This is a genomic window from Trichococcus sp. ES5, from assembly GCF_900067165.1.
Lineage (GTDB): Bacteria > Bacillota > Bacilli > Lactobacillales > Aerococcaceae > Trichococcus > Trichococcus flocculiformis.
The window spans coordinates 1-115,343 of the sequence record NZ_FJND01000004.1 but is presented as its reverse complement, the minus strand read 5'-3'; the positions used below and the strand labels follow the sequence as shown (position 1 = coordinate 115,343).

The 115,343-nt window shown below is 45.4% G+C and carries 108 protein-coding genes and 1 riboswitch (1 of these 109 running past the window's edge); of the genes, 11 read left to right on the top strand and 97 right to left on the bottom strand.

All coding sequences use genetic code 11. The annotated features are described in order from the left end of the window. Positions 1 to 926, top strand: partial view of a PBP1A family penicillin-binding protein gene (locus TES5_RS05280; protein WP_068560659.1) — the final stretch only. It extends 1,651 nt beyond the left edge of the window; the window shows 926 of its 2,577 coding nt (coding positions 1,652-2,577); its start codon lies off the left edge, out of view; its stop codon occupies positions 924 to 926. 293 nt (positions 927 to 1,219) lie between these two features. Here TES5_RS05280 and nth read toward each other — a convergent pair whose 3' ends face one another. From nth to TES5_RS05190, 18 genes are all read right to left on the bottom strand, one after another. Further along, positions 1,220 to 1,867: an endonuclease III gene (gene nth / locus TES5_RS05275; RefSeq protein WP_068560656.1), complete on the bottom strand. Its 648-nt coding sequence runs from the start codon at positions 1,865 to 1,867 to the stop codon at positions 1,220 to 1,222. Positions 1,868 to 1,879: 12 nt separating this feature from the next. Beyond that, positions 1,880 to 2,587, bottom strand: a complete 708-nt coding sequence (locus TES5_RS05270; protein WP_068560654.1) for a DnaD domain protein — start codon at positions 2,585 to 2,587, stop codon at positions 1,880 to 1,882. Between the two features lie 107 nt (positions 2,588 to 2,694). Then, complete coding sequence (gene asnS, locus TES5_RS05265; RefSeq protein ID WP_068560846.1) at positions 2,695 to 3,978, bottom strand: asparagine--tRNA ligase; 1,284 nt, start codon at positions 3,976 to 3,978, stop codon at positions 2,695 to 2,697. A 43-nt stretch (positions 3,979 to 4,021) separates the two neighbouring features. Beyond that, on the bottom strand, positions 4,022 to 5,212 hold the full coding sequence (locus tag TES5_RS05260; RefSeq protein ID WP_068560652.1) for a pyridoxal phosphate-dependent aminotransferase: 1,191 nt from the start codon (positions 5,210 to 5,212) through the stop codon (positions 4,022 to 4,024). 15 nt (positions 5,213 to 5,227) lie between these two features. Then, on the bottom strand, positions 5,228 to 5,704 hold the full coding sequence (locus TES5_RS05255) for a cell wall elongation regulator TseB-like domain-containing protein (RefSeq protein WP_068560650.1): 477 nt from the start codon (positions 5,702 to 5,704) through the stop codon (positions 5,228 to 5,230). Between the two features lie 97 nt (positions 5,705 to 5,801). Continuing rightward, positions 5,802 to 8,549 (bottom strand): helicase C-terminal domain-containing protein, encoded by a 2,748-nt coding sequence (locus tag TES5_RS05250; protein WP_068560649.1) that lies wholly within the window; start codon positions 8,547 to 8,549, stop codon positions 5,802 to 5,804. 275 nt (positions 8,550 to 8,824) lie between these two features. Beyond that, on the bottom strand, positions 8,825 to 9,301 hold the full coding sequence (locus tag TES5_RS05245) for a hypothetical protein (RefSeq protein WP_068560647.1): 477 nt from the start codon (positions 9,299 to 9,301) through the stop codon (positions 8,825 to 8,827). A 111-nt stretch (positions 9,302 to 9,412) separates the two neighbouring features. Further along, positions 9,413 to 10,978 (bottom strand): CCA tRNA nucleotidyltransferase, encoded by a 1,566-nt coding sequence (locus tag TES5_RS05240; protein WP_068560645.1) that lies wholly within the window; start codon positions 10,976 to 10,978, stop codon positions 9,413 to 9,415. Next, positions 10,975 to 11,763, bottom strand: a complete 789-nt coding sequence (dapB, locus tag TES5_RS05235) for a 4-hydroxy-tetrahydrodipicolinate reductase (RefSeq protein WP_068560643.1) — start codon at positions 11,761 to 11,763, stop codon at positions 10,975 to 10,977. Before dapB ends, TES5_RS05240 begins: the two co-directional genes overlap by 4 nt. A gap of 63 nt (positions 11,764 to 11,826) precedes the next feature. Further along, positions 11,827 to 12,378, bottom strand: a complete 552-nt coding sequence (locus tag TES5_RS05230) for a YpiB family protein (RefSeq protein WP_143148192.1) — start codon at positions 12,376 to 12,378, stop codon at positions 11,827 to 11,829. A gap of 31 nt (positions 12,379 to 12,409) precedes the next feature. Further along, positions 12,410 to 13,693, bottom strand: a complete 1,284-nt coding sequence (locus TES5_RS05225; protein ID WP_068560642.1) for a tetratricopeptide repeat protein — start codon at positions 13,691 to 13,693, stop codon at positions 12,410 to 12,412. A gap of 202 nt (positions 13,694 to 13,895) precedes the next feature. Then, positions 13,896 to 14,171: an HU family DNA-binding protein gene (locus TES5_RS05220; RefSeq protein WP_068560639.1), complete on the bottom strand. Its 276-nt coding sequence runs from the start codon at positions 14,169 to 14,171 to the stop codon at positions 13,896 to 13,898. A 203-nt stretch (positions 14,172 to 14,374) separates the two neighbouring features. Beyond that, positions 14,375 to 15,688, bottom strand: a complete 1,314-nt coding sequence (gene der / locus TES5_RS05215; protein WP_068560637.1) for a ribosome biogenesis GTPase Der — start codon at positions 15,686 to 15,688, stop codon at positions 14,375 to 14,377. Positions 15,689 to 15,865: 177 nt separating this feature from the next. Further along, positions 15,866 to 17,128, bottom strand: a complete 1,263-nt coding sequence (gene rpsA, locus TES5_RS05210) for a 30S ribosomal protein S1 (protein WP_068560634.1) — start codon at positions 17,126 to 17,128, stop codon at positions 15,866 to 15,868. 157 nt (positions 17,129 to 17,285) lie between these two features. Beyond that, positions 17,286 to 17,969, bottom strand: coding sequence for a (d)CMP kinase (gene cmk, locus TES5_RS05205; protein WP_068560842.1), 684 nt, complete (start codon positions 17,967 to 17,969; stop codon positions 17,286 to 17,288). Positions 17,970 to 18,042: 73 nt separating this feature from the next. Further along, positions 18,043 to 18,633: a LysM peptidoglycan-binding domain-containing protein gene (locus TES5_RS15770; protein ID WP_068560632.1), complete on the bottom strand. Its 591-nt coding sequence runs from the start codon at positions 18,631 to 18,633 to the stop codon at positions 18,043 to 18,045. A gap of 65 nt (positions 18,634 to 18,698) precedes the next feature. Continuing rightward, positions 18,699 to 20,138 carry a RecQ family ATP-dependent DNA helicase gene (locus TES5_RS05195; RefSeq protein WP_068560631.1) on the bottom strand — a complete coding sequence of 480 codons (1,440 nt, stop codon included), beginning with the start codon at positions 20,136 to 20,138 and terminating at the stop codon, positions 18,699 to 18,701. Continuing rightward, on the bottom strand, positions 20,131 to 21,201 hold the full coding sequence (locus TES5_RS05190) for a YpbB family protein (RefSeq protein ID WP_068560629.1): 1,071 nt from the start codon (positions 21,199 to 21,201) through the stop codon (positions 20,131 to 20,133). Before TES5_RS05190 ends, TES5_RS05195 begins: the two co-directional genes overlap by 8 nt. A 37-nt stretch (positions 21,202 to 21,238) precedes the next feature. On the opposite strand from TES5_RS05190, the gene TES5_RS05185 reads away from it, so the two are divergent. After that, on the top strand, positions 21,239 to 21,475 hold the full coding sequence (locus TES5_RS05185; RefSeq protein ID WP_068560627.1) for a ferredoxin: 237 nt from the start codon (positions 21,239 to 21,241) through the stop codon (positions 21,473 to 21,475). Between the two features lie 113 nt (positions 21,476 to 21,588). On the opposite strand, the gene TES5_RS05180 is transcribed toward TES5_RS05185, so the two are convergent. The 15 genes from TES5_RS05180 to dnaE all read right to left on the bottom strand — a co-directional run bounded on the left by TES5_RS05180 (position 21,589) and on the right by dnaE (position 38,591). Further along, positions 21,589 to 22,161: an ECF transporter S component gene (locus TES5_RS05180; RefSeq protein ID WP_068560625.1), complete on the bottom strand. Its 573-nt coding sequence runs from the start codon at positions 22,159 to 22,161 to the stop codon at positions 21,589 to 21,591. Between the two features lie 123 nt (positions 22,162 to 22,284). Further along, a riboswitch (FMN riboswitch) is annotated at positions 22,285 to 22,412 on the bottom strand. A gap of 108 nt (positions 22,413 to 22,520) precedes the next feature. After that, the gene (locus TES5_RS05175; RefSeq protein ID WP_068560623.1) at positions 22,521 to 24,281 is read right to left on the bottom strand and encodes a sensor histidine kinase; all 1,761 of its coding nucleotides are present in this window, start codon (positions 24,279 to 24,281) and stop codon (positions 22,521 to 22,523) included. A gap of 35 nt (positions 24,282 to 24,316) precedes the next feature. Continuing rightward, a complete protein-coding gene (locus TES5_RS05170; protein WP_068560621.1) occupies positions 24,317 to 25,039 on the bottom strand; it encodes a response regulator transcription factor in 723 nt (240 codons plus the stop codon). Between the two features lie 31 nt (positions 25,040 to 25,070). Continuing rightward, the gene (locus tag TES5_RS05165; RefSeq protein WP_068560620.1) at positions 25,071 to 25,808 is read right to left on the bottom strand and encodes a pseudouridine synthase; all 738 of its coding nucleotides are present in this window, start codon (positions 25,806 to 25,808) and stop codon (positions 25,071 to 25,073) included. A 34-nt stretch (positions 25,809 to 25,842) separates the two neighbouring features. Beyond that, positions 25,843 to 26,463: an SMC-Scp complex subunit ScpB gene (gene scpB, locus TES5_RS05160; protein ID WP_068560618.1), complete on the bottom strand. Its 621-nt coding sequence runs from the start codon at positions 26,461 to 26,463 to the stop codon at positions 25,843 to 25,845. Beyond that, on the bottom strand, positions 26,456 to 27,229 hold the full coding sequence (locus TES5_RS05155; protein WP_068560615.1) for a segregation/condensation protein A: 774 nt from the start codon (positions 27,227 to 27,229) through the stop codon (positions 26,456 to 26,458). The genes scpB and TES5_RS05155 overlap by 8 nt, the downstream gene beginning before the upstream one ends. Further along, positions 27,226 to 27,618, bottom strand: a complete 393-nt coding sequence (locus tag TES5_RS05150) for a GNAT family N-acetyltransferase (RefSeq protein ID WP_083546405.1) — start codon at positions 27,616 to 27,618, stop codon at positions 27,226 to 27,228. The genes TES5_RS05155 and TES5_RS05150 overlap by 4 nt, the downstream gene beginning before the upstream one ends. A gap of 35 nt (positions 27,619 to 27,653) precedes the next feature. Then, complete coding sequence (locus tag TES5_RS05145) at positions 27,654 to 28,472, bottom strand: purine-nucleoside phosphorylase (RefSeq protein WP_068560613.1); 819 nt, start codon at positions 28,470 to 28,472, stop codon at positions 27,654 to 27,656. A gap of 14 nt (positions 28,473 to 28,486) precedes the next feature. Next, positions 28,487 to 29,656: a phosphopentomutase gene (gene deoB / locus TES5_RS05140; protein ID WP_068560611.1), complete on the bottom strand. Its 1,170-nt coding sequence runs from the start codon at positions 29,654 to 29,656 to the stop codon at positions 28,487 to 28,489. Between the two features lie 45 nt (positions 29,657 to 29,701). After that, the gene (xerD, locus tag TES5_RS05135) at positions 29,702 to 30,592 is read right to left on the bottom strand and encodes a site-specific tyrosine recombinase XerD (protein ID WP_068560609.1); all 891 of its coding nucleotides are present in this window, start codon (positions 30,590 to 30,592) and stop codon (positions 29,702 to 29,704) included. Between the two features lie 29 nt (positions 30,593 to 30,621). Next, positions 30,622 to 31,077, bottom strand: a complete 456-nt coding sequence (locus TES5_RS05130) for a ferric iron uptake transcriptional regulator (protein ID WP_068560606.1) — start codon at positions 31,075 to 31,077, stop codon at positions 30,622 to 30,624. A 33-nt stretch (positions 31,078 to 31,110) separates the two neighbouring features. Then, complete coding sequence (locus TES5_RS05125) at positions 31,111 to 31,977, bottom strand: CvfB family protein (RefSeq protein ID WP_068560604.1); 867 nt, start codon at positions 31,975 to 31,977, stop codon at positions 31,111 to 31,113. A 182-nt stretch (positions 31,978 to 32,159) separates the two neighbouring features. Then, positions 32,160 to 33,917, bottom strand: a complete 1,758-nt coding sequence (pyk, locus tag TES5_RS05120; RefSeq protein WP_068560603.1) for a pyruvate kinase — start codon at positions 33,915 to 33,917, stop codon at positions 32,160 to 32,162. A 51-nt stretch (positions 33,918 to 33,968) separates the two neighbouring features. Next, positions 33,969 to 34,931 carry a 6-phosphofructokinase gene (gene pfkA / locus TES5_RS05115; protein WP_068560600.1) on the bottom strand — a complete coding sequence of 321 codons (963 nt, stop codon included), beginning with the start codon at positions 34,929 to 34,931 and terminating at the stop codon, positions 33,969 to 33,971. A 321-nt stretch (positions 34,932 to 35,252) separates the two neighbouring features. Beyond that, the gene (gene dnaE / locus TES5_RS05110) at positions 35,253 to 38,591 is read right to left on the bottom strand and encodes a DNA polymerase III subunit alpha (RefSeq protein WP_068560598.1); all 3,339 of its coding nucleotides are present in this window, start codon (positions 38,589 to 38,591) and stop codon (positions 35,253 to 35,255) included. Between the two features lie 143 nt (positions 38,592 to 38,734). Between dnaE and TES5_RS05105 the strand changes: the two genes are divergently transcribed. Continuing rightward, on the top strand, positions 38,735 to 38,914 hold the full coding sequence (locus tag TES5_RS05105; protein ID WP_068560596.1) for a YjzD family protein: 180 nt from the start codon (positions 38,735 to 38,737) through the stop codon (positions 38,912 to 38,914). 219 nt (positions 38,915 to 39,133) lie between these two features. Here TES5_RS05105 and queA read toward each other — a convergent pair whose 3' ends face one another. The 23 genes from queA to TES5_RS04990 form a co-directional block, all read right to left on the bottom strand. Next, entirely contained in the window at positions 39,134 to 40,162 is a 1,029-nt protein-coding gene (gene queA, locus TES5_RS05100; RefSeq protein ID WP_068560594.1) for a tRNA preQ1(34) S-adenosylmethionine ribosyltransferase-isomerase QueA, read from the bottom strand. Positions 40,163 to 40,178: 16 nt separating this feature from the next. Then, positions 40,179 to 41,192, bottom strand: a complete 1,014-nt coding sequence (ruvB, locus tag TES5_RS05095; protein WP_068560592.1) for a Holliday junction branch migration DNA helicase RuvB — start codon at positions 41,190 to 41,192, stop codon at positions 40,179 to 40,181. Between the two features lie 5 nt (positions 41,193 to 41,197). Beyond that, the gene (ruvA, locus tag TES5_RS05090; protein WP_068560590.1) at positions 41,198 to 41,809 is read right to left on the bottom strand and encodes a Holliday junction branch migration protein RuvA; all 612 of its coding nucleotides are present in this window, start codon (positions 41,807 to 41,809) and stop codon (positions 41,198 to 41,200) included. A gap of 166 nt (positions 41,810 to 41,975) precedes the next feature. Further along, positions 41,976 to 42,401, bottom strand: a complete 426-nt coding sequence (gene msrB, locus TES5_RS05085; RefSeq protein ID WP_068560588.1) for a peptide-methionine (R)-S-oxide reductase MsrB — start codon at positions 42,399 to 42,401, stop codon at positions 41,976 to 41,978. Positions 42,402 to 42,508: 107 nt separating this feature from the next. Continuing rightward, positions 42,509 to 43,114 carry a DUF937 domain-containing protein gene (locus tag TES5_RS05080; RefSeq protein WP_068560586.1) on the bottom strand — a complete coding sequence of 202 codons (606 nt, stop codon included), beginning with the start codon at positions 43,112 to 43,114 and terminating at the stop codon, positions 42,509 to 42,511. Positions 43,115 to 43,188: 74 nt separating this feature from the next. After that, the gene (gene mutL / locus TES5_RS05075; RefSeq protein WP_068560584.1) at positions 43,189 to 45,219 is read right to left on the bottom strand and encodes a DNA mismatch repair endonuclease MutL; all 2,031 of its coding nucleotides are present in this window, start codon (positions 45,217 to 45,219) and stop codon (positions 43,189 to 43,191) included. Positions 45,220 to 45,224: 5 nt separating this feature from the next. Then, complete coding sequence (gene mutS / locus TES5_RS05070) at positions 45,225 to 47,819, bottom strand: DNA mismatch repair protein MutS (protein WP_068560582.1); 2,595 nt, start codon at positions 47,817 to 47,819, stop codon at positions 45,225 to 45,227. A 33-nt stretch (positions 47,820 to 47,852) separates the two neighbouring features. Further along, on the bottom strand, positions 47,853 to 48,227 hold the full coding sequence (locus TES5_RS05065) for a YlbF family regulator (RefSeq protein WP_178137780.1): 375 nt from the start codon (positions 48,225 to 48,227) through the stop codon (positions 47,853 to 47,855). Continuing rightward, complete coding sequence (locus TES5_RS05060; protein WP_068560580.1) at positions 48,224 to 49,030, bottom strand: TIGR00282 family metallophosphoesterase; 807 nt, start codon at positions 49,028 to 49,030, stop codon at positions 48,224 to 48,226. The genes TES5_RS05065 and TES5_RS05060 overlap by 4 nt, the downstream gene beginning before the upstream one ends. Positions 49,031 to 49,172: 142 nt before the next feature. Next, positions 49,173 to 50,732 (bottom strand): ribonuclease Y, encoded by a 1,560-nt coding sequence (gene rny / locus TES5_RS05055; protein ID WP_068560578.1) that lies wholly within the window; start codon positions 50,730 to 50,732, stop codon positions 49,173 to 49,175. A gap of 236 nt (positions 50,733 to 50,968) precedes the next feature. After that, a complete protein-coding gene (recA, locus tag TES5_RS05050; RefSeq protein WP_068560577.1) occupies positions 50,969 to 52,039 on the bottom strand; it encodes a recombinase RecA in 1,071 nt (356 codons plus the stop codon). A 105-nt stretch (positions 52,040 to 52,144) separates the two neighbouring features. Continuing rightward, positions 52,145 to 53,401, bottom strand: a complete 1,257-nt coding sequence (locus tag TES5_RS05045; RefSeq protein WP_068560575.1) for a competence/damage-inducible protein A — start codon at positions 53,399 to 53,401, stop codon at positions 52,145 to 52,147. A gap of 154 nt (positions 53,402 to 53,555) precedes the next feature. Next, a complete protein-coding gene (gene pgsA / locus TES5_RS05040; protein ID WP_068560573.1) occupies positions 53,556 to 54,134 on the bottom strand; it encodes a CDP-diacylglycerol--glycerol-3-phosphate 3-phosphatidyltransferase in 579 nt (192 codons plus the stop codon). A 29-nt stretch (positions 54,135 to 54,163) separates the two neighbouring features. Continuing rightward, a complete protein-coding gene (locus TES5_RS05035) occupies positions 54,164 to 54,967 on the bottom strand; it encodes a helix-turn-helix domain-containing protein (RefSeq protein WP_232309293.1) in 804 nt (267 codons plus the stop codon). A 158-nt stretch (positions 54,968 to 55,125) separates the two neighbouring features. Beyond that, positions 55,126 to 55,851 carry an elongation factor P 5-aminopentanone reductase gene (ymfI, locus tag TES5_RS05030; RefSeq protein ID WP_068560568.1) on the bottom strand — a complete coding sequence of 242 codons (726 nt, stop codon included), beginning with the start codon at positions 55,849 to 55,851 and terminating at the stop codon, positions 55,126 to 55,128. After that, the gene (gene yfmH / locus TES5_RS05025; RefSeq protein ID WP_068560566.1) at positions 55,848 to 57,149 is read right to left on the bottom strand and encodes an EF-P 5-aminopentanol modification-associated protein YfmH; all 1,302 of its coding nucleotides are present in this window, start codon (positions 57,147 to 57,149) and stop codon (positions 55,848 to 55,850) included. The genes ymfI and yfmH overlap by 4 nt, the downstream gene beginning before the upstream one ends. Then, the gene (gene yfmF, locus TES5_RS05020) at positions 57,142 to 58,410 is read right to left on the bottom strand and encodes an EF-P 5-aminopentanol modification-associated protein YfmF (protein ID WP_068560564.1); all 1,269 of its coding nucleotides are present in this window, start codon (positions 58,408 to 58,410) and stop codon (positions 57,142 to 57,144) included. The genes yfmH and yfmF overlap by 8 nt, the downstream gene beginning before the upstream one ends. Positions 58,411 to 58,565: 155 nt before the next feature. Beyond that, positions 58,566 to 59,525, bottom strand: coding sequence for an ABC transporter permease (locus TES5_RS05015; protein WP_068560562.1), 960 nt, complete (start codon positions 59,523 to 59,525; stop codon positions 58,566 to 58,568). 1 nt (position 59,526) lies between these two features. Further along, on the bottom strand, positions 59,527 to 60,600 hold the full coding sequence (locus TES5_RS05010; RefSeq protein WP_068560560.1) for an ABC transporter permease: 1,074 nt from the start codon (positions 60,598 to 60,600) through the stop codon (positions 59,527 to 59,529). Next, positions 60,593 to 62,167, bottom strand: a complete 1,575-nt coding sequence (locus TES5_RS05005; RefSeq protein ID WP_068560558.1) for an ABC transporter ATP-binding protein — start codon at positions 62,165 to 62,167, stop codon at positions 60,593 to 60,595. Before TES5_RS05005 ends, TES5_RS05010 begins: the two co-directional genes overlap by 8 nt. Before the next feature lie 267 nt (positions 62,168 to 62,434). Continuing rightward, positions 62,435 to 63,523: a BMP family lipoprotein gene (locus TES5_RS05000; protein ID WP_068560835.1), complete on the bottom strand. Its 1,089-nt coding sequence runs from the start codon at positions 63,521 to 63,523 to the stop codon at positions 62,435 to 62,437. A 157-nt stretch (positions 63,524 to 63,680) separates the two neighbouring features. Then, the gene (locus TES5_RS04995) at positions 63,681 to 66,131 is read right to left on the bottom strand and encodes an FtsK/SpoIIIE family DNA translocase (RefSeq protein ID WP_068560556.1); all 2,451 of its coding nucleotides are present in this window, start codon (positions 66,129 to 66,131) and stop codon (positions 63,681 to 63,683) included. Positions 66,132 to 66,340: 209 nt separating this feature from the next. Beyond that, a complete protein-coding gene (locus TES5_RS04990; protein ID WP_068560554.1) occupies positions 66,341 to 66,637 on the bottom strand; it encodes a DUF1033 family protein in 297 nt (98 codons plus the stop codon). Positions 66,638 to 66,786: 149 nt separating this feature from the next. Here TES5_RS04990 and TES5_RS04985 point away from each other — a divergent pair, with 149 nt between their 5' ends. Both TES5_RS04985 and yidC read left to right on the top strand, forming a co-directional pair. Beyond that, positions 66,787 to 67,062 (top strand): acylphosphatase, encoded by a 276-nt coding sequence (locus TES5_RS04985; protein WP_068560552.1) that lies wholly within the window; start codon positions 66,787 to 66,789, stop codon positions 67,060 to 67,062. A 62-nt stretch (positions 67,063 to 67,124) separates the two neighbouring features. Then, a complete protein-coding gene (yidC, locus tag TES5_RS04980; RefSeq protein WP_083546408.1) occupies positions 67,125 to 68,057 on the top strand; it encodes a membrane protein insertase YidC in 933 nt (310 codons plus the stop codon). Between the two features lie 109 nt (positions 68,058 to 68,166). Here the strand turns inward: yidC and TES5_RS04975 are convergent, their stop codons facing one another. The 3 genes from TES5_RS04975 to gndA form a co-directional block, all read right to left on the bottom strand. Continuing rightward, a complete protein-coding gene (locus TES5_RS04975; RefSeq protein ID WP_178137781.1) occupies positions 68,167 to 69,648 on the bottom strand; it encodes a HAMP domain-containing sensor histidine kinase in 1,482 nt (493 codons plus the stop codon). Positions 69,649 to 69,670: 22 nt separating this feature from the next. Then, positions 69,671 to 70,372: a response regulator transcription factor gene (locus tag TES5_RS04970; protein ID WP_068560548.1), complete on the bottom strand. Its 702-nt coding sequence runs from the start codon at positions 70,370 to 70,372 to the stop codon at positions 69,671 to 69,673. Positions 70,373 to 70,544: 172 nt separating this feature from the next. Continuing rightward, positions 70,545 to 71,981, bottom strand: coding sequence for an NADP-dependent phosphogluconate dehydrogenase (gndA, locus tag TES5_RS04965; protein ID WP_068560544.1), 1,437 nt, complete (start codon positions 71,979 to 71,981; stop codon positions 70,545 to 70,547). A gap of 183 nt (positions 71,982 to 72,164) precedes the next feature. Between gndA and TES5_RS14910 the strand changes: the two genes are divergently transcribed. Beyond that, positions 72,165 to 72,299, top strand: a complete 135-nt coding sequence (locus tag TES5_RS14910) for a DUF4044 domain-containing protein (RefSeq protein WP_143071432.1) — start codon at positions 72,165 to 72,167, stop codon at positions 72,297 to 72,299. A gap of 64 nt (positions 72,300 to 72,363) precedes the next feature. Here the strand turns inward: TES5_RS14910 and TES5_RS04960 are convergent, their stop codons facing one another. The 6 genes from TES5_RS04960 to rpmG all read right to left on the bottom strand — a co-directional run bounded on the left by TES5_RS04960 (position 72,364) and on the right by rpmG (position 76,535). Next, positions 72,364 to 72,765 carry a rhodanese-like domain-containing protein gene (locus tag TES5_RS04960; RefSeq protein ID WP_083546410.1) on the bottom strand — a complete coding sequence of 134 codons (402 nt, stop codon included), beginning with the start codon at positions 72,763 to 72,765 and terminating at the stop codon, positions 72,364 to 72,366. Positions 72,766 to 72,848: 83 nt separating this feature from the next. Next, on the bottom strand, positions 72,849 to 73,937 hold the full coding sequence (locus TES5_RS04955) for a YqgU-like beta propeller domain-containing protein (protein WP_157080386.1): 1,089 nt from the start codon (positions 73,935 to 73,937) through the stop codon (positions 72,849 to 72,851). Positions 73,938 to 74,003: 66 nt separating this feature from the next. Continuing rightward, the gene (locus TES5_RS04950; RefSeq protein WP_068560539.1) at positions 74,004 to 74,972 is read right to left on the bottom strand and encodes an ROK family glucokinase; all 969 of its coding nucleotides are present in this window, start codon (positions 74,970 to 74,972) and stop codon (positions 74,004 to 74,006) included. A gap of 29 nt (positions 74,973 to 75,001) precedes the next feature. Continuing rightward, positions 75,002 to 75,700, bottom strand: coding sequence for a rhomboid family intramembrane serine protease (locus tag TES5_RS04945; RefSeq protein ID WP_068560831.1), 699 nt, complete (start codon positions 75,698 to 75,700; stop codon positions 75,002 to 75,004). Positions 75,701 to 75,735: 35 nt separating this feature from the next. Continuing rightward, the gene (locus TES5_RS04940; RefSeq protein WP_068560537.1) at positions 75,736 to 76,281 is read right to left on the bottom strand and encodes a 5-formyltetrahydrofolate cyclo-ligase; all 546 of its coding nucleotides are present in this window, start codon (positions 76,279 to 76,281) and stop codon (positions 75,736 to 75,738) included. A gap of 104 nt (positions 76,282 to 76,385) precedes the next feature. After that, entirely contained in the window at positions 76,386 to 76,535 is a 150-nt protein-coding gene (gene rpmG / locus TES5_RS04935; RefSeq protein ID WP_068560829.1) for a 50S ribosomal protein L33, read from the bottom strand. A gap of 228 nt (positions 76,536 to 76,763) precedes the next feature. On the opposite strand from rpmG, the gene TES5_RS04930 reads away from it, so the two are divergent. Together TES5_RS04930 and TES5_RS04925 are read left to right on the top strand one after the other, a co-directional pair. Continuing rightward, positions 76,764 to 77,129: a DUF6115 domain-containing protein gene (locus TES5_RS04930; protein ID WP_068560535.1), complete on the top strand. Its 366-nt coding sequence runs from the start codon at positions 76,764 to 76,766 to the stop codon at positions 77,127 to 77,129. A 13-nt stretch (positions 77,130 to 77,142) separates the two neighbouring features. After that, complete coding sequence (locus TES5_RS04925) at positions 77,143 to 77,649, top strand: hypothetical protein (RefSeq protein WP_068560533.1); 507 nt, start codon at positions 77,143 to 77,145, stop codon at positions 77,647 to 77,649. A gap of 97 nt (positions 77,650 to 77,746) precedes the next feature. Here the strand turns inward: TES5_RS04925 and TES5_RS04920 are convergent, their stop codons facing one another. Beyond that, complete coding sequence (locus tag TES5_RS04920; protein ID WP_068560531.1) at positions 77,747 to 79,795, bottom strand: peptidoglycan D,D-transpeptidase FtsI family protein; 2,049 nt, start codon at positions 79,793 to 79,795, stop codon at positions 77,747 to 77,749. A 261-nt stretch (positions 79,796 to 80,056) separates the two neighbouring features. On the opposite strand from TES5_RS04920, the gene TES5_RS04915 reads away from it, so the two are divergent. Continuing rightward, a complete protein-coding gene (locus TES5_RS04915; protein WP_068560530.1) occupies positions 80,057 to 82,711 on the top strand; it encodes a YfhO family protein in 2,655 nt (884 codons plus the stop codon). A gap of 350 nt (positions 82,712 to 83,061) precedes the next feature. Here TES5_RS04915 and TES5_RS04910 read toward each other — a convergent pair whose 3' ends face one another. The 6 genes from TES5_RS04910 to TES5_RS04885 all read right to left on the bottom strand — a co-directional run bounded on the left by TES5_RS04910 (position 83,062) and on the right by TES5_RS04885 (position 88,462). Further along, entirely contained in the window at positions 83,062 to 84,855 is a 1,794-nt protein-coding gene (locus tag TES5_RS04910; protein WP_068560528.1) for a DAK2 domain-containing protein, read from the bottom strand. A 39-nt stretch (positions 84,856 to 84,894) separates the two neighbouring features. Next, positions 84,895 to 85,293 (bottom strand): DUF2177 family protein, encoded by a 399-nt coding sequence (locus TES5_RS04905; protein ID WP_068560526.1) that lies wholly within the window; start codon positions 85,291 to 85,293, stop codon positions 84,895 to 84,897. Between the two features lie 27 nt (positions 85,294 to 85,320). Continuing rightward, positions 85,321 to 85,998 (bottom strand): ABC transporter ATP-binding protein, encoded by a 678-nt coding sequence (locus TES5_RS04900; protein ID WP_068560523.1) that lies wholly within the window; start codon positions 85,996 to 85,998, stop codon positions 85,321 to 85,323. Between the two features lie 12 nt (positions 85,999 to 86,010). Continuing rightward, positions 86,011 to 87,102: an ABC transporter permease gene (locus TES5_RS04895; RefSeq protein WP_068560521.1), complete on the bottom strand. Its 1,092-nt coding sequence runs from the start codon at positions 87,100 to 87,102 to the stop codon at positions 86,011 to 86,013. A gap of 84 nt (positions 87,103 to 87,186) precedes the next feature. Further along, the gene (locus TES5_RS04890) at positions 87,187 to 87,642 is read right to left on the bottom strand and encodes a MarR family winged helix-turn-helix transcriptional regulator (protein WP_068560518.1); all 456 of its coding nucleotides are present in this window, start codon (positions 87,640 to 87,642) and stop codon (positions 87,187 to 87,189) included. Positions 87,643 to 87,853: 211 nt separating this feature from the next. Beyond that, the gene (locus TES5_RS04885) at positions 87,854 to 88,462 is read right to left on the bottom strand and encodes a superoxide dismutase (RefSeq protein ID WP_068560515.1); all 609 of its coding nucleotides are present in this window, start codon (positions 88,460 to 88,462) and stop codon (positions 87,854 to 87,856) included. A gap of 141 nt (positions 88,463 to 88,603) precedes the next feature. On the opposite strand from TES5_RS04885, the gene TES5_RS04880 reads away from it, so the two are divergent. After that, on the top strand, positions 88,604 to 89,392 hold the full coding sequence (locus TES5_RS04880) for a DUF1189 family protein (RefSeq protein ID WP_068560512.1): 789 nt from the start codon (positions 88,604 to 88,606) through the stop codon (positions 89,390 to 89,392). 372 nt (positions 89,393 to 89,764) lie between these two features. On the opposite strand, the gene TES5_RS04875 is transcribed toward TES5_RS04880, so the two are convergent. Next, positions 89,765 to 91,081 (bottom strand): DEAD/DEAH box helicase, encoded by a 1,317-nt coding sequence (locus TES5_RS04875; RefSeq protein WP_068560509.1) that lies wholly within the window; start codon positions 91,079 to 91,081, stop codon positions 89,765 to 89,767. A 266-nt stretch (positions 91,082 to 91,347) separates the two neighbouring features. Between TES5_RS04875 and zwf the strand changes: the two genes are divergently transcribed. Continuing rightward, entirely contained in the window at positions 91,348 to 92,868 is a 1,521-nt protein-coding gene (zwf, locus tag TES5_RS04870; protein ID WP_068560505.1) for a glucose-6-phosphate dehydrogenase, read from the top strand. A gap of 66 nt (positions 92,869 to 92,934) precedes the next feature. Here the strand turns inward: zwf and TES5_RS04865 are convergent, their stop codons facing one another. From TES5_RS04865 to TES5_RS15735, 24 genes are all read right to left on the bottom strand, one after another. Beyond that, positions 92,935 to 93,897, bottom strand: a complete 963-nt coding sequence (locus TES5_RS04865; RefSeq protein WP_068560502.1) for a DHH family phosphoesterase — start codon at positions 93,895 to 93,897, stop codon at positions 92,935 to 92,937. 11 nt (positions 93,898 to 93,908) lie between these two features. Then, a complete protein-coding gene (locus tag TES5_RS04860; RefSeq protein ID WP_068560499.1) occupies positions 93,909 to 95,231 on the bottom strand; it encodes a DRTGG domain-containing protein in 1,323 nt (440 codons plus the stop codon). 356 nt (positions 95,232 to 95,587) lie between these two features. Beyond that, positions 95,588 to 96,409, bottom strand: a complete 822-nt coding sequence (locus tag TES5_RS04855) for a ZIP family metal transporter (RefSeq protein WP_068560495.1) — start codon at positions 96,407 to 96,409, stop codon at positions 95,588 to 95,590. A gap of 43 nt (positions 96,410 to 96,452) precedes the next feature. After that, the gene (gene dinB, locus TES5_RS04850; RefSeq protein ID WP_068560492.1) at positions 96,453 to 97,583 is read right to left on the bottom strand and encodes a DNA polymerase IV; all 1,131 of its coding nucleotides are present in this window, start codon (positions 97,581 to 97,583) and stop codon (positions 96,453 to 96,455) included. Between the two features lie 25 nt (positions 97,584 to 97,608). After that, complete coding sequence (locus TES5_RS04845; protein ID WP_068560489.1) at positions 97,609 to 98,253, bottom strand: metal-dependent transcriptional regulator; 645 nt, start codon at positions 98,251 to 98,253, stop codon at positions 97,609 to 97,611. Positions 98,254 to 98,472: 219 nt separating this feature from the next. After that, positions 98,473 to 101,076: a bifunctional acetaldehyde-CoA/alcohol dehydrogenase gene (gene adhE, locus TES5_RS04840; protein WP_068560486.1), complete on the bottom strand. Its 2,604-nt coding sequence runs from the start codon at positions 101,074 to 101,076 to the stop codon at positions 98,473 to 98,475. A gap of 622 nt (positions 101,077 to 101,698) precedes the next feature. Then, positions 101,699 to 101,980, bottom strand: coding sequence for a post-transcriptional regulator (locus TES5_RS04835; RefSeq protein WP_068560483.1), 282 nt, complete (start codon positions 101,978 to 101,980; stop codon positions 101,699 to 101,701). Positions 101,981 to 102,014: 34 nt separating this feature from the next. Beyond that, positions 102,015 to 102,362 carry a preprotein translocase subunit YajC gene (gene yajC / locus TES5_RS04830; RefSeq protein ID WP_068560480.1) on the bottom strand — a complete coding sequence of 116 codons (348 nt, stop codon included), beginning with the start codon at positions 102,360 to 102,362 and terminating at the stop codon, positions 102,015 to 102,017. Positions 102,363 to 102,439: 77 nt separating this feature from the next. Then, complete coding sequence (tgt, locus tag TES5_RS04825; protein ID WP_068560477.1) at positions 102,440 to 103,585, bottom strand: tRNA guanosine(34) transglycosylase Tgt; 1,146 nt, start codon at positions 103,583 to 103,585, stop codon at positions 102,440 to 102,442. A gap of 185 nt (positions 103,586 to 103,770) precedes the next feature. Beyond that, on the bottom strand, positions 103,771 to 104,526 hold the full coding sequence (locus TES5_RS04820) for a sugar phosphate isomerase/epimerase family protein (RefSeq protein WP_068560475.1): 756 nt from the start codon (positions 104,524 to 104,526) through the stop codon (positions 103,771 to 103,773). 24 nt (positions 104,527 to 104,550) lie between these two features. Beyond that, positions 104,551 to 105,201 (bottom strand): hypothetical protein, encoded by a 651-nt coding sequence (locus tag TES5_RS04815; RefSeq protein WP_068560473.1) that lies wholly within the window; start codon positions 105,199 to 105,201, stop codon positions 104,551 to 104,553. Beyond that, entirely contained in the window at positions 105,198 to 106,184 is a 987-nt protein-coding gene (floA, locus tag TES5_RS04810; RefSeq protein WP_068560471.1) for a flotillin-like protein FloA, read from the bottom strand. Before floA ends, TES5_RS04815 begins: the two co-directional genes overlap by 4 nt. Beyond that, complete coding sequence (locus TES5_RS04805; RefSeq protein ID WP_068560468.1) at positions 106,181 to 106,783, bottom strand: NfeD family protein; 603 nt, start codon at positions 106,781 to 106,783, stop codon at positions 106,181 to 106,183. The genes floA and TES5_RS04805 overlap by 4 nt, the downstream gene beginning before the upstream one ends. A 153-nt stretch (positions 106,784 to 106,936) precedes the next feature. Continuing rightward, on the bottom strand, positions 106,937 to 109,558 hold the full coding sequence (gene clpB / locus TES5_RS04800) for an ATP-dependent chaperone ClpB (protein WP_068560464.1): 2,622 nt from the start codon (positions 109,556 to 109,558) through the stop codon (positions 106,937 to 106,939). Between the two features lie 129 nt (positions 109,559 to 109,687). Continuing rightward, positions 109,688 to 110,032: a metal-sulfur cluster assembly factor gene (locus tag TES5_RS04795; RefSeq protein WP_068560461.1), complete on the bottom strand. Its 345-nt coding sequence runs from the start codon at positions 110,030 to 110,032 to the stop codon at positions 109,688 to 109,690. Between the two features lie 58 nt (positions 110,033 to 110,090). Further along, positions 110,091 to 110,855 (bottom strand): prolyl oligopeptidase family serine peptidase, encoded by a 765-nt coding sequence (locus TES5_RS04790; protein ID WP_068560458.1) that lies wholly within the window; start codon positions 110,853 to 110,855, stop codon positions 110,091 to 110,093. 32 nt (positions 110,856 to 110,887) lie between these two features. Then, complete coding sequence (locus TES5_RS04785) at positions 110,888 to 111,697, bottom strand: Cof-type HAD-IIB family hydrolase (protein WP_068560455.1); 810 nt, start codon at positions 111,695 to 111,697, stop codon at positions 110,888 to 110,890. 40 nt (positions 111,698 to 111,737) lie between these two features. Beyond that, complete coding sequence (locus TES5_RS04780) at positions 111,738 to 112,172, bottom strand: hypothetical protein (protein WP_232309292.1); 435 nt, start codon at positions 112,170 to 112,172, stop codon at positions 111,738 to 111,740. Between the two features lie 126 nt (positions 112,173 to 112,298). After that, positions 112,299 to 112,652 (bottom strand): 50S ribosomal protein L19, encoded by a 354-nt coding sequence (gene rplS, locus TES5_RS04775; protein WP_068560452.1) that lies wholly within the window; start codon positions 112,650 to 112,652, stop codon positions 112,299 to 112,301. Between the two features lie 166 nt (positions 112,653 to 112,818). Then, a complete protein-coding gene (gene trmD, locus TES5_RS04770; protein ID WP_068560449.1) occupies positions 112,819 to 113,565 on the bottom strand; it encodes a tRNA (guanosine(37)-N1)-methyltransferase TrmD in 747 nt (248 codons plus the stop codon). Then, positions 113,565 to 114,080, bottom strand: coding sequence for a ribosome maturation factor RimM (rimM, locus tag TES5_RS04765; RefSeq protein ID WP_068560446.1), 516 nt, complete (start codon positions 114,078 to 114,080; stop codon positions 113,565 to 113,567). The genes trmD and rimM overlap by 1 nt, the downstream gene beginning before the upstream one ends. A gap of 159 nt (positions 114,081 to 114,239) precedes the next feature. Next, positions 114,240 to 114,485 (bottom strand): KH domain-containing protein, encoded by a 246-nt coding sequence (locus tag TES5_RS04760; protein WP_068560443.1) that lies wholly within the window; start codon positions 114,483 to 114,485, stop codon positions 114,240 to 114,242. Between the two features lie 13 nt (positions 114,486 to 114,498). Next, positions 114,499 to 114,771 carry a 30S ribosomal protein S16 gene (gene rpsP / locus TES5_RS04755; RefSeq protein WP_068560440.1) on the bottom strand — a complete coding sequence of 91 codons (273 nt, stop codon included), beginning with the start codon at positions 114,769 to 114,771 and terminating at the stop codon, positions 114,499 to 114,501. A gap of 353 nt (positions 114,772 to 115,124) precedes the next feature. Then, on the bottom strand, positions 115,125 to 115,343 hold a 219-nt coding region (locus TES5_RS15735), incomplete at its 5' end, for a transposase (RefSeq protein ID WP_369813484.1).

Sequence of the window (115,343 nt, the reverse complement as noted above, 5' to 3'; positions counted from 1 at the left end):
TGAAAGAATCCACAGCCTACATGATCACCGATATGCTGAAGGATGTCATCACTGAAGGGACAGCAAAGAACGCTCAGATATCCGGTTTGCCTCAGGCCGGCAAAACCGGGACAACCAACTACACAGATGAGGAATTGGCTACAGTCGGCGGGACAAACGTGCCTTATGCCGCTCCTGATGCTTGGTTTGCCGGCTATTCTAAAAGCTACTCCATTTCGGTTTGGGTCGGTTATGACAATTCCAAGGAATACGGAAACTTTTTGGATTACGAGACACAAAGTCTGACGCGTGATATTTATCGTGAGTTGATGTCCTATGTATCCGAGGATACCGATTATGCCGATTGGACGCTGCCCGCATCAGTCAGTCAAGTCTCAATCGAAAAATACACGGATCCGCTCATGAAGCCCGGTCCAAATACGCCGAGCAACCTGATTGCCACAGAGCTTTTCGTCAAAGGAACAGAACCTACTTCCATTTCCAAGAAATATGGCGTGACATTGTTGGCACCTTCCGGCTTGAAAGCCAGCTACAATGCAGATAAAGACGAACTGACTATAGAATGGGATAAATATTCAGCCAGCGGCATCGATTCCAATGCACAAGCACAATATACAGTGACGGCAGGCGGTGCTTCCGAAGCGACAACAGATACCAAAGTCGTCATTGCTAATCCTGATAAAGGCACAATTGCGATTTCCCTGATTGTTAAAGTCGGCTCAAGCACCTCACCGGCTTCTTCCATCCAGTTGACCATCGCCGATCCGGCGCAAGAATCATCCGAAGAGGATGACGAAGATAAAGACAAGGCATCAAGCGATTCCTCATCATCTTCATCTTCATCTTCATCATCCAGCTCTTCAGCGGAAAACGATCAAGCATCCTCCGATGCACAAGATGACGAAGAAACAAACCAGAATCCATAAGAAAAGCTGAACGGGTTCGTTCAGCCCTGAAAGAAATTTAGGAAATCTGTCCGACTGAGCATCGAAGAGCGCAATAGGACAGATTTATCTAATTTCCGAAGGGCTAACCCGTGAAGCTGGACATTATTTTAGATTCATGAAACATTTTGCAAACTTGTGAAACACCTACGGTGATGCACTTTTCACTCTGGAATTTTTTATTAATTCCTATTTATTTAAAAAAAATAGCCAACTCCCGATTTAAAGGAGCTGGCTTTTTTTGTTCCGGATGCCGCAAACTGCACTTTTACGCTTCATTTCATACCCAAACGCTTCTGCCCTTCTTTGCACATAGAAAGCAATGGGCAAACTTCACACTTAGGATTTCGGGCTGTGCAATGGTACCTGCCGAAGAAAATCATCTGGTGATGTGCATCAGACCAGCGCTCCTTCGGAATTTTTTTCATCAGCAATTCTTCCACTTCCAGAACCGATGCTTTCTGGGGAGCGATGCGCAGACGTTTCGATATCCGCTCCACGTGCGTATCCACTGCAATTGCCGGGATATGGAAACCGACACTCATGACCACGTTTGCCGTTTTGCGCCCTACTCCGGGCAACTTGGTCAGTTCTTCAAGTGTTTGGGGCACCTCGCCGCCGAAGTCCTCCAGCAGCATCTTGCAGCATTTTTGGATATTGGCGCCTTTGGTCCGGTATAAGCCGATAGTCTTGATCTCTTGCATGATCGAATCGAGCGGGGCCGCAACGAAAGCCTCGGGCGTGGGGAAGCGGTCAAACAGGCTTGGCGTAACTTTGTTGACGGAAACATCTGTTGCCTGGGCGCTGAGGAGTGTCGCAATCAAGAGCTGAAACACGTTCCGGTGCAGCAATTCACATTGCGCATTCGGGAACAGCGCCGCCATTTCATCCAGCGCTTCTACCGTCTTTCTTTTTGATAACATATTTCACCCCATCTATGCGTCCGCGTCATTTTCCAGCCAATTGTACAACGGCACTTCCATAGGCGCATCCGTTCTTGCTTTTTCATCAAACTTATCCTGATTGCTTTGGGGGCGCGTCGATTGCTGTTGGACCAAATCTTTTACGCTTTTGATGTTTTTCTTCTCCCAAGCCAATAGAATGCGGTCGATGTATTTCAGGCTGTAAACGCGATTCAATACCGCTTCTTTTAGAGCTGATTCGATCAATTCGAGCGGATAGTGGTCCATATCGATCCAGGTCGCAATGGTCTGCATCTCGATGGGCGATAAGTTCCGCCCGAATTCCTGCTCGAACATGGTCATAATATTCTTCTCCTGCTGCTGAATAGGCTGTTTTTTCTCGGAACGTTCCATCAATTGAAATAGCCGTTGATAGATCGGATCCAAGGAATAGGAGTCCTCCACTTTGCCGGAGAGGTCATTTTTCGTCTCCATCAAAATCATTTGCTTCTGCATCAGATTATGCAGCAAGGAAAAGACCTCCTTTTCAGCAATACCCATATTTTCAGCAATCAGCGCCAGATTCGGAAACGGGATATTCTTATCGATGTAAGCTTTCAGCTGGAGCACAAAAATGAATTCCGTATCTGTAAGCCCGATCCTTTTGTAATTCTGCAGCAAAAAATTTGGAATCAGCGTGTGGCCAGATTCGATCCATTTGGTTAATTCGTTGTATGACATTATTTTGATTAACTCCTTCAGAGTAAAAGGAAGCGGAACAAATAGCTGCTATTTGCCCCACTCCCATTCTGTTTTGATTACATTCAGACTCGCGAAATCCCCTGTTATTATGGGTAGATTCTGTTCAGTAGACGAGGGAACGGAATCGACTCACGGATATGTTCGGTTCCGGAAATCCAGGTAACCATTCTCTCGAGTCCCAATCCGAATCCGGAATGCGGCACTGAACCGTATTTGCGCAGATCCAAATACCATGAATAGTCTTCCTTGCTCAGGCCGAACTTTTCGATCTGTTCGCTTAAGCGCTGATAGTCCACTTCACGTTCGCTGCCGCCGATTATTTCACCATATCCTTCCGGAGCGATCATATCCGCGCACAGAACGACTTCCGGACGATCCGGATGTTCTTTCATGTAAAAAGGCTTGATCGCTTTCGGGTAATTAAGGATGAATACCGGTCTTTCCGATTGGTTCGCGATAAAGGTTTCATGAGGCGAACCAAAATCATCACCCCAGACGATATCATCGAATCCATTTGCGTTCAATAAGGCCACGGCATCATCATAGCTGATGCGCTCGTACGGCAATTGCGTGTATTTTTTCAGCAATTCCTTGTCGCGCTCCAGCGTATCCAAGTAGATATCACAATTATCCAGCACCGATTGGACAAGATAAGCGACATACTTTTCTTGGACTTCCAGACTTTGGTCCTGATGCATGAAGGCCATTTCCGGCTCCATCATCCAGAATTCGATCAGATGGCGACGTGTCTTCGATTTCTCGGCCCGGAAAGTGGGCCCAAATGAAAATACTTTTCCGAAGGCCATCGCGGCTGCTTCCATATACAACTGCCCGCTCTGGGACAAGTAAGCTTCTTCATCAAAATACTTGGTGTGGAACAGCTCGGTCGTCCCTTCCGGCGCACTGCCGGTCAGAATCGGCGGATCCACCTTGATGAATCCTTCCTGATTAAAGAATTCATACGTTGCGCGGATGATTTCATTCCGGATTTTCATGATGGCGTGCTGTCTGGATGAACGCAGCCATAGATGACGATGGTCCATCAGGAAATCCGTTCCGTGCTCTTTGGGTGTGATCGGATAATCTTGGCTTTCTCCCAGCACTTCGATGCCAGTGACGAGCAATTCGTAGCCAAGCTTCGAACGGGTATCCTCCTGGATGATCCCTTTGACGATCAAAGAGGTTTCTTGCGTCAGCGATTTTGCGACTTCGAACAATTCTTCCCCGACATCGTTTTTCAAAACGATGCCTTGGAAATAATGGGTGCCGTCACGCAATTGCAGGAAAGCGATTTTCCCGCTGCTTCTTTTGTTGGTTACCCAAGCACCGATGGAAATCTCTTGCCCTACATATGCTTTCGCTTGGTCCATTGTGATAAGTGTCAATATGGTCTACTCCTTTTCCCAATAAAGGTTACTTTTTATGGGTTTCGATAAATTTTTTGATGCGATCTACTGCTTCTGCAAGTAGTTCTTCCCTGACAGTATAACTTATTCTGGCGTAATCAGGGTATCCAAAACCATCACCTGAAACCAACGCGACATTTGCTTCCTCGATCAGAGCCAATGTAAAGTCTTTGACTTCTTTAAACCCACACATTTCGGCGGCTTCCTTCACGTTCGGGAACAGGTAAAAAGCTCCTTGAGGTTTGGTTACCTTAAAACCAGGGATACTCGCTACGAGCGGATAGAAGAAGTTCAGGCGTGCTTCGAACGCTGCGCGCATTTCCTCTACAAAGTCTTGCGGTCCGGTTAATGCAGCCAATGCGCCATACTGGCTAGGTCCGGCAGGATTGCTTGTCGAATGACTGGATAGCTCAATCATTTTACTGATGATTTCCGTATTGCCGATTGCATATCCGATTCTCCAGCCCGTCATGGCGTAGGTTTTGGATACACCGTTGATGATGATGGTCTGGTTCTTGATTTCTTCTGAAAGTGAAGCGATTGAGATGGCTTCATTTCCGTTATAGGTCAGTCGGTAGTAAATTTCATCGGCGATGATCAAGACGTCGTGTTCAACCGCCCACTCGCCGATCGCCTTCAATTCTTCAGGCGTATAGATCATACCGGTCGGATTCGACGGTGAATTCAAAAGCAAAGCAACCGTTTTTTCGGTGCGATGTTTTTCCAGATCCCCCACAGTCAGTTTAAAGCTTTTTTCAGGTGCTGTTTCGACAAGAACGTTGACGCCGCCAGCCAGTTTGATCTGTTCAGTGTAACTCACCCAGTATGGCGCAGGAACGATGACTTCATCTCCGGGATTAAGAATGACTTGGAATAAAGCAAACAAAGCATTTTTGGCCCCTTCAGTCACGATGACCTGATTGACGGCGTAAGTGACTCCGTCATATTTCTGATGATAATCCACAATCGCTTGACGCAATGGCAGGATACCGGCAGTCGGGGTGTAGTGGTTTGCTTTGTTTGATTGGATTGCTTCTACTGCGGCGTTCAGAATGGAAGCGTGCGTATCGAAGTCCGGTTCTCCTACGGTCAAGTTAAGGATATCCTTTCCTTGCGCTTTCATGACGTTGACTTTAGCTGATGTCGCCAATGTAGGGGATTCGCTTATTTTTTTCATTCTTTCAGAAATTTTTACCATCTCAATCACTCCAATTTATATGTTTTCTATATCTTTGAGCCATTTACCAGAAATAGCGGATATCAGATAGTACCCAATCGTATCATTTGCATTTTTGTAGGTGACTTCCCAAACCGGTTCCTCGTTCTCTATCCCCAGTCTTGCCTCCAGAATCCGTTCAGGCTTCTTATCCGCCTGAGTGATTGATTTAGCTTCACTTTCGGTGACGACTTCCGCAGTGTTCAGGACAGTAGTTTCACCGCCGTCTTTCTTAATGATGACATATAATTCTTCATTGTTGCCATCGATACCAACCAGTGTAAAATACGTCTCTGATCCATTGTACCAATAAAAATCTTGGACTTTTTGGATGTTGGCGTTCTCCTCGGCAATGGCGGTTGCTTCTTTCTGCGCCTGCAGCATCGGTTGCTGGCTTCGGTAAAATATCGTGTAGGAACTGACGATCATCAGGAAAAGAATCACAATCGCCCCAACAATGATATTCTTCTTCACATCTTCCACTTCCTTATCTTTGTTTGAAACCTTATTGCAATCTCACCTAATTATTAATGATACCTTAAACTGCAAGCTGAGGGAATATCCCACCGCATTATTTTTTCAGAAATTCCTGAATTTCCGTCTTAATTTCATCATGATCGGCTACTTTGATCCCTACGCCCTCCGGTAGCATTAGTTGCATACGTTTGGAATAATTACTTTTGATCAACCTGTCGTCCAGGCAAATGACGACACCTCTGGCATTCCTGGAGCGCACGAGTCTGCCGATGCCCTGTTTCAGACGGATCATCGCCCGCGGCAGAAATTCTTCATAGAATGCCTTCTTTCCTTGATCCTGATGGTAGGCTTGAAACGCAACATTTTCAGGGCGATGCGGGGGATCGAACGGTAGTCTGGTGATCACCAGAATTTCGACTGCCTGATCTGAAAAATCTATGCCTTCCCAGTACGAAGCCGAGCCCAGCAAAATTGCCGCATCGGCTGACATGAATCGATTGTGCATCCTTCTTCGGCTACCGGAAAATCCTTGAGCCAGTATTTCCGTCCCCGGAAATTCAGCAGATACAACATTTTTTAGTTGGTTATGGACCTCCTCGAGCAAGCGGTTGGATGTAAACAGAACTAAAGCTTTACGCTGTTGCGGGAGTACGATTTCCTGCAACGTTAAAACAATCTGGCTGGCTGCTCGTTTATCATCCAAGCACGTAATGGCTGTAATGTCATCCGGAAGGAAAATCCGCAACCGCTCACTTAAGTTATAGGGTGAATCAAAATGCCCTTCCTGCAATTCAGCTTCACCGATTTTGTTCTTGAAATAATCAAGCGATTTATCCACTTTGAGTGTCGAACTTAAATATACCGTCCTTTTGAATCGGTCCTTGATTTTAGAATGGATTTCTCCGGAATAATCAATCTGGTTTGTTTCGATTTCCAGTGAAAGTAGATCCTTATCCCAAGCAAAGTGCAGCACATGATACGTACCTGCGCGCTCTTGAAAAAAATATTGCAGATTGACCTGTACCGCATCCAAGTATTCCAGCAGCGCCTTTGCGCTCGGCCACATGACCGGATCATTCCTCAAGCAGGACTTGTCCAGGCAACGCATCGCAGCAAGTCTGGCCTCCAGTATGTACCGGTGAATTTTCTTGTATATATTCTTCGTTCCGTTCTCAACTTGAAAATTCTCATCAAGATAAACTTCGCCTTTTTCTCCAACCTCGTGGATAAGCGAACGCATCAACACTTCTTCTGAATGGGCACATTCCTGATACAGTTGATCGATCGCGAATTCGAGATTGAACAAATCATAGTCCAAAGAATCGCCATTGGCATCCTTTTCTATCGCCTCTCGAAAGTCCCTCAGGAAGTAGCCGAATCGCTTCAAACGGCGTTTCAGAATGGACAAGGCTACCGTTTTTTTGTGCGCATCTTGGTAGACGCGCGGAAACTGATGCGCCTCATCGAGAATCAAGTCTATAGACTCAGTTTGGTCAAAAATAGCTAAATCATCGATGTGATGACTCAAAAAGGAATGGTTCGTGACGATCAGACTGGATTGTTCTGCTTTTTTGTTATTGAAGGAGAAGAAATCATCATTGGCCCATTTCCCTTTCAAAGGGGCCTCGTGGCTCTCAAATGTCAATTTTTCCCATAAAAAGTCAAAATTCTGTGCTTGGCTTAATTCGCTGATATCGCCGGATTCGGTCTCGGTCAACCAGACAAAGACACTCATCATGATCAACGATTCTCTTTTGGTGAGAGACCCTAAAGCCAAAGCAGCTAATTTCTCCAGATGGATGATATTCGTCTTCCCCTTCAATGAACTGACCTGCAATTCGAATGGCAGCATTTTGCGCAAACGGGTTATCTCGTTATCCATGATCTGTTCTTGCAAAAGCAACGTCGAGGTACTGATGAGCACTTTGTTTTTTGGTGTGGCCTGATAAGCTGCAGGCAGTAGATAGGCCAAGGTTTTTCCGATGCCAGGTGCAGCTTCGATCGCCAGATTTAGGGCTGTTTCAGAGTGGTGGAAGCTAAAAAGCGATCGCATCATCTCTAGCTGCTCCGCACGAATTTCCAGTCCTTGATTTTCCATCAACCCTACGGCCACTTTGGAGAAGTCAGTAACTTCTTTTTCTCTGTACGCAGTCTGTTCCGAGAGTATTTCCTTTTCCTTCAACGCCAAGCCATTTTTGACATAGATTTGCTGTGGGAGCGGAGAGCGTATCTCTTTGACGGTCTCATAACTTTCATGGAAAAAGGAATCGTTGTCCACCTGACAATGCGCTGACAAAAAATTTAATTTTTCCAGTGTGACCAACGGCAAGTTATTGGCCTTTTTTTTCAATTGCAAAAAGAGTTCCGCAGTAGCGTGAGCATCACTTGCGGCATCGTGGGCATTATCATGCGTCAGAACGAAGTAGTTCGATAAGTCTCCTAACCGATAGCTGGACAAGGTCGGATAAAGGATCTTCGTCAACTCTACTGTATCCATTGCGGGCAGTGAGAGCGGCGGCATACCGACTTCCCGAAGAGAACTGTCCAAAAAATGGTAATCAAAATGCACGTTATGCGCCACAAAGATGCAACCCTCCAACTTGTTGTAGATGAAGTCACATACATCTTCAAAATAAGGGGCTTCTTTTACATCCTTATTCTTGAGTCCAGTCAACTTCTCAATGATATCCGGTATTTTCCTGCCGGGATTGATGGTTATATTGATTTCTTGAATTATTTTGTCGGCCTGAAGCAAGGTGCATCCGAATTGAATGATCCGATCCCCTCGTTTGAAGCTGGATCCCGTTGTCTCAAGATCGACAATGGCATAGGTTTTCTTCATAAAAATAATCTCCTAAATAAACAGAAGCTTCTCCTGTTCCGGTATTTCTTTCTGCAAGACTTTCCCTGAAAATATCTCTTGATAAAAACTGGAGCCTTTCCGATCGAGTCGTGCATTGTATGCAACTTAACCCATTATATCCTATGTCGCGGGTAATGTTACCGCATAAACGACAATTATCGGATTTTTTTGATGACCTCCCAGGGCAGATTAGCTGTCAGATATCAAAAAAAGGACCCTTGCTTTGCCGGCAAGGACCCATTTTGTTGGATGCATTAAACGATGTCAGGATAAATGTCTTTCACATTTTTTTCCGGATCGATTACGATATATAATTTGTTTTCGGATGAAACGAATGAAGATTGGTATTCATTGTCGAATCCGTCAGTGTCCAATGCTTTGTAAGGAAAATAGATGCGGTCGACTTCAACGATAACATCTGATTTTGGGTGATCCTCATCTTGGTACAGGATATCCATTTTTTCGATGTCTTGATGGCTAGCAACGCGATCGAACATGCCTTGCTCAAGTCCGCCCAGATTGATGTCACTCGTGTTGACGTGATCTGCTTCTTGGTGGATTTCGATACGCAAAGATTCGCAAGGATGGATTTCTTGGAAATCACTGTTTCCGATTCGACCGTAGCTCGTTGTGACTTGCTTGATCCATAAATCTCCGATATATTCACGCTTGATTGTCCATGTTTCGCCGTTTCTGAAAATAAATCTCAAACCTGTCATTATTTTTTTCATCGAAATCACTCCTGATATATTTACTTTTTGAATATATAACTATTTTATCATATTTTTTATAAAGTAGGTACAAATACCTTTCTAATGGCGAAAAAAAAGTAAGTCGAGCTGCTAAAGGCTCTCCATGAATTCATTCGCGTTGACGACGGCCCTCGTGTGCTTCGCTGATGCAATTTCTTGGCCTTGTGAACGGGCTGCGCATTCGAAAAAATATTTATTTCCTCTATGTTCCGTCACTCTGACCGTCACTGTTATCTCTGCATTGACTTGAGAGGCTTTTTTATGATGCAGATCACAGTGTATCCCTACTGTGGTATCCCCTTCTGCGAGGTGCTCCTTCACGATCCCCATACAAGCATTTTCGATCATGGCCAATAATGCCGGTGTAGCCAAAACAGGCAACGTACCCGAACCGACTTCAATCGCTAAATCTTTTTCCCCGACGGTATAGTCAACTTCGAATGTCTCATCCAAATAAATCATCCTTCTTTTTGTAATGAAGTCCCTTAGTGCGAATGGGGTATTCTCCAGTCTATTGGCCAAGACCAGCGTTTTCAATTCTTCGAATATTTCACCGACGAAAGGACCGCCACGTTGGATACCCAATAATGAAAGCAACTCTTTTCCGTCCAGTGCCAAGTCTTTCAGCGTATGGATCGGCATGGAAACATTCAATTCGATCAGATTTTCACTTTGGTTCGGCAAGCCGAACCCCTCGATAATGGCTTCTATCTCTAGGGCGATTTCGATCCCTGTTTCGAACAGAAGTGGATAGTCCCAAAATTGTTGCAGCCGTTTTTTCAATGCCTGCACACCAACACGAATGTCCATGATTTCCTTACGGGAACACTTCCATTGGCGTAAAAAGGGCTCGATCGCTTCATCCTTGAGATCAAGAAAATGGATCAATACAGTCCAAGCAATCGTTGTACCTTTGAATTGCAGCGGAAACAAGGCCAGGTCGATCAATGCTTTTTCCCTATTTTGTAAGCCCGGACACATCTGGAATAGACGCGTTTCCACAAAAAACTTGATCCCACCTTTGCGGTTCCTTCCGATCAGGAGTTTGTTCCACTCTTCACGCACACGCTCCACCGCGATTTTTGAAAGCAGCGGGTGGTACTCGACAATGGCTTCCTTCGTCGCCTGTTCGATTTCAAAATCCAACTGGCTGACAAATCTGGCTGCGCGCATCATGCGCAAGGCATCCTCTCTAAAGCGTTCTTCCGGATTGCCGACTGCCCTGATTAATTTGTTGGCCAAGTCCTCCTGCCCACTGAAGAAGTCTTTAATATTTCCGTGCCGATCGATCGCTATGGCATTGATCGTAAAGTCGCGCCTTTTCAAGTCGTCCTGCAGGCTGCGCACATACTCGACTTTTTCCGGTCTGCGGAATTTTTCATACTTCGATTCTGTCCGGAAAGTTGTTATTTCGTAAGTCTCCCGCTCATGTAAAACCATCACCGTTCCATGTTGGATGCCTACATCAAAAGTGATCGGAAAAATACGCTGAATTTCTTCAGGCATTGCGCTTGAGGCGATGTCGACATCCGAAATATCCAGGTGCAGCAGCGCGTCACGTACACTTCCTCCAACAAAGTAGGCTTCATATCCAGCCCGTTCAATGGCTTCAATGATCGGTATCGCTTTTTGAAATTCCGGTGCTTCTATGATCATAGGAAGTTTTCCAATCCGTAGATCAGGCGATCGATTTCCATTACTTTTCTGCAGGATAGTGCAACACCGTTCATGAAGGAGTCGCGGTCATAAGAATCATGGCGGATGATCAAACCTTCTCCGGCACTGCCGAATTGCACTTGCTGATGCGCTACTAAGCCCGGCAAACGGACGCTGTGGATTTTCATGCCATGGTAATCAGCCCCTCTTGCACCTTCAATCAATTCTTTTTCTTCTGGATGACCTTGTGGATGGTCGCCTCTCACTGCGTAGATCAACTCGGCTGTTTTGATGGCTGTGCCGCTTGGCGCATCCAATTTGTTCTCGTGATGCAATTCCATGATTTCCACATCCGGGAAATACTTTGCTGCTTTTGCTGCGAATTCCATCATCAAAACAGCGCCGATCGCAAAATTCGGGGCAATCAAGCCGCCCAGACCCACTTCTTTAGAGTAGTTGGTCAATTCTTCTAGTTGTTCCGTAGAAAAGCCGGTAGTACCGATTACGGGGCGCATACCGTTTTCAAGTGCGAAACGTGTGTTGTCATAGGCTGCATCCGGTCTGGAAAAGTCAATCCATACATCAGCTTCAACTTCCTTGACCAGGGTCGCTTTGTCCCGGAATACTTTCACAGGATTACCGGCATATTGCGGCAATTCATCCAGTTGCTTTTCTGTTGCGAAAGGATCATATACAGCCACCAAAGTAAAGTCCTCCTGGCGCAGGACCATATTTGTGCAGGCGGTCCCCATCTTGCCTTTAAATCCCGAAACTACAATTTTCATTCTACACGTTCCCTTCCGTTTAACGCTGCCGGCACGTTTATGCCAGGCCTTATCCGCGTTTTATCAGATCATATTTTTTTCTTCCAAGTCTTTCAATTCTTTCGTGAACTTCCTGAAGCTGTTTTCATCGTATTGGATCAGCGCGATATCGATCTGCTTTTTCAGATAATGGATGCGATCCTTCACCGCCAATTTTTCTAGGGACTTGTCTACGATTTCTTGCAGCTCCTTATCAAAAATTTCGGATTCTTGGAGGTATGGATTGTCCTCCAAAACCCCAAAAAATGAGAGCACCTGGTAAGACTGATCAAAGAACAACTCCAGATAAAAATCCTCTTTCCAATTCAAGCGCAAGTCATGGAATGCCTGTTCGGGATCTTCGAATGTCTTTCCGTCCTTATAGTACATGAAGGCCTCTTTCGGATTTCCGACTACCGCAAACCCCATTCCTCTGTTCGTTGTATGAACTTCCTCAATCAGATGGATATTCTTCAATAAGATCTCATGATTGAGCAGATAATTGAGTATCCAAAGAGACTCTCTGCGCTTCAATTGATAATTCTGAATAAACCAAGAAATAAAATTTTTTTTCTCCTCCAAAGTAGGATTCATCATTTTAAAACCTCCTATCCGATGGGTTGACGACTTATTGATCGAAATGATGCAGTTCATCATGGAGTTGAAGCAACTCCGTATTAGTAGGGTAAAGAGCCAAACCTTGGTGAATGACTTCACTCAACTTATCCCGATTTCCTTCTTCTCTCAGGAATGCTGCATACTCCAGCAAAAACACCTCATTATCAGCAAAATGCGGATAAGCCGCTGCATATTCTTTGTTTGCCGAAGCGTAGTCCTCCAAGGCATTGTGGCTCGCTGCAAGCAACCAATTGTATTGCGGATCGTTGTCTTCCTGTTCTGCACGGTCAGCAATATACGTTATCAATTCTTCGAACCTTTCTTGCTTCAGCAACAAGTTGCAAAATGCCAAATGGATACTGGAAAGATCCGGCTCAAGCGCTGCCGCTTCCAGCAAATTACGTTCCGCATCTTGCTCCCTGTTCAATTTCAATTGCAGCTTGGCCGCTGTCGTGAAAAATTCATGCTGATAAGGGTTCATCCTGATGGCTTGTTCCATTACAGCAAGCGCTTCTTCCAACTCCAATTCGGCCACAAGCGCATTTGCCAAGTACAAATACGCACTCAGGTAAGCATTATCCGTTTCGAGCAATTTATTAAAAATACTGATGGCACGCGCGTATTCCTTGAGTTGGAAGTAAGTGAAGCCGAGTTGGAAATAACTGTCCGGAAAATGTTCATTAGCCGGTATTCGCTCCAGGTACTGGAGGGCCGTTTCGAATTCGCCGATAGCATTGTGACAATCGCCCAGGAAAAAATGCAGCTGCGTTGCGGATGCGATTTCCCCGTTCCCGAATGCAAGCTCCTCATAAATCGGAATCGCCTTCTTGTACTCTCCGATTGAGTGGTAAAGCTGTGCCAGTGCATAATCCAATATCGGTTCATCCGGCAACAGCGCCATCGCTTCAAATATTTTCTTTTCGCTGACTTCATACAGCCCCTGTACTTGGTAAGCATCAGCCATCGTCAACAAAGCCTGTGGGTACACGTCACTTTCTTTATCGATCGTGAGCAGAATATCCAAAGCTTGGTCGTATTCATCCTCATCGATGGCGATCTCAGCTAAAGCGATATTCCACTCTTGTATTTGCGGTGCTAGGTAATTCAATGCGCCATATGCCTCTTTTGCTTCACTCAAGAAGCCCAAGGCGTGCATCGTTTCTGCCAATTCGGCCAAATCAGCGCTGTTGTTCTCCAGGACGGATTGTTCAACTGATTGTTTGAACAGTTGGACAGCCGCCTCCAATTCATTCTGTTGAATGGCTTCTATCATTGCCTGTGCTTCTTTATTCATTCGTCAACTGCTCCTTCAATACGCTCTTCTTGCTAGTGCTCTTCTTTTACATTTTATCATAAAGTTCGACATCTGTATCTATTTGTTCCTCAGGCCTTTGTCTGTCCAGCACAGCGAATACCTTGCCCAGATTACTCTCATCATTTTCCGCCAAAAAAAATAAAGCTGAGGCCCCATAAGGCCCCAACTTCATTTTTACGGATTATTTAACTGCATCTTTCAATGCTTTACCTGGTTTGAATGCAGGAATTTTGCTTGCTTCGATTTGGATTTCTTCCCCAGTTTGAGGATTACGTCCTTTACGAGCTGCACGATCACGAACTTCAAAATTACCAAAACCGATAACTTGAACTTTTTCACCATCTTTTAATGCTTCCTGAATCACTTCAAATAATGCATCAACGCTTGCTGTAACATCCTTTTTAGTCAAGTTTGTTTTTCCAGCAACTCTTTCGATTAATTCAGCTTTGTTTGCCATGTTGTCCTTTCACCTCCTTTGAAGAAGAAGAATTCATGCTTTCTTTGATAACACAACAAAACATGGGAAAACTATTTTTGAGTGGTCCAAAAATAGTTCTGAAATACCGCAGTCAAATTGAAAAGATATTTCTAATAAAGAATAGCACACAAACCGTGCTACTGCAACGATTATAGTGGATTTAATGCCTTTGTGACGGTAATTTATTTTTTTTGTCTGGCTATCAAGTGAAATGGTGTTCCTTCAAAATCGAACGAATCACGGATTCTGTTCTCAAGGAAACGCTCATATGAGAAGTGCAGTAATTCTGGATCGTTGACAAAAACAACAAATGTCGGCGGTTTTACAGCTACCTGCGTCATATAGTAAATTTTCAGACGACGACCTTTGTCAGTCGGCGTTGGATTGTGTGCGACGGCATCCATCAGGACATCATTCAATAAGGATGAAGATATACGGCGGTTCTGATTTTCGCTGATTTCCTTGATTTTAGCAGGGATAGTAGACAATCTTTGTTTCGTCACCGCGGAAACATACATGATCGGCGCATAAGAGAGGTACTGGAATTCCTTGCGGATTTTTTCCTCGAACTCCTTCATTGTATGATTATCTTTTTCTAAAGTGTCCCATTTGTTAACCAGTATGATGATTCCTTTGCCTGCTTCATGTGCATACCCGGCAACTTTTTTGTCTTGTTCCTGGATACCCTCTTCCGCATTCAGTACGACCATGACGATGTCCGAACGCTCGATGGCACGGATTGCACGCATGACGCTGTATTTTTCTGTGGATTCATAGACTTTGCCTTTTTTCCGGATTCCGGCTGTATCGATCATCCGGAATTTCGTGCCTTCTTCATCGACGAACATCGTATCGATAGCGTCACGGGTTGTCCCGGCAATATTAGAAACGATTACGCGATCTTCCCCCAAAATGGCATTCACTAAAGATGATTTGCCGACATTCGGACGGCCGATGAAGCTGAAGTTGATGATGTCTTCTTCTTCCGCATTCTCGTCTTCAGATGGAAAATTCGCTACAACCGAATCAAGCAGATCTCCAAGACCTAAGCCATGGCTTCCTGAAACAGGATAGGGTTCGCCCAATCCCAAACTGTAAAAATCGAATATCTCGGCGCGCATTTCCGGATTGTCCACTTTATTTACCGCCAATATGACAGGTTTATCGGATTGGTAAAGGATTCTTGCGACGTTTTCATCTGCATCCGTCACACCTTCTCTGACGCTTGTCAAAAAGATGATGACATCCGCTTCCTCAATTGCTACTTGCGCTTGCAATTTGATTTGGCTCATAAAAGGTTCATCGGTGATATCGATTCCACCCGTATCGATGATGTTGAATGTCTTTCCAAGCCACTCTCCTTTTGCATAAATTCTGTCGCGCGTAACACCAGAGACATCATCTACTATGGATATTCTCTCTCCTGCCAGTCTGTTGAATATTGTTGATTTTCCTACGTTTGGTCTGCCTACTATGGCTACTACTGGATTTGGCATCTAACCTCCGCCTTTCTTTTCCTCTACATCACAAAACTTTTTGGGTATTTGCTCACTGTATCTGGTCTTATCAATGTTTTCGTCCATGTCATTTATAACATACATCCATCAATAATAACAACAAAAAAAGGGCATGGATGGAATTCCATGCCCTCACATGTTCACTTTCCTTGCTGATTAGGCTTCAGAATCGTCTTTCAAACCCGAAAGTTTATCGCCTAATAAATCTGCTAATGTGAAGTTTCCGTCTGAATCATCAGCCACGTATTCTTCAACTTTTTTATCTTTTTTGTCTTTTCTTTCATCATCTGCTGGTGATTCATTAGCAGCTTTTTCTTCCAAAGCTTTGATGCTTAGAGACAGACGTTGCTCGTCTTCTTTTGCATCCAGTACTTTAACTTGAATTTCTTGGCCTTCTTGAAGCACTTCATGTGGAGTCGCAATGTGTTGGTGTGAAATTTGGGAAATATGCACCAAACCTTCAACGCCCGGGAAAACTTCCACAAATGCCCCAAAGCTTGTCAAGCGTTTGACAACACCAGTCAATACAGCACCGATCGGAGCTTTTTCAGCTATAGCATCCCAAGGACCAGCTAACGTGTCTTTGATGCTTAACGATACACGGCCATTTTCTTTGTCGATTGATAAGATTTTGACTTTGACCGATTGTCCGATCGACAAAACATCTCCAGGATTCTTCACGTGCTCGTGAGCAATTTGAGAGATGTGGACCAAACCATCCACGCCACCAAGATCAACGAATGCACCAAAGTTAGTCAGACGAGCGACTGTCCCTTCGACAATGTCTCCGGCTACCAATTCATCCATCAATTTACCTTTATTGGCTTCTTTTTCGGTTTCTACAACCGCTTTATGCGATAAAATCAAACGGTTTTCACTAGGTTCAAGTTCAACAATTTTGAATGTCATTACTTTACCTTTATATGAACTGAAATCTTCAACAAAATGATCTTCAACCATTGACGCCGGAACAAAACCTCTCACGCCGACATCAACAACCAATCCGCCCTTAACGACGTCTTTGACTGGCGCTTCGATGATTTCGTTGTTTTCAAATTTATCTTGGATATCTTTCCAAACGATTTTAGCATCAATGCGACGCTTCGAAAGCAAGAAGCTTCCGTTTTCTTTGTCTTTGATTTGTTTGATGACAACCAGGTCCACAACGTCACCTACGTTTAGGATTTCTGTAACTTCATCGAATGGTTTTGCAGATAATTCGTTGTAAGGAATAACTCCTTCAACTCCGCCCCCGATGATTCCTACGATGGCTTGTCTATCTTGGATGCTTAAAACTTCTCCCTTGACAGTATCACCCACTTCAATGGATAATGCTTCATCCAACACATCTTGCATAGTCTGTTCAACGTTGTTGGACTCTTCTTCATTTAACTCTGGGTTTTCAATGTAATCTGACATGTAACTATTCCTCCTAAAAGTCTGCGGCAACCGATTGGCTAGGTTCCATAACTCCCTCGCCTTCCGGCTAAGGAACTAATCCTTGACTCCATATTTTTGAAAGCGTAATACTGCATATAATCATTCTAACATTTTTGCTTAAAATCGTCTAGTATTGTTAATCCAATGTTTGTAAGGGGTTGAGACTAACTTCGATAATGCCGAGAATCTGCTTAACGACTTCGTCGATTTCCAACTGTGTAGAGTCCAGAACGATGGCATCCTCCGCCTTTTTCAATGGTGAAACCGACCTTGTGCTGTCCAAATGATCGCGTCGTTTCATGTCTTCCGTCAGTTCTTCCAAGGAAGTGGTCATACCCTTCGCTATGTTTTCTTTATAGCGTCGCAGCGCTCTTTCCTCTGCAGTTGCTGTCATGAAAATCTTGACTTCCGCATCAGGCAATACGACGGTACCTATATCCCTGCCATCCATTACGACCCCGCCGGAGCGTGCGATACTCTTTTGGCGAGCAACCATCTCTTCACGCACTTTCGCAAACGAGGAAACCAAGGAGACGTTTTGGGTCACTTCCTCCGATCTGATCGAATCGGTCACGTCCTCATCATTCAAAAACACGCGTTGCATTTCGTTTTCGGCAGTCGAAAAGGTTATCCTGATCCCTTTCAACAACTTATGCAATGCCTCTTCATCCTGGAGATCGACTTCGTTGGATAAAGCCGCATAAGTCAACGTTCGATACATCGCACCTGTGTCCAGATAGATGTATCCCAACTGTTCCGCAACTTTCTTCGCGATGGTGCTTTTTCCGGCGGATGCGGGACCATCTATGGCAATATTCATTTTTTTCACATTAAACCTCCGACTTTGTTCTATCTGATTTCATTGAAAAAGCCGCCTTATCAGACGGCTTCCATTATTTAACGTTCAATACCATACCGATTTGTGCTTCTGTGCTGCTCAAACCGTTAGCCTGCATCAACTCATCCAATGTCATCCCATGGTTCACAGCAATCCGATAAAGGTTATCACCTGCTTTTATGGTGTAGGAATTATTGTATGCTCCGTTTGTTGTTGCGGGTTCTTCGACTGTTTCAGCAGGCGTTTCGACCACTGGGGGTGCAGTGCTGGAACTTGGCGTTTCCACAATCGTTGGTTCCGGTTCTGCTTCGCTTTCAGCGACTTCACTGGATGCTTCGGGCTCTTCAGAAGATACTTCTTCGCTGCTCTCGACACTGGAACTGGCCACTCTTTTGTTGATCATCACTTGTTCAGCACTCTTGGGTACGGGAGTATTTTGATTCTGTTTATTATAATAGATGGTTGCAAAAGGAATAATCAGAATAGCCAAAAAGAGAAACAGCAATACTTTTAATAGAGGTGCTACTTCTTTATTTTTTGTATTTCTGGCCGAACGCGAATACTGCCGGCTCTTCAGATTTTCATCTTCGCCGAATTTACGTGACCAAGGCTCTCCATTATTGCGATTGCGATTCTTTTTATCCATTCGGGTTCCTCCTATAAGTGATTCATGCTAATTGTAGCACATTTCCGCAATTTTGGGGTTAAATTTTATAAAAGAAAAAGGTCAGAAAGGATTTTTTCCCAGTGTGGGACTGCCTTCGTTGGAAACGCATTCCCAAACCTTATTGTACCCACTAAATGCGGTTCCTCTATGCCACAGTTGTCACAGCAGTGGCTAGGTTCGACCAGACTGCTTTTCCCGAAATAAGCGGAGATGTACGCACGTCTGCAATTATCGGTTTCGGCGAACCCCTTCATACGCTTCAACAAATTTTGCTTTAATTCTCGCCGGGCCGCTATAAATTGCTTCGCTTCCTCCTTCGTGAGCTGCTGACGCAAGATGTGCTGCAGCAACGTTTGTTCAGTCGGACTCCCATAGTCGGGATTAATTGCTTTATTTTTGATTGCACTCTCAATCGTAAAATCGTTAGGAAAATCACCTTGCAACATCTTCACTTTGAAGTTGTAGTCCGTTTCCGAATACAACAGGACAGCCGTACTCTGTTGGCCGTCGCGCCCTGCTCTGCCTATCTCCTGCACATATTCTTCCAGCGAATTCGGCATATGGTAATGGATCACATAGCGGATGTTCGCCTTATTGATCCCCATTCCGAATGCGCTGGTGGCGCAGATGACGTCCAACTCATCCCGAAGGAATTGATGCTGGATGGTGATCCTGTCTTCATTTGTCCGATCTGCATGATAGGCTTCTACGCGCAAACTTGTTTTTTTTCGGATCATGAAAGCTACCGCATCAGCTTGTGCCTTACTGGAGAAGTAAACAATGCCTGGAGATGGGTATTTCTTCAAAAGCTCAAGGAGATGTTCATTTTTCTCTTCTGGAGGCACTGCAGCGACCTTATAATAAATATTGGCACGGTCTACCGGCCCTTCAAATACGTTCAAAGCGTTCCCATCGATATGCAAAGATCCGATGATGTCACCCATAACGGCTGAAGTCGCTGTAGCGGTGAGCGCCAACGTCAATGGATTGCCCAAGGCTTGTCTTGCCGCTCCAAGAAAAAGATAATCGGAACGGAAATCCAATCCCCATTGGGAAATACAGTGCGCCTCATCGACCACAAACAAAGCAAGCGGAATCTGTTTGAGTTGGTTCATTACGAATTGGTTTTGAAGCATCTCCGGAGAAAGAAACAAAAACTTGATTTGATCCAGGTTGCTCAGTAGTTGTTGCCTTTCTTCGAACTGCAGCATGCTGTTTAATGAGGCCGTCCTTTTTTCACCCATGAATTTCAGTTGGGCGACCTGGTCTTCCATCAAGGACAACAGTGGCGAAACGATAACGACCATTCCATCCAAAAGATAGCCACTCAGCTGGTATATCAACGATTTTCCTGTTCCCGTCGGCAATGTGGCCAACGTATGTTTGCCGGCCAAAACTGATAGAATGGGATCCAACTGGCCCTCTTTGAATGCCGGGTAGCCAAAGTATTTCTGTAGTTCTGATTTCAATTGTGCTTCATCCATGTTTAGCCGCAACCTCACTTCTTATTTGTATCAGCCTGGACTCGAAAAAGGTGATTTCGGGAAATACTCTTTGGATTTCCCGGTAATCGACTCGTACCTTTTGTTCCACGAGTTGCTGCAGATACTGCATTTTCTCCTTATCCAAAAATCTTTGTGTAGGGAATTCTGGATAGATCAGGGCGATTTCGGCAAAGTGATCTTGGATCGTGCTCTGTTTCAAGCCCCGCATCGAAATGATTTCCGCCATCCCATGCCCGTGCATGAAATATCCCATAGTCGTTTCGGCGCTGGCGGAAGCCAAGCCGTTTTCCTTTATCGTCATCAGCATGACCGAAGCAAGGACAGGAAAATTTTCCGGTTCTTTTTCCAAAGTGTCGTACAATCTCAGCCAATTTTGGTGCAGCAGTATTTTAACTTCGGCTTCCTCGAACGACAACAGTCCAGCCATTTGACCGGTCGTTTTCCTCAAGTGGTCTGCACCTTCAAATTGCAGCACAAAGAGCCCGGCATCCCTTTCGGGCAGCCGCGACAAATAGCTACGCCATTCTTCTCCATAAGCGCGTGCAAATGCGGATTTATCTCCTGCATGCTGCGTCAACAAACGCTTCATCCAAAGCTGCTCCTTCGCTTCCCTCTCAATGGGATAATAGTGTTTATTTTTGTGCAGCATTTCGGAAAGGACTTGGATCAGAAACAGCATCCGTCGGCGTAAAACGCCTTGTACGAGGGCAAATTCCAGTTGGCTTCCCAAAGAAAAATGTGCGTGCCGGCTGAAAAAATCAGCTTTCTTCGCACCGCCTGCTTCGCTGAGCAGAAAGCCCTCGCCCTCGTTGCCGCTGATCAGTCCATCCGAAACCAAACGCTCGAGACCCTTTTTCAAGGCTGTCGGTTTCATGCCCGGCATGACAGTGAAATAGGCTTCCAGATCATATTGGCGGCACTGGAGCATGGTGGACACGGTCCGTTTGCCTATCAGGGTATAGAAAAGAGTCGCTTCCTTGATGGAGCGCTCGGTTGAAATGCAATCCAAAAAAAGATACTCTATGTATGTCAAATCTTTCATATTCTCACCACCAAATTTTTGTAAAGAAGGTTACTGTATGTATTATACCAAAGTAAATCAGGATAACTGCATCGCTTGTGGACTTTGCCAAATAATTTCACCGGATCTCTTCGACTACACTTCCGAAGGGATAGCTTTCACGAAAATGGATTCAAATGCGGGGAATGCTCCGATACCTGCTGAACGCTTCGAAGCGTTTCTGGATGCCTATCGCAAATGCCCAACCGGTGCCATCTTGCGTTCAGAATCACCTTTCCCTCCAACAGAGCAGTGATTCTGAACTCTCTTTGTTGCAGGGACAATCCAAAAGAGGCTGCACCCGGAATCATCACTGATTCGGATGCAGCCTCTTTTTCTTGGAAAAGCAAAATCATAAACCGCAGATTCTTACTGGGCAAACGGAACTTTATTATGCGCCAACCAAGGTTTCAACTTCGGCATCACCAAAAGGATGACCGCACTTACGACAAGTCCTTTGATGATATTGAACGGCAAAATACCAGCCAATACTAATTCTTTGACGGATCCCATCTCAAAGTTCAAAAGATACATATATAAAGGAGTGATGATGAACCAATTGGCTATTGATAAGACAACCGTCAACACCAAGGTGCCTGTCAACAGCGCCATAATAACGGCTGTTTTTGTTTTAGCTTTATTCAATAGGTAGTAGACAGGCAAAGTGTAAGAGAGCGTCGCCAACAGACTTGCGAAGTCTCCGATTGGATAGCCCATGTCCCCGCCTGTTTGAAGGTAGTGCAAAATAGATCGGATGACAGCGGAGATGATTCCGCCGGCTGGACCGTAAAGGAAAAATGAAAGCAGAATCGGTAAGTCGCTGAAGTCGATCTTCAGATACGAAAATGCTGGAATTACCGGAAAAGCGATGAACATCAGCACAAATGCCAATGCCCCAAATAGTGAAATACCGACCAATCTTTTTGTTTTGTTTTGTTGCATGTTAATGAATCCTCCCTGTTGACTGTCTCAGAGATGGGTTTCTCCAAATAGAAAAGACCCTATTCTTATCATCCTCAAATGGACACATAAAAATAGAGCCTTTGAAATTGCAATTCAAAGAAACCCCATCTTCTCCCATCCAGACTGTACTGTCGGTACTGGAATTACACCAGATCAGCCCGCAATGTAACACTGCGAGGTCGTGGACTTTTACCACCGGTCGGGAATTTCACCCTGCCCTGAAGACGAATCATATTTATATTTGTTATACATAAACTATAAGCGATGCAAGAGCGCTTGTCAAGCACGTTATTACGGTTTCGAGATGTTTTTTTGAGAGTATTATCCGTTCACTCTTCTCAAACATTGTGGAATGGAAGCCGCACCAAGAAAGTCGTTCCTACACCGGGCTCACTGTGTACCTCAATTTCCCCATCATGCACTTCCACGATTGTTTTCACGATTGAAAGACCGATGCCAGTCCCTTTTTGCTTCGAATATGTCCGAGATTTATCATTTTTGTAAAATCGCTCGAAAATGAACGGCAAACTTTCCACTTGGATACCGATCCCGTTATCGCTGATTTCAAAGACAACCTTATCCAACATGTCCTCCAAACGGACAGTGATATGGATGAATTTTTGCCTACGCGTGCCGATTTCGGCCGAATAACGTACCGCATTGTCGATCAGATTGTAAAATACTTGATTCATTTTCTCTTCGTCGAAAGCATAAGTTTTGATGCCATCTGCAAGCTCATAAGTGAATTGGATAGCGGCTTCTTTAAAACTGTTCTCGAACCTACTTGCCAAATGATCGAAGAAATCCGCGAGATCGACATTCTGCCTGTTCAGATCAACATAACCCGCTTGCATACGTGAAAGATCCAGAAGATTGTTCACCATCTTGTTCATTTCGGTCGTTTCATCCAAAATGATTTGAGCCATTTCTATCTTTTCGTCATTGCTTTCAGCGATGTTGTCGATAATGGCTTCGCTGTAGCCTTTGATCATCTGCAAAGGTGTCCGCAAGTCGTGGGATACATTCGTGATGAAATCTCCGCGGATAATATCCAATTGCCTTTCGTTCGTCACATCCTGCAGCACGATCAGCACCCCAGTGATTTTTTTCAGATCCGCTTGGATGACCGGTGTCACCTTGACATTATAATGCCGCTGTGACCAACTGAGATCCGCTTCCGATCCGGATGTTGTTTTGAAAGCGTACTGTACCATTTCTTTGAACTGATGCGGCATCACTTTAGCCGCGGCATCCGGGTCAACTCTACGCCAAAAATCCAAAAAATCTTGCCCTGGTCCGTTAACTAGTTTCAATTGGAAATTCTGGTCAAAGTAGAGGATTCCAGAAGGCAACGAATCAAACAGATGATTCAACAGTTCGCGTTCTTCCCTGTTCATCAGCATCGTAGCCTGAAGGGTCTTTCCCAACTTGTTCATGGCAGTTCCTAAACCAGAAATCTCGTCATAAGATTCGAACGTAATCCGCTTAGAAAAATCATTCCGTGAGTATTTGAAGGCGATATCCGTCATAATCCCCAACGGCTCAGCAACATTCCGGATCAGGTGCTGATAATAGATGATTGTCCCCATCAAATATACAGTCAACAGCAGCAGCGTGATACTTTTTGCGTTCAGTTGGTACGTCTGAAATTCATCTAAGTCGTAACCGATGACGAGCATTCCGGACTGTCCCTGCAGCTCAAATTTATGAACAAAAACCATCAGAAGTAAAGGATTGTTTTCCTCGTCTTTGATGGTGATTCTACTGAAATCATCTACGTTACTGTCGATTGCATCCAGAATTTGATCATTCATTAAAATATTCTCCAGAAGCAATTCGGACTGCCCTTGCAGTTCCGGGTTTTGTATGACGAAACGGCTCTGATCTGCTATTTTGATGTAATAGGACAATTCAGGATCAAACGATTGCGCAGCATTGGCTTGCGTGAGATAACCTTCAGGATCGGACATGATCGCGTCCTTAAGTGCGGTGACCTTTTCCTGCAGTAGTTTATTATAGGTATCTTCGATTGAGTTCACACTGATGATTGCGTGGCCGATATACATCAAAGTCATGATGGTTACAGTCAAAAAAGTCAAAAGGACCCATGATTTGAGGAATATACTCGTCCTTCTCATTGTGCATCGTTTGCCGCATGGTCATCATTCGGAGAGAATTTATAACCCATCCCCCAAACGGTGACTATCATTTTCGAAACAGGTTTGGATTGCTTCAACAGTTTCTCGCGCAACCGCTTGACGTGCGTATCCACCGTACGTAGATCGCCGAAAAATTCGTATTTCCAGACTTCTTTCAAAAGAACTTCCCTCGTAAAAATTTTTTCCGGGGACTTTGAAAGATAAACCAGCAACTCAAATTCTTTTGGAGTCAAATTGATGGCCACATCGTCTACCAAAACTTTTCTGGCATCTGGAAAAATCTTCAGCATTGGGTATTCGATTGTGCTCGATTCCGATTCTGAAGGCTTGGTCCGCTTCAAGATGGCTGCGACACGCAGCATGACTTCCCTTGGGCTGAACGGCTTCACAATGTAATCATCTGCTCCGGACAAGAAACCTTCTACGCGATTATTTTCTTCTCCGCGGGCAGTGATCATCATGATCGGTATTTCTTTTTCTTTGCGGACTATTTTGGCTACTTCAATGCCAGTCATCCCAGGAAGCATGATATCCAACAATACCAAATCGTAATGGTTGTTCAAGATCATTTCAACCGCAGTTGTGCCATCCTCTGCTTCGGCTGTTTCGTAGCCATCCTTTTCCAGATAGAGTTTCAGCAGTCTTCGGATGCGCTCTTCGTCATCCACAATCAATATTTTCCCGCTGGAATTTGTCATCGTGATCATCCTCCCCCGTTGTATAAGAAAACTACCTTTTTGATGCCTTTTCGTTCGCAAGAGCCATATTCTTAAGCTTCTCTATTTCGAACGCCTTCAGCTCTCTGTGTTGCCCAGGTTTAAGATCACCGAGGGTAAGGAATCCAAATGACTCCCTTTTCAGCTTTTCGACAGGGCAACCGATTTTTTCAAACATTTTTTTCACTTGATGATTCCAACCCTCATGAATAGTCAATTCAACGATTGCTGTATTTTTTTGGGAATTAGCCGAAATCAACTTAGCTCTCGCTTTAGATGTTTTTTTCCCGTCGATCAGTACCCCGTTCTCCAATTTGTTCAGATCAGAGCGAGTAGGGATAGAACCGACTTTAGCGACGTAAGTTTTGTCGATGTGGTATTTCGGATGAGTCAACAGGTTCGCAAACTCACCGTCATTGGTCAAAAGAAGCAGTCCAGTTGTATCATAGTCCAATCTTCCGATGGGATAAATCCGCTCCTTAACATCGAAGAAATCGGTAACAACTGTCCGATCTTTATCATCTTTCACGGATGAGAGAGTATTCTTGGGTTTGTAGAACAAGTAGTAAACAGGCTGCTCTCGATAGATCGGCATGCCGTTCACTTCGACCCTGTCGTTTTTTGAAACTTTGACCCCTAATTCTGTCACTTTGTTCCCGTTTACGCTGACTGCACCAGAAGTGATCAGTTCTTCGGCTTTTCGTCTTGATGCTATTCCTGCATGAGCAATAACTTTTTGTAATCTTTCCATTTATTCACCTATTATTCTTATTTGTTTTTGTCGGTCATTCTTGTTCCGGTATGACGGAATCTGCTTTGAAAAAAGCAAGTTGGCTATCTTGATTTTCATCAATAGGAAAATCAAAAAGATCGAAAGATTCATTATCCTGCATTTGGAATAATTCATCCACATTCGGCAGATCATCAATTGTGGTCAGTCCGAAATAATTCATGAAATAGTCCGTCGTTCCGTAAATGATCGGTCTTCCCGGTGTTTCGGAACGTCCGATTTCCTTTATCAACCCTCTCAGCAACAACCTTTGGACCAGTCCTGCTGACTGCACGCCGCGGATCTGATCGATTTCCATCCGCGTCAAGGGTTGCTTGTAAGCGATGATTGCCAGCGTCTCCAGGGCAGCTTGCGATAAGTGGGTCGCGAATGGCGAAACAGCGTACATTTTGATGAGTTCTGCATACTCTCTTTTTGTGGCGAGTTGGTATCTTTTGCGGGTTTCGATGAGCGTCAAACCGGAATGGATGTTGTCGTTATGACTCGCCCGCATTTCGGTCAACAGATTTTGCGCTTCCAATGGGGTGGTCTCCAATAAAGAGGTGATCTCATCCATACTCAAGCCATCATCCCCTGCCACAAACAGCAGACTCTCCAGTGCCCCTTTTTTATTCATTTGCTAAAACTCCCATATTACGTAATATATAAATGTCTCCATAGGTGCTTTCCTGCGAAAAATTGATTTTTCTTTCTTTGACCAATTCCAGCATCGCCAAAAATGTATTCACGATCTGCGATTTGGTCTGCACTTCAAAGAAATCCGTAAAGGGCAGCCTCTGGTCAGAATCATGCGGCAGGTTCTCCAACTTCTCCATGATCCAAGTCATCGTCTGATCCACCGTATATTGTTCCTGTTCCATTCTGGCCTGTAGCGGCTTCTTTTTTTGCAATTTCTGATACATTTTCTGAAGCGCAGCGATAAGGTCTGCAGCAGAAACTTCTCCAGGGGCAAGCGGAATCGCTTGTTGAAGCTCCTCCAGATCCGTTGCGGGCTTCGTGAAATATAAGCCGCGCTCCTCTTCCATCGTTTTAAGCGCTTTGGCGGCTTCCTGAAATTGCTTGTATTCCACCAATTGTTGGATCAGGCTTTCCCTCGGATCTTCACCTTCTTCATAAAATTCCTCTTCGAAAGTCACTTCTTTTTTCGGAAGCAACATACGGCTTTTAATTTCCAACAATGTCGCAGCCATCAACAAATAATCGCCGGCGATATCTAATTTCATCTCCTGCATCGTGTCTAAGTAACGCAAATATTGAAAAGTCACTTCCGTAATCGGAATATCAAAAATATCAACTTTGAGCTCTTTGATTAAGTGCAGCAGGAGATCCAATGGTCCCTCAAAATCCGGCAATATGAGGGTGAGTTCATTTTGTTCGCTCACAATGATCCACTCGATTCCTCATCACTTCGGTTCAGTTGTTTCTGGTTCCACTTGGCGATGAACTGCGCGGTTTCCAGCGTGCCATTGATTGTGCTTGTAGGGTAGTGTTGTTGCAGTCCATCCAACAGCCGATGAACAATCCCTTCATTACGAAAAGAAGGGGAGACAGCAATATGACGGACGAGCACCATTGCCTCGCTTATTTCCACACCTATCAGAGCAACAATATTATCAGTCACTTCATCTTTCCACAAGAAGAGCTTCCTATCAACATTTTCGATGTAGCTTTCCATTTCTGGCTTCAGCCTCGCTACATTTTTTAGATCTGTTACATAAGAAAGCAGTCCCATAGCTATTTTTTCATATGATTGATTATAAGAAATGAACACTTCGATCTCCTTCTCACTTTGTATTTACCCGTTTGTTACAGAGCAGTCAATGTATTCTTCAATAATGTTTTGAATGTTTCTTTGACCCGGGTGGTCGTTTCGACGACTTCTTCATGATTCAGGGTTGCTTGCATGCCTGAAGCTAAATTAGTTATACAGGAAATACCGAAAATGCGCAAACCTGCATGACGAGCCACAATGGCTTCCGGCACGGTGGACATACCGACAGCGTCTGCCCCGAGTACACGGCACATCCGGATTTCTGCTGGCGTTTCATAAGTCGGACCTGTCAGTCCGAGGTAAACACCTTCCTTCAAATCCAATCCCATCTGCGAAGCGACTTGTTTTATTTTCGCTTGATATTCGGCATCATAAGCTTGGCTCATGTCTGTAAAACGCGGTCCTTGCTCGGGGTCATTCGGACCGATTAAGGGGTTTTGGCCCGTCAGGTTGATGTGATCCGTGATCAGCATCAGATCTCCTGGTGTAAAGGCATAACTGATGCCACCTGCGGCATTTGTCAACGCCAACGAGTGCACGCCAAGTTGCTTCATTACCCTGATCGGAAAAGTAACCGCTTCGAGCCCGTATCCCTCATAAAAATGGAAGCGCCCCTGCATCGCGACGACTTTTTTCCCGCTCAGATTTCCATAAACAAGTTGGCCTTTGTGCCCTTCAACTGTCGAAATCGGAAAATAAGGAATTTCTTCATAAGGAATCGCAATTGCATCTGTGATTTCTTCGGCCAACTCACCTAAGCCCGAACCCAAAATTAAACCGAATTCAGGTTCTGATAAACCTCTTTCTTCTAAAAATTTGGCGGCTATTCGTATATTATTTTGATTATTTGTCATATCCATACACCTCACTAGTTCAATTCATCCAAAAAGCTACGGCCATTTTGAGTAGCGGCCACCTGAAAATTATCGGATACGGTCGCTCCGATATCCGCAAATTTGCCTTGATTCATCTTGCCGCGACCTGTCATTTTTTTCGAATAAGCCAACAATGGAACATATTCGCGCGTATGGTCTGTCCCTGGGAATGTTGGATCATTACCATGGTCTGCGGTGATCAACAGCAAATCATCATCCGCTAAAGCAGTCAATATTTCAGGGATGCGCCCATCAAAGTCTTCGATTGCCTTAGCGTAACCATTCACGTCTCTGCGGTGTCCGAAGAGCGCATCAAAGTCGACAAGATTCAGGAAACTCAAACCCCGAAAATCTTTTTCCATGACTTTCAGCAACTGGTCCACGCCGTCCATATTACTTTTCGTACGGACATATTCCGTTATGCCTTGGCCATTGTAGATATCATTGATTTTGCCGATGGCAATGACATCATAACCCGATTCCTTCAAGTAATCCAGCGTTGTTTTCCCGAACGGATCCAAGGCGTAATCGTGTCGATTGCTTGTGCGGGTAAAATGTCCTGGAGTTCCGATATACGGTCTGGCGATGATCCTTCCGATCATGTAGGGATCCTCTAATGTAATCTCTCTGACATATTCGCAGATTGCATACAATTCCTCAAGCGGAATGATGTCTTCGTGGGCGGCAATCTGCAGCACCGGATCCGCTGATGTGTAGACGATCAGATCGCCGGTCTTCATTTGGTGCTCACCAAACTCATCCAGAATTTCGGTCCCGCTGGCCGGTTTGTTTCCGATAATTCTCCGGCCTGTGTGAGATTCGATTTTCTGGATTAATTCTTGTGGAAACCCTTCAGGAAAAACGCGGAATGGAGACTGGATGTTCAGTCCCATGATTTCCCAGTGGCCTGTCATGGTGTCTTTACCGACGGACTCCTCCTCGAGTTTTGTATAGTAGCCAAATGACGCACTGTCAGGCTTTACGCCGCTCAGTTCGCGTATGTTTCCCAATCCCAATGTTTCCAGATTAGGAATTTCCAGCCCAGCGACTGCTGCGATATGTCCAAGCGTATCCGATCCAACATCGCCGAACTTATCGGCATCCGGCGCTTCCCCTATGCCGACTGAATCCAAAACGATCAAATGGATGCGATTAAATTTCATGATTTTATTCCTCCCGGATCCTCAGCTTCCTGGATCAAGTAAACTTCAAGCACGAGGATGATATTTTTTATAAATTTCTGTCATTCTTTCTGTCGTGATGTGCGTATAAATCTGGGTAGTAGAAATATCAGCATGCCCCAAAAGTTCCTGCACAATCCTCAGGTCGGCTCCGTTTTCCAGTATATGTGTTGCAAAGGAATGGCGCAGCATGTGCGGAGATACATTTTTATTGATGCCGGCATCTCTCACGGTTTGCTTTAGATTTTTCCAGATTCCTTGTCGTGTGAATCCGTTGCCGTGGAAATTCAGGAACAAATAAGCCGTCTCTTTCCTTCCGTGAGCCAAAGCTGGTCGACTGTCCGACAAATATTCCGAAATCCAGAAGGCGGCTTCCTCCCCCAACGGAACAATTCTTTCTTTATCGCCCTTCCCGATTGTTTGGATGAACCCGATATCCAGATGGATTTCACTCATCGTAATGTGGATGAGTTCACTGACACGAAGACCGGTGGCATACAACAGTTCCAATATGGCCCGATCCCTCAAGCCTAAGACTGTTTTGACATCCGGAGCAGCCATCAAACGTTCGATTTCATCCATCGAGAGCACTTTCGGTAATTTTTGCTGTTTTTTCGGTAATTGGATGGTGACCATCGGATCGTTTTCGATTAATCCCTCTTGCTTCAAGTATTGATGGAATTTCCGGAGACTCGTGATCATTCTCCCGATTGAGGCTGTGGCCAATTTTTCTTCATTCAAGAATTGAAGATACAAAAGTACATCCGGCTTGGTGACATCTCCGAATGCATGAATCTCATTCTTTTCCAAAAAATGGCTATATTTTCTGAGGTCTCGTTGGTAACTGGTGATCGTGTTATCCGAAAGACCTCGCTCAATCCTTAAATAACGCCCGTATGCATTAATTTCTTCTTCCATAACCTTTAACCCATTTCATCTTTTTGAGTCTATTTATTCCTCATTTTTTGTTGGCAATCCCGGCAGATGCCATGAAAAGTCAAACGATGATCCTTAACCACGAATTGATAGCGCGCTTCGACATCCTTTTCGACCTCACCCAACAAATCTTCGTGTATTTCCTCGATATTGCCGCATTCTATGCACAAAAGGTGATGATGGAAATGTTCATTGCTGGTCCTTCTTAAATCGTAGCGGGATAACCCGTCTTCAAACACAACTTTGTAGGTGATGTTCAGCTCCGTCAAGATTTCCAAAGTCCGATAGACCGTGGCAAGGCCAATGTCGGGATGCTTAAGCCGCAACAGCAGGAAAATTTCCTCCGCACTGAGATGCTCTTTTTCCTTTTCCAGCAGCACGCTGACAGTCGCTTCTCGTTGTGGAGTGAGCTTGAATCCTGCCTCTTGCAATTGTTTTTTGATGGTATTTAATGACAATTCCGTCACTGCTGTCGGCTCCTTTAAGGACAGGCTGAAGACCTAATCCTTTTTGATTAATTTAGTGTGTCCGTCTTCTTGGATGATCAGTCTGGCTTTCAACAAATGGCCCAAAGCCCTTTTGAACTGCGCTTTGCTGATGCCAAAGTATTCTTTGATTGCTTCTGGATCACTCTTGTCCCAATAAGGCAAGCTGTGCGTTGGGCTCTGCTCCAACAACACCAGAATCATGGCGGCATCCTCACCGATTGCTTCGTGAGCACGCGGTTTCAAGGACAGATTCAGCATGCCGTGTTGACTGATGCCGACGACCCGCCCGCTTACGACTTCGCCCAAACGCGGTTCAATCTCGCGCTCAGATGGGTGAATGAATCCGATGTAATGATCGTCCGTCAGGATGAACGTTCCTACTAATTTCAAACGGAAGACAGTTCCGGTTATGTCTTTGTTTTTCAATTCCTCACCCGGGGTACGGGAAATGGAACGGAATACCGGCTCGTCGGCGATGATGCCCCATAGACGATCTTTGCTGTCCTGCTCTAAGGCAATCAGTAATCGGTCTCCTTTTTTCGGCCATAGTGATTTGATGTCGGGCAAGTTATCCAAGGAAACCACAATTTCTTTGTCGTCCAGGCCGATATCCACAAACACGCCCAAATCTTTCCGGACTGCCACAACTGTTCCCCAGCCGTATTTTCCTACTTGGCTAGCCGGTTCTTTTAAGGTCATGCGAAGTTGCTTGTTCATGCCCTCGTATACGAAACCTTTAACAGTGTCCCCCAATTGCAATGCTGTTTCCGATTCATCTTTATCCAATCTGTAAGTGATGCCGTCTTTCTGAACGAAGACATTTTTTTCGTTCTCGTCCACGATTACTCCTGTAATGATTGTTCCAAGTACTTTACTCATATTTTTCCTCCAGACGGTCTTTTCGTCGCTGTATTTCTTCCATTTTATCATATCACAAAATGATTTCCAAAGCGTCGTTGTTGTGAGCTTGTCATATTTGTGAAATTTCTGATATTTAAGCAAAGCAAATGGGTCCGAGACTCTCGTCCCAGACCCAAAGATGCTCTCTAATTTAGTTCAGCTTAGATGGTAGTAGTTGCACCGCGGTAGATGATGCCACGACGAGAATCGATTGTGATCAATTCATTATCTTGCACTAATGAAGTCGCATTTTCTGCTCCTACGATTACCGGAATTCCTTTTGCGATACCAACAACAGCAGCATGACTTGTCAAGCCGCCAGCTTCAACGATTACCGCTGCAGCTTTTTCAAATGCAGGTGTATAGTCTTTATCAGAGTTCTTCAATACCAAAATGCAGTCCTCTGTCACTTTAGCGATTGCTTCCTCAGCTGAAAGAGCTACAACAGCTTTTCCGATGACAGATTTGTCGCCGATACCTTGGCCGGAAGTCAATTTGGTTCCGATCAATTGGATCTTCATCAAGTTTGTTGTTCCGCGTTCGCCTACTGGTACGCCGGCAGTGATGATGATCAAGTCGCCTTCTTTAGCGAATTTTTCTTCTTTGGCAACTTTTGCAGCCAATTCCATCATTTCATCAGTTGAATCAGGTTTTTCGGTTACGAATGGATACACACCCCATGAAAGTGCCAATCCACGTCTTTGACGCTCCGAGAAAGTGACTGCAACGATGTGTGATTTCGGACGGTATTTAGAGATCATGCGCGCTGTATGTCCAGATTCAGTAGCGGCAACGATTGTTTGGATGTTAAGGTTGCGGGCTGTATGTCCAACCGATTGACCGATTGCTTCAGCCATATCTGTGTTGCTGTATGCTTTCAAAGCAAATGCATCTTGTCCAACGATCGCTTCTTCAGTACGGATAGCGATTGTAGCCATTGTCGTAACGGATTCAACCGGGTAATCCCCAGCAGCTGTTTCTCCTGATAGCATAACTGCATCAGTACCGTCAAAGATTGCGTTGGCAACGTCCCCTGCTTCAGCACGTGTAGGACGTGGGTTGCGTTGCATGGAATCCAGCATTTGAGTTGCTGTAATGACTGGTTTGCCTAAAGCGTTACATTTTTTGATCAACATTTTTTGTGCGATAGGAACTTCTTCCGTAGGGATTTCTACTCCTAAGTCACCACGGGCAACCATCAGACCTTGAGAAACTTTCAAGATTTCATCGATGTTATCAAGACCTTCTTGGTTTTCGATTTTAGGGATGATTTGGATGTGGGTTGCATTGTGTTTTTCCAAAATTTCAGTGATAGCCAATACATCGCTCGCGCGACGCACGAAGCTCGCTGCGATAAAGTCGACGTCATTTTCGATTCCGAAGATAATATCTTCCGTATCTTTTTGTGTAATTCCTGGGAAATTCGTTTTGATTCCTGGAAGATTGACACCTTTTTTATTTTTCAGAATGCCTGAGTTTTTGATCAAAGTAACAATTTCATTGTTCTCTCTGTCGATTTCAGTCACTTCAAGGTCGATCAAGCCGTCATCCAATAAAATATGGTTTCCGACAACAACATCGTCGATCAATTCTGGGTAAGTGATTGAGAATTTATCTTTTGTACCCTCAACTTCTGTCATAGAGATTCTTACTGTTTCGCCGGCGATCAATGACACGATGCCGTCTTTCATGTTGTTTGTACGGATTTCAGGACCTTTTGTATCCAAAAGGATAGCGCACATTTTACCTGTGATTTTTGAAGCTTCGCGAATATTGACGATACGGGCACCATGCTCTTCAAAATCCCCGTGCGAAAAATTTAAGCGGGCAACATTCATACCGGCATTGATTAATTTGACGAGTGTTTCTACAGATTCACTGGCAGGTCCGATTGTACATACAATTTTTGTCTTTTTCATAGAAAATAAGCACCTCATTTTATATTTTGTAAAACGTAAGTAAACTTTTCGTTAGAAAGAAATTTCTTTGTTGATTTGGTAAAGTGACAACATTGGCAAGTGTTTTTGGTTCTCAAGCGTGTCGATGATATCGTTGAAAACAACTTCATCACCCTTGACGCCTACGCAGATTCCGCCTTTGCCTTCTTCCAGCATTTTAACGGCGTTGTAACCAAAAAGGCTTCCCAGTACACGGTCTTTCGCTGAAGGGGATCCTCCGCGTTGCACGTGGCCCAGAACAGTGACACGTGTGTGGAATTCTTCGAATTCGGAAAGTTTCTCTGCGAATTCATTCCCTGACATTACGCCTTCAGCCAACATGATGATTGTATGTTTTTTGCCGCGCGCTCTGCCTTCCTGGATTTCAGCAACTACTTCTTCCATTGTGAATTCTTTTTCGGGAATGACGATGGATTCCGCGCCACTGCCGATACCGGTCCATAAAGCGATGTCTCCGGCGTTTCTGCCCATTACTTCAACAACGAATGTACGGATATGGCTTGTTGCAGTATCTCTGATTTTGTCCACAGATTCCAATACTGTATTGATAGCAGTATCAAAACCAAGTGTGTAATCAGTACCCGGAATATCATTGTCGATTGTTCCTGGGATACCAATTGTCGGGAACCCTAATTTAGTAAGCGCTGCTCCTCCACGGTAGGATCCATCCCCACCGATTACGATCAGACCATCGATGCCGAATTTCTTCAACTGCTCGATCCCTTTAAGCTGTCCTTCAAGTTTTGCGAACTCCGGATAGCGGGCAGAATATAAAATTGTACCCCCACGGCTGATTGTGTCTCCGACATCATCAATCGTCAGTCGACGGAAATCTCCGGCTACCATACCTGCATAACCATAATTGATGCCATATACTTCCAAACCGTCATAAATGCCTTTGCGCACAACGGCGCGAATGGCGGCATTCATTCCTGGTGCATCTCCACCACTTGTTAATACTGCAATACGTTTCATTAGACTTCACCTCATCAATAAAGTTAAAAACTCTCAATTTCCAAAAAAAATCATGCGTTAAATATTTTTTGAATTTGTCCTTCACTATCTTATCATCTTTTTATGAAAATGTCTTTTAATTTCACGTTTTTTTGATTGTTAAAAAAGAAACAATGAAAAATAATGGCTTCTTGTGCGGAATATCGCCACATTTAGACAAATTGTTATTACTACCGCCCGTATTCGGCTAATCCGATGCAGATGCATCCATCCAAAACGGATTAGCCGTTTTGGCAGCTTATGCTTTTATGAAAACAATATACGGATATCAACTTTTTATTTTCATTTGACAGCTACATTTTCGTTTCCAAAAACAGCCTTCAGTGATCCAAGCAACTCACTAGAAATAGCGACCCAATTTTCTGCTGATAAACGCATTGTTTGTTTGGTAATTTCATTGTATAGGATAACAGGATGATCTCCTCGCTGATTCCCCAGTACCTGATACATCTTCTTGAACAATTCAGGCTTGTTGTTTTCCGCCGTCAAACGGATGAAGACATTCTCCTTTTTTTGACCCATCATTTCCTGATAAGCTTCGGCATCCCAGATGTGCGTGACCAAAAAATTCGTTTTGTCGGCTTGTTTCGACCGCTCCAGCTTGCCTTCGACGACAAGCAACTGGTTTGTCTTCAGCAGTTTCATGAATCGGATATAGTACTCGGGGAAAATCGTAATACTGATTTCACCGGTACTATCTGTCAAGTTTGCGAAAGCCATCGGATCGCCCTTCTTCGTCTGGATTCTGCGGATGTCTTTGATCAAGCCCATCGTGCGCATTTTCTTGTCGTATGCCAGCTCGGTGACATACGCAACAGCACCATTGTTGTATAATTTGCCGAACTGGTCAATCGGATGGCCCTTCAAAGAATGGCCCAACGCGGCTTCTTCCAAATCCAGCAATTCCAATAATGGCATTTCTTCCGTTTCGACATATTTCGGTTCCAGTATCGAAAACAGATCGATGTTGTTTCCGCTGTAATCGATGCTGTTCAGCATACCCGGCAGCGACTGCAACAGCGTCGCACGCGAATGCCCGAAACCGTCGAACGCCCCGCTGAAGATGAGCGGTGTGATGTTTTCGTTCTTCAGCCACTTCGGATGGATCCTTCTTAAAAATTGCACGAAATCCTTGTAGTGCCCGTGAGCTTGGCGCTCTTTGATGATCTCCTGGATAAAATCGCGTCTGAGGCCCTTTATCCCGCCCAAGCCGAATTGGATCGTCTGCTGCTGCAGGGCAAACTTCCAGTTGCTTGTGTTGATGTCTGGATAGGAAATGCTGATGTTGCGCCTTTTCAGTTCGATGAAGTATTCCCTCATCTTATCCGAGTGTTGGTTGACGGAATTCAGCAAAGCGGCAAAAAATGCTTCAGGGAAGTGCGCCTTCATGTAGGCGAGTTGATAGGCTATGAAGGAATAGGCCACCGAATGCGAACGGTTGAACCCGTAATTGGCGAAACGCTCGATGTAGTCGTACACTTGCTCGGCTGTCTGCTCGGAATAACCTTGCTGTAGCGAACCTTCAATAAAGTGTCTTCTTTCTTCATCAATGGCCGATTTTTGTTTTTTACCTATCGCTCTTCTGAGGATATCCGCTTCCCCCAAACTGAAGCCGGCCATCCGTGAAGCCACCTGCATAACCTGTTCTTGATAGACCATTACCCCGTAGGTTACCTCTAGGATTGATTTCAGATCAGGATGGAGATAATCGATTGCGGCCAGCCCTTTTTTCCTCGAAATGAAGAGGTCGATCTGTTCCATCGGACCCGGTCGATAAAGCGCATTGACGGCGGCGATATCTTCGATCGATTCCGGCCCGAGCTTGCGCAACACATTTTTTATGCCTGGGGATTCGAACTGGAACACCCCATTCGTATCCGCTCTTCGGAATATTTCGAGCGTGCGATCATCATCCATCGGTATTTCCCAAATGTTGATGCTCTCTTTGCATGCCGCGCTGGCCAACTGCACCGCATCGTTCAGTATCGTCAGATTTTTCAACCCAAGGAAGTCCATTTTGAGAAGGCCGATTTCTTCGATGTTGCCCATCGTGTATTGCGTCAGATACAGCTCGCTGTTTTTTTTCTGCAAAGGCACAATGTCCCTTAACGGATTGTCGCTGATGACGACGCCTGCCGCATGAGTGGAAACATGCCGCGGAACGCCTTCAATCTTTTCAGCTGTTTCGTACAACAAACGGTTCACATCGTTCGTGCTGATCAGGTTCTGCAATTCTTTTGACTTCTGCCTTGCCTCCGCCAGACTGATGCCCAATTGATTCGGGATCGCATTCGACCAGGCTTGCGCCTCTGCAACCGTGAGTCCGAATACCCGTGCAGTATCACGCAAAGACATTTTTGCCGCCAGCGTTCCAAATGTGGCTATTTGGGCAACGTGGTCCGAACCGTATTTATCCCGGACATAATGCAGAATATCATCCCTACGATTATCCGGAAAATCCAGATCGATATCCGGCATATTGTAGCGTTCCTTGTTCAAAAATCGCTCAAATAGCAGATCGTATTTGATTGGATCGACATGGGTGATGCGCAGGACGTATGAGACGAGCGAACCGGCAGCAGAACCCCGACCAGCTCCCGGCATGATCTTCGCTTTCCGGGCATATGCCATCACATCCCAAACGATAAGGAAGTAATCATCGAAGCCCATTTCATGGATGACTTCCAATTCGTATGCCAAGCGTTTTTCATACGCTGCATCCGGGGCAGTGATCCGCTGACGTAGCCCTTCTTCGCAGAGCCTTCTGAGGTATGCTTGGGGTGTCGTTCCGGGAGGCAACGGGTAGCGCGGCAGCAGTGACTGATGCAGCGGCAGCTCGATTTCAATTTCGTCGGCAATTTTCTGGGTTGTTTCAGCCGACTCGACCAAATCTGCTTCCCGGAATTTCCTTTCGATTTCTCCGCAGGACGGCAAGTAGTACGTGCCATCCAAAGTCTCCGATTGCAAATCCACTTTTTCGTTCGCTTCGATCGCCCTCAGTACACGGCAACTGAAATTATCACTCGGCTCCAGATATCTGACATCATGCATAGCTGTTGTCGGAATGTTTGTCTCCTGCGACAAAAGCAACAGTCGCGGAATGATTGGCTTCATTTTCTCGTGGAGCTGAACACCCAAATAAAAATTGCCGTGACCGAAGATTTTTTCCCATGCCAAACTGGCTGCTTTGGCGTTTTGCTGATCATTTCCGTTCAAAAATCTTTCGATTTCGCCCTTTTCTCCTGGGGTGATTGCGATGATGCGGCTTGAATCATCCTCCAAAAGGGAAAGCAACTCCTTATCCGGAACGTCCTGATTCCTGAGCGTCGACAAAGCCATCAACTTTTTGTAGCCCTCAAAATCCTTCGCCAACAAAACCAACGGAAAGGTGCGATCTTTACTGATGATTCCGGGCAAATCCAGTTGGATCCCCAGAATGGGTTGGATAGCGTACTTTTTGCAAAGTTTGAAGAAGTCGACTTGGCCATAAAGGACATTTTGATCCGCCAATGCGATGGCCTGATAGCCTTTTGCCTTGGCGCTGCGCACCAAATCCTCTATTCGGGTAGTCGTTTGCAAAAGAGAATAGGCACTGATGACCTGCAAATGCACAAAAGACATGTCTGAGACCTCCTTTTTCTAATCAATATTATCATTATAGCGTACCCGTCCTAATCCAAGAAGCGAAAAAGTCGTTGGGCAAGTAATGCTTGTCATCTCCAAAAAAAGTGATAAAATGAATTTCGAGAAGAGGTGTAAACGACATGAAATATATTGCAATCATTTTTTGGGGATTTATCTTAGGGCAAGTATCTGTTTATCTGGGCAGCGCCTTATCCGGCGGAAGCTATGACTTTATGATCGCAACCATGACGGGTATCTTTACCGCACTGATCGTAGTTCTTGTTTCTGCGTTGATGCCGAAGACGGCCTCCCATAAATAACCGATAGTTCGTTCTAAAGACGGCATAAAAAACAAAAAACCTTCAGGGAACAATTTCCTGAAGGTTTTTTTGAATTGAAAAGTACAAAATTGATGGCCAGCTTCACGGGTTAGCCCTTCGGAAATTAGATAAATCGTACCTATTGCGCTCTACGATGCTCAGTCGGCACGATTTCCTAAATTTCTTTCAGGGCTGAACGAACCCGTTCCGCTTTTCTATTTATTTGATGAACATCGCATCCCCAAAGCTGAAGAATCGGTATTTTTCTTTGACTGCGTACTCATAAGCAGCTAAGACGTTGTCTCTGCCGGCAAAAGCGCTGACCAGCATGACCAAGGTCGATTTCGGCAAATGGAAATTGGTGATGATGCCTTGCACAACCTTGAATGAATAGCCTGGCGAAATGAAAATTTTGGTCCATCCGCTGTCCGCCTTGATTTCCCCATCAAATTTCGTGCCGATCGTTTCCAGTGTCCGCACAGAAGTCGTACCAACCGCCACTATTTTACCGCCGTTGGAGCGGACCTGATTCAGCGCTTGCGCTGCCTCGTCCGTCAGCTGGTAAAATTCCGAATGCATTTCGTGGCTGGCGATATCATCGACCGATACCGGACGGAAAGTCCCCAAGCCCACATGCAACGTCAGATAGACGATCTCGACACCTTTATTGGCCACTTCCTCAAGCAAATCAGCCGTGAAATGAAGTCCGGCTGTCGGAGCAGCCGCCGACCCGACTTCTTTAGCATAAACGGTCTGATAGCGTTCCTGATCGTCCAATGTTTCCTTTATATATGGCGGCAACGGCATTTCGCCCAGCGATTCCAGTATTTCCAAAAATACGCCGTCATATTTGAAATTCAAGATGCGTCCGCCGTGATCCAACGATTGCGTCACTTCCGCCGTCAAGCGTCCATCCCCAAAAGAGATGACTGTCCCGACTTTGACCCGTTTGCCTGGTTTGACGAGCGTCTCCCACTCATCCCCTTGGATATTGTTCAAAAGCAGGACTTCGATATGCCCGCCCGTATCCGGTTTGACGCCATGCAGTCGCGCAGGCAGCACCCGTGTGTTGTTCAGCACCAGCGCGTCACCTGCCTGAAGTTCCGCCACCATGTCGGTGAAATGTTTGTCCGTGATTGCTCCAGTCTTGGAGTCCAGGGAAAGAAGCCGGGATGATGACCGATCCAGCAGTGGTGTCTGCGCAATCAGCTCTTCCGGCAAATAAAAATCAAAATCACTTGTCCTCATTGATAAAATACCTCACTTATTTTTCTGTATCATACGATATTCCCAAATGGTCGTATGCCATCGGAGTCGCTACTCTGCCGCGCGGGGTGCGCTGCAGGAAACCCAATTGGAGCAGATAGGGTTCGTACATGTCCTCTATCGTTTCCATTTCTTCACCGATGTTGGCTGCTATCGTCGAAAGACCGACGGGGCCACCGTTATAGAATCGGATCATTGTCGTCAATATTTGCCGATCCAAGTCATCAAGCCCTTTGTTGTCCACGCTCAAAATGGACAAAGCTTTGTCGGCGATTTCCTTCGTGATCAGGCCATCGCGATAGACTTGGGCGAAATCGCGCACACGGCGGAGCAACCTGTTGGCAACACGCGGGGTGCCTCTGGATCTCAAGGCGATTTCGACAGCGCCTGACTCATCGATTTTCGTGGACAAAACATCCGACGAGCGATGGACGATCTGCCGGAGATCCTCGAGGCTGTAATATTCCATCCGCGAAACGATCCCGAACCGGTCACGCAAAGGAGCCGAAAGACTGCCGGCTTTTGTCGTGGCACCGACCAGCGTGAACGGCGGCAAGGTAAAGTGGACCGGATGGGCTGTCGGACCTTGCCCGATGATGATGTCCACATAATAATCCTCCATGGCAGAGTAGAGCACTTCTTCCACTATCCGCGGCAAGCGATGGATTTCATCAATAAAAAGGACATCCCCTGCTTCCAGTTCATTGAGCAATACCATCAGATCGCCTGGCCGCTCGATTGCGGGTCCGCTCGTGCTGTGGATGCGGACTTCCAATTCATTGGCGATGACCATCGCCAGTGTCGTTTTCCCCAACCCGGGCGGTCCGTATAACAGGACGTGATCTAAGGCTTCACTACGCGCTTTCGCGGCCTGAATATACACTTTCAGTTCATTTTTCACTTTGTCTTGCCCGATATATTGTGCCATCATTTGCGGCCGTAATGTTTTTTCGATCAAATCTTCTGTTAGGTCTTCCGTATTTCCGGAAACAATTCTGTTTTCAGCTGTCATCTATATCACCCTTTTAAAAGTAGCTTGAATGCCGTACGAAGCACTTCTTCGGCGCTGGAATAGTTTTCTTTTTCCAATAGCGGCAGTATTTTCTTCACTTCACGGTCCGAATATCCCAAACCGGCCAAAGCTTCCAAAGCTTCCGTCAAGACAGCGGACTGTGCGCCAGCAGTGTCGTGGACCGGATGTTCTTCCATCCAATACGTATCGGGCAGCAATTCGCCGAGTTTGCCCTTCAAGTCCAAGATGATCTGCGAGGCTGTCTTTTTGCCTACACCCGGGAATTTCACCAAATACCCCACATTATCCGTTTCGATCGCTTGGATCAGGCCTAAGTGATCATCGCTCGCCAATATCGACAAGCCGCTTTTCGGCCCGATTCCGGAGACGCTGATCAGTTTCAAATACAACTGCTTTTCCGTGTAGTCCTTGAAGCCGAACAGTGTGATCGCATCCTCGCGGACCGCCTGATAGATGTAAAACGTTATCTCCTGGTTCAGGCTTCCGGAAAACCGGAAAGGATTCGCAACCTGCAATTGGTAGCCGATGCCACCATTCTCCAGAACCACATAGAGCGGTCCCACGAAGACTAATTTACCTTTTATGTATTCGTACATCATCTGACTCCTACTCTTCATTTCCTGATTTTCATTCGGTCCTATCATAACATAAACCTGAACGGAAATGACAGCCGATCAGCCATTTATGTGGGAACAATCGTTTGGTCTGCATGACGCAACAAAAAGTCCCAGGACCGGTAGCCATGGGACTTAGCTTTGCTGACTATTCGAATAATAGTTTGTATTCAGAGTAGCCTTCCGCATCCAATTGATCGTAAGGGACGAAGCGCATGGCCGCCGAATTGATGCAGTAGCGCAGTCCACCTAACTCCGCAGGACCGTCCTCAAAAACATGCCCCAGATGTGAGTCGGCTTGAGAACTGCGGACTTCCGTGCGTTTACGCATCAATTTACGGTCTTCCAGCTCTTTCAGAGTGGAGATCGGTTTTGCAAAGGAAGGCCAGCCGCAGCCTGCATCATATTTGTCTGCAGAGCTGAACAATGGTTCTCCGCTCACTACATCCACATAGATGCCCTTTTCATAAAAATCATCGTACTCGCCGGAAAAAGGTCTTTCCGTAGCTTCGTTCTGTGTCACTTCATATTGTAAAGGCGTCAAGCGCTTCAATAGTTCCTCTTTGTTGTCCATCTTAGTATCAGACCCCTTTCTTTTCATTGCTACAGTATATCAAAAAATGCAAAAAAGCAGAACAAAAAAGTCTTGTTCTGCTTTTTATCTGTTTATTTAGTCTTTGATCAGAACAGGTTCCCCAAAATGCTTCCCAAAATACCACCCAATCCGCCCGTAGCCGAAGGAGTTGTCGTTCCGGACTGCTTAGGAAAGAGATCGGTAATATCGAAATTGCTTGTAGCTGTTTCTTCAGCTTGTTTGGAGAAAATGTCGGTCTGTTTGGCCACACCATCGGCATCCAATCCATCGGCATCCTTTTTGTCAGCCAGCATGCCCAGAATCATTGGCGCCATGGAAGCCAAAACTTTAGCAACCTCAGATTTGCTGATGCCTGTTTGGGCAGCAATCTGATCCACGACTTTATCTTTGTCCCCGAAGGCATGATCCAATATTTTATCGCCATCATCTGTATCGACCTTCTTGAACACATCTTCAATCGAGGATACATCTTTGGTCTGACCTTTATGTTTTTCCAATGCATCTGATAAGGAATCTTTCCCTGCTTTTGACTCTGCGTTTTTGCTTAATGCCCGAAGGATCAAAGGGATTGCAACAACAGCCAATTTCGGCAAAATGCTTGCATCAACGCCCGTTTTGCTGCCCAAGGCCTGGATCGAACTTTCTTTGTTCAGTTCGCCCATCATTTCGGAAATGTCATTGATTTGCACCATTTTTTCCACTCCTATCTTTTATTTAACTATCCTGATTTTACAACAAATGAGCAGAAATAAGAAATGATAAGCTTTCAGTGCGGGTCCTGGATCCGTTTGAACATTTTCTCCATATCCTGGTTGGAGAACTGAATCAACACAGGTCTACCGTGCGGGCAATTGTAAGGATTGTCCGTTTCGGCAAGATCGACCAATAGTTGGCTTGCTTCTTTGTCGCTTAGGAAATGATTCGCCTTGATCGAGCGCTTGCAACTCATCATGATGGCAGTGGCTTCCCGAAGCTTTTTGATGGAGATATCACCTTCCGCCAAATACATCTCCACCAGTTCCTTCAGAATGTCTTCCTCCTCACCAGGCGTGAACCAGGCAGGATGTTTTTCAACGATAAAACTGTTCTGGCCGAATGGTTCCAGGAACAGGCCCATCGCTTGCAGCTCTTCCCGATTTTCCTGGATCAACTGGAATTCATTGGCGGGATAATCCAGGATGATCGGTATCAGCAACCCTTGGAGATCGGTAGAAACCTTGCCGATTTCCTCACGATAATATTCATATTTGATTCGCTCTTGGGCAGCATGCTGATCGATGATGTAGAGGCCGTTTTCATTTTGCGCGAACAGGTAAGTGCCATGCATCTGGCCGAAAAAGTGCAAATCCGGGAACGGACGCTTGCTCGCAGATCCCATCTCTGCCTCCGCTTCGACTTTCTGAACGGTTTTCATGATCGGTTCTTCATGGGCAACCGGATTTTTTGGATGGATAGATACATGTGGAGCATTCGGTTCATCGTGGTCCTGCGCTGGTTGATCAGTGAACAGAACAGCGTAAACTTCTTGTTCTTCACTTGTAGGCGGCAGGCCCTCCGAAGGCGCGACTTCTTCAGAACCCATAAACGCTTGTTCACGTTCGGAATTTCCATTATGAACCGGCCCGTTGTCAAATGCTGTCTCCAATGATCGGAAATTCTCATATTCGCTTGTCGCCAGCAGCTTCGTTTCCGTTTCTTGCACGAGCTCTTGATCGAATGACCGGAAAGAGACACTCAACTGCTCGGTCCGGACCGGTTCAGCTGGACTCGGGCGTTTGAACTTCAGATTTTCGATGCCGCTCGGAATGCGTTCTTCGGTCCGCAAAACAGCAGCGACCGCGCTCTGGATCAATTCTCCGAGTTCTTTTTCTTTGCTGATCCTGATTTCTTTTTTCGAAGGATGGACATTCACATCCAACAACAAGGAATCCGCATCCATCACAATGACAGCGAGCGGATACCTGCCGACCATCAGCTTGGATCCATAGCCATCGATGATCGCTTTATTCAAGGCGTAATTTTTTATGAAACGCCCGTTCAGTATCAAGGTGATGTAGTTGCGGCTTGCCCGCGTCGTGTCAGGCAAACTGATGTAGCCCTTCACTTTGAAGTCCAAATTTTCGTTCTCGATCAGTTTCATCTTCTTGGCGGTCAGTGTCCCGTAAACGCCCGCGATAGTCTGGCGCAGATCGCCGTTGCCAGCCGTGTGCAGAAGTTGGTTGCCTTCATGATGCAAACGGAAGGCGATCTCCGGATGACTCAAGGCGATCCGGTTCATGATGTCGGTGATGTTCGACAATTCAGTCTGGAGGGAACGGATGTATTTCAAACGGGCCGGCGTGTTGTAGAAAAGATCTTCGACGATGATCGTCGTCCCTTTACGGGATTTGTTCGGCCTTTCTTCCTCGATGACGCCGCCTTTTATCGACAAGTAGGTGCCGCTCTGTTCAGCGACAGCCGTTTCGATCGAAACTTTGGCGACGGAAGCGATACTGGGCAAAGCCTCACCCCGAAACCCCAGCGAGTGGATGCGGAAAAGATCATCCTGCGTATAGATTTTGCTGGTCGCGTGCCGCGTAAAGGCAAGTTTCACCTCATCCGCCGCGATGCCATCGCCGTTGTCGGTGACCTGCACCTTCTTTAATCCAGCTTCTTCGATGAAAACATCGATCTGGGTACTGTTGGCATCGATTGCGTTCTCAACCAATTCCTTAACGACCGATGCCGGCCGTTCGATCACTTCACCGGCAGCGATTTGGTTCGTCAATATTTGGGAAAGCTCCCTGATTTTGGCCATCTTACTCACCTACTTTTTTGCGATTTCAGCAACTTTTTCCAACTGTCCAGCATCAGCATAGCTTGCATCGGTGTGCAATCCTCCAGCGCCAAGTCCGACAATTCATCGAGAACGTGCTTCTCGTTCGGATGCATCGCGCTCTCCTGAAACAACGCCAATTGCTCAATTGTATCATCCGGAACAGACAAGTCCGAACCTGAATGCAGCACATGCTGTTCATTCAATGAGTCGAGGATGACCTGCGCCTCGGCAATCAATTCATGCGGCATTCCGGCCAGCTTGGCTACATGTAGGCCATAACTTTTGTCTGCAGGACCCTGCATCAGTTTATGCAGGAACACCAATTCTCCGTCTTTTTCGATTGCCCCGACATGAACATTCTTTGTCCCCGCCAAATCGTCTTCGAGTTGGGTCAATTCATGGTAATGCGTCGAAAACAGCGTTTTTCCTTTGATGGTGCGATTGATGTAACGCAGGATCGCTTCGGCCAAGGCCATGCCGTCATACGTTGCTGTGCCTCTGCCGATTTCGTCGAACAAGATCAAACTCTTATCGGTCGCGAAGCGTAATGCTTGGTTCGTTTCGACCATTTCGACCATGAATGTACTCTGCCCGGAATAGAGGTCATCAGCCGCACCAATGCGCGTGAATATTTGGTCAAAGATCGGCAAATGGGCTTTCTCGGCCGGCACAAAACAACCCATCTGGGCCAGGATGACAATCAACGCAACCTGACGCATGTAGGTGCTCTTACCTGACATGTTCGGCCCGGTGATCAGCAGAATATGATTGTCCTCATCCATGGAAATGCTGTTGGGCACAAATTTGTCTTTGCCGATGACGCGTTCCACAACCGGATGGCGCCCTTCTTTGATGGACAGATTGCGGTCGCTGTTGCTCAACTCGGGCTTGGAAAAATGATAGGCTTCGCTGACATGAGCGAACGACTGCAGGACATCGATCTCCGCCACCAATTTGGCAAGCGCCTGCAACTGTCGGCTGTATCCTTTTATTTCCTCCCGCAAGGCGACAAACAACTCATGCTCCAATTCGACAGACTTTTCCTCCGCCTCCAAAATAAGCGTCTCTTTCTCTTTCAATGCAGGTGTGACGAATCGTTCGGCATTGGCGAGCGTCTGTTTGCGCTCATACGTACCTTCTGGCAACGCCGCAAGGTTCGCCTTCGTTACTTCTATGTAATAGCCAAAAATGCGGTTGTAGCCAATTTTCAGCGTTTTGATGCCGGTCTTTTCTCTTTCCTCTTTCTGCAGCATCGCTATCCAAAGTTTCCCATTGTTCATCGCATCGCGGTAACGATCCAATTGCTCATGGTAGCCATCGCGGATAATGTTGCCTTCGGTGATTTGGATAGGTGGATTATCCGTGATTGCCCGTTCAATCAGTTCGATGATTTCTGGGTAAGATTCCAATTTGCCGATGACATCCTGCCAAACATCCGGTTCATCGATTGTTGCGATGGCTTGGACCAACCCTGGAATCTGCTGCAGAGAGATTTTCAGCTGGATCAGATCACGACCGTTGATATTACCTAGCGATACTCTGGCGACCAAACGTTCCAGATCATACACCGATGTCAAAGCATCGTTGATGTCCATCCGCTCAAAATAGTGGTTGACCAGCGACTCCACTTTCCGTTGCCTTTCGAGTATGTCGCTCAGGTTGATCAGCGGCTTTTCAAGCCATTGTTTCAGCATCCGCCCGCCCATAGCCGTTTTTGTTTCATCCAGCGTCCACAGCAGGCTGCCTTTCTTCTGCTGCGTCCGGATGGATGCGGACAACTCGAGGTTGCGCCGCGCATAGGTATCCATCTTCAGAAAAGCGTCGGTTTGATAAGCAACGGCCTTTTGAAGATGTGACAGGCTGCGCTTTTGGGTATCCGAAAGATAGCTCAGCAACAAAACTAGCACATCTTTTTCCGACTGTTGCGGCAATTCCCCAACCAGATCGTGGACATCCGTTTCCGGAATCAGCTTCTCCTGGATAGAAACCAGGATTCCAAACTGTTTTTCCAACTTTTCCGTCAGGACTTCAGCTGTTTTTGCGTCCAGGACAATCTCTTTGAACGGCAACGTCTGGAGCTCGTTGAATACGCCATCTTCGTTGGTCAGGAGGGTGACTTTCAGCTCCCCCGTCCCGATATCGACATATCCGAGCGCATACCCGCCGGCTTCATTTCGAAAGACACTTGCCAAGTAATTATTTGCCTTGTTCTCGCTGCCATTCTCATTCAAAAATGTACCCGGGGTAATAACCCGGACGACTTCCCGCCTCACCATGCCTTTTGTCAGCTTGGCATCCTCCATCTGTTCGCAAACGGCGACCTTGTGCCCCATTTCCACGAGTCTCCGGATGTATTCCGCCGCTGCGTGATAGGGAACCCCGCACATCGGAATCGGCTCATCAGCATTTTTGTTGCGGCTCGTCAGCGTTATTTCCAGTAATTTTGCGGCCTTCATGGCATCATCGTGGAACAATTCGTAGAAATCACCCAAACGATAGAATAAAAACGCATCCGGATACTGTTTTTTTATGGATAAATATTGTTTCATCATCGGCGTATTTTTAGTCTTCTGTGGCATTTTTTCACCTCTATCAATATATCTCTTCAATCCTCATACTTCATCTTTTTCGACAGCGTCATCGATGCCGCGTTGGATGATGCCGATGACATTCTCCAATAGTTCGTTGGCATCCCATAAAGCTTCTCGGTATTGTTGGACTGCTATGCTGTCCTTCAATTGCTTGTTGAGGTCGGCTAATTCAGCGGCTGTTTTTTCAGCCGCTGCTGGCTTAGCATAATGTTCAAAAGCCGCGGCTTCTTTTTGTTTGCTTTTGATGGCCTCAACCAATTGTTCCAGCGCCCGATTCTCTTTTATATTTTCTTTGACCTCTTGGTAACGGGTGATTACTTCATTTTTTTTCAGTATCTCGATCAGACTATTTAATTCAACTTCTGTCGGACCTTCGATAGGTAGTTCTTGGGTCAATAGAATTCCCCTCCAAATGGACGATCTTCATTGATCACGATGTTTTCGATTTTTACGCATTTGCCGGTCTGGTCATTGATTTCAACGTAGCAGCCGGAGAGCAGTTTTCGGCCTTTTTCAGGTACTTCGTGGCGGATCGGCAATTGCGTCAGAAATTTCTGGATGATGATTTCTTTTTCGACACCCAAAATGCTGTCATAAGCCCCGGTCATTCCAGCGTCTGTCAGATAGCCTGTCCCGTCAGGCAAAATGCGCGCATCATTTGTCTGCACATGCGTGTGCGTGCCGACCACAGCCGATACGCGACCGTCCAAATACCAGCCCATCGCTTGTTTTTCGCTAGTTGTTTCGGCATGAAAATCGACAAAGATGCAATTCGTTTCTTTGCGGACCTGCTCAAGGATGTCATCCGCTTTTCGGAAAGGATCATCCAGACTATTCATGAAGACGCGTCCGTGCAGGTTCACCACAGCTAATTTCAATTGATTCACTTTTATGATCGTCCAACCGATGCCAGGAGTCCCTTCCGGGAAATTAGCCGGACGGATCATCTTGTTGGCTGTTCCGATGAATTCGAATATGTCACGGTTATCCCACGTGTGGTTCCCCATGGTGATGACATCGACACCGGTCTGCAAAAATTCTTTATAGATTTTTTCCGTTATGCCTCTGCCGCCAGCTGCATTCTCTCCATTTACGATGGTCACTTGCGGACGATAATGTTTCTTCAGTTGTGGGAGTGTATCCTGCAGCATCTGTCTGCCGATTGAACCTACGACATCTCCAATAAATAATACTTTCATCTTCAGCCTCTTCTCTCAATTCTAGTCTTTTTATAGTAACATATTTTGACTGTTTCGATAAGCCGTTGCACCCTTGTCCAGCAAACAGTATGGTCATAAAAAGCAAAAAACGGGACAAAAAGCTGTCCCGTTTGGTTTTTCATTATTTGGCATATTCAATTACTCTTGTTTCGCGTATAACCGTAACCTTGATGTGTCCCGGATAATCTAGTTCTTCTTCGATTTTCTTTCTAATCTCACGAGCTACACGTATAGCTTGAGAATCGTCAAGTTGGTCTGGTTTGACCATCACGCGGATTTCTCTGCCCGCTTGGATAGCAAAACTGCTGGCAACGCCTTCGAAACTGTTTGCAATTCCTTCCAGTTTCTCCAAACGGCGGATGTAGTTTTCCAGAGATTCACTTCTTGCGCCCGGACGAGCAGCAGATAAAGCATCAGCAGATGCAACCAATACTGATATGATTGAGTTCGCTTCAACATCGCCATGATGGGAGGCAATTGCATTGATCACAACCGGATTTTCTTTGTATTTCTGAGCGATTTCTGAGCCGATTTCAACGTGTGAACCCTCTATTTCATGATCGAGAGCTTTTCCGATATCATGCAATAACCCTGCACGTTTGGCCAAATTGATGTCTTCGCCTAGTTCTCCAGCCATTACACCGCAAAGTTTTGCGACTTCGATGCTGTGATTCAGGACATTTTGCCCATAACTAGTGCGGAAATGCAGACGACCCAAAATTTTAATCAGATCAGGATGCAAAGAATGGATACCAACTTCAAAAGTTGCTTGTTCGCCGATTTCTCTTATGCGCTCATCCATATCCTTACGGGCTTTCTCAACTGCTTCCTCAATTCTTGCAGGATGGATACGTCCATCTTGGATTAATTTCTCCAAAGCCATTTTCGCAATTTCTCTTCGGATAGGATCAAATCCGCTCAATACGACCGCTTCGGGCGTATCATCGATGATCAGGTCAATACCTGTCAAGGTCTCCAAAGTCCGAATGTTTCTTCCTTCGCGGCCAATGATCCGGCCCTTCATATCATCGTTAGGCAAAGTAACTACTGAAACCGTTGCTTCCGAAACCAAATCGGCCGCACTTCGCTGAATTGCCTGCAGGATAATGTTTTTCGCATTACGATCTGCTTCATCTTTCGCTTTTTGGTCAGATTCTCTGATCATGACCGCAATTTCATGCGACAGTTGATTTTCTGTTTCGTCCATGATGATGTGTCTTGCTTCCTCACGGGACAATGTAGCGATTCTTTCCAGTTCATGCTGTTGCTCTTCCACCAATGCTTGAATGCGATTTTCCTCAGAAACTAAAGCGTTTAGTCTTTTGACAAGATTATCCTCTTTTGACTCGATAGATTGCTCACGTTTCGATAAACTGGCATCTTTTCTATCCAAATTTTCTTCTCTTTGGATCAATCGATTTTCTTGTTTTTGAACCTCACCGCGTCTTTCACGCAATTCATCTTCTATTTCAGAGCGGTATTTGTGGTTCTCATCCTTCGCCTCTAACATAGCTTCTTTTTTCGTTGTTTCTGCTTCTTTACGAGCGTCTTCAAGAATTTGGGAAGCGGTATTTTTGGCACCAGCTATTTCTTTTTCGTGATTCGATTTTCGATATAAATATCCGACAACGACACCAACAATTAAAGCTATGATAGCGAAGGCTAAAGTCCATATATCCATAGTTTCACCTCCGTATCTATTTAATTTTGTTGTCAAAAAAATGAATAAAAATTGATTTTACAATGTGCAGAATGAAGCGATACACATAAATTCATTCTAAACGTAGAATACTGACATGTCAACGATAAAACGGTAACATCACCAAAATACATGTTTTTCTGTTCCAATGTTGTCCTTTTTCGTCTAAAAAAAGAAAGAGGCCTGGATTTTTATCCCGGCCTCTTTGAAAACATCGTTTACTCGTCCAATAGATCGATCGATTCAATCATTTCGTCTTTTTCTTCTGCAATTATCTCTACAGCCTTTTTGTCACCTATGCCATATTCATCCCGAACAAGTTTTTCGATTTCAGCCCGCATTTCTGGATGCTCCAGCAGGAATTTTTTGGCATTTTCGCGACCCTGCCCGATGCGTTCCCCTTTATAGGCATACCAAGCACCACTCTTGTTGACGATATCTTTCTCTGAAGCCATATCGATGATTTCGCCGACTTGAGAAATGCCTTCGCCGTACATGATGTCCACCTCAGCAGTTCTGAATGGCGGCGCAACTTTATTTTTGACTACCTTGATTTTTGTGCGGTTACCCATGATCTCTGTTCCGCTCTTGATCTGTTCCGCTCTTCTGACTTCCAGTCGGATAGTAGCATAAAATTTAAGCGCTCTACCACCGGGAGTCGTTTCCGGATTACCGAACATGATACCGATTTTCTCGCGGACCTGATTGATGAAGATGGCAATCGTTTTTGTTTTGTTGATCGATCCGGACAGTTTCCGTAAAGCCTGGGACATCAGACGTGCTTGCAGACCCATATGGGAGTCTCCCATTTCGCCTTCAATTTCAGCACGCGGAACCAGTGCGGCAACCGAATCGATGACCACAATGTCGACAGCACCTGATGAAACCAATGCATCAGCGATTTCCAGACCTTGTTCACCTGTGTCCGGTTGGGAAAGCAGCAATTCGTCAATATCCACACCCAAAGCTGCAGCATATTTTGGATCCAAAGCGTGCTCAGCATCAATAAATGCAGCAACGCCGCCCTTTTTTTGTACCTCAGCAATCGCGTGGAGGGCGACTGTTGTCTTACCTGATGATTCAGGACCGTACACTTCGATGATACGGCCTCTAGGATAACCGCCTACTCCCAACGCAACGTCAAGCGCCAATGAGCCACTTGGTACAGTGGAAATTTTTGTGTCCACTTTTTCCCCAAGTTTCATGACAGAACCTTTCCCAAAGTTTCTTTCTATCTTTTTCAGAGCCTCATCCAAGGCTTTTTGTCTATTATCATTTAAATTAGCCATCAATTGTTTCCTCCAAGCTTTCATTTGCATGCATTAACACCACAACGTAATACTATCCTTTTCTGTGTAAAAAAGCAAGAATAAAGTGAACAGATGTTCGTTTTTTTATCTTTCTAAATCACAATCCATCAAATGCCGCCTGATCATATCAAACCCCTGCATGACGGTTTGCTCCCTGTTCCCGAGACGATCGCGGGAAAATCGAAAACCTTGGACGGCGGTCGGTCCATTTTTTTTGCTTAAGGCAATCCACACCGTCCCGGCCGGCTTATTCTCCATTTGATCAGGTCCGGCTACGCCTGTGAACGAAATGGCCAGATCGGTGTCAAACAATTCGCGCGCGCATTCCGCCATCGCAACCGCGCACTCCGGGCTCACCATTCCATAAGTTTCTATGACATGCTCCGGAACGCCAAGAACCCGTTGTTTCGCCTCAGCTTGATAAGATACGATGCCTCCCGAGAAGACCTCGCTTATGCCAGGAACTTTGACAAGTTCCGATTGAAAAAGCCCTCCGGTCAAACTTTCTGCTGCACTGAGGGAGCGTTTGCTCTCCAAAAGTTTCTTTCCTACCACTTCAGCCAAGCTTGATTCGTCGCCGTCACCGTAATGGTGTTCACCGACGATCGCCAATATTTCCGCTTTTGTTTCATCCACTAACTTTTCGCATACCGCCTCTGTTGCGGCATTTGCGGTGATTCTCAAGGTCACTTCGTATTTCCCGGCATAGGGTGCTATCGTAGGATTGGTCTGATTGCGGATCATTTCATCCAATAGCGTTGTCAAGGTAGATTCACCGATTCCAAAAAAGCGGAGGGTCTTCGATAAGATGACTTGCTGATCTTCATATTTATCGGACAGGAATGGCGTCACGGATTGCCGGAACATTTGCTCAAGTTCTCTTGGCGGGCCCGGCAACAGCAGGTAACCCTTCTCATTTTTTTCAATATAGGTACCGAGCGCCTGTCCGATTGGGTTTGGGAAGACTATACCGTCCCTGAATACCAATGCTTGACGCTCATTGTTCTGCGTCATGCTTCTTCCAGAGCGTTCAAACCATTGCCGGATATGCATCAATCCAGTTCTATCCATGACAAGCTCTTCCCCAAGATGGTCCGCCACCGTCTGTTTAGTCAAGTCGTCTTGAGTGGGGCCGAGTCCTCCTGTGAAGATCAACAAGTCGCTTCGCGATTCAGCAATTTTGATCACTTCTTTTATTTTCCCCGGATTATCTCCGACAACTGTCTGGAAATACGAGTCGATGCCCAAACCGGTCAATTGCTTGGCGATGAATGCCGCATCCGAATTCACTATTTGCCCCATCAACAATTCCGTTCCGACTGAAATGATTTCTGCATTCATATCTGATCCCTCACATCCATAGTATTCGCTTAAATACAACAAAAAATTCAATTGCATAAAAAAGATAAAGAAAAAGAAGGGCACAAAAGAATTACGTTTCCTTTTGTTCGGATCGCAACCTGATGCAACCCCGCCCTTCTTAATTTAATAAAAACTACATGGAGCCGACAAAAACATGCTTATTCTTGATGAAATAATCCACTCCTGAGTAGATGGTGAAAACTAAGCAAAGATACAGCATGATATCCGCAACCGGGATACCGATTGCCTGAAATGGGAAATTATCCAAGAACAGCAAAATGATGGCTACCATTTGCGTCGCTGTTTTGATTTTTCCCGGCCAGGCTGCTGCCATGACTTCGCCTTCCTTCACAAGCAAGAGGCGCAAGCCTGTAACCGCCAATTCCCGACTGATGATGATGCTGACGACCCATGAAGGAGCCAATCCTTGTCCAACAAGCACAATCATGGCAGTGGCGACAAGCATCTTGTCCGCCAATGGATCAGCAAATTTCCCGAAGTTGGTGACCAACCCATCCCTTCTGGCGATGTAACCATCCAACCAATCCGTAAAACTGGCGATGGCAAAAATGATTGCCCCTATCAGTTGATTTACGGCAATCTGTGATTGGGCAACCGCAAGCGTACCCCAATCGAATGGAAACAAGGTGATGATCATGAACAGCGGAATCATCAAAATCCGCAACGCTGTCAATTTATTAGGTAAATTCAACTTCTGCAACTCCTTTAATGTACCCTGACTTATTCCACACTTTTGACGGTAAAGGATAAGGTTTGGGTCTGAATCTCTTGATAATCTGCTGGCATCGCAACAACTGCGCCATCCAGTTCGATGATTGTTGCCGGCATCACGCCGACGACCACTTCTATCTCGCTTGTGTTCAACGGGAGTGCAACCGTCAACGGATTTTCACTGTCCACGATGCCCGAAGGCTCTTGTACAATCCCATTTACGCTTACGCTGATCCAAGAACTGCCTCCTGCCACCGCCGAGATTTTCAACTCTGAGGGCAGCGACAAGCTGGTGATGTCATATTCCGCATAACCATCGGCGGACGATACCAGGGTCACCTGCGCTGTTTGTTCTGCGACAACGGCACTGTCTGTCTGCTCTGTGTTGCTTGAAACCGTTTCTTGCGATGCCAAGGTTGTCTGACTGATATTGGATGCCACTTCGGTCTGAATCTGCTCACCGTCATCGCTCAAGGTAGCCTTCCAGATCACTAGAACGATGGCGATTACGGCAACAGCCAACAATAATGTCGGCAACTGGCTCTGGACGGAGCCTCCATAATTAAAATTCGTCTTTTTTGAGGCTCGTTTAGTCTCGGAACGAGTGGGAGAAAATGAGCCGGAATCCTCCACTTGAAAACCGCCATGTATTTCCGGAATCACACTTGCATGGTCCCCCAACAAGCGATCGCCATCCAATCCAACGGTGTCCGCATATTGCTTGATGAAGGCCCGCACATAGAAATTACCCGGCATAATCTCGTAATCGCCTTCTTCAATCGCAATCAGATACCGCTTCTGTATTTTAGTCATTTGCTGTAGATCATCCAATGTGTACCCTTTGGAAAGTCTAGCACTTTTTAGGATTTCACCAATTTGAACCATTTCTTCACCTGCCTTCACTTGCAAATCCCCGAGTTACCATGGATATTATACCATAAAATTCCTTCACTAGGAGTTCCAATACTTTATTACCTGAGCCATCCACCCGATACATAAATGGCCTGTCCAGTCATATAGCGACTATCATCCTTCAGAAGTTGGGATACCCAGAAACTGATTTCATCCGGTCTTCCCATCCTCCCCAAAGGGATTTCCTCAAGCAGAGCCTCTTTTTCATCTTTTTGCAGATGCGTGTTCATTTGCGTATCGATTGCTCCCGGACAGATGGCATTGACTGTTACTCCCATTGAGGCGACTTCTTTACTGTATGCTTTGACGAATGCAATCTGCGCCCCTTTGACGGTACTGTAGAGCACTTCCAGTCCGCTGCCGACTTCTCCATAGATTGAGCTGATGAAGACAATGCGGCCGTTACCGGAACGATTGATTTTTTCGTACAGCGTCTGGATGATCAGGATAGGCATCTTGACATGCATTTCCCACAAGTCATCCATTTGCATGGAAGTCATATCCTGAAGCAAGCCATACTCGGTCCGGCCATGTGCAAAAACAATCGCTTGGAGCGAAAATATATGGTCAGCAAGCTTTGTTACTTCAGCTTCATCGGTCAAATCCAGGCAAATCGGATAAAATTCCTGCCCAGGATAGGCTGTTTGAAGTTCCGACAGCAGCAGATTGATCTTTTCTTGATTAGAATGATAATGCAGGTACAAAGACCACCCCGAACCTGCGAGGTCCCTTGCGATGGAGGTTCCGATGTCACCGGAGGCTCCGGTCACCAAAGCAGCCTTCATCGCTGCGTCGCTCCCTTCTGAACGATCACGTAAGTGCTCATGCTCTGCTCTTTTAAATACCCTTGAGCGAATCTATGGATATCCTCCAGACTGGTTTCTTCGATCAATGGAACGACTTCAAAAAGTTCGGCTCCAGAAAAAAGCAAGGTGCTGTAGTGATTCGCGATATATTCCAAAGAATTGAAGGCCTGTAGCTGTTCTCCGATCATGCTCTTCTTCAGCAAATCAAACTTCTCATTCGTCAGGTTATCATCCGTTTCCCATTCCAAAAGAATCCGCTTCAGCTTTTCTTCCAGCAGCTTCGGTTGTTCCGTGTCGGATTCGACAGCCATAAAATGGAAAGAGCGATCTAAGTTGAAGGAGTAGCCAAAGCTGTCATCGATCAAACCGCTGTCGTAGAGCTCAATAAAATGCGAGGAACTCCGGCCGAAAAGCAATTCCAACAGCAGCGAACCATAGATTTTGTATTTTTCGGCTTGGTTACCGGTAACATCTGCATCCAAGCCTTTCACCCCAAGCATCACTTTCGGACGTTGCACATCCATTTCGATTTCTTTGTACGCAACGATGTCCTGGACCGAGGCCGGCGGCAAAGTGCGCTGGATCGGTTTGGCCGGAAGAAACGTCTTGCCAGCTTGGTTTTGTTTGATCGTATCCATCATTTCTTCGGGAGAGAAATTACCGATCATCAATATGTTCATATTGGATGGATGGTAGAACGTGTCATAACAGATTTGGAGCAATTCCGGCGAAATTGCTTGGATGCTGTCCACCGTTCCGGCTATATCGACGGAAAGCGGGTGTTCGGGATACAGATTACGGAGCAGACCGTAAAAAAGTTGCCATCCCGGATTATCCTCATACATGCGGATTTCCTGGGCGATAATCCCTTTTTCCTTTTCAGTGCCTTCTGCCGTGAAATGCGGGTCTTGCACGAAATCAAGCAGGCTGTTCGTATTTTCTGTGATATTATCCGTGGCCGAAAAGAGATAACTTGTCCGCGTGAATGAAGTGAAAGCATTCGCTGAAGCGCCATACTTAGCGAAGTCTTCAAAAGCATCATGTACTTCGCCTTCGAACAGTTTATGCTCAAGGAAATGTGCGATACCGTCCGGAATTTTGATTTCCTTATCTCCGTTTATCGGTATAAACTGATTATCGATCGAGCCAAAATCGGTTGTGAAGATACCATAAGTTTTTGAATATTTATTTTTCGGAATCAGAACCACCTGTAATCCATTATCCAAAACTTCCGTATAGACTGTTTCGTTAAGAGCCTCGTAGTGTACTTTATTCATTTTCAGCCTCGCCTTTCAAGAAAAATATCGCTTGCAAAGTCATTTTATCCGCAACAGCAACGATCTGTTCCTTCGTCACCGCATTCAAACCGGCAATCCATTGCTCCTGCGAAAGTGGGTTTTCGATGATGAGGATATCCTGGTACTGTTTCGCCAAGCTTCTGCCCTGATAATCATCATTTTGTTTGTAGTGGTTGATCAGCATGCTTTTCGTTTGGTCGATCAATGCATCCGAGAAATCGCCCGCTTGCATATCCTTCAATTGTGCCAAAACAATTTCTTCAACTTGATCTCGTTTATCGAACTCAATACCGGTACCGACTGTCATGACCCCACGCAGAAAATCCAAGCCGCTTGAAGCCGAGTAAGCTAAACTTTCTTTTTCCCGGACATTCTGGAACAGTTTGGAATGCGGAAATCCCCCAAACAAGCCATCAAAAACCAGACCGGCAAAATAATGATCATTCATGTAATAAACAGGTGAAGAGAAGCCGAAAAACAGTTTGCCCTGATTGATATCCTGGGCTTCGCTCGAAATGACGGGTTCCGTGTTCTTTTCGCGGAAGCAGAACACCTCTTTTTTGATCTCTTTTCTGTCGGAAAAATTCTGTCCAGCCAGTATATTCAATACCCGTTCCGGCGCGACGTCTCCAGAAACAAGGATATCCAGTTGATTCGATCCAATCATCTCTTCGTAGCATTCAAACAGACTGCCCTCAGTGATATCCTCAAGGAAACTGGCATCACCGATACCTTGATAGGCTTGATCCGTCCCTGCGAACAGCTCTTGGTTCAAGCGCATACGCGCATAAGCTGACTTGTCTTCGATCAGAGACTCGAAATAATTATTCAGGTTTTCCTTTTCCCTCAGAAAAGTCTTCTCATGGAACTTACCATCCTTGGCATTGGGTCCATAGATGATTCCCTCCAGAAAAGCGAACGCCTCTTCCAAAAGTGTATCGTCGCCCCCGATGAATTTGTCATTGACGACGGACAGGCTCATCGTCACGACATGCTGCTTGCCGAAGCGCTGTGATTGTGTATGCAGCGTCGCCCCATAAAGGCTGGCCATTTTCAAATCCATCTCATTTTGACTTGGATACTGTTTACTGTTCGTTTCCAGCATATTCTTCACCAAAGAACGTTCTGTCGCAGTCTTACCACTGAAGATCGTCCTGAATTTGTATTGGATCAATACGGTTTTGTATTTGTCGGAAGGCTCGATGTAGACCGTAACGCCTTGCTTTAATTTATATTCCATCCATTTCACGTCCTGTAAGCTATTTTATTTGTCGATAGGGAAAACTATACTCTAATTCAGACTTTTTTTCAATTAAGCCAGCCTTGATCAACTCCCCGGATTGGCGCAAAAAGAAAAGGCTGGCTCGATGAGCCAACCCTTCTCACTTTCAGAGATTACTTTGATTTGATGTAAGTCGTACCATTAGCGGCCGGGCCTCTTGATTTGCCGATAAAACCTACAAGCACAATGATCGTGATGACGTAAGGTGCAATCTGGAGATAGACGGAAGGGATATTCTGGATGACCGGAATATAACTGCCGATGACTCCCAAACTCTGGGCAAAACCAAAGAAAATCGCTGCGCCCATCACTCCGATAGGATTCCATTTACCGAAAATCATGGCTGCCATAGCAATGAATCCTTGACCGGCAATTGTGGATCCGGAAAAGTTCAAGCTGATCGACTGGGAGACAATGGCGCCGCCCACGCCACCCAAAAAGCCAGAAATCAACACGCCGGCGTAGCGCATCACGTAGACATTGATTCCCAATGTATCTGCCGCTTGTGGGTGTTCACCGACTGAACGCAGACGCAATCCGAAAGTCGTCTTGAAGATGATGAAGTAACAGACAAGCGCTGTTGCGATCGCTGCATAGGCTGGAGCAGATGTGTTCGTGAAAAATATCTGCCCGATGATCGGGATATCCTTCAAAACAGGAAAACTTGTCTTTCCGAAATTTTGGACGATGAAGGCTGTTTGTCCTTTTCCTTCATAAAGAACCTTAGTCAAAAACACCGCCAAAGCAGGGGCAAGCATATTGATGACGGTTCCGGAAACGATATGGTTCGCTCTTAAGTTGATGGTGGCAACTGCATGGATGATCGAAAAGAAGATGCCGACTGCCCCAGCCACCAGCAACGCAATCCAAGGGGTGATTTTGCCAAGATTGTCGGCATAGTTCAGATTAAAGACGATGGCCGAAAATGCCCCCATTACCATCGTGCCTTCCAAACCCACGTTGACGATACCACTCCGTTCTGAGAAAGTTCCGCCAAGGCCGGTGAAAATTAAAGGCGCTGAGTAGATCAAGGCCGAAGATACGATAATAGATAGAACCGCTAGCAAATCCATCTCACGCCACCTCCTTTTTATTGACTTTGGGCAGTTTGTTGACCATTAGTCGGATGATATAGCTCGCGCCGACGAAGAAGATGATCGATGCTATCACAATATCGACAATCTCTACCGGCACTCCGGACATTAGCGGCATGCTGGTTCCGCCAATTTTCAAGGTACTGAACAGAAGTGCAGCAAAAAGGATTCCAATCGGGCTACCGATTCCCAATAAGGCTACTGCCATGCCATCGAATCCGACGGCCGGCATTGCTCCTTGAACAAACATGTTCTGGAAATTTCCCAACCCTTCCATTGCTCCTCCCAAACCGGCCAATCCGCCGCTGATTAGCATGGCCAAAATGATGTTCTTTTTGGCATTCATCCCTGCGTAATCAGCCGCATCAGGATTCAATCCGACTGAACGGAATTCAAAACCATATGTTGTTTTCTTCATCAACACCCATACCACCGCAATCATGATGAGAGCAATGAAGATACCGGCATGCAGTGTCGAATTGCGGGTCAGTTCCGACAAGAACGGTACTCTCAGACTGGCATTTTCTGTGATTCTGGCTGTAGAGTCACCGGAATCCGTCAAAACATTCCTCACGATGTGGTTATTGATGTATAAAGCCGTATGATTGAGCATGATGGTGACTATTACTTCACTAGTGTTGAAATAGGCACGTAAGACTCCTGCAATGCCCGCCCATATAGCTCCAGCTGCAACGCCAGCTAAAATACACAACGGCAACAAGATCATTTTAGGCAAATCAGGCAATATTTGGGCGACGCTGACGGATGCCAACCAGCCAAACAAAGTTTGACCTGCCACACCGATGTTGAAGAACCCGGCTGTGTTGGCAACAGCAAAACCTAATGCGACCAGAATCAAAGGAGTAGCTTCACGCAGTAATTCTCCTATGTAAAACGGCGATCCGAATGCACCCTTCAGCATGGCTGAATAGCCTGCGATGGCATCGTAACCGAAAGACCACATGACGATTGCCCCGATTACCAGACCTAATATGACTGAAAGTAAAGGTACGATAATCCCTTGGATGCGAGTGGCTCCTTGTTGATTATTCATGAAGACTTCCCTCCTCGTCCTTGTTTTTTTCTAAATCTTCCCGTGCTTTTTCCAAAGAAGAGCCGGCCATCAATAGCCCGAGTTCTTGTTCGGAAGTTTCCTCCGGCTTGACGTAGGCCACAATTTCACCTTCAAACATCACGGCGATGATATCGGAGAGATTCAAGATTTCATCCAATTCGAAGCTCATCAGTAGGATTGCCTTATCTTTATCCCGCTGCTCGATTAAACGTTTATGGATAAATTCGATTGCGCCCACATCCAATCCACGGGTCGGTTGGGCTGCGATCAGTAACGAAGGATTCCGATCGACTTCCCTGGCGATGATCGCCTTTTGTTGGTTCCCGCCGGATAATGAGCTTGCCGTAGATTTCTCACTTTGGGTCCGCACATCAAACTCTTTGATCAGTTCAATGGCATGGTTTTCGATTGCTTTGTCGTTGAGAAAGCTGTTTTTGCTGTAAGGCTCCTGATAATAAGTCTGCAAGGCGATGTTCTCATCCAGACGCATCGGGAGAATCAGGCCGAACTTTTGTCGGTCCTCAGGAATATGCCCCAGCCCGGCCTCGGTGATTTTACGTGGAGCCAAGTTCGTGATGGGTTCGCCATTCAGCTTGACGGTTCCACTCTCAGCTTTTCTAAGGCCTGTGATGGCTTGGATCAATTCGCTCTGACCGTTCCCATCGATTCCGGCGATTCCAACGATTTCACCGGCCCGTACTGTAAGGTTCAAATTGCGTACTGCTTCCAGACCACGGCTCTCTTTAACCGTCAATCCTTCAATTTCCAAAACAGCTTGTTTCGGCTGCGAAGGCTTTTTGACTGTGCGGAAGAGAACGGAACGCCCTACCATCATATCCGCCAACTCTTGTTGGGAAGTCTTTTTCACATCGACAGTACCAATGCTCTTGCCTTTGCGGATAACCGTGCAACGATCGGCAACGGCTTTGATTTCATCCAGTTTATGCGTGATCAGGATGATTGACTTACCTTCTTTCGTCAATTCCCTCATAATCGACATCAATTCATCGATTTCTTGGGGTGTCAACACGGCTGTTGGTTCATCAAAAATGAGGACATCCGCCCCACGGTACAAAGTTTTCAGAATTTCGACCCTTTGTTGCATCCCGACAGTAGTATCTTCGACTTTTGCGGACGGATTGACTGCCAAGCGGTACCTGGTGGACAGATCTTCAATCACACCAGCAGCTGCCTTTTTATTTAAAACGCCGAGTCGACTCGGTTCGCTGCCTAGAATAATGTTCTCCGTAACCGTGAAGTCCTTGACCAACATAAAATGTTGATGCACCATTCCGATACCTAATTTATCGGCAACACCAGGGGAACTGATTTTGACTTCTTGCCCTTTGACTTTGATCGCTCCACTGGTCGGCTCCAAAAGGCCAGAGAGAATATTCATCAACGTTGACTTGCCCGCGCCATTTTCACCTAACAAAGCGTGAATTTCACCTTTTTTCAAACTGAGAAATATATCATCATTTGCTTTATAATTGCCAAAAGCTTTTGTTACGCCAATCATCTCAATGACATAATTTTCTTCTGCCATGCTGATTCCACCCCTTACTAATATTGAATGCATGCATTCCTTCATACAGCAGTGAGACACCCTTATAAAAGATAATGCCTTAAAACACCCTTTCACGACTATTATAAGGTATTTCCAAAATCCTATCCACTTTTGTTTATCACGAAAGATAAACATTTGTTTCCTTTGAGGAACGCTCTTTAATAAGCGGTCTATGACCGAAAAAAGAGAAGCAACTCAATATCCTTAACCGGAATCAAGTTGCTTCTTTAAAGATTTTAAAAGTGATTAGTTTTCTGGAGCTTCCGGAACAGTAAGTGTTCCATCCAGAATTTGTGATTTAGCATCTTCGACTGCAGTCAAAGCTTCTTCACCCAATTGGCCATCAGTGAGGTCAACGCCTTCTTCAGCCAAACCGAAATTCAATACTTCTCCTGCAGGGAATTCATCATTCATCGTTAATGTAGCGATATCCTTAGCTGCAGTGCCTACACCCTTCAACGTTGAAGTCAAAGTAAGGTTTCTTTCAGTGCCGTCATCAAGAGTCAACAAACCTTCTTCTGTTTGGTCACGGTCAACACCGATTACCCAAATTTCTTTTGAAGGATCAGCTTTTACGATGTCTTTAGCTTCTGAGAACACGCCATTTCCGGAATCTCCGGCAGCTTGATAAATGACATCGATTCCGCTCGCGTACATTGCCGCAGCTTTTGATTTCCCGCCTGCAGCATCGCCGAATGAGCCGACATATTCAACTTTCACATCTATTTCAGGATTTACGGACTTGGCACCCGCTACGAATCCAGCTTCAAAGCGATCGATTACTGCGCTCTCTTGTCCGCCGATAAAGCCTAATTGATTGGTTTTGGTTGTCTTTGCAGCGGCAACACCCGCCAAGAAAGCAGCTTCATTGTCTTTAAATGATATAGATACTGTGTTTTCGCCTTCAATGACATCATCGATGATGGCGAACAAAGTATCAGGATTCTGGGTTGCCACATCCTGCATCGCTGATTTCAACTTATAACCGATACCAAACACAAGATCAAAATTACTGTTCACGGCAGTGTTCAAGTTCGTCACAAATTCCGAATCGGCATTTGATTGGATATAATCGTATCCATCAATCCCTTTTTCTTTGCTGTTCTCTTCGCCCCAGGCAACAAGGCCTTCCCATGCACTTTGGTTGAATGATTTGTCATCCACACCGCCGATGTCGGTAACCATTGCGACAGTGAAGTTATCTTCCGCTCCCCCTGCGGTGCTGGAACTTGTTGCACTGCTGTCAGCCGTGTCGCCGTTTCCGCCACAAGCTGCCAGGATTGTGCTGACACCTAAACCCAATGCCAATAAACTAACATATTTTTGTTTCTTCACCATGACCCCTCCAATAAACTTCAAATTTTTGAACTTGTAAGTACAAGCTTCTTACAAAAAATATCATATCATGTATTCTCTAAAAAATAAACGATATTGATTTGTTTTGTAATCGTTTTTTCATTTAATATCCATATATTTGTAGGTATGGTCTGGATTAAACCTCAGAATCATAGGGTAAATCCGCATCATTTTCATATATATTTTCATTAATGTTCACTTTTCTGGGCTTGCTTCCGTCGGCCGGCCCGACAATCCCTCTCGCTTCCATCTCGTCGATCAGCCGCGCTGCGCGATTATAACCGATCCGGAACCTCCGTTGCAATTTGGAAATGCTTGCCGTTTCGTCCAATCTGATGAATTCTACCGCTTCCCCGAAGAGGTCATCTTCCGGTTCATCGCTTGCGGTTGCCACCGTTTCGGTCGGCATCATTTCCTCGACATAGTTCGCTTCTTGCTGATTTTTGACGAAAGTGACAATGTGCTCTACTTCTTCGTCGGATATGAACGCCCCTTGCACACGAATCGGTTTATTTTCCCCCATCGGACGGAAGAGCATATCGCCTCTGCCCAATAATTTCTCTGCCCCGGAGCCATCGATTATCGTTCTCGAATCAATAGAACTGGACACGGCAAATGCGATCCGGGAAGGAACGTTTGCTTTGATGATCCCGGTGATGACATCGACACTTGGTCGTTGCGTAGCCAAAATCATATGGATTCCCGCCGCTCGCGCCATCTGAGCCAATCGGGTGATCGCATCTTCAACCTCATTACTTGCTACCATCATCAAATCGGCTAATTCATCCACGATGACCACTATATATGGCAATGTGGGATTATTTTCCCCGTTTTCTAAATTATATTCGACAATCAGATTGTTGTATCCGTCGATGTTGCGCATACCAGTACCGGCGAATAGTTCATATCTTCGTTCCATTTCGGTCACAACTTTATGGAGCGCTTGCGCCGCTTTGCGCGGATTTGTGACAACTGGTGTCAGCAAATGAGGAATTCCGTTATAGACATTCAGTTCGACCATTTTCGGATCAATCATCATCATCTTCACTTCGTTTGGCTTGGCTTTCATCAATATGCTTGTGATGATGCCATTGATGCAGACGGATTTTCCGCTTCCGGTCGCACCCGCAATCAGCAGATGGGGCATCTTCGTCAGATTCGCACTTTGTACGACGCCCGAGATATCCCGGCCTAATGGTACTTCCAACAGCTTATCGGTGTGCTTCTGACCTTCCATGACATCTCGGAAGGAGACGACGCTGACTTCACTGTTCGGTACTTCTATACCAATGAAGGATTTTCCGGGTATCGGCGCTTCGATACGGATATCTTTTGCTGCCAAAGCTAAAGCCAAATCATCACTGAGGCTTACAATTTTGCTGACCTTCACCCCTACAGCTGGTTGGATTTCATATTTGGTCACGGCAGGCCCCAGGTTCGCTTTGGTGACTTTGGCCTCCACCCCGAAACTCGCGAACGTCTCTTCCAGCTTTTTGACATTTTTTTCGATTGTCGCATACTCATTCGATTGATCGATTGCCTTGATTTCATTCAACAGGGTGACCGGTGGCAAATGGTAATCCCTATTCTCCTGCTCGGCAGTGATTTCAAAATCCAACTCACTATTGTTGTCTTCCTCACCGCCTGCAGCCGTTGTCTTTGCCAGACTAGCCTGCTGGGAAGACGCGCTCTTTTCATTATCCGCATGTTTGTGTTCGGCTGCTTTTTCAAGTTGCTGCTGGAAACTGTCGATTTTCAGCTGAACGGGTTCGTGTTCTTTCGCGGAGAGTGTTTCCTTTTCTGAAGCTTTCAGAGCTTCCGCTTCTTCCTTCATCAATTGCTTCGCGGCCGATTCGCTTTTGATCTGATTTTTAGCTTTTTCGACTATCGAAGGCTTCTTGTCGACCGGAACACTATTTGATCTGGTCGGTTTCTTCACTGTTTTCGAACCGATGATCGAACTGGCCACTTTATCTTTCGTGTAAAGCACCGCTCGTTTGCTGTTGTGGCCGAAGATCAAAGCAACTTTGCGCACAATTTCCATGACATCATGCGTCGTAAAGCCGAATAGGACCGCCACACCAAAAAATACAAGCAGGCCGATAATGATGTAGGTGCCCCATTGTGAAACCAAAAAATAGGTTCCGCTATAAAAGGCTGCCCCGATTAAGCCTCCGCCCATCTCCGAAGCCGTATCAGCTTGCCTGACATCGGTCAAAAAACGTGCAAGCGTAAGGGACACGACCGACGCGCCCTCCGCAACGACTGTCATAAAAGCCTGTGAATGAAGATAAAGCAGCGCTGCTGAATAAAGCAGGATGCCACTGATCAGCCAGTTCTTTCTTATTTTTGGTTCTTTCCCTCTCAAAATCAAGTACAGACCATAGGCACCGAAGAGCGCCAAGCTGACCGGATAGGTTTCACCGACAAAAAAACGGAAAAAATTCGCCAGCGCTATACCGGCAAAACCGAGTTGCCCGATCCCTAAGGCTGCACTAAAAAGAAACAGCACGCCGATGAGCTCGTAAGATATCTTTTGCCCGGTGGACTTCTTTTTCTTTCTTGTTGTCGTCGTTCGTTTCGCCAAACATGCCCACTCCTTTTTTATCTTTACTCAAAACCACTGCCCGTTTGCATAAAACAGCGGTCCATAGATTGTTCGTTTGATTACCCGTATCGGTTCATTATACTACAAAATGAACCCTTTTCGAGGCTATTTTTTAATCAATCCACGCGGACAAAAAGCTTCTGTTTTCCGTCAATGCGGGCAACAGAAGCTTTTTGGAATTTGGTCGATCATTCTTGAAGAAGTTTTTTCCCATCCTGCAGAAGCATCAGTCCATGATATAGTTGCACATCGTCATCGCAATTTTCACAAAAACGGATTTCTCCGTCTGACCAGTAGGCAGTCAGGTAGGTTTCTTTTGTTTTTTGGAATGGGTAGACGACCGATAATTTTTCCGCAGCCCGCTCATAGGCAGCGACTGCCTCCTGGAAATCGGCGTAGTCTGTCGATTCCACAATGAAATCCATCCAGTCTTCAAAAAACCACCAAGGCTCATATTCTCCCTCAGTCCGTATCACCTGGTACACGCTATCACCTTCTTTGTTGCAAAAAGTATAGCACAGCTCGAAAAAAAATTCCCGCGCAAGGTATCGTGATTGAAACTTCTTGGCGAAGACGGTAAACTGAAATTACAAGTTGCATCGTATGCTTATCCTAGAATCTGGAGGTAATCTGAATGAAAAAAATCAAGATGACCGTAAACGGTCGGGTACAGGGCGTCGGGTTCCGTTACATGACAAAAATGGTGGCTGACCAGATCGGCATTACCGGCATCGTCAGGAACGAGGCCGACGGAAGCGTCTATATCGAAGCTGTCGGACCTGGCGATAAGATCGATACCTTCATCGCGGCAGTCAAACGCAGTCCCTCGCCAAGCGGCAAAGTAGATAGCTGCTCCATACTTGAAGACGCCAACATTGAGAATTATATAAGTTTTCGCGTAACCAATTGAATATATTTCCCCCTTCAGGTATAGTGGTAATGTTATCGAAAAATTGTAAAGGAACGTGAACGATGAAACTTAAAAAGAAATTATTGCTTTCCGCAGAAATGATGGCCTTATTAGTGGTCCTGACAGGCTGCATGCAATATGATGAGAATAAAAATCCAACCGGCTTCATTTACGACTATTTGGTAGTACCTACAGGCAATTTGATCGTTATGCTGGCAGAAATGCTTAACGGCAATTATGGGCTGGCCATCATCGCCATCACAATCATTGTCCGCTTGGCCATCATGCCCTTGAACTTTAGCCAAATCAAAAAAACGATGGTACAACAAGAGAAAATGAAGTATATCAAACCAGAATTGGAAGATATCCAATTCCGTCAAAAAAATGCACAATCGCCTGAAGAAAAAGCGGCGGTTTCGCAGGAAATGATGGCGTTGTACAAGGAAAACAACATCAGCATGACAGGCGGCGTTGGTTGCTTGCCGATTCTTATCCAGATGCCGATTTTTACAGCTATGTATCAGGCCGTCAACCTGACGCCGGAAATCTCCCAAAGCACATTCCTTGGCATCAACCTTGGTGTCAGCAGTCCATTGTTGGCAATCCTGGCGGGTGTGGCCTATGTGATCCAAGGCTACGTTTCCACAATCGGCATGCCTCAGGAAACCAAGTCACAGATGAAATCAATGATGCTGATGAATCCGATCATGATTCTCATGTTCTCATGGTCTTCACCAGCAGGATTGGCTCTTTATTGGTTAGCTGGCGGTATTTTCGCTGCAGCCCAGACTGCGCTTCAGAATCACATGATAAAACCTAAAATCCAGAAGCAAGTCGAAGAAGAAATGAAAGATCGTCCAATCAAGAAGAACGTGAAGATGGCCAAACCAGCGTCACAGTCAACCTCAACGCAATCTGTTAAGGCTCTGCCGACTAAGAATCAACAAACTGGTGGCAAAAAAGGTCGCAACGCAGGCAAGCAGACCAGATCTTAAGCACTGCACAACTATAAAAGAAAAGCAGGAAGCGGCTCACACATGAGCTGGCTTCCTGCTTTTTTGTAGTTTATTTTTGGCACGAGGCAAATGTTTTACTATCCAACGTCTACAGCTCCTCGTCCGGTACATAATTCTTCAGAATCGGCAATTGGATTCGGAAAACAGATCCATGGCCCAATACGCTTTCGACAGTGATATCGCCTTTATAGCCTTCCAATAATTCTTTTGCAATCGACAAGCCCAAGCCGTTCCCGCCCTTATTCCGAGACCTGGCTTTATCGACACGGTAAAAACGCGAAAAAATCTTTTGCTGATCTTCCTGGGACATCCCCTCGCCAAAATCTTGGATAGCAATCTGGACGTAGGACATGGATTCGGAAATCGAAAGATGAATTTCATGCCGGTCGGTCGAATATTTAACGGCATTGTCCATCAATATCACAAGTATCTGCTCAAAATGGTTGCGATAGATATTCACGTAAATCTCGCGATTCAAATCATCATCCAGATTGAAAACAAAATCCGGATACAGCATCTTAAAGTTGTGGAACGTATGCAGCACGACATTCCGGATCGGCGTAACTTCATTTTTATAGTGGATTTCTACTTGTTCCGCTCTTGAAAGGTCAAGCATCTCCTGGACCAAAGTCTTCATTCTCTGGATTTCAGTCAAGGAGGCGGCAAGGGATTCATCCAGGATTTGCGGGTCTTCCTTGCCCCAACGGTTCAGTAATTTCAGATGGCCCTCAACAATAGCCGTAGGGGTGCGCAGCTCATGCGATACATCCTCCACAAACTGCTTTTGCTGAGTAACATACAATGCCATCTTGTCCAAGAGACCGTTTATATGGACAGAAAGATCGGTAAATTCGTCCTTACTTTTCGATATTTTAATCCGGGTCTCTGACAATGTATCCTCTTCGATCGCATCCATCGTGTCGACCATCTGTTTGATCGGCCTGAAGAAGTAAATGGCGATGCCGTAGCCGGCAGCTGCTGACAAAACAAGCACAATCGCCGTCACTAACCAGAAATACTGTTTCATCTGTGAGACCACAGTGTGATAATCATTCAATCGAAAAACGATCTGCACATATCCCAACAGAAAGGACTCTTCCTTACTTAGGATCGGGCCACCTGCGACAAACGCTTCAAGATTATTCAGTTTCGTCTCGCGTAAATAAGTATCGGGATTTTTTATGAATGTCGTATAGCTCTTCTGTGTTTCATAAAGCAGCTGTCCCTCTGTATCAAATACGCGTATGTTCGCCCCTCTGTTCTTGAGATCCTCCAAAAACGGGTAATTACCGACAGACTGAAGGCCTTTCGTCACGGTGGAAACAGAAATTTTCTCGAACATGCTTTCGACACTGTTGACGGACAACTTCGTGTCAATTTCAGATAAGGCAGTTTGGACCGAGTAGAGAAGGTTCTCGGCCTCATCTTTTTGTTCATCGTAATGGTAACCTGTATAGACATTCAGCATGAGTAAAGCGGACAGAAAGTACAGCAGGAAGAAAGCGATACTTAAAAGAAAACCCCATTTCCACCGAATGGACTTGGGATTTCCTCTTTTTTTGGTTGGCATATAATTGATTCTGCGCATAGTATTATGAGCGCATGACGTATCCGGTGCCACGAACCGTTTGGATATAACTTTCTTGGCCGGCTACATCGATTTTGTTGCGCAGATATCGGATATATACATCGACTACGTTTGTTTCCACTTCTGTTTTGTATCCCCATACTTTGTTCAGCAATACATCCCTTGAAAGGACAACGTTTATGTTTTCCATTAGGATCAATAATAATTCGTATTCGCGTTTTGTCAATTCGATGTGCTCGTCGCCTCGACGTACGACACGATTTTCTTTTTCGATCGTCAAATCACGATAAGTGACTGTCGTCTGTTTAACCTTGCGCTGCTCTTCTTCGATATCGATGCGACGCAGCAAAGCGCGCACCCTTGCCAAAAGTTCTTCGATGGCAAATGGCTTCACGATGTAATCATCCGCTCCATGATCCAAACCGGATACGCGGTCAATTACGGAATCGCGGGCAGTCATGATGATGATTGGCGTATCTTTGACCGGGCGCAAGCGACGGCAAACTTCGATACCATTCAGTTCCGGTAACATCAGATCCAATAGGATGACATCCCAGTCCTGGTTCATGGCAGCTTCAAGGCCGGCTCTACCGTTGTAGCAAATTTCCGTTTCGTAGCCTTCGTGTTTTAACTCAAGCTCGATGAAACGCGCCAGATTTTTTTCATCTTCGATAATCAATATTCTTTGTTTGTCTCTATTTTCCATAGAATTCTCCCCTAATGTCTCATTTGAATAATAACAACATGCCATTACAATTTCATTTTATTTTAACACACTGTCGGGAATTTTTCCTGATTAAATGATCCTGATAGTAAAATGTCATCCGAAGCACAGCTCCGGATGACGTAATTGTTGGCCAGAATGGCGTTTTATCCCTTTAGTCTTGTGGAACTTCCACTTCTTTATCCCACTCGAAGTGATAAGCACCCGCTCTATCGGTGCGCTCGTAAGTATGCGCTCCAAAGTAATCGCGTTGTGCTTGAATGATGTTCGCTGGCAAGACAGCTGAACGGTAAGAATCGAAATAAGCTACCGCAGATGAGAATGTCGGTACCGGAACTCCTGCAGTCACAGCCGTTGCAACCACTTCACGTACAGCTCCTTGGTACTGTTTCGTGATCTCTACGAAGTAGTCATCCAACAACAAGTTCTGCAATTCAGGATTTTTCTCGTAAGCATCCGTGATGTTTTGCAGGAATTGCGCACGGATGATACAGCCTGCGCGCCAAATTTTAGCGATTTCGCCGTAATTCAGATCCCAATCATTTTCTTCGCTGGCAACGCGCAATTGAGCGAAGCCTTGCGCATAGCTCATAATTTTGCTGAAGTATAGCGCTTTGCGGATACTCTCAACAAACGCCGCTTTGTCCAAACCTTCTTCAGTTGCAGCGGCAGGTCCGGTCAGAATTTCGCTGGCAGCGACACGTTCTGTCTTCAAAGCGGAGATGTAGCGGGCAAAAACGGATTCGGTGATCAATGGCAACGGCACACCCAAGTCCAAAGCGCTTTGGGAAGTCCATTTACCCGTGCCTTTATTGCCGGCGCGGTCCAAGATAATCTCAACCATTGGCTTGCCTGTTGCAGGGTCGTATTTAGTCAAGATATCAGCAGTGATGTCGATCAGGAAGCTGTCCAGCTCGCCTTTGTTCCATTCGATGAAGACTGCCGCGATTTCTTCCACTGACATGCCAAGATATTTGAACATGATGTCGTAGGCTTCCGCAATCAATTGCATATCCCCGTACTCGATTCCGTTATGGACCATCTTAACGAAATGTCCGGCACCATCTTTGCCGATATACGCTACACACGGCTCACCATCTGGAGCTTTTGCGGAAATTTGTTCTAAAATCGGTGCAACAAGATCATAGGCATCACGTTGTCCTCCTGGCATGATTGAAGGACCTTTCAAGGCGCCTTCTTCACCGCCGGAAACACCCGTTCCGATGAAATTGATGCCTGAATTTTCCAACTCCTTGCTGCGGCGGATTGTATCTTTGTAGAAAGTATTCCCTCCGTCGATCAGGATATCTCCTTTATCCAAATGAGGCAACAACGATTGAATCGTTTTGTCAGTTGCCTCCCCTGCCTTTACCATCATCATGATTCTTCTTGGTTTTTCCAAAGATTCAACGAACTCTTCGATTGTATAAGTAGGAACCAGTTTTTTTTCTGGATTTTCCGCGATCACTTGCTCAGTCTTTGAGCCGGAGCGGTTGAATACAGATACAGAATAACCTCTGCTTTCAATGTTCAATGCTAGATTTTTGCCCATTACGGCCATCCCGACAACGCCAATTTGCTGTTTTGACATAAATAAATTCTCCCTTCATGATAAACACATCATTCTATAATCTTAATCCTAACAAAAATTTACTTAAATGGAAAGCAAACAATTGAAAATAATGGCTTTCTTTTCTTCCCCTCGGTTCTCAACATTTACTTTTACATTTTAATGTTGTAAACTATGCCATGTAAAAAACAAAAGGTGGGAATAATGTTGACAAAGAAAACGGGTGCTACCTCTTCAAAATTCAATAAATTCAGCAAATTCATCATTTGGATCATGTTACTTGCCATGGTCGGAGGAACTTTCCTTTCCGCTCTGTACTATTTGTTCCTAAATATGTAGGAAAAAACAATCAAAAAGGTTCCCGGAATCCATTAGCGGATTCCGGGAACCTTTTTCAATCGACTCAGATGCCTTTTTTGACTTTTCCATCCCAGCCGGCATAGCCGCCTTTCAGAATGAAAATATTTTTGTAGCCATTCTTTTTCAAAATTGCCGCACAACGTCCGCTCAACATGGCGTTTTGGTCATATAGATAGATCGGCTGATCTTTGCGGATTTCTGGATAGCGTTGCTTGAAGGCGGAATAAGCGATATTTCTCGCTCCCAAAATATGGCCTGCTTCGAACTCCGCTCTTTCGCGGACATCAATCAATTGTGCTTTCCGCAGATCTTTTCTGAACTCCTCTGCAGTCAGTGTTGTCGCCGCATTCTTTCTTTGGAAATAAAAATAAGCTTGATAAATGGCATATCCGATGATGAATATCCATAGTGCGATATTAAAAATATCAATTCCTGTTAAATTCAAAATAAATCCGTCCTTTCGATAATCTTGCTCTCATATTTTACACTTGTGCAAGGCGCATTGCTACAGTTTTAACGACTTTTTTTCTATTCCGACAATTGTATCCAGCCATTGCGTTCCACATCGTACAGATACTCATAACGCTCCCCATAAAGCACGTAGGTCCCTTCTGGCGAAACGGAAATCGGAGCCATTCGTTCGACTTCAGTCAGCACATCCATAGCATTTTCGGGAAAATCAATTTTTGCGAGTTCAAAAGTAATGCCGGCAGAGAGGTCCGATTCCTGTTTTGGAAGCAAAGCAAACATTTCATCCGAGTCACGCCCTGTTTTGAATTCCGGGATGACCAGCTTGCTTCCATCTGTGATGCGCGGCAAGGAAACATAACCTTGAGCAATCAGAAGCGGATAGTAAGAAACCACAAACAACTCTTCCGCATTGAAATCGGAAGGTGTCACTACCCATACGGATTCGCCTTCCAAACCATAAGCAAGGATTTCCTGATCGATGACAGTATCTTTGCCGGGAAAACGAACGTCGCTCAACACCAATGCAGAGACGCCATCATTTGCGGTTTTCTTTTGGAGGTACATATTTTCCGAATACCAAACCGGCATTTCCCCAGTGACCGGCAGTGCCACCATTGTCTCATCGGAAGATAAATCCCACAGGTAATTTTCCAAACTGCCCACTGTTTTTTGAGCGGACAGAAACAACTTTCCTTCGTTTGCCGGATTCCAGGAAACACCCGTCAGCAGCCCCTCGGAAAAACGAATTTCGGCAAGGGCATTACCTGACTTGTCGATCATCATAACATTATTTCCCTGCTGATTTGCGACTTGCACCAAAATTCGCCGATCATTTGCGGAAAGCGCGACAAAAACAAGCCGATCTGAAAAAGTTCGGATCGGCTGTTCTTTACCTGTGTCCAGGTCATGGCTGTACAGTCCGTATTCTCCATTTGATTCCATTGCAAGAAGAATAGTCGTATCGTCCAACCAACCTACCGTACATAGGAATTCATCCTTAGGAATCGATCGGATGTCGGGGCCGGAAGACAGGCTTTGTTCACTTACCCCGGATTGGTCAGGATACGATAGTCGCTGTGCACAGGCAGTCAGAATAAGAATACTTGATAGCGAGAGAATGATTGATGCTAGTCGCCTTTTTATCATGCCATTCCCCATCCTCCCGCATTTTCTTATCCAAAAATTTTTCAGATATTTTCTGCCTGGTTTGATTTATTTGCTGGTTTCCATCAGTGCGAGGTAACATGCCCCAACTATCCCTGCGTCATTCCCAAGCGCGGCTAATTTTATATGCGTCGTCTTCTTGACGTTCGGGAATGTGAAGTCAGCGAAATAGGTTCTTACTTGCTCCAAAAGGTATTCCCCAGCTGCAGATACACCGCCACCGATGACGATGTAAGCCGGATTCAAAAGATTGCCGATATGGCTGCAGGCCAGTCCCAAATAGTATGCGGCACGATCGACGACAAGAACCGCCAGTTCATCATCCTCTTTAGCTAAATCAAAAATCATTTTTGAAGTGATTTCTTGACCATCATCGATGATGAATTTCAGCTGTGAGTTGCCGGCATACTCTTCAGCATGTTTGCGGGCCAATCTGACGACGCCTGTCGCGCTGGCTACGGTCTCCAAACAGCCTTTCTTTCCGCAGGTACAGTCAAATCCACCCGGTTCGACTGTCATGTGGCCGATTTCTCCTCCTGAACCTGCAGTACCATGTATCAGATTGCCTTCCGCAATGATTCCGCCGCCGACACCTGTGCCAAGTGTCACAAATACGACATCGCGGTCATCCGCACCAGCGCCCCGCCATTTCTCTCCGAGCGCGGCAACGTTTGCATCATTGTCTATGAAAATAGGGATGCCGATTTCGCGCTCGATTACTTCACGTACAGGCTGCAGCGTTTTCCAGTTCAGGTTGAAGGCCCCCTCGACAGTGCCCGCTTCACGGTCCACCGCTCCTGGCGACCCCATACCGATACCCTGAAAATCGTCCGCAGTCATTTTATAAAGATCCAGATGGTGTTTGATCGAAGCAACAATATCAGGTACGATATGCGTCCCCTCATCATTGATGTTCGTAGGGATGGTCCATTTTTGCTGGATATCGCCCTCTGCTGTCAAGATAGCCAGTTTTACTGAAGTACCGCCTAAATCTATTCCGATAAATTTTTTATACACGACATTTCCTCCAATTATTTAAATTATATCTAGTATAACGCAAAACCGGCCCGCATAAAACCCGTGTAAGCAAAGAATATAGCGCTCACAAAGTAAATGATCAGAAAAAGTAACCTTTGTCCGTTTTGGCTTTTGGCAGTTCTTGGCATTGCGATGAATACGGCCGCTAGCGCGCCTCCCAGTGCTCCGCCAAGATGGCCAAAATTATCGACAGCTGCAGAAAAAAAGCCGAAGAAGAAATTCAGGAAAATAAGCATTGTGAAACTACGGGCCATTTGCTGAATCCCCAAATTGTAAGGAAACTGTCGTCCCAGAACAATGGCTGCAGCGAACAACCCGAAAAGTGAGGTGCTTGCACCAGCAGAAATCGAATCATTGAAGGCGAAGCTCATCAGATTCCCCATCAAGCCGCTCAGGAGATAAATCAGCGCAAAACGCAAAGAGCCATAGAGACTTTCCATCTGTGTACCCAAGTAATACAGGGTGATACTGTTGACCAGAATGTGCGTGAAGCCTATATGGATGAACATAGGCGCTATCAAACGCCACCACTCCCCTTGCACGATGGCTGGATTGAATTTGGCGCCGAAAAGAATAAGCGTCAGTACATTGGTGCTTCCCCCGTTCAAGGTCATCAGTAGGAAGATAACAATCTGAATGGCCAAGAACAAATGTGTTACTGAGAATTTATCCGGCAAATAGGATTTTCTGGTATTATATGACCGCATCATGACACGTCCTTTCATTATGATCCTATTTTAAACTAGATTGTTGCCAGCAACAACTTTTGGATCGGCACATCAAAAGCTTCAATTTCCCAATGCGGATTCTTAAACAATTGGAATGGGAACAACACCGACAAGGTATGTCCGTTGTACGCAGCCAGATAGCGGTCATAATAACCGCCGCCGAACCCGATACGGAAACCTGTTTCTGAAAATGCCAATCCAGGAACGAGCAGCAGATCGATTTCTCCAGGCGGAACCGGATTGCTCTTATCGACAGGTTCCATGATACCGAATTTGCTTTTTGCCATCGTAATATCCGGCGAGTATTCATGAAAAGTCATCACACGATTCTTGCCGGAATAGGGAACAACCATCCGTTTGCCTTCTTCAAGTCCGTTTTTAATGATTGTATGTGTATCGATTTCCGGAAAATTGGACCATGTGACGCCTATCGTCTTTGAAGCTTTCCACTCTTGACTGGAGCAGACTGCTTTTGTCAATTCTTTTTCCATCCGAATGCGATCCTGGGCGGGCAAATCCCTCAGTTTCCCAAGCATTTCTTTTCTTATATATTCTTTCATCCAATAACCTCCTCAAGAAACAATCTGTCGCACGCTCTTTCTGCTTAAAATAAGCCTTCCGGAAAAAATAAAAAAAACAACAGGATATCCTGTTGTCATTTTAATTATTTTGTTTCACGATGCAAAGTCACGCGTCTTTCACGTGGACAATATTTTTTCACTTCAAGACGGTCCGGGTTGTTACGTTTGTTTTTCTTTGATAAGTAATTACGTTCTTTACACTCCGTACATTCCAATGTAATATTTAACCGCATATTCTTCCCTCCAAACATAAAAAAATTGAAGATCGAATCATCTTCTGCGTTTCTCATTGTATCACTTCCGAAAAAATAATGCCACTATTTTTTGAACAAGTTATGCGGACATTCGATTTTTCGATTTTTTCAGCTTTCTTCCAATTAAATTCCAGATAAGGTTGCAGAAACAAACGAATTTCATTAGAATGTTATCAGGCGTCAAAAAGAAGAATTGAGGTGACAAAGATGGAACAATGGACCATCGTGATTGTCTTGCTGACAATCGCAATCATATTGCTGTTTGCATCATTTTTCGTCAAGGATAATGATCGCAAATTCGTAGATGAGATGAGTGAATACACATTACAATTAACGGAAGAAATCCATGAATTGAAAAGACGACTCATCGCTGTGGAAGAGGAATTAGGAAAAGAAATTCCCGTCTCCGAAGACTCGCAGAACATCAAAAAAGTACACAACTTGACTAAGCAGCATATCATCACTTTGTATACAAGCGGAAGAACATTCGATGAGATTGCAGAACAACTGTCCGTCCCTATCACCACCGTGCAACTCGTTGTCGATAACTACATAGAGCAATCAATCGTATAGAGGAGAAAATAAAGTGAACAAACAAAAGCTTCGTTTTATATCCATCGGTTTTTTGTTGTCTGCCGTACTGTTGGCCGGCTTCCAGCTTTTCTATCCGGAAGCCCTTCCTGGCAGCACCTTCAACGGAGAAGCAACTGCCGATTCAACGGATTATCAAGAGAAATATGAAAGTACTTTGGCGGAATTGGAATTGCAGAAGCAACTCAATGAAGCAGCGACAAGCAGTGCTCCTGGTGAAGGAGCCGAAGTGGCATCCAGTGCTCCGGCTGAAGTCGCGAGTATCGCTGAAAGTTCAGCTACCCCTGCCGCAAATACTCCAGTCACATTTGTCATCACTTCCGGACAACCGATGTCCGTCGTCATCGACAATCTGGTCAGTGCGGGACTCATTACCGATCGGGCTGTCTTTGAAAAATACCTGAATGAACGGAATCTTGTCACGAAAATAAATATCGGAGAGTACCAATTGTCCCAGGACATGGGCTATGAAGTCATCGCCGATATGATCACACTGGAATAATGACCCACTCTACAAAGACAGAAGGAGCCGGAACAAGGATATTGCAATCCTTGTTCCGGCTCCTTCTTTGTGTCCATTTGAAATCGTCAGCCGATGGTTATTCCGCTGGCGTTGCGTAGTCCCCAGTATTGAAGTACGCATCGAAAACTTTCTTGGCAATCGGTGTAGCCCGGCCCGTATCTGTGCTGAGATAAGGAACCACTACCGTTACGGTGATTTCCGGATTGTCGAAGGGCGCATAGCCGACAAAGGTGGAGTTGAATACACTCTCACCCTTCAGATTGTCATTGTTCCCGTCATAGAAAGCTTCCGCCGTCCCTGTCTTGGCGGCGACGTCGTTCGGATCTTTCCCGAATGTCGAATAAGCCGTCCCGTTCTCGCTGTGGGTTACTTGGTAAAACCCTTGCTGGACACGCTCCATCGCTTGCGCATCGACATCGACTTGATTCATCACTTTTGTCTCCAAAGTCGTTTCCAAAGCCCCCAGCGCTCCGTTCGCATCCGTGCTGCGGATTTCTGAAACCAACTGAGGAGCGTATCGGGTGCCGCCATTGGCGATGGTATTGATGTATTGCGACAATTGCAGGGTCGTGTAGAGATCGGATTGCCCGAATGATTGGTTTATAGCTTTATCGGCGCTCCTCTCACTGGCTTTTAGTCCGCTGCCTTCATTCGGCAAGTCAATCCCCGTCTTCACACCCAAACCGAACTGGGAAAAATAACCGCGCAGTTCATCGATCACACTCGGTGAAATATTCAGGGTACTTCCTGCTTCGTAGGTCGACTGTCCCCCCATCAGCATCGCCAATTTGATCATGTAAATATTCGATGAGCGGGCTAACGCCTCGATATCGTTTATGGCCACTTGGCTGCCGATGGTTGGGTTGAAAACTGACTTTTTAAGATTTGACCCTTGGAATTGCAGCGGTTCATCGACGAGAACATTGTTATCCGTACTGATGACACCGGTCATGTATCCGGTCAGCACCGTCGCGCCCTTCACCGCCGAACCCATCCCGTAGCTGGAATTGATGACTCCCAATGCATCATCCACAATTTCGTTTGAGGTCGAGCGCTGTTTGCCGGTCATGCCCAGAATCTCGCCTGTATTCGGATCCGATACCACTATATACACCCGGTCGTTGTAAGAATCGACATTGCTGTTCAGGAAACCGGTAGCGATCTGTTCGATTTCCTTCTGAAAATCGATATCGATGGTCAAGACCAGATTATCCCCGGCTTTTCCTTCATAGGATTCCTCCCGCGTCACAACCTCACCTGATTGATTCGTGATCGTTTCCCATTGTGATTTCGTGCCTGAGAGCACCGACTCGTATTCTTGCTCCAAATAGGAATTCCCGACACGGTCATTTCTGGCGTACCCTTTTGCCAAATAGGTGGCGACTTTGTCGCTCGGCAAACCGATTTTTTCGCTGGTCACCCCTCCTAATATGCTCTTCAGCAAGTCGGACTCGGGATAGATCCTGACCCAATCCGTCGCGACATCCACTCCGGACAGACCGGACAGATTTTCGCTCACTTGGGCAAGTTCTTCATCCGTTACATCCTTATTTTTTATACTGGTAGTCGACAAGGCATACGCGCTGTTCATTCGCTTGAAGATTGCGGCAATTTCTTTTTGTTCATCCGAATAAGCGATATCTTCCGCCGTTATTTTCGCTAGCTCCACTTCATACAATTCGGAACCAGGCAACAGCTTTTCATCATCCGACAGACGCTTCAACATCACTTCGTTGTTTATGGCTATCCAATAATCCTTCAGATCACGCTCCGTCAGTTCTTCAAAGCTGACGTTTATCAAACCCGCCAACGCAGCGGCAACCTTTGCCATTTCCTCGGCTGTCGTGTTTGCTCCTCTTGTGTAGGTTATGGAATGCTGTGGTTCATTGCCCACAAGGATGTTGCCGTCTCTGTCGTATATCAAACCGCGCGGCACCGATTCCGTCACAAGTGTCGTTTCCGTACGTTTTACGATAGCCTCAAATTCATCGCCGCGAACGATCTGCAGGTATCCCAATCGGAATATCACCGCCGAAAACAGCGAGAACACGATAAAAAAGAGCAGGTTCAACCGAAATGGGATATGCGATTTTCTCTTTCTTTTGTTTTGGGTATTATCTTCCAATTTTGCACCTTCCTAAAACCATAGTTCGACAACCTATTATAGCAAAAAAAGCAATCATTACAAACGACGCAACAAATTTTTAAGATGTGTCCTGTTCGGATACTCGGACACATGCTCGAATTCTTCATAAAACCAGCGGGATATGCTAAAATAGCAGAAGCACTTGTGAAATTTCCGCTTCAACTATCCCGAGCGTTCACTCATAGTCAGGCGAATCTGCAGGAACGCAAAAAAATTTCATTTTAAGGAGGAATGTGCAGCATGCTGAAGCGTTTCACAACCCTATCCCCGCAAAAAAATATGCTTTTCCTTTCGTTCTTACTGCCCTTGTTTGTAATGATGGTCATTTATGCCACTATGGGTGTTTATCCTTTCGGCAACAGCACCTTATTGACAGTCGATCTCGGCCAGCAATATGTGGATTTTTTCAGTTATTATCGCACTACCTTATTGTCCGATCCTTCCGCCCTTTTCTTTTCGTTCACAAAATCATTCGGCGGCGAGATGCTGGGCCTGTGGGCTTACTATCTGATGAGTCCGTTCAACCTCATTTTTCTGCTTTTCCCGCAGTCCCAGTTGCCTTTGGCGGTGACCATTTTGATCCTGATGAAGGTTTCGGCTTCAGGACTGACTTTTGCTCATCTGTTGATTTCCCGGTTCGAAGGCAAAGGCTTGTTGGTGCCGTCCTTCGCAGTGAGCTATGCCCTGATGGGTTACGTCATCGTCAATCAATTGAACGTCATGTGGCTGGACGGGCTTGTTTTCCTGCCTCTGATCATTCTGGGTTTAGAGAAACTGCTATCCGGTGAAAGCGGACTTTACTACAGCTTATTTCTCGCAGTGATGCTGCTTTCTAATTATTACATCGGATTCATGATCTGTGTTTTCCTGGTCTTCTATTACCTTTTCGCATTTTCCAGACAAGAACTTGTCAGCACCAACAACCTGAAAGCGCAGCTGAAGCATTTCTTCACACAATCAGCCCGATTCATCGGTTATTCTTTGTTGGGAGCTGGCTTTGCTGCCGTCCTGCTGCTGCCCACCTTTTATTCGCTCTTGGGAAGCAAGGCAAGCTATGCCAACAAGCTGATCGATTGGCGTTTCGCCTATGATCCCTTCGAAGTCGTTTCGAAGTTTTATATCGGAGCGTTCAATTTTGACCAAATGCCCAGCGGACACCCCAATCTTTTTATCGGAACTGTCGCGCTGACAGCCTACATTTATTATTTTTTTCATCCCGGTTTCTCAAAAAAAGAACGGTTCACCTCGCTGGCGTTAACCGCCCTCTTTTTTCTGGCGATGAACGTCCAGTTTCTGAATAAAATTTGGCATGCCGGACAATATCCGATCTGGTACCCTTACCGTTTTTCGTTCACCGTATGTTTCTTTTTTCTGCTGAACGGTTTTCGGGCGTTGCGTACTTATCGTCCTTTTCCCTTTTCGCTGGCCTGCTGTCTTTTGATCGCGAATGCGGCCACCGCCATCTATGTGCTGAAAAAGGATTTTGAATTTTTGGAGCCTGTCCAAGTATTGATCAGTGCAGTCGTTTCTGTCCTTGTCCTAGTGTTGCTGATGCTCAGGGATCAACCGAGAAAATGGCTGACCTACACGTTGCTTTTCGTGGTGACCGCAGAGATGACGGCAAATGCAGCCATCGACCTGTTCCGGTTGGGCTACGTCAAACAGGACGAATTCTCTGATTATCAAACGAATCTGAATACGATGCTGGCGGATGTGCGCACACCCAAAGACACATTCTACCGGATCGAAAAAACGTTCCAACGTTCCAAAAACGACAGCTTCCAAGCAAATTATGCAGGAATCAATCATTTCAGCTCCACTTTTGAAAAAGAGATTCCCGCGTTGTTCGGATCATTGGGCTTTCCGGACGGCAACGGGTTTATCGTATACTCAACCGGGACATTGTTTACGGATGCGCTTTTCGGTGTGAAATACTTCATCCAGGATAAGAAGTTGCCGGAAACATTTTATGACCTCAATGACGGCGTGTACCGGTTGAAACGCAACTCCACCCGCCCGGATTTGACCCAATACAGTCCTTATTCCGAGACCGATCGAACCACCACTTTTGAGAATCCATACGCGTTGTCACTGGCATTCGGTGTTTCCGAAAGCGTATTGGGTCTCGAATTGATCGAGGATCAGCCCCTATTGATGCAGGAACAACTTTTGGACGCCTTCAACAATCAGGAAAGTATCGAACCATATTTTTCATTGCGCCCGTTCGATTCCAACGTTTTCCAGAATGTCACATCCGCTGCCGATGATGCGCAGAACACAACCTACTATCGGTCTGTGGATGGTGCAGTCTCAAGGATCGAATTCCAGTTCACCCCTACCAGCGGTAATCCTTATTATCTGATCCTGGATGCCGGCATCGACGATGATAACGCAAACCTTTATGTGAATAATGTGAAGCTGGATTACTATACGACCTATCGCAATGATCAGATAATCAACATCGCAAGCAACCAGCAGGGGGAGAACGTCACCTTCACGATCGAACTGCTCGAGGACTCGATACGGGTACAGGACCTGAAACTTTACGAATTGAACAAAGCTCTGTTCGAGGAAACCATTTCAGCGCGACAAGCGGAAGGCATGACGATCACTTCGTTCAGCCAGACACGCATTACAGGTTCTGTCGTGATCGAGGCTGAAGATGAAATATTGTTGACGACGATCCCCTACAGCGAAGGTTGGGAGGTCACGATCGATGGGACAACTGCAGAAACAACTACCGCTCTGAATAGCTTACTGGCAATACCAATCAGCCCGGGCAAACATACGGTTGTATTTGCGTACCGTACCCCTTATCTGATGACTGGCTTGTCCATCAGCGTGATTTCCATCGCTGGTGCCTTATTATTGAGAAAATATCGCAGGAAAAGCTGAACGGGTTCGTTCAGCCCTGAAAGAAATCTAGGAAATCTGTCCACGCAACGTTCCCTACGGTCACCTTGTACTGGGGCTCTAAGGGATGAATCCCTAAGAGTCCCATGCAACTGAGCATCGAAGAGCGCAATAGGTACGATTTATCTAATTTCCGAAGGGCTAACCCGTGAAGCTGGACATCATTTTAGATGCATGAAACATGTTGCAATCTTGTGAAATACCTACGGCGATGCACTTCTGAGTTGAAAAAATTTATAAATTCCTGTGTGTTAAAAATAAATAAGAAAAGCGGTTAGGATATCCCGGCCGCTTTTCTTATCTTTTTTTCATTTAGAGAACCACGGGAAGCCTTATAGTTCCTCCTCACACATATAAGAAATCGCCACACTACCGACACCGGCACTCATTCCGACGATTGTTGAAATATTCATGATGTACTCCGGTTCCTTGCCGAGCAAAGCGACACTGCGCTTGCGATATACTTCAGCCTTTTCGGGATTATTGGCATGCACAATCGCATATCGCGTAACCTTCTCTTGTGTGTTTATTTTTCCCAACAATCTGAACAATTTCTTTTCATTGCCTTTTTCGCTGAATGCCTTCTCCGCGATGGAACCTTTACCTTCTGCGTCGATGGATACGACCGGTTTGAGATTGATCGACATCGCTGCCATCCCTGAAACTTTACTTAGTCGGCCGGATCTTACCATATATTTCAAATTGTTGACGCTGACGAAAATGTTCGTCCGATCCCTCAATTTTTCAATGGCGGATACGATTTCGTCGAAAGGTGTTCCTGCGGCAATCATTTCTGCTGCTTTCATGACAAGTAACCCTTGCGCACCGGAATTCCGTTTCGAATCGATAACAGCGATTTTTTTGCCTTCACGCAGTTTCTTGGAGACAGCATTCCGAAACACACTGTTGGTTCCACTCTGCTCTTTCGCAACAGTCACAACAATGACCTGATCGTAATGCGCGAGCACGGTTTCTAAATATTTCTCGACAACGATCGGATTCGGCTGTGAACTTTTCGGATACTCGACGGCCACTTCCAACAACGGGTAGAAAAGTTCAGGCGTCATGGTTACCTTATCCAGATAGGAAGTATTGTCAAAATTCAGGTTGAGCGGCAACATGTGCACTTGATAACGATCGAGTATTTCTTGCGGAACGTCCGCGATAGAATCGGTGATTAACGCAATAGCGTATTTTCTGTCAAAAGCTGATTCATTCTGCCTGATCATGTCGTCCGCCTTTTGCTGCAAGATGATGCCTTTCTTGCGCAAAACTTGGAACACTTGCTCCGGAGCATTGGCATGGATATGGATCCTGGCTTTATGATTGTTGCCTGCCACAATCAAAGAATCGCCATAGAGTGCCAATTCCGACCTCAACGCTTCCAGATCGATAGAGTCCGCGGACAATAGCGCTTCAGTACAATAGCGATGGCGAATTTCCCCTTGGCCGTGGATCAATTCTTCATTAAAAGAAAGATCTTCCTGTTCTTCGCTGACTTTCAAATCCAACTTTCCGGTGTGCAAAAATGTTGCAAATCCTTGCAGAAAGTAGACAAATCCTTTCGCACCGGAATCGACGACTTTGGAATCCTGGAGCACTTTCAAACGTGAAGTTGTCGCCTCCAAAGATTTGTTGGCTGTAATCAACGACTTTGAAAACAATTCTGAAAACGTTGCCGAAAGATCTTTATGGCTATATACAGCATCAGCCCATTCACGGATGACAGTGATGATCGTTCCTTCAACCGGATTGGAAATAGCCTGATAGGCATAAGGGACCGCATTTTTGACCGTTTCTGCAAATGAAGAAATGGTTATCATCTCGTCATCCATCAGACTGAGAAAAATCCCGTTGATGTATTGGGCAATAATGATGCCCGAGTTTCCTCTTGCACCAGTCAAAGCGGCATCAGCTATACTGTTCATCGTTTCCTTGACGGATCCCGAGATTTTTGCGTCCATGATGATCGCATGCATGGTTGAGGAAAGGTTGCTGCCAGTATCTCCATCAGCGACCGGAAATACATTGATTTCGTTCAGACTGTTCTTGTTCTTTATGACTTCATGCGCACCCGATAAAAAAGAATTGTAAAGCCTCTCGCTATCAAGGGTTGAAATATTCATCGTTCTTCCTCCGTCCACATCTAAAACTTTATTCATTTTTTAGAGAAATCTTTGCGCCGCAATGTAAGTGATCCCGGCTGTCGCGGCATTCAAAAAAGTTCCCCAGGCCAAGTCGATTACGGTGATAATAACCGGCCAATCTTTTATGGTAGCCAGATTAGTCAAGTCGTAAGTCGCATAAGCGATCAGTCCGAAAAAGCCACCTGCCAAAATGGCAAACTGTAGACTTTCTTTCAAAAGTGCCGGATGGATCACAAAAAACACGAGTCCACCGATGAACAAGAAATAGAATATTATCGCTGCCACCCAATTAACATTCGGAGCCATGAGGTGCCCCAAGTACTTGCTGTAAATATTTTTCGACAATACCCCTAACCAGACTATATCCACTAAAAAGAACACAAAAAATGTCAGGAAATACAATTTGATGTTGTCCATCTTCTCTTCCTCCATTCCGTTATTTGTTTATCCGCCGATTCTTTCGGACAAGATGCCATCTTTCATTACATATACTTTATCACAATAATCTATCAAACGTTCATCATGTGTAACCATAATGGTCGCCTTTTTCTTTAATTTTGTTTCTCGGGCAAGAATTTCGACAACTTCAAATGCTTTCTGAGTGTCCAGACTGGCCGTTGGTTCATCGGCAAGGATGACAGACGGATCATGATATAGGGCTCTCGCTATTGCGACCCTTTGCCTTTGACCGCCGGAGAGATCACTCGGAAACTTATTCTTCAATTCGAATATGCCTAATTCTTTTAGTAATTCATCGCGTTTTTGTTTATCAACTTTACTGCCTTCAACTTTATTGGCCAAGTGCAGCTGATCTTGGACCGTCAAAAACGGGACTAGGTTTGAGGCTTGCAGAATAAAACCGATTTCTTCAAATCTAAGTTTGGCTCGTTTTTTCTCGTTTACTTCACTGAATGGATTCCCATTTATCAAGACCTTACCGGAAGTTGGGGTCTGCAGCCCTCCTGTAATAGTCAAAAAAGTACTCTTTCCTGACCCACTCGGGCCAATGACTGCAACAAATTCACCGGCTTCGATGGCTATGTTCGTTTTTTTCAGCGCATCTATCTTTAATTCCCCTTCACCGAATGATCGGGAAACATCTATCATTTCTATTAATTTCATCTGCTGTCTCTCCTATCCAATTGCCTTTAATGGGTCTATTTTTACAACCGCTCTAACGGAAAACACGCCGCCGATCATAGCCATAATGACCAACAAGGAAGCTATGCCACTCAAAAAATATAGATTTGTGCGATATGGAACAGCAGGAGGCAAGACCAGTGCTGTCGCTCCTGTCAACAATAAGCCAATGCCGACACCGATTGCAGCCAACAGGAATGTCTGGACGACGACTGATTTTGCGATATAGCCGCTGGATATTCCTTGCGCCTTCATAACGCCGAACATACTCGATTTCTGCATGGTAAGGACATAGATAAAAATGCCGATTACTACTGCAGCAATAACAACCAAAAAGCCGATCATCAACCCAAATGTCAACACCTGAGCAGTATATCCCGGAATTTCATTGATGTAATCCGCAATCGGATACACTATCAGGTCTTCATTTCCAGTGTCCACCCCTTCGACCGTACCATCGCTTCCCCGGACAACAATCGCACTGACGCGGCCCTCCTCAGACTCGTCAATCTGCTCAAAACGCACATCCTGATACGATGAGACTGTCGTATACAGAACAGGTGCAACGCTGAACTTAGCATCTTCAGTAAAGCCGACTACTTCGACTTCCTTGTCCGATCCAGCCAACTGAAGGGTGTCCCCAATGACTATGCCCTCCTCCTCTTTCAGACTGATGTCTGCAACAACTTCGTCATCATTTTCGAAAGCTTTTCCTTCGATGACTTCAGGCATCAGGAATTGATCCGATTCGATACCAAAAAAAGTTGTATTTATTTTTGCATCATCGCCTGATGTTCCTTTTTTCCTGATGACATTTGGGGCTATGCCGATCACAGCTGCTTCATCTGCCTCCACCTCATCGATGGCACCTTTTGGCATCATGGACATATTGATGTTCGTATTTGACTCATCAGTCAGAATGATTCCGTCCGCATCCCATTTATCAATGCTGGTCCGATTATCCTGTGCCAATCCATAGGCAAGACCTACCAGGAAAAACACCAAATATGACACCAGCACCATCACGCCTATTATTAAAGAAAATCTTGTCTTTGAATGTTTAATTTCTTTCCAAGCTAAAAACATTAATTCATCTCCCTTTTTTTATTTATCGTTTTATATAATGAATGAAAAATGACTTGATTATTCACATTTAATTACTGTTCTGATTTAGACACTCCCGGTATCGGCCTGGCTCATAGCGTTGTTGAGCAGCTTCAACTGCCTCATCAAAAACGGGCCATCAATACCTTCCAGATTACAAGCTTTCACTTCCGACAATATAGCAACATGAATTGCTTTTTTTGAAATGACGGCTTTTTCACTCAAGGCAACAATGATAGCGCGTTTATCCAGAAGCGATGGTTCCTTTGTGAGCCAACCCTGTTTCTCAAGTCGGTTCAATATAGGGTTCAATGTTCCGATCCCCATCCCTAACCGCTCCCCGATGTGCTTGATCAATATCCGATTATCGTCCCACAAAACCAACAGCACAAGATATTGAGGGAATGTCAAACGGAACTCTTTCAAAGCGCGGTTATACATTCTACTGAAATCATTCGCTGCTCGATAAACCTCGAAACAAAGCTGATCCTCAAGCGGTCTTTCAAAAATAGATTCCTCCATCCGACAGCGTCTCCTTTCCAAATTTATTTTCACTACTCATATACATCTTACAAGATATATATTATTGGATGACATCCGGAAAGTAAAACAATCGCACTCGAAAAATCCACAAAATCAGTTCTTCAGTCATCACTATATTATGACTGTAAGAAAAAAGGACTCAGAGCGGGTGCCCTGAATCCTTTGATTGGATTACAATATCTTTTTTCGGTTATTTTGCAGCCGCTAAACGACGGTTGACTTCATCCCAGTTTACAAGGTTCCAGAATGCTTTGATGTACTCAGGACGCACGTTCTTATAATTCAAGTAATAAGCATGCTCCCATACATCAAGACCTAAAATCGGCGTTTTGCCTTCGCTGATCGGTGAATCTTGGTTTGGAGTGGAGGTGATTTCCAATTTACCATCGGAAACCACTAGCCAAGCCCAACCGGATCCGAAACGGCCTGCAGCGGCTGCGGAGAATTTCTCTTTCATGGCATCAAAACTGCCGAATGCTTCTTCGATTCCATCCTTTACAGCTCCAGTAGGTTCTCCACCCGCATTCGGTGCCAAAACTGTCCAGAATAGGCTATGGTTTGCATGTCCACCACCATTATTTCTTACTGCTGTACGGATATCCTCCGGGATGCTGTTCAAATCAGCCAATAATTCTTCGATTGTTTTGTCGGCTAACTCAGGATGTTTCTCCAATGCTGCATTCGCATTTGTGATGTATGCATTGTGGTGTTTCTCATGGTGCAAGTGCATCGTTTCCTCATCGATATATGGTGTCAAAGCGTCGTACGCATAAGGTAGTGCTGGTAATGTAAAAGCCATGTTAAATTCCTCCTAAAATTGTTTGTGATTTCTGACTGACTTCACTGTATCATCAATTGCTCACTTTATCAAAAATAATGCCTCGAAGCCGTAACAATTTGTGATTGCTAAATGCATCCATTTTCGATAGACTGTGTAAGTATGATGCAGAAAGCGGTGATCACAATCTCAATCGTCAGTTTAGTCAAAAATAGTTTTATTGAGCCAAAACAATTACTGGCTGCCAAAACTTTAAAAAAGAGTTCGGCCTTTTTCCTCTTCTGCTTGCTCTCACTTTCCGTCAGCATCCCCTTGTTTTTGGATGGGTATGCCACTCTGGAAAAATTTTCGGCGGACGCTGGTGTGATAGCGGATAAAATACCTTCATTCACTATTGCTGATAGCGCCCTGCTGTTGGATGAACCTAAGGATAAAGGTTTTATCCATAAAACGGACACCGTCCTGTTGGCTTTAGATAATCAGGAAGTATACACACAGAGAGAACTCGAAAAAGAAATGTCATCGCCTGATCTGATTTTGAGTCTAGTCTTTTCTAAGGATGCCTTCATCCTTTACGCTCAAGACGTCCCATTCAGGTTACCCTATGAACAGGCCGATGGTATTACGGACGAGTCCATCAAAAAATTGTTGCACAATTTTTCGAGCACTCAGTTCTTTTCCGGCGTTATCATGCTTTTATTCAGTTTTTTCATTTCTTCATTCAGTGTACTGCTTACACTATTGATTATTGCACTATTCGCAAATGTATTAATAGGATTTATGCGAAAAAAACTCCTTTTCCGCGAAATGCTGAAGATGGCACTGATAGCAGCCGCGATTCCGGTGCTGTTCTTCAGCTTGTTGAACGGATTCGACATCTATCCGATGGTACAGGATGAAGCAATAGTACTGATCGGAATATTCTATTTCTACAAAGCACTCAAAGATTAGCAGGGAACCCGCAAATTTCAGAGACGACTGGTCCTCTTAAGAAAAGCTGAACGGGTTCGTTCAGCCCTGAAAGAAATTTAGGAAATCTGTCCGACTGAGCATCGTAGAGCGCAATAGGACAGATTTATCTAATTTCCGAAGGGCTAACCCGTGAAGCTGGACATTATTTTAGATGCATGAAACATGTTGCAAACTTATGAAACACCTACGGTGATGCACTTTTCACTCTGGAAAATTTTATAAATTCCTGTATGTTAAAAAAGAGGCCGCAGCAAGATGATCTTTCGATCATCTGCTGCGGCCTCTTTGATTATATTGTTGGCAAGCTGCATAAGTAAGCCACTAAAGAATCCGTTTGGCATTTCTTATGTTTTACCCATGGCTGCGGGTTTTGCTGGCTCTTCTTTTTCGCTTCTGCTGGCTGGCGATATTTTCTTTCAATTTGCGTTTGTAGCCAGGTTTCACTTGTTTCTTAGCTTTGTTTACCATTCCGCGGATGCGGTGATCGGGTTCCAATTGACTCGGAGCGTTTCTCATCTCACGGCGTTTTCTTTCATAGGTCTCAACAAGCTGATCTTTTTCGATAGCGACTGGTTTGAAAACAACACCATACTTCTCCAGTTCATCGATTGCCTTTTCTTCACCCGGCGCGTAAAGAGTAATCGCTGTTCCTTTTAAGTTGCTGCGTCCCGTTCTGCCCGTACGGTGTACAAAGAATTCCATGTCCTTCGGCAATTCATAGTTGATGACGTGCGAAACGCCTTCGATATCGATGCCTCTTGCCGCTAAATCGGTAGCCACCATGAATTGGTACTCCAGATTATGGACTCTTCTCATGATGCGTTTGCGTTCACGAGCCGGAACATCGCCATGCAAGACAGCTGGCTGGATGCCACGTTGTCTCAATCCATCAGCGATTTCCTCAGCATTTTGTTTTGTATTGGCAAAAATCAACGCCAGATATGGTTCTCCCATTGACAGCACTTGGTACAGAACATCAATTTTTTCTCGCCCTTTAGTCGACAGCAACAGATTATCGATTGCTGGCGCAATGATGTGTTCCGGTTTCAACTGAACAACCACAGGGTTTTCGACGTATTTCTTCAGGAAACCCTTCAGTTTCTCTGGAATCGTAGCGGAGAAAACCAGCATTTGCAGTTTCTCCGGCAAACGTCCGGCAATCTGATCGACATCATGCAGGAAGCCCAAATCCAGTGTCATATCCGCTTCATCAATGACCATTTTGGATGCAGTATGGATCTTCAACGCTTGCTCGTTGACCAGATCGAGGATCCTGCCCGGAGTTCCGATGACGATGTGCGGTTGATTGTTGATAAGTTTCGACATTTGACGTTTCTTGTCTGTACCGCCTACGTAACTGACGATACGGATTTCCTCTGGCGCATTCGAAATGAGTTGGGTGGCCGTTTGGTACAATTGTTCAGCTAATTCACGACTAGGTGAAGTGATGACAACTTGAACTTCATTTTTTGCTGGATCGATGGCATCGATCAAAGGCAGCAAGAAACTGTGGCTTTTGCCTGTTCCTGTTTGCGATTGGCCAATGACACTCTTACCAGTCCGAATGATCGGGATAATTTGTTTTTGGATATCTGTCGGTTCTTTGAAATTCAATTTGCTGATTGCCTCCAGCAAAAATGGCTTCAATTGAAAGTCTTTAAATTCCACGTTTACACCTCTTGTTTTTCTTCTGCGTATTTTATGCCCTACCATTATAACACATCCAGAAGGTTTAAACCTTAATTTCAAATAAGAATGTGAAAGGAGGACACATAAATTTATTGGCAACATATTTACATACGTATGCGGAAACACTCTCTAGAACATACCACACTCATGAAAACAGACACTTTCTTTCGTTGCCAAGGCTAAATGATAATAGTATAATGATATAATGAATAAAATCTAATCATAATACTAAAGGGGGGCATGTAATGATTACCCAAAATACTGCTTTGTTCACTATTTTCGGAGCGACTGGTGATTTGGCTCACCGCAAACTGTATCCGTCATTATTTCGCTTATACAAAAAAGGATTCATCAAGGATAATTTTGCCGTTATCGGAACAGCGAGACGAGAATGGTCTGATGTACATTTCCGTGAAGTGGTCTTGGATTCCATCAAAGATTTGATCGAGGATAAGGAAGATGCAATTTCTTTCGCTGCTCATTTCTATTATATCGCACACAACGTCAATGACGCGGAACACTACATCAAGTTGAAGGACTTGTCCGAATCTTTGGATGCCAAGTATTCACTGTCAGGGAACCGCATTTTTTACTTGGCGATGTCTCCGGAGTTTTTCGGCACCATTTCCGAAAAACTGAAAGAACAGAAGTTACTTACGCAAGACGGGTTCAACCGTCTGATCATAGAGAAACCTTTCGGGCGGGATTTCGAATCTGCGGATGCATTGAACACGAAGTTGCGCAAGTCGTTTGATGAAAATCAAATCTTCCGTATCGATCATTATTTGGGTAAAGAGATGGTGCAGAACATCTCTGCGGTCCGTTTCTCCAATATGATTTTCGAATCGCTGTGGAACAACAAGTACATCGACAATGTCCAGATCACCCTCTCCGAGACTGTCGGCGTGGAAGAACGCGGCGCTTATTACGACAACAATGGCGCTTTGCGCGATATGGTGCAAAATCATATCCTTCAGATTGTTGCCTTGTTAGTTATGGAACCGCCGCTTTCCTTGCAAGGCGAGGATGTGCGTTCCGAGAAAATTAAAGCTCTTCGTTCTCTTCGTCTGTACAACACACCCGAAGAGGTCAACCGCAACTTTATCAGGGCCCAGTATGCCGGAAATCCTGCAAAAGCTTTGCAAGCCTACCGGGAGGAACCAAACGTCAACCCTGCTTCATCAACCGAAACCTTTGTTGCCGGTAAAATATTAGTCGATAACTTCCGTTGGAAAGGTGTTCCCTTCTACATCCGAACCGGTAAACAAATGGCTTCTAAAGAGACATACATCCATATCCAGTTCAAACATGTTTCGATGAATATTTTCCCTACAGAAGGCGTAGACGAAATCGCTGAACCGAATGTGCTGACCATCCATGTTTCGCCGTTGGAAGGCTTCTCCTTACGCCTGAACGCCAAGCGTGTCGGTCAAGGAACTGAGATGAAAAATATTCGTATGCATCACATCTACGATGAAGAAACGCAAGCAAACAGCCCTGAAGCATATGAACGCCTCTTATTGGATTGCCTGAACGGCGATCCAACAAACTTTTCCCACTGGGATGAAGTCGCGCAATCTTGGCATTTCGTTGATCAAATCCGCAAAGTTTGGGATGCCCAAGAAGATTGTACGGATACCCTTTTCGCTTATGAGAGCCACTCGATGGGTCCAAAAGAAAGTGACGCTTTACTTGAACAGGACGGCTTCCACTGGACTGAATTCAACTGGAGTCAAAGTTATAAAGAAAAACAGGACAACGAATAAAACTGAAGGCCGGACAAAAGCGTTATTTCGCTTCTGCCCGGCCTTTTTCGATTCAATTCTGCTGCATCAATGCGTATTCTGCCATTCGATCGCCAACTCTTCCAATTCCAAAATGATGTCGTTTATTTCTGACTCATCTTTCGCATTTGCTCCGCTTGCAAGCGGATGACCGCCTCCGCCATGGCGTTTGGCGACTTCATTGATGATCGGACCTTTTGAGCGCAAACGGCAACGATAGGTCCCGTTCGGTTGCTCCACAAAAATCCCCCAACACAAAACGCCCTCTACAGTGCCGGGCAAAGGAACAACCGGTGCGGTGTCACTGTCGACAGCACCAAATCTCCCTAGAATTTCTTGGGAAAGGATAATGCTGGCTACCCCAACGTCGTTGATTGTTAAACTCTGCAGAACGAAACCTGATAAATTGGCTGTTTTCAGAGAATTTGTATTCATCATTTGACTGATATCCGACGCGGAAAAATCAAATTGCATCAGTTTGGAGGCTATTTTCATGGTCATTGCCGTCGTCGCCGGATAAAGGAATCTGCCGGTATCGCCTACAATGCCGGCATACAGCAGACGCGCAGCTGCGTCATTCATCGGCAGCTTATCCCCAGTTGAAAAGGAAATTTTTGCGATGATTTCACTGCTGCTGCTGGCTTGGGTCTCCACAAGGCAAATATCTCCATAGGGGTCTTCATTCGGATGATGATCGATTTTGATCAAATACTCCCCTTTAAGATAACGTTTATCGCTGACTCTTGGTTGATTCGCGGTATCCGTGACGATCACCAAGGCACCCTCGTAGGCTTCATCCGGGATGCTGTCCATACTGCCGAGATACGAGAGACTATCTTCGTTTTCGCCGGCAACAAATACTTTTTTCTCAGGATAGGCTTGCCTGATCAAACTGGCGAGACCATTCTGCGAACCCAACGCATCCGGATCCGGACGCAGATGACGATGGATGATGATGGTGGCATACGCTTGAATCTTGTTGACTATATCTGCATAAATCGGATTTTCCATTCGCTTCCCTCCTAGGATTTTTCCATCAGTTGGCAAATGACGATTGCTTTGCCGACCAGAGAATTTTCTAAATAAACTTCGACATCCAGTTTGGAGGATCTTCTGCCCAACTCCAACATTTTCGAACGAATCTCAATGACACTGTCTATCTGTATCATCTTCAAATGATAGATGTCCATCTGCTCGATTAGTGCATTCCGTTTCTGTAAGGTATACAAGATTTTCTTGGTCGTGCTCGCCAACACTTCACTCAATACCCCGAACGACACCGTTCCCAAGCTATTCGTCATTTGTGGTGTGATTCTGAAATTATAGGAAGGCAAAGCAGTCCCTTCTTCAGAGCTGATCAAAGACAAGTTTTCAACGACTTGGTCCTCAATCGTATTGCCTACTTGCGGCTGACGTTGTGCAAGCTGCATGGCTTTCATAACATCCTGGCGGGAAATGATACCGAGCAGCTGCAAGTTATCTTTCACCACAGGCATCACCTCTAAGCCATCCCAGATCATCCGGTGAGCCACGCTCGCAACACTCATGTGCGTTTTTGCGACTATCGGATCGCGGGTCATTACCCGTTCAAGCGAAAGCGTATCTGCTTTTCCAAGGATATCCTTCGCAGTTATGATGCCCACAAGTCGCATGTTGTGATTGACGATCGGGAACCGTGAATGGGTGCTTTCTGTATTGAGATTGCGATACTGGAAAACAGTATCATCCAATGAAAGAAATTTCGTCTCATCAATCGGCGTGTAGATGTCCTCCACCAGCATAATTTCTTTTTTGATCAGCTGGTCCGTCATGGCGCGGTTGATCATCGTCGCTACGGTAAAAGTGTCATAGGTCGTACGCAGTATCGGCATTTCGACCTGATCCGCCAAATGGACGATGCTCTCATCTGTATCGAACCCCCCCGTGATAAGGACGGCTGCGCCCTTTTCCAACGCGAATTCCTGGATATCATTCCGGTTACCGACGATCATAAGCGATCCTGGTGAAATGTATCGCTCCATCGCTTCGCGTTGCATCGCACCGATGATGAACTTGCTCAAGGTCTTATCAAGGCCTTTCTTGCCGCCCAAAATATCACCATCGATGATTTTACAGATCTGCCCGAAAGTTAGCGTTTCGATGTTTTCTTTCGATTTGCGTTCGATCCGGATGGTGCCTACCCGTTCGATTGTTGAAACCAATCCGATGTTCTCGGCATCTTTGATGGCGCGGTAAGCTGTCCCTTCAGACATGTTCAAATTTTTAGCTATCGTACGGACGGAAAGCTTTTCTCCGACCGGCATCGTTTCGATGTATTGAATGATTTGCTCATGTTTCGTTGCCATAGTCTACTCCCTTACTTTCTCAATTATAGTGAAATGGATTCCCCAGGTTGCATTATCAGGCCGACCCCATCATCCAGAAGGGCGAGGAACTCATTCGGATCCTGTTCGATCAACGGAAAAGTGTTGTAGTGGATTGGAACCGCAGTACGGTCCCGCTGCTTCAATGCATAAGCAGTATTGCCCGTGAAAAGAAATCCTCATGCGGTTCCTCACCTTTCTCTGTGATAAAAACTGTGTTATTCAGTGTTCATCGTATCATGAAACAGATTATTAGTACAACTGAAATGAACGATATTATTTTGTTATGCACACATAAAAAGGCCTTCCGCACAGAAGGCCTTTTTACGGATTATTCATCATCCTAAAGCGACGTCAAGGATCATCATGACTGTGAAGCCGACCATAAGTCCCATCGTGGCAATATCGCTGTTTCCGTTCGTTTGCGACTCCGGTATCAGTTCCTCGACAACAACAAAGATCATCGCACCGGCAGCGAACGCGAGTGCGTATGGCAAAATCGCGCTCATCGATATGACGGCGGCTGCCCCGATGACTGCCGCAATCGGCTCAACGATGGCAGAAAGCTGGCCGTAATTGAAGGCCTTCATCCTGCTGTTTCCATCAGCCCGGATCGGCATTGACAAGGCCGATCCTTCAGGTATGTTCTGGATGCCGATACCGATTGCCAAACCAATGGCACTCAATAGTGTATTATCCTCGGATATGCCGGCTGCGACCGCTCCAAAACCGACTCCGACTGCCAAGCCTTCGGGAATGTTATGGATCGTGATCGCAAGGAACAACAACAGGTTGCGGGAAGCTTGGGTCTGCGGACCTTCCCGGTGTTCCATCGGTTCACCCAAGTGCAGATGGGGGACGATTCTATCCGTCATGCGCAGGAACACGCCGCCCAGCAAAAAACCGATCGCCGCCGGAACCCATGACAAGCCACCGTAGCCGCTCTCTTCGGCATGGGAAATGGATGGAGCCAACAATGACCAGAATGATGCTGCTATCATGACCCCGGCAGCGAAGCCGCTCATGACGTCAAGGACTTTGCGATTGACGGATTTGAAGAAAAACACAAACGAGGCACCTATGATGGTACAACCCCAAGTGAATAATCCCGCTATGAACGCTTGCATAATTGGATTTAATTGACCGAATGACTCTAACATGATTTTTATCTCCCCTTTGTGATGAAATGATGAATGATTTCTGTTACAGATGCGTCGTGTCCCATAATGGCAATTGAATGTTCTCGTAGTGGATCGGGTCGAGCTGTGTTACGGTTATGCCCAATAAACGCACGTGCCGTTCTATCGTACCGTGGTCCAACCACAGTTCCCAGGCATGACGGAAAATATCCTCCGCTTGGGAAAAATGATCGATACGGGTTTTCCTTCTGGTTATCGTATCGAAATCAGCGTAGCGGATTTTCAACACAATCGACCGCCCGTGCAATTTGTTGTTATGCAGCGCTACTTGGACAGCCAGAGCGATTTGTTTCAGTTCCACCCTGGCCTGTTCCTCATCAGTCAAAAACAAGGTAAAGGTGTGTTCTTTCCCGATTGATTTCCTTTCCCGTTCAGGCTCCACAGCTCTGTTATCGATGCCTCTGACCCGTTGATAGAGGATATATCCGTGCTTCCCGAATTGTGAAAGCAATTCAGTTTGATCAAAAAGATAGAGATCGTCTCCGGAATGGATGCCCAACAGTTTCATCTTTTCGACTGTCTTCTTGCCGACGCCATAGAACTTTTCGATAGGCAGTTCGCGCAGAAAGCGGGCTGCATCATTTGGCGTGATCACAGTCATGCCAGCCGGTTTCCGGAAGTCGGAAGCAATTTTTGCGATGAATTTATTGTAGGAAACACCTGCCGAGCAAGTCAGACCCGTTTCCTGCCAGACTTCCCTTTGGATTTTCTTGGCAATCACTGTCGCACTGGACAGATTCCGCTTGTTCTTTGTGACATCCAGATAGGCTTCATCCAGAGACAAAGGTTCTATCAAATCGGTGTAGCGCGCGAATATTCCCCTGATCTGTTGGGAAACAATCTTGTAATGGCTCATCCGCGGAGGAATGAAGATGGCTTCCGGGCAGAGTTCAAATGCTTTTTGCGCACTCATCGCCGAATGGATCCCGAATTTCCTGGCGGCATAATTGGCTGTAGTCACGACCCCTTTGCGACCGGTATCTCTCGGATGATTCGCAATGACGATCGGTTTGCCGCGATGTTCCGGATGGTCCCTTTCTTCGATTGAAGCGTAGAAGGCATCCATATCCACATGGATGATCTTTCTGCTTTTATCATTTTCGGGTTCCTTAAAGGTCAAGATCCCAATCTGCATACTGTTCTCCTTGCTTTGCACTGATTCATTGAACGTGAATTTTACTTGCCGCTTTGAAGCTGATTTGGTAAGACTGATGATTCTGGGCCTCAAAGGTATATGGGCCTTCGTACGGCTCCACATTTGTCAACAGATACGGGACGCTTAACTTTACGCCCTTGTTGAGCAGATACGCCAGAAATTCCTGATCGTCATCAACTTCCCTGATGATGAAGCGGCTGCCGACTTCCAGCTCGATTAGTGGTTTGCTTTCATAAACTTCGATCCGGCCCTCTTTGTCTGGAATCACGCCCCCATGCGGATCATATTTAGGAAAACCTAGATAGGCATCCAAGCTATCGATCAAGCGATCCGATGACACGTGCTCCAACAGTTCCGCCTCGTCATGCACTTCGTCCCAGTTGAAATCCAATTTTTCCGAGAGAAACACTTCCCAAAGTCGGTGTTTCCGGATCAGCTTATTTGCGATCAATTGGCCTTTGTCGGTGATCTGCACCCCTTGGTACGGGATGTGACTGATCAGGCCATCCTTGAGCAATTTGACAGACATTTCGGTGACAGAAGCGGCAGATACGGATAAAGCCTGCCCTATCTGCTTATTGTTGACAAGCTGTTTGTCTCCACCCAATTCCATGATTACTTTCAGATAATCTTCTTTGTGCGGTGTCATGCGCTCCCTCCTCTTTTAGGTTAACCTAAACTATATTTTATATTATACGACAAATCCACTTGATTACAAGCCTAAAAACCACAATATTCCGTTCACTGTCACTATATAACCCACTTCTGCAATGGGAAAAGAGGGTTGGCGACAAATTGGCATAAACCTAAAATGATTTTCGAACAACAAAAAAGCCGGGAGCATGTCCCGGCTTTTCCTTATCTACTATTAACCTTTGTAGGCTGCGTAGATGATTTCTTTCAATTCTGAGATTAATGGTTGTTTAGGGTTAGCTGTTGTACATTGATCTTCGAAAGCCAATTCAGCCAAGCGGTCTGCATCGCGTTCAAGCATTTCTTCAGTGATGCCTTGATCACGGAAGTTCATCTTGATGCCGATGTCTTGACCTAATTTAGTGATTTCAGTCGCCAAAGCTTCAACCAATTCAGCAGTCGTATTGCCTTTGAAACCTAGGTAGCGAGCGATTTCAGCGTAGTCTTCGTCTGCACGGAAGTACTCATATTTAGCCCACAACGCATGTTTTTGCGGATCGATCGCATTGTAGCGGACGATATGCGGCAACAGGATAGCGTTCGTACGGCCGTGGATCAGATCCCATTGACCGCCGATTTTGTGTGCGATCGAGTGGGAAATACCCAGGAACGCATTCGCGAAGGCCATACCAGCCATAGTAGAAGCATTGTGCATTTTTTCGCGTGATTCTTGGTCGCCGTAATTGTATGAATTTCTCAAGTTTTCGAATACCAATTTGATTGCTTGTAAACTCAAACCTTTAGTGTAGTCGTTTGCCAATACGGAAACAAAAGATTCGATGGCATGCGTCAATACGTCCATACCAGTATCTGCAGTTACAGATTTAGGAACACTGTATACGAATTGTGGATCCACGATAGCAATATCAGGAGTCAATGCGTAATCAGCCAATGGGTATTTGATGTGTGTTTCGCTGTCTGTGATAACCGCGAATGGCGTTACTTCCGAACCAGTACCTGAGGTAGTTGGGATGCAGACAAGTTTCGCTTTTTCCATATCCTTGATCTTGTAAGTACGTTTGCGGATATCCAAGAATTTTTGTTTAGCGCCGAAGAAGTCACTTTCTGGGTGCTCATAGAACAACCACATCGCTTTGGCAGCATCCATAGGAGAACCCCCGCCGATTGCGATGATTGTATCCGGTTGGAAGTCACGCATTTTTTCAGTACCACGGTTCACAGTGTTTGTTGTCGGGTTAGGTTCAACATCCGAGAAGATTGCGTAAGATACTTTGTTGTTGCGTTGCTTCAATTGTTCGATGACTACATCCACATAGCCGAATTTGACCATGCCGTCGTCGCAGACGATGAAGACTCTTTCGACATCTTTCATGTCACGTAAGTATCTAACTGAATTTTCTTCGAAGTAAACCTTCTCTGGTAATTTAATCCACTGCATATTATTTCTCCTTTTAGCAACAGTTTTCACGTTCAACAAATCTAATGCAGAAACGTTATGAGAAACTGAGTTTCTGCCGTAAGATCCGCAACCCAAAGTTAATGAAGCGATGTTATTGTTGTACAGGTCACCGATACCGGCTTGAGAAGATGGAGAGTTGATAAGCACACGACAAGCTTTCATTTCTTTTCCGAATCGCTCGATCAAGTCATTGCGGCGAGTATGCAGTGCAGCCGAGTGACCTAAGCCACCCAAATCAAGCATTTGTTTGCACAGTTGGATACCATGCTCTGTACTGTCTGATTTCATCATAGCCAATACTGGAGATAATTTTTCTCTTGACATTGGGTATTCTGCTCCGACACCTGGTAATTCAGCGACTAGCATTTTAGTGTTTGCAGGAACGTTCAATCCAGCCAATTCAGCAATCTTACGAGCGTGCATACCGACAACATTCGGTCTTACGCCAGTTTTGGCATCATTCATCACGACATCTTCCAATTGTTGGATTTCTTCAGGTTTAGCAAAGTATACGTTGTGCAGTTGGAATTCTTTTTTGACTTCATCATAGATTTCGCTGTCGACGATTGCAGCTTGCTCTGAAGCACAGATCATACCGTTATCGAATGTTTTTGAAACGATGATGTCGTTTACAGCACGTTTGATGTTTGCTGTTTTTTCGATGTAAGCTGGAACGTTACCAGGGCCAACGCCTAATGCTGGTTTACCTGTAGAATAAGCAGCTTTAACCATTGCAGCTCCACCAGTAGCCAATACGACAGCAACTTCTGGATGGTTGATCAATTCAGCTGTTTTTTCCATTGATACGCCTTCTACCCATTGGATACAGTCAGCAGGTGCGCCCGCTTTGATGGCAGCATCGTAAACAACTTTTGCAGTTGCAGCTGAACATTTTTCTGCGCTTGGGTGGAAAGAGAAGATGATCGGGTTTCTTGTTTTCATACAGATCATCGCTTTGAAGATTGTTGTCGAAGTTGGGTTGGTTGTTGGGATGATACCGGCAACAACACCTACAGGAGCAGCAACTTTCATGATTTGATCTACTTTGTTGTCTTCGATGATACCGACTGTTTTATTTTTTCTGATTGAGTGCCAGATATTTTCAGCGGCATACATATTTTTGATACATTTATCTTCATAAACGCCACGGCCTGTTTCTTCAACTGCCATTTTTGCAAGTGGCATATGTTGCTCCATTGCAGCTAATGCCATTTCGTGGACGATGTGGTCGACTTGTTCTTGGGTATAATCTTCAAACAGAGTCAAAGCTTTTTGGGCTTTTGCAGTGTAGTTGCTGATTTCTTCTTTGACAGTCATCATGGGTTTTTTCTCCTCTAAAACTACTTTTTCTTTACTCATGTGAGATCCTCCTAAAAATATATGTTATCCTTTTCACATGCTTATTATATTTCATGGAATTTCGTTTGTAAAGCGGATAAATGTGATATTTTTCACTTATTTCTGGAACAGCCATTGTAAGCGTGTACAACAGGTTTTTATGCCTCTGCTCGTTTTCACAAATAGTTTATGGAAACAGTCTTCATCTCAACTTTCTTGTTGTGAAATAATTATCATTGTTCGGATTTTATCCGAAAAAAATTTTTTTGAATTTTTTTCCGTAGCGAAAAACGACGTGGTCGTTAGACGTCCCTATCTAATCAATTTGCGCCATTCCGAGACCGCTGAACCGAATAAATCCGCCTGCTAATAATCCAAACCTTCTTTTTTGTAATTAGAGATTCATATTTGAGCGCTAAAAATAATTTTTGTTTATTTCACAGGACCAAAAATGTCCCGACTTGATGATGTCATCAAAAAATTCAATCACCTCGCAAGACCATTATACGAAAATTTGCCCGGCATTCCGAATCATCCATCCTTGTTCCGCTTAACTAAATCAATGTTACTAGCGATCGCCAGAAAATCAGGTATTCAAAAAAGCACAATACTCTGCAGTATTGTGCTTTTTACGGGAAACGATTTATAGGAAATCATCAAAATTGATTTCATCTAATGAAGAGACCTTATAGACTTGCGCTTCTAAAGCAACAAAATCAAAGTAATGGTTTACCGTCGTTTTCATGATATCCCGGATCTGCTGGTAATAATGTGGAGGGACAGTATGCTTCCAAGAAAATTCCTTGAAATAGCGATAGATATCGTCGACTTGGATGTTTTCGTAGCCCAGTTTATTGAACTCAGTTGCTTTCAATTTGAACCATGGCTCCAATTGATCATATTGTTTCTCTGATATAGTAGGCAATCGCCGCCCCTCCTTTCCGATGGATCAAATCGCTTTACTCTTCGTTATTGTCTTCTTGTGTTTGCTCTGTTTCTGTTGCTGTGAAATCTTCGACAATCGCATCATCCGTTGTGATTGTGGCAACCTTCGAAATGCGTGAAATAGCGCGTTTTTCAAAAGTCAGAAAAATCCCTTCGCAATCCAATACGACTGTGTTATCAGCAGAATTGATTTCTTCAACAATTCCGTGCAAGCCGCCGATGGTGACTACTTTATCCCCTGGCTTGATTTGACTCAGCATATCCTGTGTTTTTTGTGCTTGTTTCTTTTGTGGTCTGATCAGGATGAAATACATTACGCCGAACAATACCCCATAAAAGGCAATCATGATTACTGTATCCATACATTTTCCTCCATCTGTGGATTATTTCTATCTATCCTCCACTTTACCAAACTTTAAGTTAGACTACCACCCAAAATCTAAAACTTCTTCGGATTTTCAACGTTGAAGCCGTACTCTTCCACGAATGCTTCCCTGAATTCCAATAGATTATCATCCATGATGGCTTGGCGCACATTTTTCATCAAGTTTATCAAGAAATGGAGATTATGATAAGAGGTCAAGCGCAAGCCAAATGTTTCATCAGCTTTGATTAAATGACGAATGTACGCACGTGTATAATTTTTGCATGTATAGCAATCGCATTTTTCATCCAATGGTCGGAAATCCCGTTCATATTTCGCATTCTTGATGACCAAACGGCCGCTGCTTGTCATACAAGTACCATTTCGCGCTATTCGAGTCGGAAGCACACAGTCGAACATGTCGATTCCGCGGATGACTCCATCGATCAAGGAATCCGGTGCACCTACGCCCATCAGATACCTCGGTTTGTTCTCCGGCATGACTGGCGTCAGGTAATCCAGCACACCATTCATCTCTTCCTTCGTTTCGCCGACCGAAAGTCCACCAATCGAATAACCTGGAAAATCCAAAGAAATCAGTTCTCTGGCGCTCTGCAGCCTTAAATCCTTGTAACCTGCACCTTGGATGATGCCGAACAAGCCTTGTTGATCGGGCTTTTTGTGGGCTTCGAGGCCTCGCTCTGCCCATCTTGTCGTTCTTTCGACAGACGCTTTGATGTAATCATAGCTTTCGCTGTAAGGAGGGCACTCGTCAAAGCTCATGATGATATCGGCACCTAGCTGATTTTCGATGTGGATCGCTTTTTCGGGTGACAGAAACATTTTCGAACCATTCAGATGATTGCGGAAATGTACGCCGGCCTCGGTGATCTGTCTGTTCTGGCTTAACGAGAAGACTTGGAAGCCACCTGAATCGGTCAAGATCCCTCTGTCCCAATTCATGAATTTATGCAGGCCTCCTGCTTCTTCCACCAAATCGGAGCCCGGTCTGAGCCAAAGGTGATACGTGTTGCTCAGGATGATCTGGGAGCCCATTGTCTTTAATTCTTCAGGAGACATTGTCTTTACGGTGGCCAAAGTGCCTACCGGCATGAACATAGGTGTCTGAAAAGTACCGTGGGGCGTTATGATCTCTCCCAAACGCGCACCTGTATGTTTTTCTTTTTTGATAAGGCGATAACGAATCGCTGGTTCAGTCAATGTATTCACTTCTTTCTTATAGATATCCGGCAATCAGTATACCATAGTCACACACTATTTTCTTGTGTTCACTATTAAAAAATGCAATCCGAAGCTTCCGGATTGCATTTTTTCGTTATTCGCACGACTCACGGATGACTTTCACCCACCCCTCGAAACGGCCCTAACGGTTTAGTCGAAGTGCGTCACCAAGAGCTGAGCTTATTGCGGTCAGCGCGCATGGTTTCAGTTGCTTCTTCGCCGCCTCCACATGGATATTCGATGCTGGCCGGCACTGAATCCGGAAAACACGACAAAAGACGGCGCATATCCACCAAGCCGGTTTCCAGCCCGGACAATACGATCCCTTCAGCTGCATAGCCAACATTTTTGATATGTATATAGGTTACCGCTTCGTTCATTGCATTCGCTGCAACGAAGGGATCGATGTCGATATACACGAAATTACCCGTGTCAAAAGTCAATCCGATGTCCAATGATGCTTTACGGGCTTCAGCAATAAACGCCATCAGGACATCAGGGCTGCCCTTCCCAATGGATTGATCATTTTCGACCGTCAAATGGACTGAAAAATTCGTTAACAATTCCCGTAATTTTTCAGCCAGCACGGATGTGAGTCCTTGGAATTCCCCTAAAGTCAGTTTCAGCTGGACTGCGTTCAAAAGAGCGGCCTCCTCAAAATAGCTGCCTAGTTGTGCATTCAGCGCGCCTGCTGTGAATAGTTCTGCTGGTACGGAATAGAACACCTTCAAGTTCAGGTCAGCGGCTTGCTGGGCTATTTCCTTCATTTCCGTTTTACCGGACAAAATGTATTCTCTTCTGACTTCCACAAAAGGGAAACCCATTTCCTTGATTTCCTTCAATATTTCTTTTTGTTCCACTTTATTGTCTGCAGCTTTTTGCATGTATGCTAAAGTGTTCAATCCGATTTCTCTGGGCATCCATCTGTCTCCTTCACTTTCCTATTAGCGGTCAAAGTCCGGCCTATCGAGTATTTCTTTGGCAATGACAGCTCGCATCAATGCTTTTTGATTGCTGGAACGTTTCTTCCTGTTCTGAATAGTGGATTTCTCCATTCTTTTAGCAGTTTTCAATTCTTTAGCATCTTCAGAAAAGACGGTGAAGTCATCAGCCAACCCCACGGTAGGATACATATTATAGTCCGTAAACGCTTCTTCCCCATCGATTTCAGCTGCAGGTTTCGCACCATTGTGGTCGCTGCCTTTTTTTGACGGATTCGTCCGCAACAGCAACTCCCACAAATTTTCGCGGTTTACGAAAATCAGGATTTCCCTCCGCCAATTTCTGTGGGTCAAAATCCGGCTGACTTCCCGCAAATATTTTTCGGGCAAACGCTCCTGAAAAAAGCCATAGACCTGCTCAGGCTTCGATGTAGCCATTTTTTTGATCAGTTGCTTCGCATTCTCATTTCCGGCACCATCAAATGACTGGCGAACTGTCTGATGCAAGACAGTTGCCTGGGAAGTCCCAGCTCGAAGTCTGGCATTCTCCGCCAAACGGTTTATCCGTTTAACTATCGATATGAGCACAGAGAGAAAGAACACCAGGAAAAGAATCGCCAACAAGATCGGTAAAAGAAAGGTTAGGCTAGTCATTCCGGTTCGCTTCTATCTGCCGGAAACTCTGAAATGCTGCTCCTCATTTCAGTATCCGCTATGATATTTTTCATTTTATAATAATCCATCACGCCTATATTTCCGTTGCGCAGTGCTTCAGCCAACGCCAACGGCACCTCCGCCTCGGCTTCGACCACTTTCGCCCGCATCCTTTGCACCTCTGCGATCATTTCCTGTTCTTCTGCGACCGCAAAAGCACGGCGCTCTTCTGCTTTGGCTTGCGCAACCCGCTTATCCGCCTCTGCTTGTTCCGCCTGCAATTTGGCGCCTACGTTACGGCCGACATCAACATCGGCGATATCAATGGACAGTATCTCAAAAGCGGTACCCGAATCAAGCCCTTTTTTCAGGATTGTTTGGGAAATGGAGTCCGGATTTTCCAAGACGGAAGTATGCATCTTGGCAGAGCCGACGGTTGTGACAATCCCCTCGCCGACACGGGCGATGATTGTTTCCTCGCCAGCACCACCGACCAAACGCTCAATGTTGGCACGTACCGTTACTTTCGCTTTGGCTTTTACTTCAATCCCGTTCATGGCAACACCCGCGATGATCGGTGTTTCGATGACTTTTGGATTGACGCTCATTTTCACTGCTTCTAACACATTACGACCAGCCAAATCGATGGCCGCCGCTTTTTCAAAACCTAAATCAATATCGGCACGTTGCGCCGCAATCAGCGCATCGATGACCATATTGACATCTCCACCAGCAAGATGATGCGCCTCCAATTCATTTATATCAATGATCAGCCCCGCTTTTGTCGCTTTAATCATCGGTTGTACGATCATGGAAGGAACCACTCGCCGCAAGCGCATCCCGACCAAATTTGAAATTTTGACTTTCACTCCCGAAAAGTAGGCTGTGATCCATAGACCGACCGGCACAAAGCGGAAAAACAAAGATAAAACCAGTACGACAAACAATGCAATAAAGATGAGTCCTATCAAGCCTTCTGTCATTCTTCATCCAACTCCTTAACTGTAATTTTGACCCCTTCAACCTGGATAACCCGAATCTGTTTTCCTTCAAATATGATCTTTCCGTCACTGACTACGTCGAGCACCACACCTCCGATTGCAACTTTTCCGGCTGGCCGCAGCGTCGTCGTGGCTGTTCCGATCATTCCCAAGAATTCGGAATAGTCTTTGCTGGACGAATACCCGCGCTCCCGGTTCAGAGACGTGTCCAGAATTAATTTACTGCGATCCGGCAAGAATTTATAACCTTTTTTCAAAAGCACTGACGTGGCCACACCGGAAATGATGATTGCCAAGCTTACGTCCAGTACACTTTCCAAAATACGTTCATTGTTCAAAAACAGGCCGGCTACGACCATCAAGAAACCCGCGACTCCTACAAGACCGAAATCAGGTATGAACAATTCAACAACCAATAACATGATTCCAAACAGGAACAGTAGCAACGTCAGCCAGTTCCCACTACCAAAATACAGGAAATACAACAAAAAACTCAGGATCGCCGCAGCTCCGAAGAGATAATACTTCGAAGTGAACAGCATAAAAACCAGACACAAAAATCCGATGACCAAAAACAGCAATATGAACGCCTCCTTCTGCTTTGTTCCGAAAGAAACAACGAACGGTCGTACGCATAAAAATAAGAAAATTTATACTATCATTTTACCGCAAATACAGAAATAACAAAAGGAAATCCCTTTCAGGACTTCCTCTCTGTTTGTAGACATGTCAAATTATTGTTGAAATTCATCGAAATCGACGGTCTGGAATCCGACCTGATTCCCTAACAAAGTCACCGTCACAGACTGATTTTCATGAATTTCCCCTTTTATGATGGCCCGCGCCAAGGGATTTTCGATTTCGGCTGAAATGAATCTTCTGAGCGGCCGCGCGCCATAAATCGGATCGTAAGCATTTTCCGCTATCCAACTCGTCACCTCATCAGAAACAGAAAGCTGAATCTGTTTATCCACCAATCGGCTGGATAGCTCCTTAACCATTTTCACGATGATCCTTTTTACATCTTCTTTGCTTAAAGGCGTAAACAGAATGGTGTCATCGATCCTGTTCAAAAATTCCGGCTTGAACGAACTCTTCAATACTTTCATGACCTCATTCGCAACAGCATCCGGAATGGTGCCGTCGGGATGGACGCCTTCCAGCAAGAGCTGCGACCCGATGTTGCTGGTCATGATCAGGACGGTGTTTTTGAAGTCAATCAGACGTCCCTTCGAATCGGTCAAACGTCCATCATCCAATACTTGGAGTAAAATATTGAAGACATCCGGGTGCGCCTTTTCGATTTCATCCAATAGAATGATCGTATAGGGGCTTCGTCGGACCGCTTCCGTCAATTGGCCGCCCTCTTCGTAGCCGACATAGCCAGGGGGTGCCCCGATGAGTCGAGAAACCGAAAATTTTTCCATGTATTCGCTCATATCGATCCGAACCATATGTTCATCGGAGTCGAACAAATTTTCAGCCAAGGCTTTGGCCAACTCCGTTTTCCCGACTCCTGTCGGTCCCAAGAAAAGGAAGGACCCTATCGGACGGTTCGGCGATTGGAGGCCAGCACGCGAACGCAAAACAGCATTCGTGACACTTTCTACTGCTTCTTCTTGGCCAATGACACGCTTGTGCAGCGTTTCCTCCAATTTCAGGAGTTTATCCCTTTCACCTTCAACCAGCTTCGTCACAGGGATGCCGGTCATCCGTCCCACCACTGTCGCGATTTCGTTCTCGGTGACCGATTCCTGGACTAGATTGCCGGCTTTATTCCTTCGGGTCGCGTTTTCTTTTTCAAGAGCCGCCAATTCCTTTTCCATCTGAGGGATACTGCCGTGGCGCAAAACCGCCGCCCGTTCCAAATCATAATTGGCCTCGGCATCCTCCAATTGTCTGCGCGCGTCCTCCAGGTCCTCCCGTTTGGCACGCAGCTTTTCGACTTCTTCTTTTTCGTTACCCCATTTCATGCGCAACTCATTTGATTCTTCGCGCAGATCAGCCAACTCGACTTGCAGAGCCGCCAATCTTTTCTTGCTCTGATCATCGGATTCCTTTTTCAAGGCCGCCTCTTCTATCTCCAGTTGCATCAATTTGCGGCTCACCTGATCCAACTCGGTAGGCATCGAATTCATTTCCACTTTTATGTTCGCGCAAGCCTCATCGACAAGATCGATCGCTTTATCCGGCAGAAACCGGTCAGTGATGTAACGATCGGATAAGGTCGCGGCCGCAACAAGGGCGTTGTCATGGATGTTGACGCTGTGGTGGATCTCATACCGTTCCTTCAACCCCCTCAAGATGCTGATTGTATCAGAAACTGTCGGTTCTTTCACCAAAACCTTTTGGAATCTTCGCTCCAAGGCCTTATCCTTCTCCAGATTTTGACGGTATTCATCCAAAGTGGTCGCTCCGATGCAGTGCAATTCGCCTCTGGCCAGCATAGGTTTCAGCAGATTGCCGGCATCCATACTCCCCTCGGTTTTTCCTGCCCCGACGATCGTATGGATCTCATCAATGAAAAGGATGATGCGGCCGTCGCTTTTCTTCACTTCCTTCAATACCGCTTTAAGGCGTTCCTCGAATTCCCCACGGTACTTAGCTCCCGCAATCAATGAGCCCATATCCAACGAAAAAATTGTTTTGTCTTTCAAATTATCCGGTACATCTTTTTTCACAATCCGTTGAGCCAAACCTTCCACAATGGCGGTCTTGCCTACGCCAGGTTCACCTATCAGGATCGGATTATTTTTTGTTTTCCGCGACAAAATGCGGATGACATCCCTGATTTCTTCGTCCCTGCCGATTACCGGATCTTGTTTTCCGCTACGCACCGCTTGCACGAGGTCTATGCCATACTTTTCCAATGCTTCATACTGATCTTCCTGATTCTGCGAAGTCACTCGGTCTCCCCCTCTCATATCCTTGATTTTTTCCGCGATGATTTTTTCCGTCAGGCCTAGATTAACCAAAAATTTGGTCAATGGATGATTTTTCAGTGTCATCAAGCTCAAAAGCACCGTATCAGTGGCGATGAAATCATCCTTCAACTCCGACCGCTTACGATCCGCTTCCAGAAAGAGATTGTACAGATTCTGACTGAATGTTTGCCCGTACTGGACGGAAGTGCCTTCAATCACCACTGATTTATCCAGTTCCTTATCAACGGCTGATTCAAATGCATCGATTGCAATCCCTGAATCACTATAAAAATTGCGCGCAAAACTATCCGGCTGCAGAAATATTTTCCACAGATGGGCGACATCGATGGTCTGGTGCTTGCGCACCATGGCGATACGTTGCGCTTCTGCGATTGCCTGCTGTAGGGCTGTCGTCATTTTTTCCATTTCCATGCTAGGACCTCCTCAAAAAATCTACTGATATATCTTTATAGGACAAGTATACGACTATGGTCAGAATTGGTCAAATGATAACCCGAAAAAAAAGAACAACAAAGGTGATTTCCTTTGTTGCTCTTCTTATCATCGGATCCCTAACGCGATGCGTGCATATCGGGACATTCTGTCTGTCGTCCAGGCTGGATACCACACCAATTTCACTTGTGTTTCGGTTACTTCAGGAACGTCTTTCATAGCACGATGAATTTCATCGGTGATGACATCCGCCAATGGGCAGCCCATCGTTGTGAGTGTCATCTTGATCAGGCAGAATCCATCCTGTTCCAGTTCCACTTCATAAATCAAACCTAAGTTGACGATATCTATTCCTAATTCCGGATCTATCACTTGCTCAAGCGCCGCTAAGACGCGTTCTTTTATGCTTTCCAATTCTTCTTGCGAAAATTGGGGAGTTGTCTCTTCAGTCATTGTAAACACCTCTTACCTTTCTGGATTAATTAGATAATAACAGTTTGTGCATAGAAATTCAATGCGAATATACGTTACCTAAAAATACTGCCATTTCCTCAAAAATAGCGTAAGGAACCCGGTGTCCGGCACCTTCTGTCGACCGGAAACAAATGTTATCTGCATAGGCTTCTCCGCTGATGGAGTTGACGAACTGCTCCATCTGCTCGTACGGCACACTCTCGTCGGCGGTACCGTGCCAGATATAAAACGGCGTGTCAACGAGCGATTCCGGATGTTCTTTGAGGCTCAGGTTTTCAAAAGGCGCCATCAACGCATTGACCTTCTCGTCATCGAGCGGAGGCAGACCTTCCGCCCAGCGGGACTGCAGTGCCCAATGGGACAACCCGACCGGATCCGGACTGCCCATCAAGCAGGCTGCCGAATGGATCCATGGATATTGCGTCAAAGCGATACAGGTCGTGATGCCTCCCATCGAAAGGCCCGTGACCGAAACAGTTTCTCTTTTTGCCAATCCCGCTTCAACATAGGCTTCCACAATGTCAGGAAGCTCTTTTATATTTTTCAGGACTACCGACCAGAATTCTGCTGCCGGTTCGCCAGCATAGGCTTCCTCTTTGCGTTCACCATGACGATAGGCATCGGGGATGATCACCCGCATGCCGTTGCTGGCTAATGCATATCCGGGCTCCAAACCTCTCTCCTTTTGGTTTGTGATGCCATGATAAAAGAACACGAGCGGAGTCGTTTCTTGTTTCTTGTCTTCTTCAACGATTTCCAGAATCGGTATATCATTTATGATTTTTCTTTCGATCAAAATCACATTTATCCCTCTTTTTCAGCTCTGATCGGCTGTTATAGGCAAAAATATTTTTCCAGGTATATTGCCAAGCCGTCCTCATGATTCGTATGCGTCGTCACATCATCTGCAATGCGCTTTAATGCCTCAATACCATTTTGCATAACGACCCCATGTCCCGCATAGCGAATCATTTCCATATCGTTATCTTCGTCACCGAAGGCAAGAATATCTTCCCGCTTGATGCCGTAGTTATTCGCGACCACTTCCACGCCAAGCGCTTTTTGGACGCCAGCGGATACGATTTCGAGGCAAGGCATCGTGCCGCCCCATGTACGGATTTCAATGGCATTCCCATAACGCGCCAAAATCCGGTCACGGATAGCATGCAAATTCCGTTCCTCGGAAAATACATTCATGGAAGTCGGATTTTCCGACAACTTGTCCTTAGAAGTGATCTGCGTCGCCAGCAAATTTTTCGGGAAATATTCGTTCGATGGCAGCGTGGCGGTGGATGCGAAAAGCGTCTCCTTGCCTTCTACGCAGATAAAATCGATGCCCATCTCTTCACGCTGTTCGATGAGATCCATCGCGAAATCTTTATTGAGTGTTTTATGGTAGTAATTACGCCAATTACTGTCGGTTGGATTATGGCATAGGGCACCGTTGAAATTCACCAACGGGGTAGTCATCTTGAGTGTCTCATAAAATTCTTTGCTGTTTCTGTATGGACGACCAGTTGCGATCATGACCAGATGGTTATCTTTTTGCAACCGTGCCAACACATTTTTGGTCCGAACGCTCAGCAACGACTGATTGTTGAGCGTGGTACCGTCTAGATCTAAAGCGATTAATTTTTGTTTCATATTTCCTCCTGCAGTTTCCGCCTTACATTCGAGCCCTTACTTATTCGCTTCCCAGCGACGGAAATTTACTTTTTAATTCTGCCGTCATGACCTTTGCGATGTTCGATCCGATCACAAGCATTTCATATAGTGGTTTGACATCTGTTGTCGAGCGGCCCAAAAGCCGAAGGAAAATCTCTCCATCGCCCGCCAGGCAAAGTGTATAATAAAAAGTCTTGGTTTGGTTCAATTCATTGATCAGTTCCAAAAGCTTCACTTTATCAGCATAATTATTCAGATAAGCTAATTTTCTGTAGCTGATCTGAAAATCACTTTCTGCCTCATCTTTGGCGATGACTACACCGAACGGCAGAGAATGGTCCTTATCGAGATTGAATTTCCCTTGATACAAATACTGGCCATTTTGGATGGGATGACTTTTCAGTGGCATGCCTTTTTCTTGGAATTTTTGATCAAGCGCAGCTAATATCGTCAAAACTATCACTCTTTTCGTATATGGTGCTACAAGTATAGCACATTTCCCCCAAGAATTATGCTTATCGCACTATACAAAAAAGGTCCGGAACCGAAGTCCAGACCTTTCCATATGTCATGCGGGATATTAACGACGTTTTTCTCTGATACGAGCAGCTTTTCCGTGTAATGCGCGCAAGTAGTAAAGTTTTGCACGACGCACTTTACCGAAGCGAACAACTTCGATTTGAGCTACACGAGGAGTGTGCAATGGGAATGTACGTTCCACACCGACACCGTTGGAAATTTTACGTACTGTATACGTTTCGCTGATTCCGAATCCGCGACGTTTGATGACTACGCCTTCGAATAATTGGATACGTTCTCTTGTTCCTTCGACTACGCGAGCGTGGACGCGAACAGTGTCTCCAGGACGGAATGCAGGGATATCACTACGTAATTGTCCTTGTGTTATTGCTTCGATCAATGGTAATTGACTCATGTTTTTTTCTCCTTCCAACCGACATTCATACACAATCCTTCTGCACAGCGGAATATCGTATTATGGAGCAGTCTCTCTGCTCACCTGTAGAATTCTACCACAATATTTTTGACGTGTAAAGTATTTCTCGTTTACATTGTTTAAATTTCAAGGCGCACGATTGCGCTTAATTGTCAGCTTTTTCTTCGAGAAGAATTTCAGCCAACCAGGTTTGCTGTTTTTTCGACAAGGTGATCTTTTCAAGCATTTCCGGACGTCTCAGCCAAGTTTTGCGCAAAGATTCTTTTTCTTGCCAATCAGCGATTTTCTGGTGATTGCCGCTGAAAAGCACTTCAGGGACGACATCTCCCCGGAAATCGCGGGGTCTCGTATATTGGGGATGCTCAAGCAAGCCGGTCGAGAAGGAATCGGTCTTGTTCGACTGTTCATTGCCCAATACCGCAGGCAAGAGGCGGACCGTCGCATCGATCATGACCATTGCGCCGAGTTCGCCACCCGTCAAAACATAATCCCCGATTGAAATTTCATCTGTCACATGCTGCTTGATGCGCTCATCGAAACCTTCGTAATGACCACAGATGAAGACTAGGTGCTCTTCCTCGGCGAACTCCTCCGCCAGATCCTGATTGAAGGTTTTTCCGGACGGATCCAAAAGGACAATTCTTTTTTTGGTTTCGGGCGAATGAACCTCGATGTCCGTCAACGCATCGACGATCGGTTGCGCGCGCAACAACATGCCTGCGCCGCCTCCGAAGGGATAGTCATCGACGGAATTGTGTTTGTTTTCGGAATAATCGCGGAAGTTCGTGCAAGTGATCGAAACACGGCCACTCTCAATGGCCTTTCCGATAATCGACTCGGACATAGGGCCTTCAAACATCGCCGGAAACAACGTCAATACATCTATCTTCATCAGTCCATCATTCCTTCTAGCAGGTGGATGGTAACCTTGTTTTCCTCCAAAGATACCTTTTCCACTACCGATGCGATATACGGAACCAATAAATCTTTTTGGCCTGGTCTGGATACAACCCAAACATCATTAGCCCCTAGCGGCAAAATTTCTTTTATTGTACCCAATTCTTCACCGGCATCACTTACGACGGATAATCCGATGATTTCATGATAATAAAACTCATGATCCGGCAGGTCCCCCAACTGCGCTTCCGAAACTTTCAGGGTTCCGCCTTTGAACGGCTCGACCTCTTCGATCCGGTTGTAGCCCTCGAATGTCAGCATAATGAAATTCTTGTGCACCCGGTGGCTGGCTACTTTCAGAGCAATCGGCTCACTGTTGTCGCGGAACAGGTAAAGCGTAGACCCTTTCTTGTAGCGTTCATCCGCAAAGTCAGTGCTGGAAATGACACGCACTTCACCCTTTAGGCCTTGGGTATTCACAACTTTTCCGACATCATAAAATTTTTCCATTTTTCACCTCTCCTTACATAAATCGTACTGTCAACATTTCTGTACATAATAAAATAGAAGGGATAAGTGCTACTACTGTATCATCATCCGCTTCTATCTATTCGCTATTAAGTTAGGCATCCACCGATCGGAAACGACCGAATCCGCAATTAGAGCAGATTATTCGGCCCCTTCGATCACAAGGCGGACACGTTTTGTGCCTTTGGTTCTGACACTGTATACAATTGTACGGATCGCTCTGGCGACACGTCCCTGTTTGCCGATCACACGGCCGACATCCTCGGCATCAAGATGCAAATGATATTCCATGAACTCACTTGTCTCTTTGATTTCGATGGACATCTTATCATCGTGGACGATCAAAGGTTTGACAATTGTCAGGATTAAATCTGAAATTTCAGGCATTTAAACCACCCTTTTATTTAGCTAACTTAGAGTCGTGGAATTTTTTCATAATACCTTGTTGAGAAAGTAAGTTGCGAACTGTATCAGAAGGTTGTGCACCTTCAGCTAACCATTTCAAAACTAACTCTTCGTCAAATTTAACTTCAGCTGGTTCAACAACTGGATTGTATGTACCTACTTTTTCGATGAAACGTCCATCACGTGGAGAACGTGAATCAGCTACAACGACGCGGTAAAACGGGTTTCTTTTAGAACCCATACGTTTTAAACGAATTTTAACTGCCATTTATATAACACCTCCATATATCTATATCTCACATTTTTATATATTACCAGTTTTCCATTTGCTTGTAAAGTGTTTTCTCTTTACACTTGGAATTATTTTTTCTTGCTTAATTGCAATATCAAATGCATAAAAAATTTTAAAAACCTTTATAGACAGCGAATTACTCAATAATCCAGTATTACCAATGCTTTGAAGCCATTGACGGCAGGGAGTGTTTCATCCCTTACAATTTTTCAGGTGAGTTGTTGGTGGTTCTGACCCAAGAGGATAGGTTAGCTGAGTCAAGAGAAGGAGCAAAGCGGCTCTTGACTCAGCTAATCTATTCTCTTATCCTATAGAACCAACAAAACACCTTAAGCTGCTTGTAAATCGGCCAGTTCTTCCTGAAGGCGTTCTGCAGGTGTTTTATAGCCCATTATTTTTCTTGGTCTGTGGTTGATCGTATCGGTTACTTCCAGTAAATACGAATAGGACAATGGACGCAGAGTGACTCCCTTTGGGATAAATTCTCGGAGCATGCGGTTATGCCTTTCGTTCGTTCCTTTCTCCCAAGAAGCATACGCATGAGTAAA

Excerpts from the sequence above, each read along its gene's own strand:
- TES5_RS04905 (WP_068560526.1), bottom strand. The coding sequence starts at position 85,293 with ATGGACAACATCAAATTGTATTTCCTGACATTTTTTGTGTTCTTTTTA.
- TES5_RS05260 (WP_068560652.1), bottom strand. The coding sequence starts at position 5,212 with ATGGTAAAAATTTCTGAAAGAATGAAAAAAATAAGCGAATCCCCTACA.
- TES5_RS04815 (WP_068560473.1), bottom strand. The coding sequence starts at position 105,201 with ATGACTAGCCTAACCTTTCTTTTACCGATCTTGTTGGCGATTCTTTTC.
- asnS (WP_068560846.1), bottom strand. The coding sequence starts at position 3,978 with ATGGACCAAGCGAAAGCATATGTAGGGCAAGAGATTTCCATCGGTGCT.
- mutL (WP_068560584.1), bottom strand. The coding sequence starts at position 45,219 with ATGGCCAAAATCAGGGAGCTTTCCCAAATATTGACGAACCAAATCGCT.
- ymfI (WP_068560568.1), bottom strand. The coding sequence starts at position 55,851 with ATGAAGGCTGCTTTGGTGACCGGAGCCTCCGGTGACATCGGAACCTCC.
- TES5_RS05180 (WP_068560625.1), bottom strand. The coding sequence starts at position 22,161 with ATGCAACAAAACAAAACAAAAAGATTGGTCGGTATTTCACTATTTGGG.
- dnaE (WP_068560598.1), bottom strand. The coding sequence starts at position 38,591 with ATGTCTTTTGTGCATTTGCAGGTCATCAGTGCCTATTCTCTTTTGCAA.
- TES5_RS05035 (WP_232309293.1), bottom strand. The coding sequence starts at position 54,967 with ATGACTAAAATACAGAAGCGGTATCTGATTGCGATTGAAGAAGGCGAT.
- scpB (WP_068560618.1), bottom strand. The coding sequence starts at position 26,463 with ATGAATAAAAAAGGGGCACTGGAGAGTCTGCTGTTTGTGGCAGGGGAT.
- yfmH (WP_068560566.1), bottom strand. The coding sequence starts at position 57,149 with ATGAATAAAGTACACTACGAGGCTCTTAACGAAACAGTCTATACGGAA.
- TES5_RS05165 (WP_068560620.1), bottom strand. The coding sequence starts at position 25,808 with ATGGAAAGATTACAAAAAGTTATTGCTCATGCAGGAATAGCATCAAGA.
- rimM (WP_068560446.1), bottom strand. The coding sequence starts at position 114,080 with ATGGAAAAATTTTATGATGTCGGAAAAGTTGTGAATACCCAAGGCCTA.
- TES5_RS04915 (WP_068560530.1), top strand. The coding sequence starts at position 80,057 with ATGCTGAAGCGTTTCACAACCCTATCCCCGCAAAAAAATATGCTTTTC.
- mutS (WP_068560582.1), bottom strand. The coding sequence starts at position 47,819 with ATGCCACAGAAGACTAAAAATACGCCGATGATGAAACAATATTTATCC.
- TES5_RS04985 (WP_068560552.1), top strand. The coding sequence starts at position 66,787 with ATGAAAAAAATCAAGATGACCGTAAACGGTCGGGTACAGGGCGTCGGG.
- TES5_RS04970 (WP_068560548.1), bottom strand. The coding sequence starts at position 70,372 with ATGGAAAATAGAGACAAACAAAGAATATTGATTATCGAAGATGAAAAA.
- rpmG (WP_068560829.1), bottom strand. The coding sequence starts at position 76,535 with ATGCGGTTAAATATTACATTGGAATGTACGGAGTGTAAAGAACGTAAT.
- TES5_RS05270 (WP_068560654.1), bottom strand. The coding sequence starts at position 2,587 with ATGTCATACAACGAATTAACCAAATGGATCGAATCTGGCCACACGCTG.
- adhE (WP_068560486.1), bottom strand. The coding sequence starts at position 101,076 with ATGAGTAAAGAAAAAGTAGTTTTAGAGGAGAAAAAACCCATGATGACT.
- ruvB (WP_068560592.1), bottom strand. The coding sequence starts at position 41,192 with ATGACAGCTGAAAACAGAATTGTTTCCGGAAATACGGAAGACCTAACA.
- TES5_RS04940 (WP_068560537.1), bottom strand. The coding sequence starts at position 76,281 with ATGAAAGAATATATAAGAAAAGAAATGCTTGGGAAACTGAGGGATTTG.
- TES5_RS05125 (WP_068560604.1), bottom strand. The coding sequence starts at position 31,977 with ATGAGTAAAGTACTTGGAACAATCATTACAGGAGTAATCGTGGACGAG.
- TES5_RS04900 (WP_068560523.1), bottom strand. The coding sequence starts at position 85,998 with ATGAAATTAATAGAAATGATAGATGTTTCCCGATCATTCGGTGAAGGG.
- TES5_RS05225 (WP_068560642.1), bottom strand. The coding sequence starts at position 13,693 with ATGAATAAAGAAGCACAGGCAATGATAGAAGCCATTCAACAGAATGAA.
- TES5_RS04760 (WP_068560443.1), bottom strand. The coding sequence starts at position 114,485 with ATGCCTGAAATTTCAGATTTAATCCTGACAATTGTCAAACCTTTGATC.
- xerD (WP_068560609.1), bottom strand. The coding sequence starts at position 30,592 with ATGGAAGAAGAAATTAATGCATACGGGCGTTATTTAAGGATTGAGCGA.
- dinB (WP_068560492.1), bottom strand. The coding sequence starts at position 97,583 with ATGCAGATTGGGATCTTGACCTTTAAGGAACCCGAAAATGATAAAAGC.
- yfmF (WP_068560564.1), bottom strand. The coding sequence starts at position 58,410 with ATGGAATATAAATTAAAGCAAGGCGTTACGGTCTACATCGAGCCTTCC.
- floA (WP_068560471.1), bottom strand. The coding sequence starts at position 106,184 with ATGACAGAAGGCTTGATAGGACTCATCTTTATTGCATTGTTTGTCGTA.
- TES5_RS04945 (WP_068560831.1), bottom strand. The coding sequence starts at position 75,700 with ATGCGGTCATATAATACCAGAAAATCCTATTTGCCGGATAAATTCTCA.
- TES5_RS04885 (WP_068560515.1), bottom strand. The coding sequence starts at position 88,462 with ATGGCTTTTACATTACCAGCACTACCTTATGCGTACGACGCTTTGACA.
- rplS (WP_068560452.1), bottom strand. The coding sequence starts at position 112,652 with ATGAGTCAATTACCATTGATCGAAGCAATAACACAAGGACAATTACGT.
- TES5_RS05185 (WP_068560627.1), top strand. The coding sequence starts at position 21,239 with ATGTATTATACCAAAGTAAATCAGGATAACTGCATCGCTTGTGGACTT.
- TES5_RS04855 (WP_068560495.1), bottom strand. The coding sequence starts at position 96,409 with ATGTTAGAGTCATTCGGTCAATTAAATCCAATTATGCAAGCGTTCATA.
- pyk (WP_068560603.1), bottom strand. The coding sequence starts at position 33,917 with ATGAAAAAGACAAAAATTGTATGTACAATCGGACCTGCCAGTGAATCT.
- TES5_RS05105 (WP_068560596.1), top strand. The coding sequence starts at position 38,735 with ATGAAATATATTGCAATCATTTTTTGGGGATTTATCTTAGGGCAAGTA.
- yidC (WP_083546408.1), top strand. The coding sequence starts at position 67,125 with ATGAAACTTAAAAAGAAATTATTGCTTTCCGCAGAAATGATGGCCTTA.
- TES5_RS04865 (WP_068560502.1), bottom strand. The coding sequence starts at position 93,897 with ATGGAAAATCCGATTTATGCAGATATAGTCAACAAGATTCAAGCGTAT.
- TES5_RS04820 (WP_068560475.1), bottom strand. The coding sequence starts at position 104,526 with ATGCCCAGAGAAATCGGATTGAACACTTTAGCATACATGCAAAAAGCT.
- TES5_RS05145 (WP_068560613.1), bottom strand. The coding sequence starts at position 28,472 with ATGACAAATAATCAAAATAATATACGAATAGCCGCCAAATTTTTAGAA.
- rpsA (WP_068560634.1), bottom strand. The coding sequence starts at position 17,128 with ATGTCAGATTACATTGAAAACCCAGAGTTAAATGAAGAAGAGTCCAAC.
- TES5_RS04910 (WP_068560528.1), bottom strand. The coding sequence starts at position 84,855 with ATGAATATTTCAACCCTTGATAGCGAGAGGCTTTACAATTCTTTTTTA.
- nth (WP_068560656.1), bottom strand. The coding sequence starts at position 1,867 with ATGTTATCAAAAAGAAAGACGGTAGAAGCGCTGGATGAAATGGCGGCG.
- clpB (WP_068560464.1), bottom strand. The coding sequence starts at position 109,558 with ATGGAAATGGAAAAAATGACGACAGCCCTACAGCAGGCAATCGCAGAA.
- TES5_RS04795 (WP_068560461.1), bottom strand. The coding sequence starts at position 110,032 with ATGACTGAAGAGACAACTCCCCAATTTTCGCAAGAAGAATTGGAAAGC.
- TES5_RS05190 (WP_068560629.1), bottom strand. The coding sequence starts at position 21,201 with ATGAAAGATTTGACATACATAGAGTATCTTTTTTTGGATTGCATTTCA.
- TES5_RS05250 (WP_068560649.1), bottom strand. The coding sequence starts at position 8,549 with ATGAAGAAAACCTATGCCATTGTCGATCTTGAGACAACGGGATCCAGC.
- TES5_RS05060 (WP_068560580.1), bottom strand. The coding sequence starts at position 49,030 with ATGAAAGTATTATTTATTGGAGATGTCGTAGGTTCAATCGGCAGACAG.
- TES5_RS04785 (WP_068560455.1), bottom strand. The coding sequence starts at position 111,697 with ATGAAACAAAAATTAATCGCTTTAGATCTAGACGGTACCACGCTCAAC.
- TES5_RS14910 (WP_143071432.1), top strand. The coding sequence starts at position 72,165 with ATGTTGACAAAGAAAACGGGTGCTACCTCTTCAAAATTCAATAAATTC.
- deoB (WP_068560611.1), bottom strand. The coding sequence starts at position 29,656 with ATGAAATTTAATCGCATCCATTTGATCGTTTTGGATTCAGTCGGCATA.
- TES5_RS05195 (WP_068560631.1), bottom strand. The coding sequence starts at position 20,138 with ATGGATGAAGCACAATTGAAATCAGAACTACAGAAATACTTTGGCTAC.
- TES5_RS05230 (WP_143148192.1), bottom strand. The coding sequence starts at position 12,378 with ATGATGAATCCTACTTTGGAGGAGAAAAAAAATTTTATTTCTTGGTTT.
- trmD (WP_068560449.1), bottom strand. The coding sequence starts at position 113,565 with ATGAAGATAGATGTATTGACGTTGTTTCCGGCGATGTTTGAAGGCCCT.
- TES5_RS04880 (WP_068560512.1), top strand. The coding sequence starts at position 88,604 with ATGATGCAGAAAGCGGTGATCACAATCTCAATCGTCAGTTTAGTCAAA.
- zwf (WP_068560505.1), top strand. The coding sequence starts at position 91,348 with ATGATTACCCAAAATACTGCTTTGTTCACTATTTTCGGAGCGACTGGT.
- yajC (WP_068560480.1), bottom strand. The coding sequence starts at position 102,362 with ATGGATACAGTAATCATGATTGCCTTTTATGGGGTATTGTTCGGCGTA.
- dapB (WP_068560643.1), bottom strand. The coding sequence starts at position 11,763 with ATGAAAATTGTAGTTTCGGGATTTAAAGGCAAGATGGGGACCGCCTGC.
- TES5_RS05080 (WP_068560586.1), bottom strand. The coding sequence starts at position 43,114 with ATGGTGCAAATCAATGACATTTCCGAAATGATGGGCGAACTGAACAAA.
- rny (WP_068560578.1), bottom strand. The coding sequence starts at position 50,732 with ATGGATATATGGACTTTAGCCTTCGCTATCATAGCTTTAATTGTTGGT.
- TES5_RS04890 (WP_068560518.1), bottom strand. The coding sequence starts at position 87,642 with ATGGAGGAATCTATTTTTGAAAGACCGCTTGAGGATCAGCTTTGTTTC.
- rpsP (WP_068560440.1), bottom strand. The coding sequence starts at position 114,771 with ATGGCAGTTAAAATTCGTTTAAAACGTATGGGTTCTAAAAGAAACCCG.
- TES5_RS05220 (WP_068560639.1), bottom strand. The coding sequence starts at position 14,171 with ATGGCAAACAAAGCTGAATTAATCGAAAGAGTTGCTGGAAAAACAAAC.
- recA (WP_068560577.1), bottom strand. The coding sequence starts at position 52,039 with ATGGCTAATTTAAATGATAATAGACAAAAAGCCTTGGATGAGGCTCTG.
- TES5_RS05010 (WP_068560560.1), bottom strand. The coding sequence starts at position 60,600 with ATGAATAATCAACAAGGAGCCACTCGCATCCAAGGGATTATCGTACCT.
- TES5_RS05245 (WP_068560647.1), bottom strand. The coding sequence starts at position 9,301 with ATGAAAAAAATAATGACAGGTTTGAGATTTATTTTCAGAAACGGCGAA.
- TES5_RS04845 (WP_068560489.1), bottom strand. The coding sequence starts at position 98,253 with ATGACACCGCACAAAGAAGATTATCTGAAAGTAATCATGGAATTGGGT.
- TES5_RS04895 (WP_068560521.1), bottom strand. The coding sequence starts at position 87,102 with ATGTTTTTAGCTTGGAAAGAAATTAAACATTCAAAGACAAGATTTTCT.
- TES5_RS05170 (WP_068560621.1), bottom strand. The coding sequence starts at position 25,039 with ATGACAAATTCCAGCGGGAAAATATTGATTGTGGATGACGAAGAGCGC.
- TES5_RS04955 (WP_157080386.1), bottom strand. The coding sequence starts at position 73,937 with ATGATAAAAAGGCGACTAGCATCAATCATTCTCTCGCTATCAAGTATT.
- der (WP_068560637.1), bottom strand. The coding sequence starts at position 15,688 with ATGCCAAATCCAGTAGTAGCCATAGTAGGCAGACCAAACGTAGGAAAA.
- TES5_RS04975 (WP_178137781.1), bottom strand. The coding sequence starts at position 69,648 with ATGCCAACCAAAAAAAGAGGAAATCCCAAGTCCATTCGGTGGAAATGG.
- cmk (WP_068560842.1), bottom strand. The coding sequence starts at position 17,969 with ATGAATATTGCCATAGATGGTCCCGCATCCGCCGGAAAAAGCACCATC.
- TES5_RS04930 (WP_068560535.1), top strand. The coding sequence starts at position 76,764 with ATGGAACAATGGACCATCGTGATTGTCTTGCTGACAATCGCAATCATA.
- ruvA (WP_068560590.1), bottom strand. The coding sequence starts at position 41,809 with ATGTACGAATACATAAAAGGTAAATTAGTCTTCGTGGGACCGCTCTAT.
- TES5_RS15770 (WP_068560632.1), bottom strand. The coding sequence starts at position 18,633 with ATGGATAAAAAGAATCGCAATCGCAATAATGGAGAGCCTTGGTCACGT.
- pfkA (WP_068560600.1), bottom strand. The coding sequence starts at position 34,931 with ATGAAACGTATTGCAGTATTAACAAGTGGTGGAGATGCACCAGGAATG.
- queA (WP_068560594.1), bottom strand. The coding sequence starts at position 40,162 with ATGAGGACAAGTGATTTTGATTTTTATTTGCCGGAAGAGCTGATTGCG.
- msrB (WP_068560588.1), bottom strand. The coding sequence starts at position 42,401 with ATGGACAACAAAGAGGAACTATTGAAGCGCTTGACGCCTTTACAATAT.
- TES5_RS05005 (WP_068560558.1), bottom strand. The coding sequence starts at position 62,167 with ATGGCAGAAGAAAATTATGTCATTGAGATGATTGGCGTAACAAAAGCT.
- TES5_RS05045 (WP_068560575.1), bottom strand. The coding sequence starts at position 53,401 with ATGAATGCAGAAATCATTTCAGTCGGAACGGAATTGTTGATGGGGCAA.
- TES5_RS05240 (WP_068560645.1), bottom strand. The coding sequence starts at position 10,978 with ATGATCATAGAAGCACCGGAATTTCAAAAAGCGATACCGATCATTGAA.
- TES5_RS04860 (WP_068560499.1), bottom strand. The coding sequence starts at position 95,231 with ATGGCAACGAAACATGAGCAAATCATTCAATACATCGAAACGATGCCG.
- gndA (WP_068560544.1), bottom strand. The coding sequence starts at position 71,981 with ATGTCAAAACAGCAAATTGGCGTTGTCGGGATGGCCGTAATGGGCAAA.
- TES5_RS05015 (WP_068560562.1), bottom strand. The coding sequence starts at position 59,525 with ATGGATTTGCTAGCGGTTCTATCTATTATCGTATCTTCGGCCTTGATC.